Below are 112,646 nucleotides of genomic sequence, written 5' to 3'. Positions count from 1 at the left end.
GCGGATTGTTCGCGTACGTGGACGCGGTGGACCCGGCGCGGGCCGCCTCGGGATGCCGCAGCACCGCGGACCGGCCGGCCAGCGCGGCGAACGGGAACCCCGAGGCCAGGCCCTTGGCCAGGGTCACGAGATCCGGCTCGACGCCGAACCGCTCACTGGCCAGGAAGGTGCCGGTGCGGCCGCCGCCGGTGAGCACCTCGTCGGCGACGAGCAGCACCCCGTTCTCCCGGCAGCTGTCGGCGATCTGCTCCCAGTAGCCGGGCGGCGGCACGATCACCCCGGCCGCGCCGAGCACCGGTTCGAAGACCAGCGCCGAGACGTTCGGCTTCTGGGCGATGTGCCTGCGCACCAGCGAGGCGCAGCGCACCCCGCAGGAGGGGTACTCCAGCTCCAGCGGGCAGCGGTAGCAGTAAGGGGAGTAGCCCAGCACGCTGTTGCCGGAGAACGCCTGGTGGCCGATGTCCCAGTGGACCAGCATCCTGGCCCCCTGCGTCTTGCCGTGGAAGCCGTGGCGCAGCGCCCCGATCCGGTTGCGGCCCGGCTCGGCGACGGCCGCCACGGCCCGCAGCGCGGCCTCCACCACCTCGGCGCCGGTGGAGAAGAAGGCGTAGGTGTCCAGCTCCTCCGGCAGCAGCTCGGCGAGCAGATCGCACAGGGCGGCGCGGTCGGCGGTGGCGAAGTCGTGCACGTTCCACAGCCGCCCCGCCTGCTCGGTGAGCGCGGCGACGACCTCGGGATGGCAGTGGCCCAGCGACTGGGTGAGGGTGCCGGCCGCGAGGTCGATGTACTGGTTGCCGTCCAGATCGGTCAGGACCGCGCCGCGGCCCTCCACGAAGACCCGGCGGCCCAGCGCGGACTCCTCCGAGGCACCCGGCGCCAGATGTGCCGACTCCCGCTCCAGCAGCTCCCGTTGGCGCGGGCCGGTCATCCGGCACCGCCCAGCGGGCCGGCCTCGAAGACCAGCAGGGTGATGTCCTCGTCGCCGTCGTTGGCCAACCCGTGCTCGCCGTAAGGGCGGTTGGGGACCAGGTCGCCCGCTCGCACGGTGAACTCCTCGCCGTCCAGCGTCATCCGGCCCCGGCCGGACAGGATCACGTACGTCTCCTCGTCGTCCGCGTGCCGGTGCACCCCGATGGAGGTGCCCGGGGGCAGCACGACCAGGTCGATGAACGCGATCGGCGCCCTGGCCCCGGCGCCGAGGTAGGCCCGGTGGGCGCGGATCGTGCCGGTGCCGCCGTGGTCGCCGGTCACCTCACGCAGCAGCCCCTCGTACAGGTTGGTGACACGGGTGCGGACAGGCTCGGGCGTCGGGGCTCCCGGCTCCGGCAGGGCAGGACTCATCGCGGTACGGCTCCAAGGCGCTTGCGGGGAAGGAGAGTTCGTGGCGGAACCGGTTCAGCACGCGGCGGTGAGCGGCGTGGCGGTGTGCCCGGTGCGGGCGGCCAGGGCGTCCAGCGCCTCCTGGAGCGCGGCGGCGGGGATGTCGTCCAGGTCGTCCACGAAGACCGCCGAGCCGATCCCGTCCGGCACCACGAGGTGCAGCCGGCGGCCCCGGCGCTCCCAGGACGCCTTCAGGGCCCGGTCCATCAGCTCGGGCGTGCAGGTCCCCGGGTCGAACACGGGCAGCCCGAGCGCGTCGATCAGGGCGACGATCCGCTCGCAGTCCCCGGCGTCCAGCAGGCCCAGCACGCGGGCGAGTTCACTGGAGAGGGCCATGTCGATCGCGACGGACTCGCCGTGCGCGATCCGGTACTCGCTGGCCGTCTCCAGCACGGGCCCGAAGGTGTGCCCGAAGTCCACGAGCCGGGCCAGGTCGTGCTCGCGCAGATTCGGGCACAGCTCCTCCATCATGAGCCGCATCGAGGTGCGCAGCACATGGTCCTCGACACCCCGCCGCCCGAGCCCGGCCTCGGTGAGCGACGCCGGGGCGGCGTACGGCCGCTGGAAGACCTGGGGGCACTCCTCCAGGGTGCGGAACAGCCGGGCGTCCTTGATGATCGCCATCTTGGCGATCTCGCCGAGACCGCAGCGGACGTCCCTCGGGGTCAACGACCGCAGGAACGCGGGGTCGTTGAGGGAGGCGTGCGGCGGGTGGTAGGCGCCGAGCATGTTCTTGGTGCCCAGGGCGTTGATGCCGGTCTTGACGCCGACGCCCACGTCGATCTGGCCGACCAGGGTGGTGTTGACCTTCACATGGCGCACGCCCCGGCAGTAGATCGCCGCCGCGAACCCGACCAGGTCGCAGGTGACGCCCCCGCCGACGGCGAGCAGCACACCGCCCCGGTCCAGACCGGCCGACTTGGCCAGCGCGCAGATCTCCTCGACGGTCTCCATGCGCTTGCCGCCCTCGCCGCCGGGCAGGACGTGCACGCTCCAGGTGCCCGGGGCGCACCGCGCGTCCAGGTAGGCGCGCAGTTGCCGTCCGTACAGCCGATCGACGGTCGGCCCGGTGAAGGCCACCACGCGGCGCCCCTCGCAGCACTCGGCGAGCAGCGGGTTGGCGGGGGAGAGCACCTCGCGGGTGAGGTCGACCCGGTACGCGGTCCCGTCCGGGGCGCGGAGGGAGAACCCGTTGTCATCGCCTCGGACCCCGGATTCGGCGGCGGATGTCTGCGCCGTCACGACACTCCTCGAATCGGCCGGATTCACCACCGGCTGGCCGTCAACTGCGATCAACAGGGCTTGAGTTAAACAGGTGACCGAGCGCGCCTGCAAGAACTTGATGAAACTTGCTGCGAATTCTTGCAAGCGGCCCGTGCCGCGCTGCCCCCGTACGCCCACGACCTGTACGGCGGACCGGCCCGCCTCCGCGCAAGGTCCCCCGGTGCCCCTCTGGCCCACCGGATCCCCCCGTGTTACGAAGGACCATGTCCGTGAACCAGGGAACCCGCGCGTACGACGCCGTCATCGTCGGGGCAGGCCACAACGGTCTGGTCGCCGCCGCCTATCTGGCCCGGGCCGGGCGCTCCGTGCTGGTGCTGGAGCGGCTCGGGCACACCGGCGGGGCCGCCGTGTCCAGTACGCCGTTCGCCGGGGTGGAAGCCCGGCTGTCGCGCTACTCCTACCTGGTCAGCCTGCTGCCGGGGAAGATCGTGGCCGATCTCGGCCTCGACTTCCGGCTGCGCTCGCGCACCATCTCCTCGTACACCCCCGTGGAACGCGCGGGCCGCCCCACCGGACTCCTCGTCGGCGGCGGCGAGGCGCGCACCCGGGACGCCTTCGCCCGGCTGACCGGCGGCGAGCGGGAGTACGCCGCCTGGCAGCGCTTCTACGGCATGACCGGCCGCGTCGCCGAGCGGGTCTTCCCGACCCTCACCGAGCCGCTGCCCACCCGGGACGAGCTGCGCCGCCGTATCGACGACGAGAGCGCCTGGCGGGCCCTGTTCGAGGAGCCGATCGGGGCCGCCGTCGAGGAGTACTTCGCGGACGACCTGGTCCGGGGCGTGGTCCTCACCGACGCCCTGATCGGCACCTTCGCCGACGCGCACGATCCCTCGCTGGCCCAGAACCGCTGCTTCCTCTATCACGTGATCGGTGGCGGCACCGGCGCCTGGGACGTGCCCGTGGGCGGCATGGGTGCCCTCACCGACGCCCTCGCGGCGGCGGCCCGTTCGGCGGGCGCGGAGATCCTGACCGGACACGAGGCGGTCCGCGTCACCGGCGACGAGAGCGGTGCCGAGGTCACCTACCGCACCGCCGACGGCGAGGGTGTCGCCGCCGCCCGGCACGTCCTGGTCAACGCCTCACCGCAGGAGCTGGCCGCCCTCACCGGGGACACGCCCCCCGAACCCGCCGAGGGCGCCCAGCTCAAGGTCAACATGCTGCTCACCCGGCTGCCGAAGCTCCGCGACCCTGATGCCGACCCGCGCGAGGCGTTCGCCGGTACCTTCCATGTCGCCGAGGGATACGGCCAGTTGGCCACCGCGCACGCCCAGGCCGCCGCGGGCCGGCTGCCCGCCGCGCCGCCCTCCGAGATCTACTGCCACTCGCTGACCGACCCCACCATCCTCGGCCCCGAACTCGCCGGGCGCGGCTACCAGACCCTCACCCTCTTCGGCCTGCACACCCCCGCGCGGCTCTTCGACCGGGACAACGACGGCGCCCGCGAGGAACTGCTGGGCGCCACCCTCGCCCAGCTCGACGCCCATCTCGCCGAACCCCTCACCGACTGCCTGGCCACCGACGCCGACGGCCGCCCCTGCATCGAGGCCAAGACCCCGCTCGACCTCGAACGGGACCTGCGGCTGCCCGGCGGCAACATCTTCCACCGCGCCCTGTCCTGGCCCTACTCCCAGACGGACACCGGCCGTTGGGGCGTGGAGACCGGGCACCCGCGCGTCCTGCTGTGCGGGGCGGGCGCGGTCCGCGGGGGAGGGGTCAGCGGGGTTCCCGGACACAACGCGGCGATGGCGGTGCTGGAACAAGGATCCTAGAGAACAGAACTGACGGTACGTCAGAAAAAGCCTTCCGTCGTACGGGCCGGTGCGGCATCCTGCGCCCATGCAGACGGAGCTGAGCGACCAACTGGGCATCGAGCACGCCGTCTTCGGCTTCACGCCGTTTCCCGCCGTCGCCGCGGCCATCAGCCGCGCCGGTGGCTTCGGTGTGCTCGGCGCCGTCCGCTACACCGCCCCCGACGACCTCAGACGCGACCTCGACTGGCTCGACGCGCACGCCGACGGCCGCCCCTACGGACTGGACGTCGTCATGCCCGCCCGCAAGGTCGAGGGCGTCACCGAGGCCGACGTCGAGGCGATGATCCCCGAGGAGCACCGGCGGTTCGTGCGCGACACCCTCGCCGCGCACGGGGTCCCCGGACTGCCCGAGGGCGAGGCGGCCGGCTGGCGGATCACCGGCTGGATGGAACAGGTCGCCCGAAGTCAGCTGGACGTCGCCTTCGACTACCCGATCCGGCTGCTCGCGGGCGCCCTCGGTTCCCCACCCGCCGACGTCGTCACCCGCGCCCATGAGCGGGGCGTGCCCGTCGCCGCGCTCGCGGGCAGCGCCCGGCACGCGCGCAAGCACCGGGACGCGGGCATCGACATCGTGGTGGCCCAGGGCTACGAGGCAGGCGGCCACACCGGGGAGATCGCCACCATGGTGCTCACCCCGGAGGTCGTGGAGGCCGTCGCCCCGCTGCCCGTGCTGGCCGCAGGCGGCATCGGCAGCGGGGCGCAGATCGCCGCCGCCCTCGCCCTCGGCGCCCAGGGCGTCTGGCTCGGCTCCCTCTGGCTGACCACCACCGAGGCCGAGCTGCGCTCGCCCGCCCTGACCCGCAAACTGCTCGCCGCCGGATCCGGGGACACCGTCCGCTCCCGCGCCCTCACCGGAAAACCCGCCCGCCAGCTGCGCACCTCCTGGACCGACGCCTGGGACGATCCGGCGGGACCCGGGCCACTGCCCATGCCGCTCCAGGGACTGCTGGTCGCCGAGGCGGTCTCCCGCATCCAGCGGCACGAGGTCGAGCCGCTGCTCGGCACCCCCGTCGGGCAGATCGTCGGCCGGATGACCGAGGAACGCGACGTCCGGGCCGTCCTGGACGACCTCACCCGCGGCTTCGAGCGGGCCGTGGACCGGATCAACCGCATCGCCCGAAGGAGCGGCACATCATGAGCGCACCGGTGACACCCCCCATCGGCTTCTGGGCCCAGGCCGCCCAGGACCCCGGCCGCACCGTCCTGATCGCCCCCGACGGCGCGGAGTGGACCGCGGGCCGCCTCGCCGCCGACGCCAACCGGCTGGTGCACGGGCTGCGCGCGGCGGGCCTGGAACGCGGCGACGCCTTCGCCGTCGTCCTCCCCAACGGAGTCGAGTTCCTCACCGCCTATCTCGCCGCCACCCAGGCCGGGTTGTACCTCGTCCCGGTCAACCACCACCTGGTCGGCCCGGAGATCGCCTGGATCGTCGCCGACTCCGGTGCCAAGGTGCTCGTCGCCCACGAGCGTTACGCCGACACCGCACGCGCCGCCGCCGACGAGGCCGGCCTCGCGGACGCGGCGCGGTACGCGGTCGGCGCCGCCCCGGGCTTCCGGCCGTACGCGCAACTCCTCGACGGGCAACCGGAGTCGGCGCCAGACGGACGCGAACTCGGCTGGGTCATGAACTACACCTCCGGTACGACCGGACGCCCGCGCGGCATCCGCCGCCCGCTGCCCGGCAAGCCGCCCGAGGAGGCGTACCTGGGCGGCTTCCTCGGCATCTTCGGCATCACGCCGTACGACGGCCATGTGCACCTGGTCTGCTCGCCGCTCTACCACACGGCCGTCCTCCAGTTCGCGGGCGCCTCCCTGCACATCGGCCATCGGCTGGTGGTGATGGACCGGTGGACCCCCGAGGAGATGCTGCGCCTGATCGACACCCACCGGTGCACCCACACCCATATGGTCCCGACCCAGTTCCACCGCCTGCTGGCCCTCCCCGAACAGACCAGGGCCCGCTACGACGTCTCCGCCATGCGGCACGCCATCCATGGCGCCGCACCCTGTCCGGAGCATGTCAAGCGGGCCATGATCGACTGGTGGGGGACGTGCGTGGAGGAGTACTACGCGGCCAGTGAGGGCGGCGGCGCCTTCGCCACCGCCGAGGACTGGCTGAAGAAGCCCGGCACGGTCGGCAGGGCCTGGCCGATCAGCGAACTCGCGGTCCTCGACGACGACGGCAACCGGCTGCCGCCCGGCCAACTGGGCACCGTGTACATGAAGATGAACACCGGCGGCTTCACCTATCACAAGGACGAGGACAAGACCCGCAGAAACCGGGTCGGCGACTTCTTCACCGTCGGCGACCTCGGCTATCTGGACGAGGACGGCTGCCTCTTCCTCCGCGACCGCAAGATCGACATGATCATCTCCGGCGGGGTCAACATCTACCCGGCCGAGATCGAGTCCGTGCTGCTCGCCCACCCCGCCGTCGCCGACGCCGCCGCCTTCGGGATCCCGCACGACGACTGGGGCGAGGAGGTCAAGGCCGTCGTGGAACCGGCCCCCGGGCACGAGCCGGGGCCCGAGCTGGCCGCGTCGATCCTCGACCACTGCGCCGAGCGGCTCGCCCGGTTCAAGCGGCCCCGCAGCGTCGACTTCGTCGCCGAACTGCCCCGCGACCCCAACGGCAAGCTCTACAAACGACGGCTGCGCGACCCCTACTGGCAGGGCCGCACCCGCCCGGTCTGACCCTGCGCCCTCCCGGCGGCGGCGCGCGCCCGGTCGGGATCCGGTCCTGCCACAGCCCTTGACCTGCGCGTGCGGCGGCCGCAAGATCTGCGGTCATGAGCAAGGCACAGGGCGGCAGGGCCGGCGGACAGCGCGGCAGCACGGTCGACGCGATGCTGCGGCGCAGCGCCCGCCGCACCCCCGCGCGGATCGCGGTGGAGTACGGCGCGCGCTCCTGGACGTACGGCGAACTGGACGACGCGGTCTCCCGTGCGGCCGCCCTGCTGCTCGCCGAGGGACTCGCCCCCGGCGACCGGGTCGGCGCCTTCGGCCACAACTCGGACGCCTACCTGATCGCCTTCCTCGGCTGCGCCCGCGCGGGCCTGGTCCACGTCCCGGTCAACAACCACCTCACCGGCGACGACCTGGCCTATCTCGTCGGGCAGTCCGGCAGCGCCCTGGTCCTGACCGACCCCGGCCTCGCGGACCGGCTCCCGGACGGGGTGCGCTCGCTGCCGCTGCGGGACACCGGGGACTCGCTCCTGGCGCGGCTCGCGGACACCGCGCCGTACGACGGACCGGGACCGGGCTCCGAGGACCTGGCGCAACTGCTCTACACCTCGGGTACGACCGCGCTGCCCAAGGGCGCGATGATGACCCACCGGGCCCTGGTGCACGAGTACATGAGCGCGATCACGGCCCTGGACCTGCGCGCGGACGACCGCCCCGCGCACGCGCTGCCGCTGTACCACTCGGCGCAGCTGCACGTCTTCCTGCTGCCCTACCTCGCGGTCGGCGCCACCAGCGTCATCCTGGACGCGCCGGACGGGGACCTGCTGTTCGACCTGATCGAGGCGGGCCGCGTGGACAGCGTGTTCGCGCCGCCCACCGTCTGGATCGCCCTGGCGAACCGGCCCGACTTCGCCACCCGCGACCTCGACAGGCTCCGCAAGGCGTACTACGGCGCCTCCATCATGCCCGTGCCGGTCCTGGAACGGCTGCGCCAGCGGCTGCCTGACCTCGCCCTCTACAACTGCTTCGGGCAGAGCGAGATCGGCCCCCTCGCCGCGGTCCTCGGACCGGCCGAGCACGCGGAGCGGCCTGCCTCCTGCGGGCGGCCGGTGCTGTTCGTGGAGGCCCGGGTCGTGGACGCGGAGGGCCGGGAGGTGCCCGACGGCACGAGCGGCGAGGTCGTCTACCGCTCACCCCAGCTGTGCGAGGGCTACTGGGACAAGCCCGAGGAGACCGCGCAGGCGTTCCGCGACGGCTGGTTCCACTCCGGCGACCTCGCGGTCCGGGACGCCGAGGGCTGCCTCACGATCGTGGACCGGGTGAAGGACGTCATCAACTCCGGTGGTGTGCTGGTCGCCTCACGGCAGGTCGAGGACGCCCTCTACACCCATGAGGCGGTCGCCGAGGCCGCCGTGGTCGGCCTGCCCGACCCCCGCTGGATCGAGGCCGTCACGGCGATCGTCGTACGGCGCGGCGAGGTGACCGAGGAGCAACTCGTCGCGCACGTACGGGAGAAGCTGCCGTCCTTCAAGGCGCCCAAGCGGGTGCTGTTCGTGGACACGCTGCCGCGCAACGCCAGCGGGAAGATCCTCAAGCGCGAACTGCGGGACCGCTTCACGCAGGGGTGAGGCCGTCGCGCCGCTCACCCCTGTCCGGTGTCGCGCGGGCGCAGGTCCACGATCCGGCGGATCTTGCCGACCGAGCGCTCCAGCGACTCCGGCTCCACGATCTCCACGTCCACCGACACCCCGATGCCGTCCTTCACCGCGGTCACGATGGACCGGGCCGCCGCCTGACGCGCCTCCGCAGTGGCACCGGCGCGCGCCTCGGCGCGCACGGTGAGCGAGTCCATCCGGCCCGTACGGGTCAGCCGCAGCTGGAAGTGCGGGGCCACCCCGGGCGTACGCAGCACGATCTCCTCGATCTGGGTGGGGAACAGGTTCACCCCGCGCAGGATCACCAGATCGTCGCTGCGCCCGGAGATCTTCTCCATCCGCCGGAACACCCGCGCCGTGCCCGGCAGCAGCCGGGAGAGATCCCGGGTCCGGTACCGGACGATCGGCATGGCCTCCTTGGTCAGCGAGGTGAACACCAGCTCGCCCCGCTCGCCCTCCGGCAGCACCTCGCCGGTGACGGGATCGATCACCTCCGGATAGAAGTGGTCCTCCCACACGGTCAGCCCGTCCTTGGTCTCCGCGCACTCCTGCGCCACCCCGGGACCGACCACCTCGGACAGGCCGTAGATGTCCACGGCGTCGATCGCGAACCGCTCCTCGATCTCCCGCCGCATCTGCTCGGTCCACGGTTCGGCCCCGAAGATCCCGACCCGCAGCGAGGTGGTACGGGGGTCCACGCCCTGCCGCTCGAACTCGTCCAGCAGCGTCAGCATGTACGAGGGCGTCACCATGATCACGGCCGGTGCCAGGTCCTGGATCAGCTGGACCTGCCGCGCGGTCATGCCACCGGAGGCGGGCACGACCGTGCAGCCGAGCCGCTCCGCGCCGTAGTGGGCGCCGAGCCCGCCGGTGAACAGCCCGTATCCGTACGCCACATGCACCACGTCACCGGGGCGCCCGCCCGCCGCCCGGATGGAGCGCGCGACCATGTCGGCCCACATGGACAGATCGTTCTCGGTGTAGCCGACCACCGTGGGGCGGCCGGTGGTGCCGCTGGAGGCGTGCAGCCGGCGGATCCGCTCCCTGGGCACCGCGAACATCCCGAACGGGTAGTTCTCCCGCAGGTCCGCCTTGGTGGTGAAGGGGAAACGGGCGAGATCCTCCAGCGAACGGCAGTCCTCCGGGCGTATCCCCGCCTTGTCGAAGGACTCCCGGTAGAACGGCACCTGCTCATAGGCGTGCCGCAGCGAGGCGCGCAGCCGCTCCAGCTGGAGGGCCCGCAGTTCCTCGGGGCCGAGCCGTTCGCCTGCGTCCAGCAGCTCCCGCGCGTCCGCCATCGGCACGTCTCCTCACCAGGACATTCGCGATCAAGGCAGCCCGGACCCAGTCAATCCGGACGACCGATCATTCGGTCGAACTGTTCGGGGCCAGTAATGCAGGCCAAAGGGGCTTTGGACAAGGGGGCGACGGAGATTTGTCGTGCCGCCTGCGGAAATGCCGTGCGGCCGAGCGCTACTTCGCCGCGGACGCCTTCACCCCGGACGCGACCCGCGCCGCCCTCGCCGCGCTGACGGCCCCGGTCCTCGTTGATAGGCTCTGGACATGATCGACTCCTCCGACGGCCAGAACCCGGTCCCCGGGTTGCCGCTGCACGACCTGGCGGGCTTCACCCACCGTTGGGTCGAGGGGGAAGGTGTCCGGCTGCACGTCGTGGAGGGCGACCGGTCGGCGGGTCCCACCGTCGTCCTGCTCGCCGGGTTCCCGCAGACCTGGTGGGCCTGGCGAGAGGTGATGCCGGCGCTCGCCGGGCGCTTCCATGTGATCGCGGTCGACCTTCCAGGACAGGGCCACTCCGAGCGCCCGCACGGCAGTTACGACACGCACACCGTCGCCGCGCACGTCCAGGCGGCGCTGAGCGCGCTCGACGTGCCGAAGTACTGGCTCGTCGCCCACGACGTCGGGGCCTGGGTCGCCTTCTCGCTGGCCCTGAAGTTCGAGGAGCGCCTGCACGGCGTCGCCCTGCTCGACGCCGGCATTCCCGGCATCACCCTCCCGGAATCCGTCCCGCTCGATCCCGAACGAGCCTGGAAGACCTGGCACTTCGCGTTCCACCTGGTACCCGAACTGCCCGAGACGCTCCTCACCGGTCGCGAGCGTGACTACGTGGACTGGTTCCTGAGGGCCAAGACGCTGTCCCCGGACACCTTCGACGGCGCCGAGGTCGACCAGTACGCCGCCGCCATCGCGGCCGAGGGCGGGCTGCGCGCCTCTCTCGCCTACTACCGTGACGCCCCGAGATCAGCGCGTGCGAACCGAGACGCTCTCGGGCGCGGGCCCCTGACCGTCCCGGTCCTCGGAATCTCCAGCTCCCACGGCTCGATCCCGGACATGGCCGCCTCCCTCGGCCCCTGGGCGAAGAACACGACCGGTGTCGTCATCCCCGGGGCCGGCCACTTCATTCCCGACGAGCAGCCCGGCGCGGTCGTGGAGGCGCTGACCGCCTTCCTCGATCACGAGCCCGCCGGGTAGTCCGCCACCGCCACCTCCCGCGCCCACCGGTAGTCCGCCTTGCCGCTCGGCGAGCGATGGATCGCGTCGGTGAGGACGAGCTGGCGGGGGATCTTGTACCCGGCCAGCCGGGTACGGCAGTGGGTCCGCAGCGCGGACAGGGAGAGGCGGGGCGCGCCCGCGCGGAGCTGCACCACGGCCGCCACATGGTTGCCCCAGACGGCGTCCGGCACCCCGGCGACCAGCGCGTCGTACACGTCCGGATGCGCCTTGAGGGCCTGTTCGACCTCCTCCGGGTACACCTTCTCACCGCCGGTGTTGATGCACTGGGAGCCCCGGCCGAGCACGGTGAGGACGCCGTCCGCGTCGACGGTGGCCATGTCGCCGAGCAGCACCCACCGCACCCCGTCCCGCTCGAAGAAGGTCTCGGCGGTCTTCACGGGGTCGTTGTAGTAGCCGAGCGGTACATGCCCGCACTGCGCGACCCGGCCGGTCTCACCCGGGGCGACCTGCTCATGGGTCACCGGATCGACCACCCGGGTACGGGAGTTGACCCGCAGCCGGAAGCCGCGCTCAGGCCCGGAGTCCTCCGTCGCCGTGCCGTTGAAACCCGACTCGGAGGAGCCGAAGTTGTTCAGCAGCATGGCGTTCGGGACGAGTCCGGCGAACTGCCGGCGCACCGTCTCCGACATGATCGCGCCGGACGAGGAGACGCTGAACAGCGCCGAGCAGTCGGTGCCCTTCATGGGCCCGTTCAGCGCGTCGATCAGCGGGCGCAGCATCGCGTCGCCGACCAGGGACATGCTGGTGACCTTCTCCCGCTCGACCGTGCGCAGCACCTCCTCGGGCACGAACCTGCGGTGCAGCACGACGCGTTGGCCGAAGTTGAAGCCGATGAAGGCGGTGAGCGTCGAGGTGCCGTGCATCAGCGGGGGAGTGGGGAAGAAGGTGATGCCCGAGCCGGCACCGGCGACCCGCTCGGCCAGCTCCTCGGGCGTCTTCACCGGCTCACCCGTCGGCGCGCCCCCGCCGAGCCCGGCGAAGAACAGATCCTCCTGACGCCACATCACCCCCTTGGGCATGCCGGTCGTGCCACCGGTGTAGATGATGAACTGGTCGTCCCCGGAGCGGGCCTGGAAGCCGCGCTCCGGCGAACCCGACGCCTCGGCGCGCGCGAAGTCCGCCGCCGCGGCGATCCCCGCCGGGCCCGGCCCGACCCGCAGCAGCCGCCGCAGCCCCGCGACCCGCAGCAGCCGCCGCAGCCCAGGCGCGAGCGGGGAAGCCGAAAAAAAAAAAGGCAGGGAAGGAGAGTGGGAATAAAAAGACAACAGGACCGTGTCCCAAGAGAGGTACACCAACTCCTCTTCGACGTAGCGGTAGTTGACGTTCACCGGGACGATCCGCGCCTTCAGGCAGGCCAGCACCGTCTGCACGTACTCGACGCCGTTGTACAGATGCAGGCCCAGATGCTCCCCGGGGCGGATCCCGCTGTCGGCGAGGTGATGGGCGAGGCGGTTGGCCGCCGCGTCCAGCTCGGCGTACGTCAGCCGGCGTTCCGCGCCGGTGCCGGGATGGTCGAGATACACGAGCGCCTCGCGGTCCGGCACCGCGTCGACCACCGACTCGAACAGGTCGGCAAGGTTGTACTCCACCGCTCCTCCTGACCCCGTCGGTCCGTCCGGACATCAGCAGAGCAAAGCCCGCCGCAACTGGGAAGGCCCCGGAACAAAAGAAACTGACTGAGCGTCAGAAAACTCTTGAAGTGCCCGGCCGTCTCCTGCAACCTGTTCTCGTTCTCACCGAACCGAGGGGAGAGGCCCATGGGCGGGACGGAACACCTCACCGTGCGACGCGAGGGCGCCACCCTGGTGCTCACGCTCGACCGGCCCGAAGCCAGGAACGCGCTGTCGCTGCCGATGCTCGTCGGCCTCTACGACGGCTGGCTGGAAGCCGACGCGGACGACACGGTCCGCTCGATCGTGCTCACCGGCTCCGGCGGCTCCTTCTGCTCCGGCATGGACCTGAAGGCGCTGGCCGGCGACGGCATGCGGGGCCAGGCGCACCGCGACCGGCTGACGGACGACCCCGACCTGCACTGGAAGGCGATGCTGCGCCACCACCGCCCCCGCAAACCGGTGATCGCCGCCGTCGAGGGATATTGCGTCGCGGGCGGCACCGAGATCCTCCAGGGCACCGACATCCGGGTCGCGGGCGAGTCCGCCACCTTCGGCCTGTTCGAGGTCCGGCGCGGACTCTTCCCGATCGGCGGCTCCACCGTGCGCCTGCCACGCCAGATCCCGCGCACCCACGCCCTGGAGATGCTGCTCACCGGCCGCCCCTACAGCGCCCGGGAGGCCGCGGACATCGGCCTGATCGGTCATGTCGTGCCCGACGGCACCGCCCTCGGCGCGGCCCTGGAGATCGCCGAGCGGATCAACGCGTGCGGCCCGCTCGCCGTCGAGGCCGTGAAGGCCTCCGTGTACGAGAGTGCCGAGATGACCGAGGCCGAGGGCCTTGCCGCCGAACTGGCCCGCGGCTGGCCGATCTTCGCCACCGCCGACGCCAAGGAAGGCGCCCGCGCCTTCGCGGAGAAACGGCCCCCCGACTTCCAGCGCGCCTGATCCGAGGAGCCCCCGATGCCCGACGTCCGCAAAGCGCCCCTCGTCCTCGAATTCCCCTTCACCCGCTCCCTCGGCCCCGTCCAGCGCGCCTTCCTCACCGGCCTGCGCAAACGCGTCGTCCTCGGCGTGCGCACCACCGCCGGACGCGTCCTCGTGCCGCCCGCCGAGTACGACCCCGACACCGCCGAGGAACTCCACGACCTGGTGCCCGTCGCCGCCACCGGCACGGTCACCACCTGGGCCTGGAACCACGCCCCCCGCCCCGGCCAGCCCCTCCCCGGCCCCTTCGCCTGGGCCCTGGTCCGCCTCGACGGCGCCGACACCGCCCTGCTGGGCGCCCTCGACGCCCCCGGCCCCGACGCCGTCCGCACCGGCATGCGGGTCCGCGTCCGCTGGTCCGCCGAACGCACCGGCGCCATCACCGACATCGCCTGCTTCGAGCCGTACGAGGGCCCCCCGGAGCAACCCGCCCCGTACACCGGCGAGTTCGAGAAGCCGGTCACCGGCATCGTCGCCCCCGCCCGGCTCGACTACACCTACACACCCGGCCGCGCCCAGTCCGACCACCTCGACTCACTGGCCGAGCGGAGAATCGTCGGCGAACGCTGCCCCGGCTGCCGCAAGGTCTACGTCCCGCCCCGCGGCGCCTGCCCCACCTGCGGCATCGCCACCACCGAACAGGTCGAGGTGGGCCCGCGCGGCACCGTCACCACCTACTGCGTCGTCAACATCAAGGCGCGCAACCTCGACATCGACGTGCCCTACGTCTACGCGCACATCGCCCTCGACGGCGCCGACCTCGCCCTGCACGCCCGGATCGGCGGCATCCCCTACGACCGGGTGCGCATGGGCCTGCGGGTGGAACCGGTGTGGGCCGAGGGCGCCTTGCACCCCGACCACTACCGCCCCACCGGCGAACCCGACGCCGACTACGACACCTACAAGGAGCTGCTGTGACCCGGCGGATCGCGGTCGTCGCCTTCGCGCAGAGCGACCACCGGCGCACCACGGACGAACTGTCCGAGGTCGAGATGCTGATGCCGGTCCTGCACGAGGTCCTCGCGCGCACCGGCCTGAAGACCGCCGACATCGGCTTCACCTGCTCCGGCTCCAGCGACTACCTCGCCGGGCGCGCCTTCTCCTTCACCATGACCCTCGACGGCGTGGGCGCCTGGCCCCCGATCTCCGAGTCCCATGTGGAGATGGACGGCGCCTTCGCCCTGTACGAGGCATGGTCCAAGCTGCTCACCGGGGACGCCGACACCGCCCTCGTCTACGCCTACGGCAAGTCCTCGCCCGGCTCGCTGCGCGATGTGCTCACCCGGCAGCTCGACCCCTACTACCTGGCCCCGCTGTGGCCCGACTCGGTCGCCCTCGCCGCGCTCCAGGCGCAGGCCCTGATCGACGCCGGGGCCACCGACGAGGATGCCCTCGCCGCCATCGGCGCCCGCAGCCGCGCCGCCGCCACCACCAACCCGCACGCCCAGCTCAACGGCCCCGTCCCACAAGGCGATTACGTCGTACGGCCGCTGCGCACCGGCGACTGCCCGCCGATCGGCGACGGCGCCGCCGCGGTGATCCTCGCCGCGGACGACCGGGCCCGTGAACTGTGCGAGCGGCCCGCCTGGATCCGGGGCCTGGACCATCGCGTCGAGCCCCACGCCCTCGGCGTACGGGACTTGACCGACTCCCCGTCCACCCGGCTCGCCGCCGAGCGGGCCGGCGCCTTCGAACAGCCGCTGGACACCGCCGAGTTGCACGCGCCCTTCAGCTCCCAGGAAGTCGTCCTGCGCACCGCGCTGCGCCTCGGCGACGACGTGTGCGTCAACCCCTCCGGCGGGGCCCTCGCCGCCAACCCCGTCATGGCCGCCGGACTCATCCGCATCGGCGAGGCCGCCGCCCGCATCCACCGGGGCGCCTCCGATCGTGCCCTCGCGCACGCCACCTCCGGCCCCTGCCTCCAGCAGAACCTGGTCGCCGTACTCGAAGGGGATCCGCGATGAGCAAGGAGCCCGTGGCCGTCGTCGGCATCGGTCAGAGCAAGCACGCGGCCGCCCGGCGCGACGTCTCGCTCGCCGGGCTCGTCCGTGAGGCGGCCCAACGCGCTCTGGACGACGCCGAGTTGGACTGGTCCGACATCGACGCCGTGGTCATCGGCAAGGCGCCCGACTTCTTCGAGGGCGTGATGATGCCCGAGCTGTACCTCGCCGACGCCCTCGGCGCCGTCGGCAGACCGGTGCTGCGCGTGCACACCGCGGGCTCCGTCGGCGGCTCCACCGCGCTGGTCGCCGCGAACCTCGTCGCCGCCCGGCTGCACGGCACCGTCCTCACCGTCGCCTTCGAGAAGCAGTCCGAGTCCAACGCCATGTGGGGGCTGTCCCTGCCGATCCCCTTCCAGCAGCCCCTGCTCGCCGGGGCGGGCGGCTTCTTCGCCCCGCATGTGCGCGCCTACATGCGGCGCAGCGGCGCCCCCGACACCGTCGGCGCGCTGGTCGCCCACAAGGACCGGCGCAACGCCCTCAAGAACCCGTACGCCCACCTGCACGAACACGACATCACCCTGGAGAAGGTGATGGCGGCGCCGATGCTCTGGGACCCCGTCCGCTACTCCGAGACCTGTCCCTCCTCCGACGGCGCCTGCGCCATGGTGCTCACCGACCGCGCCGGAGCCGCCCGCGCGCCCCGCCCGCCCGCCTGGCTGCTCGGCGGCGCCATGCGCAGCGAACCCACCCTGTTCGCGGGCAAGGACTTCGTCTCCCCGCGGGCCGGCCGGGACTGCGCCGCCGACGTCTACCGGCAGGCCGGGATCACCGACCCGCGCCGGGACATCGACGCCGTCGAGATGTACGTACCGTTCTCCTGGTACGAGCCCATGTGGCTGGAGAACCTGGGCTTCGCCGAGGAGGGCGAGGGCTGGAAGCTCACCGAGGCCGGGGTGACCGCGCTCGACGGCGACCTCCCCGTCAACATGTCGGGCGGGGTGCTCTCCACCAACCCCATCGGCGCCTCCGGCATGCTCCGCTTCGCCGAGGCCGCCCTCCAGGTACGCGGCCAGGCCGGGGAGCACCAGGTGCCGGGGGCCAGGAAGGCGCTCGGGCACGCGTACGGCGGCGGATCGCAGTTCTTCGCCATGTGGCTGGTCGGCGCCGAACCGCCGGAGCGCTGAACGTCCTCCCCACGTGGGCTGTTGGGCACCGGGAGCGGTCGCTAGGCTGACCCGCGGACGACGACACCGGGAGGAGCACGGACGTGGCCGAGAGCACCACCCAGCACATGCCGCTCAAGGGATGGGACAAGCCGGACCTGGACCTCAGCGAGGCCGAGTGGCAGTCCAGCAGCCGAGGCAAGGGCGATGTCCAGATCGCCTTCGTCGAGGGCTTCATCGCGATGCGCAACAGCGAGCGGCCGGAGAGCCCCTCCCTGATCTTCACCCCCGCGGAGTGGGGCGCCTTCGTCTCCGGCGCGCGGGAAGGGGAGTTCGACCTCACCTGAGGCAGGCCCGGACCGCGGGCCTGATCTGAACCGGGGGTGTTGCGCGCCGATTTCCGGACACGCGACCTACAGCGCCCTGCCGGGGCCGATGCCTGATGGAGGCTGGCCCCAGCAAGGGAGAAGGTCGTGTTCCGGAGGTGAGGAAGCATGAGCGCTGCGCCGGTGATCGCCGCGGTGGACGGTTCCGAGGACAGTCTGCGCGCGATGGAGTGGGCGGCGGACGCCGCCCGTCGCCGTGCGGCACCGCTGCGGGTGGTCCATGTCCGCCAGTACGCCGCCTGGGGGCAGACCGACGTCCTGGTGGCCGGGCCGCCCGAGGAGGAGGGCGACCCCGTGCTCGACGAGGTGCGTGCCCGGCTCGCGGGCCACGCGCCCGAGACCGTGGAGTACATCGCGCTGGAGGGCGCGCCCGGCGCGGTGCTGCCCGAACTGGGCGTCGACGCCCAGCTGATGGTGCTCGGCTCCCGGGGGCGCGGCGGCTTCGCCAGCCTGCTGCTCGGCTCCAACAGCCTGGCCGCCGCGCGGGACGCCGAGTGCCCGGTGGTCGTCGTACCCCCGCCCGACCGTGAGGTGCACGGCGAGGGCCCGGCCGAGCCCGGACCCCGGGTGGTGGTGGGCGTGAACGTCGACAGCCCCGACGAGGCCACCCTCTCCTTCGCCTTCACCGAGGCGGCCCTGCGCGGCGCCCGGGTGCAGGCGATCGCCGCCTACCCATGGCCCCTGCAGACCTGGTCGGCGCCGGGCCAGTTGGTGCCGCCCATGCCCGACGAGGAGGCCATCGCGCACGAGACCCGGGCGCTCGCCGAGGGCTTCCTCGCCCCGCACCGCGAACGCCACCCGAGCGTCCGCGCCGACTCGGAGGCCCTGCCGGGCGACGCCGCGGGCAATCTCGTGGCCGCCTCCCGCGACGCCGAACTGGTCGTCGTCGGCCGCCATCGCCGCCGCCTGCTGGCCCCGGCCCGCATGATGGGCTCCGTGACCCAGGCCGTCCTGCTGCACGCGGCCGCCCCGATCGCGGTGCTTCCGCCGACGCCGGGGGAGGAGTGAGCGGATGAGGTGAGGGGGGTGCGGCGAGCACCGGTCCGCTGGGGTGGAGCGGGTGCCCGTGCGGTGCCGGTGCGGGTCAGCGGCAGGCGCGCGTTCGGTTCGTCGTCAGGGCCCGCGTCACCGTTCGGGTACGTGTGTTCGTGTGCGCGGACGGTGGGTTACGGGGGCCCACCCCAGCACCGCAGGCCCGGGCACGCCCGCCCCGTCCGGCCCTCTCCACCGCCCGCCCCGTACCCCGCCTCTCCGCCCTCCCGGCACGGCTGGGCCCGCTCCACCACCGGGTGCCCGCAGGTCACTCAGGGCTGCCGGGGCACGTACCATGGCGGCATGTCGTTCCTCCGCCGCCGCAGCGCCACTCCCGCCGGGCCCGACTTCGACGTGCTGGCCATGGACCCGGGCGACTGGCCGGGCAATCTCGGCGCGGGTCTGCTGCCCGCGCCCGACGGCACCTGCCAGGGTGTCTTCCTGCGCTACGACCTCTTCGGCGGCCGCGGCCCCGCGATGATCATCGGCAATCTGCCGCAGGGCTCCCCGGCCCGCGAGGTGGCCGAGGAGGAGATTCCCTTCGAGGTGGGCCAGCTGCTGCTGGCGCTGGAGAACGACGAGGAGGTCACCGTCGTCGGCACCGAGGACACCCCGGTGCTCCAGGGCGACAACCTCCTCATCGTGCGCCGGCTGAAGCTCTCCGAGGGCCGGATCTCCTGTGTGCAGTTCGACCGCAGCGACGGCGTCCTCGTGACCATCGCCGCCTGGGACCGCCCCATCACCGACGACCTGTACGCCCTGCTGAAGCCGCTCCCGGCGGAGCTTTTCCAGCAGGGCTGAGGCCCGGGAGCGGTCAGCTCGCCGAGTTCTCCACGGTCACGTCCGCCGCGCGGACGAACTCGACCCGGTGGCCGTACTGGATCTCGTAGTACAGATCATCGCCCCGCACCACCTGGTGCGAGTCCGGGGTGAAGGTGACCGAGTAGTAGTACTCACCCGGCATCTCGTCACCGACCACGTACTTCTGCCCGGCCGGGACGGTGTACGGCAGCGGCACCACCGACTGGACGGGCACCCCCGCCGGATAGGCGGACTTCTCCGGGTAGGCGCGGCCGTACACCGGGATGCTGGTCAGACCCTCCTTCGGGGTGATCACCAGCCCCTTGGCGGAGACCGCCGTCGGGTGCTTCGCCGGGTTCTCGAACCATGCCTTCTGGCCGAGGTACCAGATGGCCGTCCAGTCACCCCAGTGATCGGCGACCGCGTACTGCTGGCCGGTGGCGGCCCGCGAGGACACGTCGTTGACGTCGATCGTCGGCGTCGTACCGAGCCCGATGTCCTTGATCAGCGGCGCGTTCACATCGTGGTCCGAGTACAGCCGCACCTCGCTGGAGGCGTGCGCCGCGCAGGGCTCGCCCGCCGCGGCGCAGCCCGTGTAGGCCGGCTGGTTGGTGGCGTAGTCCGGCCTGATGGTCACCAGCCCGCCCCGCTTGCCCGCGGTCTTCTTGAACGGGTGGCCGAGCAGCTGGAAGTAGTGCGCCCAGTCCCAGTACGGCCCCGGGTCGGTGTGCATGCCCGCGATGGTGGACGCGGTCGGTCCGGGCACATTGTCATGGCCCAGGATGTGCTGCCGGTCCAGCGGAATGCCGTACTGCTTGGACAGGTACTTCACCAGCCGCGCCGAGGACCGGTACATCGCCTCGGTGAACCAGGCGTCCGGATCGGTCAGGAAGCCCTCGTGCTCGATGCCGATCGAGCGCGCGTTGACGTCCCAGTTACCCGCGTGCCAGGCCACGTCCTTCGCCTTGACGTGCTGGGCGATCAGTCCGTCGGTGGAGCGGACGGTGTAGTTCCAGGACACATAGGTCGGGTCCTGGATCAGGTTCAGGACCCCGTCCCAGGCGCCCTCGGTGTCATGGATGACGATGTACTTGATCGCCTGCGACGCCGGACGGTCGCCGAGGTCGTGGTTGCCGTAGTCGTCGTCGCCGAACTGCGCGTACGCCGCGGGCAGCCACTCGCAGGACACCGACTTCGGGCACTCCGCGCCGTCGTCCTTCACGGTGCGCAGACCGGTCCGGGACAGCTGCGCGGTGTCCGGGGCGAGACCCGGCTCGGCGGCCAGGGCGACCCGCTGCCCGGCGTCCGTGGTCCGCCGCTCACCCGTGTGCAGCACGTCGTACACATCGTTGGCGTACGACGCCGCGGTCGCCGTGTCGTCGGCCCCGGAGAAGCGGGCCACCGCGCCGTACCAGTCGGCCGGGTCGGCACTCAGCGGCTCGCCCAGCCGCTGCTGCGCGGCGGCCAGCAGGGCGGCGCCGCCGGAGATGTTCGCCGCCGGGTCGGTGCGCAGCTTCGCGGCCGGGATGCCGGTCAGCTTCGCCGCCTGGGGCAGGGTCTTCAGCCGGGCCGGGATCGCGGAGTCGGCCGGCACCTTCGCCCCGGGGTGCAGGGCGGGGCGGGAGCTGTCGCCGCGCGCGTCCTCGGTGCCGTCGGCGAAGTGCTCCGTGGCGGCGATCGCGGTACGGGCGTCGGTGAGGTGCATCGGGCCGTAGCCGCCGGAGACGCTGGGCGCGCCGCCGTGGTAGTCCCAGCGGGACTGGAGATAGGAGACGGCCAGCAGCACGCTCTCCGGCACGTGGTACTCGGCGGACGCGGAGGCGAACGCCGACTGCAGCCGGTCGGGGGAGGAGTCCGGGGCGCTCTGGGCGGGGGCCGCGCCGAACAGCGGCAGCAGCAGGGCCGCCGCGGCGAGCGGTACGGCGGCCCGCCTCAGATGTCTGTGGCCGGGCGTGGACGGGGAATCAGGGGCGGAACCTCGCAATGCGGCCTCCTGTGCCGGGCGGGCGTGGCGGGGCGTGCGGCGCCGAACTGGGTCAGTGGTATCGGCTGGCCGACGATCCGTCAATGATGCAATCGCCGAGGAGATTTCCCACGTCACGACGGGTTTCGGCGAGTTTCGCGACGGCGGTGGGCGGGCCTGCGGGGCGTCAGTGGCGTAGACCAATGGGCCGCGTCGCTGGTCGCGGCCGTACGGACATCGCCCGGGCGTGGGCCGTACGGCGCCAGGTGCTCGCCGCCGCCCGGCCGAAACGATTCGCCCGCGCGATGGCGTCCGCACGCACGAGGGCCCGCGGTGCGCCGCCACTCCTGGCGCACCGCGGGACCCCCCCCCCCCCCCCCCCTCCCCCCCCCCGCGGTGCGCCGCCACTCCTGGCGCACCGCGGGCCCTCGCCCCGTCAGCGCGTGCCGACCGCCGCACGCACCGCCTTGCGGGCCATCTGGCAGTCGTCGTGCAGCCGCCGCAGCAGCAGCCGCTGCTCCTCGCCACAGGGCACGGCGCCCGGGTGGGGCATACCGGGGGCCGCCGGGGGCGGGTCCTGCATCGAGCGCTGGACGGCCGTCTCGTACCGCCGGATCTCGCGGGTCAGCAGCAGCATCAGGTTCACCAGGAAGGCGTCCCGGGAGGCCGGGCCCGCCGACTGGGCGATCTGGCTGATCTGCCGCCGCGCCGCCGGGGCCTGACCGAGCACCAGCCACAGCGTGGCCAGGTCATGGCCCGGCAGGTACCAGCCGGCGTGCTCCCAGTCCACCAGGACCGGGCCCGCCGGGGACACCAGGATGTTCGACAGCAGCGCGTCGCCGTGGCAGAACTGGAGCATGGCGCCCCGGCCCACCTCCTGCGCGATGCCGTGCAGCAGCTTCTGCAGGTCGCCGAGGTCCCGGTCGGTGAGCAGCCCCAACTCGTGGTAGCGGGACATCTGTTCGCCGTAGTCCAGGGGCATGTCGAACAGACCGGCGGGAGGCCGCCAGGCGTTCACCCGGCAGATCGCGCCCAGCGCCGCGCGGATGTCGGCGCGGGGCGGCGCCTCCATCGGATGCCGCTGAAGTGCCGCCACCCGGCCGGGCATCCGCTCGATGACCAGGGTGCAGTTGTCCGGATCCGCCGCGATCAGCCGGGGCGCCCGGACCGGGGGCCGGTGCCGGACGAACGAGCGGTATACGGCTATTTCGTGGCGGCTCCGCTCCGCCCATGCCGGCGCGTGGTCCAGCAGGCACTTGGCGACGGCCGTGCTGCGCCCGGTGGTGCCCACGAACAGCACGGAGCGCGCGCTGCGCCGCAGCACCTGCACCGGCGCGAACTCCGGGCAGATCCGCTGCACCGCGGCGATCGCGGTGCGCAGCGGGGCGCCCTGGGGGCCGGAGAGGTCCAGTCGCCCGCTGAGCGGCGGGACGGGCTGCCCCGGAACCCGCCGGGGGCGGGGCGCGCCCAGCACGGAGCCGCCCGGACGCACCGCCGGGTCGAGATACGGTCCGCCGCCCGCCGGGCGGGGGCGCAACGGCCGAAGCGGGGCGGACACGGAGGACGATGCCGCGTACATGGGAGATCCAGATCCCTTCGTTGCCTGCGGTGCCTGCCTGTGAGGTCCTCGCGTCAACCCGGCCCGGTCCCCGGGTACACCCTGGGGAATGTCCCCGGGGGGACCGGGTCGGGGTGGCGCTTTCCTACCTGACACCCGGTGGCCCCTGGCACACCATCTGGCGCACCCTGGCGAACCCTGGCGAATAGTCGCCCGGCAACTCTCACCGGGCTACTGTCAACTCAGCCGAGAACCTGGGGGCTTGACGTGAGCGGACGACCCAACACCCGCCTTTGCGATCTGTTCGGCCTGGCCGGCTGGTCGAAGGGCGAACTCGCGAGACTGGTCAACAGACAGGCGGCGGCCATGGGCCACCCCCAGCTGGCGACCGACACCTCCCGGGTCCGGCGCTGGATCGACATGGGAGAGATCCCGCGCGATCCGGTACCGCGGGTGCTGGCGGCTCTGTTCACCGAGCGTCTCGGCCGTGTCGTGACCATCGAGGACCTCGGTCTGGTGCGCCACGGGCGGGCAGGGAAACGGCAGGGCGACGGGATCGAGGAACATCCCGACGGTGTGCCGTGGGCGCCCGAGCGGACCGCCGCGGTCCTCACCGAATTCACGGGAATGGACCTCATGCTCAACCGACGCGGCTTGGTGGGCGCGGGTGCCGCGCTCGCCGCGGGATCCACACTCAGCAGCGCCATGCACGACTGGCTGCACACCGACCCGGTCCTCAAGGCGGACGGCCCCGCCCTGGACGACCCCCTGCACCCCGACCCCGCCGGTTTCGACCGCTACGAGGCCGCCCCCATCGGCTCGGAGGAGGTCGCGGAGCTGGAGCGCTCCGTCGAGGTGTTCCGGGCCTGGGACGCGGCCCGCGGCGGCGGCCTCCAGCGCAAGGCGGTGGTGGGCCAGCTCAACGAGGTGGGCGGCATGCTTGCCTACCGCCATCCACCCCACCTCCAGCGGCGCCTGTGGGGCGTCGCCGCCAATCTGGCCGTCCTCGCGGGCTGGATGTCCCATGACGTCGGCCTGGAGCCCACGGCACAGAAGTACTTCGTCATCGCGGCGCACGCCGCCCGGGAGGGCGGTGACCGGCCGCGCGCCGGGGAGGCGCTGTCCCGGGCGGCCCGCCAGATGGTCCACCTGGGCCGGCCAGGCGACGCGCTGGACCTGATGAAGCTCGCCCAGTCCGGCGCGGGCGAGCGCCTCCAGCCGCGTACGAAGGCGATGTTCCACACCATCGAGGCCTGGGCGCAGGCGGCGATGGGCAAGGGCCAGGCGATGCGCCGCACCCTTGGACAGGCGGAGGACCTGTTCGTGGCCGACCGGGGCGACGGCGAACCCCTCGACTGGATGCAGACCTTCAAGGCCGAGGACCTGTACGGCATGCAGGCCCTGGCCTACCGCACGCTGGCCGAGTTCGACCCGGACGCGGCCGTGCACGCCCAGCACTTCGCGGACCGGGCCCTGGCCCTGCGGATCGACGGCCGGGAGCGCTCGAAGATCTTCGACCATCTCTCCATGGCGTCGGCCTGCTTCATCGCCGACGACCCCGAACAGGCCGACCGCTACGCGCGGCTCGCGCTGATGTCGATGGGCGCGAACTCCTCGCGCCGCACCTGGGACCGGCTGCGCCAGATGTACCGGCTCACCGCGGAGTACGCCGGATACCCGAAGATCCATGAACTGCGGGAGGAGATCAGGCTCGCCCTGCCCAAGCCGAGGAGCAAGGGCGCGAGCAGCGCGCAGGCGTAGGGGTTCGCGCGCCGCGTTCTCTCACTTTCACACCGGTCGGCGTATCCGACGTCCGGTCATGTCCACGGGTGTCGGCTCAGGCGGTGACCCTGGCGACGAGCACACACGCGTCGTCCACCCGTCCGGCCCCGCCGAACTCCTCCACGAGCGCCCGCACGCAGTCCTGTGCGTCCCGGGCGTCGTCGAACCGTGGGGCGAGGCCCAGCAACCGGTCCACGGCCGCCGTCCGGCTGTGCCCGGGTACCAGCCCCTCGGTGTGCAGCAGGAGCAGGTCGCCCGGTACGAGGTTCACCTCGGCCTGCCCGTAGACGGCGCCCGAGGTGGCGCCGAGCAGCACACCCTCGGGGGCGTCGAGCGCGCGCCCCGTCCCGTCGCGGAACAGCAGCGGGGCGGGGTGTCCCGCCTGCCCCCAGACCAGGGTCCGGCTGGCGGGCCGGTAGCGGGCGCAGACGGCGCTGCCGAGGGCGGGCTGCACCGTGGCGTCGAGCAACTGGTTGAGCAGGGAGAGGAGTTGGCCGGGCTGGGTGCCGGTCATGGCCATGCCGCGCACCGCGCCGAGCAGGGTCGCCATGCCGGAGGCGACGGCGACCCCGTGCCCGGTGAGGTCGCCGACGCTGAGCAGCGTCTCGCCGTCGGCCAGCTCCAGGGCGTCGTACCAGTCCCCGCCGATCGGTGTCCCGCCGTCCGCGGGCAGCCGGTGCGCGGCGAGGTCCAGGGTGCGCGGGCCCTGGTGCGGGGGGCGCAGGGAGCCGCGCCAGGGCGGCAGCACGGCCTCCTGGAGCTCGGTGGCGACCCGGCGCTCGGTCTGCTCCCGCTGGCGGTGCCTGTGCAGCGAGTCATGCGTCTCGCGCACCGTGCGCCGACTGCGGCGCAGCGTGCTGACATCGCGCAGCACGGCCCACATCGAGACGGTGCCGCCGTCGGCGCCGAGCACCGGCTCGCCCATCATGTGCACGCTGCGCACGGAGCCGTCGGGGCGGCGCACCCGGAACTCGCCGTCGATCGGGCGGCCGTCGATCAGACAGTCCGTGACCATCGAGGTCAGCTTCGGACGGTCCTCCTCCACGACCAGCGAGGGCAGTTCGTCCAGGGTGAGGGCGGGCAGGGCGGGGTCGCGGCCGAGGATCCGGTACAACTCGCCGGACCAGGACGCCTCGTCGGTGAGCAGGTTCCACTCCGCGCTGCCGACCCGGCTGAGCAGCGCGCCGCGCGGGGCGCCGACGGGGGCCGGGCGGACGGCGGGCGCCTCGGCGGGCTCCGGGGGTTCGGCGGCCGGGGGCAGGGGCGCGGGTCCGTTGCGCAGCTGTGCCAAGTGGGCGTCTAAATCGTCCAGTTGGTGCAGCGCCAGGTCGTACAGGGCGCGCTGCCAGCGCTCCTCGGGGTCCATGTCGTCGCAGCGGACGTCCCGCCGTACCGCGTCCACGTCGCCCTTGAGCCGCCGCGCCTGCGTGATCAACGCCTCGACCGGGTCGTGCCCGGGCGGCTGTGCGGCTGGGCGGTCCGCGGAGACCGATGACGGCATTTCGCACTCCGAACGAGGGGGACGGCAGGGCCGGGCGGGACGGGGACCGTAACGACTCTCGCACAGCGCGGGACGCCCCGTAAGGGATTTGGCAACACACGATACGGTGGTGCTTCTGGCATATGCCAGAGTCTTCCCGAACCGATCCCCGAGCGCTCGCGGAATGCCCGGTGAGACGATCAAGTCGTAGACAATCTACGGGAGTTGACGGACTCGGCGGTCCTTCGTCCAGACCCCCGGACCAGGCAGTCAACCGTCTGTTCGACGGCCATGCGTTCCCCGCTGTTCGGGACCGGCCTGTACCCATCGAACTCTGACCGGATTTGACGCCATGCGAAGGGCCGCTCCGGACTCCATAAAGGCATGGAGACCACCATCGAACTGCCCGCCCTCGCCCGGCTCGTGACCGCCGAGGACCAGGAGATCCCGCTCACGGCCATCCTGCGCTACACCACGGGCGACCCGCTCGCCGTCTTCGTCGACTTCCCGGCCGAGGCGGCGCTGGAGGGCGAGGACGTCAGCTGGACCTTCGCGCGCTCCCTGCTCGACCAGGGACTGCGCACCCCGGCCGGACACGGCGATGTGCAGATCTGGCCCTACGGCCGCACCCGGACCGTCCTGGAGTTCCACTCGCCCTTCGGTCTCGCCCTGCTCCAGTTCCCCACCTCGACCCTGCGCCGCTTCCTGCTGCGCAGCTACGAGGTGGTCGCGGCCGGCCAGGAGGACATGGAGACCGTGGTGGAGCGGGGGCTGAACGCGCTGTTCGGAGGGGTGTGAGGCGTCCGCCGGAGTTGTCCCGGTGAGCCCCGGCCGGTTTTGAATATTGTTCATCTTCGCCTCACCGCACGGGTATGGACGCCGACGACCGGCGCGGGCACCCTGGCCCGCGGTGTGCCGCAGGGGCACTCCCGTGACCGAGGACGGACGAATGACACCGATCAGCCGAAGGGGCTTCGTGGGGCTGGGCGCATCCGTGGCGGCGGGAGTGGCGCTGGGCGCCACCACGCGCACCACCGCGGCGGCCGCCACCACGGCGACCGGCACGATCAAGGACGTCAAGCACGTGGTGATTCTGATGCAGGAGAACCGCAGCTTCGACCACTACTTCGGCCGCCTCAAGGGCGTGCGCGGCTTCGACGACCGCAGCGGCATCACCCTCAGCGGCAACTACTCCGTCTTCAACCAGCCGAACCTGCTCTCCCGTCAGTACCCGTGGAAGCTCAGCTCCACCCCGTCGGTGTTCGGCAAGGACGGCGAGACCCTCGCGCAGTGCAACGGCGACCTGCCGCACTCCTGGTCCTCGCAGCACTCCGCCTGGAACAAGGGCCGCCTGGACAACTGGGTCCTGGGTGTCGGCAACGTCCGCTCGCTCGGCTACCTGGACCGCTCCGACATCCCCTTCCACTACGCGCTCGCCGACAACTACACCATCTGCGACGCCTACTTCTGCTCCACGCTGAGCGCCACCGGACCCAACCGCACCTACCTGTGGAGCGGCAAGGTCGACTCCTCCAGCAACGACGGCGGCGACGAGTCCGGCCTCACCTGGCAGACCTACGCCGAGTCGCTGCAGGCCGCCGGGGTGAGCTGGAAGGTCTACCAGAACGCCGCGGACAACTACGGCGACAACGCCTGCGCGTACTTCAGCACGTTCGCGGGCGCCAAGGCGGGCGACCCGCTGTACGACCGGGGCATGTCCTCGGTGCCGAAGGTGACCGGCTCCACCCCGGACGACATCGCCGCCGCCATCAAGGCCGACGTACAGGCGGGCACCCTCCCGCAGGTCTCCTGGGTGGTGGCCAACCAGGCGTTCTCCGAGCACCCCTACGCCCCGCCCGGCGACGGCGCCCACTTCGTCAACCTCGTCTACCAGGCCCTCGCCGCCGACGAGGACGTCTTCGACTCCACCGTCATGTTCCTCAACTACGACGAGAACGACGGCTACTTCGACCATGTGCCCCCGCCGTCCCCGCCCTCCGGCACGGCCGACGAGTTCCTCAACGGGGTGCCGATCGGCTTCGGGTTCCGGGTGCCGATGATCGTCATCTCGCCCTGGACGCGCGGCGGCTGGGTCTCCTCGGAGGTCTTCGAGCACACCTCGGTGCTGCGCTTCCTGGAGTCCTGGACGGCCGCCCTCGGCACGCCCGCGAAGTGCCCCAACATCAGCGACTGGCGGCGCAGGGTGAGCGGCGACCTCACCGGTGTGTTCGACTTCGCCCACCCGGTCAAGGGCGCGGTGCCGCTGCCCGCGACCAGCGTCATCGGCATCGACAACTGCACCTCGCTGCCCAACCCGGTACCGACCGACAACGCGTTGCCCGCCCAGGAGTCCGGCACCCGCCCGGCCCGCGCGCTGCCGTACCAGCCGGGCGGCTACCTGGACCGTTTGGAGTTCGACGCGGGCGGCAAGACGCTCGCCTGGTTCGTCATGACCAACCAGGGCGGCCCCGCCTCCCGCGCGGCCCACTTCTCCATCCACCCCAACGCCTACCGGGACACCACCCCCTGGCAGTACACGGTGGACGCGGGCGGCACCGCCACCGACTACTTCAACATCGGCTCGGGCTACGGCGACGGCAAGTACGACCTGTCGATGGTCGGCCCCAACCGCTTCCTGCGCCGCTTCCAGGGCGACGCCACCAAGGCGGGCAAGTCCGCGGAGGTGAGCACCCGTTACGCGACCGAGCCGGGTACCGGGAAGCTCGCCCTCTACTTCAAGATGGCCAACTCCGGCTCGTCGTCGGTGAAGTTCACCATCACCTCCAACCACTACCGCTCCGACGGCCCCTGGACGTACACCGTCGCCGCCGGCGCCTCGACGGAGGACTTCTTCAACGCGGTCGCGTACAACAACGGCTGGTACGACTTCACGATCACCGTGGACTCCGACTCGACCTGGTCGCGCCGGTTCACCGGACACCTGGAGACGGGCGCCGCCAGCGTCAGCGGCTGAGCCGACAAGCGCGCGCTCCCTCACGCCGACGATCGCGCGCGGCGTACGTCGGCGGGGGAGCGCGTGCTCAAGGGACGCGGGGGCGGATCAGAACCGCAGTACCCCCGCGATCCCGTCCTCCTCGCCCAGCGTGCCGTCGGGCACGAAGCGGACGTCGGCGCCGGTCTCCAGGCACTGTTCCACGATCTCGTCCACGATGTCGTCGCGGGCGTCCAGATCGCCGGGCTCGGCCGGTATCAGATGGTCGCCGTCGTCGCGGACCACCGCCCGGAAGCCGTCCTCCACGGCGAGCAGCCGCACCCGGCCCTCGCGGGCGCTGAGCCACAGCTCGTCCAGGCCCGCCGCGAAGGTGCGGTGGCCGCGCGCCGAGGTCAGTTCCTCGACGATGGAGTGGGCGTCCTTGGACTCCTCCGCCTCCAGGACCGGCCGGATGGCCTGCCACACCGCCTCGGGGCCGGAGTGGGCGAGCCCGCCGTGCCCCACGTGCACCGCGCCCCTGGCGACCGTGCCGGCCTCGTCCAGCAGGGAGAGCGCCGCGCGTTCGCCGGTGACGTACAGCGGGCGCGGCTGCTCGCGCAGGACCGCGGCCATCGCGTTGTCCGCCTCGCGCAGGAACTGGCGGGTGCCCTCGTCACGGAAGGTGCTCGGCAGATCGCCGATGCGCTCCTGGCGCTCGGCGTCGAAGTTCGGTCGGCTGCGGGTCAGCGGGAAGCCCCCGGCGTGCTCCTCCACCACCCGGTCACCGCCGCCGCTCCACAGGGTGACCTGGTCGGCCGAGACCGACAGCACCCAGAACGGCCGCTCCGCCGCCTGCGCGGCGACCAGATTGCGGGTGAGGAAGGTGTCCGCGAGCACCACGCGCTCGGGGACGCTGCGGGCCAGCGACCAGACCTGGTGCTCACCCGGCGCCGCGAAGATCACCAGACCGTCCTCGGCATGCGCGAGATCCACCTCGGCGAGCGCCCGGTCGAGCTGGGCGTCCACGTCCGCCCGCCGCTCCCGGGTCACGGCCGGATCGGCCTCCAGGCGCTTGCGGGCCTCGGCCAGCACATTGCGCAGCCGGACCGGATCCTGGTCGCTGCCGGATCCCCTGCGGTGCGTCGGGGTCAGCACCGACACCGCCGGATAGGGCCGCGGACGCCGCAGTTCGGCAAGGGTTGCGGGACTCAGTGCGTGCTCCATGACAGCACCATAGGGCTGATTCACCCGTACGGCATTCGGGGTATTCGAGACGTATGACCGCGTGCCGGGACGTGCCCGCGGTGCCCCGGTGGCCGGGCCGCCCGGGCGCCGGAGCGGTTTTCGACCGGGACGCCATGCGGCGCGCCCCTGCTTGGGAAATTTTTTGCCCATGGCCGGTTTCCTGCGCCCCGGGCGCTCCGGCGCTGCGGTTCCCGGACCTCGCGAAGGCAAAACGCGGCCGAAACCGTCGGCCGGACGGCCCCGGCCGTGTTACGTCCGCGTTGACCGGCGCCGGGCGTCGGCGGAGGCTCGTCATATAGGTGCTCGATACAACTGGTTCGTCGGCCGGTGCCGCGGCCCCCACGAAAGCACAGGTGAACGCGGCACCGGCGGTCGGCCGGAGGCAGGAGGCAGCGCATGTGCGGCATCACCGGATGGGTGTCCTTCGATCGTGACCTCAGCGCCGAGGCCACCACATTGCATGCGATGACCGAGACGATGGCCTGCCGCGGCCCGGACGACCGCGGCACCTGGGCCGAGGGGCCCGCCGCCCTCGGCCACCGCCGGCTCGCCATCATCGACCTGCCCGGCGGCCGCCAGCCGATGTCCCTCGCGACCCCCGAGGGCACCGTCGCGCTGGTCTACTCCGGGGAGACCTACAACTTCACCGAGCTGCGCCGCGAACTGACCGACCGCGGCCACCGGTTCACCACCGACTCCGACACCGAGGTGGTCCTGCACGCCTACGTCGAATGGGGCGACGCGTTCGCCGAACGCCTCAACGGCATGTACGCGTTCGCCATCTGGGACGGCCGCCGCGACAAGCTCGTGATGATCCGCGACCGCATGGGCATCAAGCCGTTCTACTACTACCGCACGCCCGACGGCGTCCTGTTCGGCTCCGAGCCCAAGGCGATCCTCGCCAATCCGCTGGTCCGCCCCCGGGTGACCCTCGACGGGCTGCGCGAACTGCTCGTGATGATCAAGACCCCGGGGCACGCCGTCTGGGACGGCATGCGCGAGGTGGAACCCGGCACGGTCGTCACCGTCGACCGCTCCGGACTGTCCACCCGCGTCTACTGGCGGCTGGAGACCCGCCCGCACGAGGACGACCGCGACACCACCATCGCCACCGTGCGCACCCTCCTGGACGACATCGTGCGCCGCCAGCTCGTCGCGGACGTGCCCCGCTGCACCCTGCTCTCCGGCGGCCTCGACTCCTCCGCCATGACCGCGATAGCCGCCCGGCAACTCGCCGAACAGGGCGAGACGGTGCGCTCCTTCGCCGTCGACTTCGTCGGCCAGACCGAGAACTTCGTCGCCGACGAACTGCGCGGCACCCCCGACACCCCCTTCGTGCACGACGTCGCCCGCAGCTCCGGCACCGACCACCAGGACATCGTGCTCGACGCCGAGGCCCTCGCCGACCCCGCCGTGCGTGAACAGGTCATCCGGGCCCGCGACCTGCCCGCGGGCTTCGGCGACATGGACGCCTCACTGCTGCTGCTCTTCCGCGCCATCCGGCAGAAGTCCACGGTCGCGCTGTCCGGCGAGTCCGCCGACGAGGTCTTCGGCGGCTACCTCCAGTTCTTCGACGAGGACGCCCGCAACGCCGACACCTTCCCCTGGCTGGTGCGCTTCGGCCGGCACTTCGGCGACGACTCCGACGTGCTGCGCCCCGACCTGGTCAAGAACCTCGACCTGGAGAGGTACACGGCCGACGGCTACCGTACGGCCGTCGCGGGCATCGAACGCCTCGCCGGGGAGAGCGACTTCGAGTTCCGGATGCGGCGGATCTGCCATCTGCACCTGACCCGGTTCGTGCGCATCCTGCTCGACCGCAAGGACCGGATGAGCATGGCCACCGGCCTGGAGGTGCGGGTGCCGTTCTGCGACCACCGCCTGGTCGAGTACGTGTTCAACGCCCCCTGGGCCCTGAAGTCCTTCGACGGCCGGGAGAAGAGCCTGCTGCGCGAGGCCGCCAGGGACGTCCTGCCGCGGAGCGTGTACGACAGGGTCAAGAGCCCCTACCCGTCCACCCAGGACCCGCGCTACGCCCGCGCCCTCCAGGACCAGGCCAAGGACCTGCTCGCCCGGCCCTCGCACCGCGTCTTCGACCTGGTGGACCGGGACCGCGTCCGCAAGGCCGCCGAACGCGAGGCCCCGGTGTCCGACCAGGCGGCCCGGCGCGGCCTGGAACGCACCCTGGACCTCGCCCAGTGGCTGGACCTGTACGCGCCGGAACTCGTCCTTGGCTGAGCGGCCCTCTCAGCTGGGGCCGGGGCTGCTCGCCGCCGGGCTGACCGGGCCCGTCGGCGTGGCGCCGGTCGGGCTCGGGCTCGTCGGCGCCGGGCTCGTCGGGCTCGGGCTCGCCGGGGGCGTCGGGCTCGGCCGGTGCGGGACCCGCCCGGTCGGGCTCGGGCTCGGGCTCGGCGTCGTCTTCGTCGGGGTCGGCCTCGGGCTCGTCCGGGTCCCCGCGCCGAGTCCCAGCGCCCGGTCCGCGGCCGCCGTCGAGGACTGCCAGGGCGTCGTCACCGGCTCCCACACCGCCACCTTGGATCCGGTGCCGAGCCGGGCGGGGGCGAAGACACGGCCCCAGCGGCCCGTCCAGTCGCCGACGGTGACCGACGCCGCCCGGCGGGCCTGCGGGTCCGCCGCGCGGGCGATGGTGCGCACATCGGCGTGGACGGTCGCGCCCGCCGCGAGTCGCAGCCGGCCCGTGCCGTCCCCCGACACCGGCAGCGCGGCCCCGTCCAGGCCGCCGAACGTCACCAGCGGCACCCGGTCGATGGCGCAGGCGCGCCCGCTGCGGTTGGTGACGCTGACGCGTACCACGGTGGGCCGGTGCGGCACGGTGGCCGCCCGCAGCGCCAGCTCCCCCTGGACGCAGGGTGCCACCCGTGGGGCCCTGGGGGCCGCCTGTCCCGGCGGCGCGGTCAGCAGCAGGGCCGCCACGGCGGCAGAGGCGGCGGGTACGGCGATGGCGGCGCGCTTGCGCATGATGGTGTCCCTCCGGTCGCGGTCACGGACGCCGGTCGGCGGCCGGTGCCTTCATCGGTCGATGCGGTTCGGGAAGACGCTCCACTCCTTCCCGTCCGCCGGGCAGGAGCTGCCGTACGCGGGCAGGGAGCCGTGGAGCAGGAAGTCGTCCACCGTGCGGTGCACGCACACGGAGGAGCCGTAGCCGGTGTGCCCGTCGCCCTTGTTGTCGAGGACGACGGCCGCGGGGCCGAGCCGCTGCGCGGTCCTGACGGCCCACGGGTACGGCGTCGCCGGGTCCCCGCGCGTGCCCACGAGCAGCATCCGCGGCGTGTCGACGTCCTTCACCCGGGCGCGGATGAAATCGGTGCCCTTGGGGCGGCCGTAGCACATCAGCACCTGGGTGAGGCGGTAGCGCCCGAACACGGGGGACGCCTCGTCGTACGCGGCCCGCAGCCGCTTCAGGTCTCCGGCGATCCGGGCGGCGGAGGGCCGGTCGGGGTCGTCCGCGCAGTTGATGGCCATCAGGGCGGCCTGGAGGTTGTCGGCCGGCACGTCCTGGGGGTCGACCAGGCCGCCGTGCCGGGGCGTGGGACGGCCCAGCACCGGCCCGGCGCCGCCGGTGGCGAAGCCCATGACGCCCCGGGGATCGCGGTCCCGGGTCAGCGAGCCCAGCGCCCGCTCCAGCGACGGCCACAGGTCCTTGCTGTACAGGGCCTGCACGATGGCGGCCACCAGGTCCTGCCCGGAGAACGGGTCGCCGCCCTCCGTCGTGACCGGCCGCCGGTCCAGCGAACGCACCAGCCGGACCACCGCGTCAGTGGCCGTGCGCCGGTCCCGCCCGAACGGGCAGCCGGCGTCCCGCGCGCACCAGTCCAGGAAGTCCTCCAGCGCGGTCTGCTGCCCGCGCGCCCCGTCGATGCCCTGCTCGGCGAGCGACTCGGTCAGGGTGTCCACGCCGTCCAGCGCCATCCGCCCCACGTGGTGCGGGAACTGCGCCGCGTACACCGAGCCGAGCCGTGTCCCGTACGAGAAACCCAGGTAGTTGAGCTTCCGCTCGCCGAGAGCCTGGCGGATCACGTCCAGGTCCCGGGCGGCGTTCACCGTCCCTATGTACGGCAGCACGTCACCGGAACTGCGCGCGCACGCGACCGCGCTCTGCCGCAACTGCCGCAGCAGCGCCTGGGGATGGCCCAGATCGGCGTCCGCGCCGGTGACCTGGGCGACCTGGTCGCCGCCGTCGCCGCAGCTGACGGGGGAGGAGCGGCCCACCCCGCGCGGGTCGAAGGTGACCACGTCGTAGCCGCTGGTCAGCTCCATGAACTGCCTGCCGTCGTACGCCAGTTCGTTCACGCCCGCGCCACCGGGGCCGCCGAAGTTCAGCAGCACCGAGTGGTGGGACCCGCCGGTGCCGCGATAGCGGGCCAGCGCGAGATCGAGCGTGCCGGTGCCGGGGCGGGCGTAGTCGAGCGGCACCGTCACCTTCCCGCACTGCATGTCCCTCGGCGTGCCCGGACCGGCGCAGGCACCCCAGGCCACCCGCTGCCGGTAGAACCGGGACAGGTCGGGGCGGTCGGTCGCGGCCGCTGGCGCGGCCGGTGCCGAGACCGCGGGCGTGGGCAGGACGGAACCGAGCAGCGCCAGGGCGAGGACTCCGGTACCCGCACCGCGCCGCACCGCGGACCGCGTGCACAGCTTGGCCAGCATCGATCGCCTCCCGAGGCGCCCGCAGCGGACCGGGACGGCGCCTTTTCGCTCACCATAAATGGGCCCCGTTCGGCCCGCCTCCGGGCGAGCGGAACGCCCCCGGGTGCCGTATGCTCCGCGCCCGATTGGTGATCATTCATCGGCCTTACAAGCGGTTTATCGACGGTGCCACTCGATGGGGTGAAAGCCCGATGGGCCATAACTCGGCCGGTTCGCCCGCGTTTTACCGGGTGCGGGCGACTGCCCGCGAACTTGTCTGGAAGGCAGGAACCAATGAGACGGGCTACCCGAAACGGTGTGATCGCCGCCGTCGCCGCCTCCGGTGCGATGGCCCTGGCGTGGCCGGTGTCCGCCGCGTTCGCGGCCGACGGCGCGAGTGCCGACGGCGTCGCGGCCGGCTCGCCCGGACTGATCTCCGGCAACGGCATCCAGCTGCCGGTGGACGTCCCGGTGAACGTGTGCGGCAACACGGTCGACGTGGTCGGGCTGCTCAACCCGGCCATGGGCAACCGGTGCGCGAACGAGACCGGTGCCGCCAAGGGCGGCTCGACCACCTCCGGCGGGGCCGCGGCCCACGGCGCCGCCCAGCACTCCCCGGGAGTGATCTCAGGAAACGGGATCCAGCTCCCCATCGACCTGCCGGTGAATGTCAGCGGCAACAGCGTCAATGTGGTGGGGCTGCTCAACCCGGCCATGGGCAACACCTCCGTCAACGGCGGCGGCGAGACCCCGACCCACCCGGTGGCGCCCACCCCGCCGCCGCCGGCCCCCGTCAAGTCCCACCCGGCCGCCCCGCACACCCCGCGGCCCGCGCCGGAGCCGGTGACCGCCTCACTGGCCCACACCGGTACGGACATGACGGCCCCCGCGGCGGTCGGCAGCGCGGCACTGCTGCTCACCGGCACCATCCTGTACCGCCGCTTCCGCCCGACCCGTATGCGCTGACCCCCACCTGTCCCAGGCCTCCACCGGCCACCGGGCCCCCACCGTCCAGCAGTCGACCGGACGCCGGCCCGGTGGAGCCTCGCGGCGAACGCGCGCCCAGCGGCGACAACTTCACAGCGGCGACCTGTCCTCGTCTCCGCGATCCGGCTCACGCGTGCGCCGACCGCCCACCGGCCGGTGCCGGTCGGCTGATCTTCCCGTGGTGCGACGGCCGTTGATCCGCGAGGATGCTGCGGACACGGGCCGTCCGGTACGGCGGTCGGCCCCCGACGCGAATGGAGCGCACCGATGACTTCTCCCGCCCCCCAGGACCTCGTCGTCACCCGGGCCGGTCTCGCCGACTGGCCGGTGATCAGCGAGTGGGCGGCGGCGGAGGGCTGGAACCCCGGACTGGCCGACGGACCCGCGTTCTTCGCCCAGGACCCCGAGGGCTTCTTCCTCGGCCGGATCGACGGAGAGCCGGTCTCGGCCGTCTCCGTCGTCAACTACGGCGCCGACTACGCCTTCCTCGGCTGCTACCTCGTCCGCCCCGACCTGCGCGGCCAGGGACACGGCCTCACCACCTGGAAGACCGCCCTGGCCCACGCCGGCACCCGCACCATCGGCCTCGACGGAGTCGTCGCCCAGCAGGACAACTACCGCCAGTCCGGCTTTCAACTCGCCCACCGCACGATCCGGTTCACCGGCACCGCCCCCGAGACGGACACCCCCGCGGGAGTCCGCTCCGCCGGGCCCGCCGACCGTGCCGCGATCACCGCCTACGACAGCGCCTGCCACCCCGCCGAGCGCCCCCGCTTCCTCGCCGAGTGGCTCACCGCCCCCGGCCACCACACCGTCGTACGCCACCGGGACGGGCGCCTCACCGGGTACGGCGTGATCCGCCCCGGCCGCGACACCCTGCGCGTCGGCCCGCTCTTCGCGGACAGCGCCGAGGACGCCCGCGCCCTGTTCGCCGCGCTGGCCCGGGAGGCCGCCGGTCGTGAACTCGCCGTGGACGTACCCGAACCCAACGCCGCCGGCATCGCCCTCGCCGAGGCCGCCGGACTCGCCCCCTCCTTCGAGACGGCGCGCATGTACACCGGCCCGGTCCGCGCCCACGCCCAGGACCGCGTCTTCGGCGTGACCACCCTCGAACTGGGCTGACCGGCTTATCGCGTTGCCGCGCCCCCTGCCGTGTGATCAGGTGGGCGGCCATGGAAAAGAACGAGATCCTCGCCCAGTACGACCGTGACCTGCGCGAGAACGCCGTCCCCGACGGCCCCGGCGCCCGGGTCGAACGCGTCGGGGAGGTGGTACGGCAACTCGCGGACGCGCACGGCTGGAACGGCGTGCTCTGGACCGGCCTCGACGAGGCGGGCGCGGACGCGGCGATCCAGGAGCAGATCGCCGCCTTCACCGCCCTCGGCCACGACTTCGAGTGGAAGCTCTACAGCCACGACCGGCCGGCCGACCTCGGCGACCGGCTCACCGCGGCCGGATTCCGGGCCGAGCCGGCCGAGACGCTGATGATCGGCGAGATCGACCGGCTCGACCTGGACGCCCGGCTCCCCGAGGGCGTACGGCTGGTGGAGGTCGTGGACGAGGCGGGCGTCGACCTCTTCATCGAGATGCACGAGAAGGCGTTCGGCACCGACGGCACCCGGATGCGCCTGCGGCTCCTCGACCAACTGGCCACCGATCCGGACGCGTTGGTCGCCGTCGTCGCGCTGGCCGGGAGCGAGACCGTCAGCGCTGCCCGGATGGAACTGGTGCCCGGCACCCCGTTCGCCGGTCTGTGGGGCGGCGGCACCGCCGAGGCGTGGCGGGGCCGGGGCCTGTACCGCGCCCTCGTCGCCCACCGCGCCCGGATCGCCGCCGCCCGCGGCTGCCGTTACCTCCAGGTCGACGCCTCGCCCATGAGCCGCCCCATCCTGGAACGCCTCGGTTTCCTCCCGCTGAGTGTCACGACCCCGTATCTCTATGAGATCAAGGGGAGTTGACGGTACGTCAACGACGTGACCTCGCCCGATCGAGTGCGCTGATCCCCACCGCCGCCAGGGCGATCTGGATGAGCCACTCGATCCAGTCGGGCCCCTTGGTGTCCGCGACCCCGATCCCCGCCGCGATCGCGGAGCCGATGAGCGCGGCCACGATGCCGACGACGATGGTCCACAGCACTCCGATGTGCTGCCGCCCCGGCACGACCAGCCGGCCCAGCACGCCGATGATCAGGCCGATCACGATCGCGCTGATGATGCCTGAAATCTCCATCTCCACCCCTCCGCACGGCGTAAACCCGTCCCTGGAGAAGGTGCCCGCTCCGGGCGCGGACAGTCCGGCGCGCTTTATTGCCGGGACTTTCTGTTCATCGGCGCTTCATGCCATGTACCTTTCAAGCCATCAACGCGTGTAGAACCCTCAAGCGGGTTCTACGCGCGCAGATTTGGCGCGCCGCAACTCCTTCTCCCCACACCCCACAACGGAGGTTCGCCGGATGCTCGGATCCACGAGATCCCGACGCAGAGTCACCACCGCACTCGCCGGATTCGGCCTGCTCCTGACCGGAGCGGCCGTCCAGGTCGGTGCGAGCGCCCCCGCCCGGGCGGCGACCACGCACCGCGTTCTGTTCGACAACGCCCACGCCGAGACGGCCGGCAACGCCGACTGGGTCATCTCCACCAGCCAGCCCGACCCGCTGGGCCAGAACGCCGACCCGCAGTCCGAGACGGACTGGACCGGCGCGCTCTCCTCCTGGGGCGTGGCGCTGCAGAAGACCGGTGACTACAGCCTGAAGACGCTGCCTTCGGGCCAGAGCCTGAGCTACGGCGGCTCGTCCGCGCAGGACCTGTCGAACTTCGACACGCTGGTCCTGCCGGAGCCCAACACGATGTTCAGCACCGCCGAGAAGACGGCGATCATGAACTTCGTGAAGAACGGCGGCGGTCTGTTCATGATCTCCGACCACACCGGTGCCGACCGCAACAACGACGGCAACGACGCGGTCAAGATCCTCAACGACCTGATGACGAACAACGGCGTCGACAACACCGACCCGTTCGGCTTCTCCATCGACTCGCTGGACATCAGCTCCGGCTACCCGGCCGCGATCAGCGACAGCACCGACCCGGTGCTGAACGGCTCGTTCGGCAAGGTCACCAAGAGCCTGTTCGCCGACGGTACGACCGCCACCCTCAAGCCCGCCGACAACGCGGCCGTCAAGGGCCTGGTCTATCGCAGCGGTTACTCGGGCAACACCGGTGCCTTCTTCCTGACCAGCACCTTCGGCTCCGGCCGCGTCGCGTTCTGGGGCGACAGCTCCCCGATCGACGACGGCACCGGCAGCTCCGGCAACACCCTGTACGACGGCTGGAACGACAGCGGCGCCACCAACGCGGCGCTCGCCCTGAACGCCACCGCGTGGCTCGCCGGTGACGGCGGCACCAGCGGCGGTGGCGGCACCGGCGGCGGCACGGGTGGCGGTGGCACGGGCGGCGGCGGCACCGGCACCTGCACCGCGGGCCAGCTGCTCGGCAACAACGGCTTCGAGTCGGGCAACACCACCTGGAGCGCGTCCGGCAAGGTCATCACCAACGCCGCGGCCGAGTCGGCCCATTCGGGTTCGTACTACGCCTGGCTCGACGGCTACGGCACCGCGACCACCGACACGCTGTCCCAGTCGGTGGCCGTCCCGGCGGGCTGCACCTCGGCCAAGCTGAGCTTCTACCTGCACGTCGACACGGCCGAGACCTCGACCACCACCGCCTACGACACCCTCAAGGTGCAGGTGCTGAACGGCTCCGGCACGGTGCTCGGCACCCTGGCGACGTACTCGAACCTCAACGCCGGCTCCGGCTACACCCAGCGCAGCTTCGACCTCAGCGGCTACGCGGGGCAGAACGTCACCCTTCAGTTCACCGGCACCGAGGGCTCCAAGTACCAGACCTCGTTCGTCGTGGACGACACCGCGCTCAACGTGAGCTGAGCGCCCGCGCACGCGAGGGGGGTGGGTCCGGCGGGGCCCACCCCCCTCGTCATGCCGCAGGCACGGTCCGCTCCGGGGTGTTCCAGCCGGAGACCCGCACCCGCGGGGCCGCGCCGTGCAGCCCGGCCGTCCGGTAGACGGCGGTCAGCGTCACCGACTCGCCCGGCCACAGCCCGACCTCGTTGTCCGACCAGCGCACCGGCAGCACCGGCGCCCCGCGCCCGTCGACCAGATGCACATCCGTCAGCAGCGAGGGCGTCCGCCCGTCCGTGGTGTTGCGCAGGGTCACCGTGGTGGTCGAGGTGCCGCCGTCCGAGCGGGTGGTGGCGGTCGCCGCCACCGGGACCGGCGCCATCGAGGCGAGACCGGTGAGGTCCGCGTAGCCGGTCGTCGGCGTGTACCACCAGGTGGTGCGCGGCCAGTCGAGCGTGTCCTGCCTGCCGGAGAGCCAGTACACGTTCCGGCTCACCTCCCGGCCCTCCGCGTCGGTCAGCACCAGCCGCAGCAGATACGTCCGGGCCAGCCCGGGTACCGACTCCGGCAGGGTCAGCGCGTTCGTGTGGGCCCCGTCCCCGGCCACCGAGAGCCCGGCGGCGGCCCCGTCGTAGCGCAGGGTGCCGTCCGGGTCGAAGAGCGTGGCCCGCGCGGAGAGGCCCCGCCGCGTCATGTGCCGGTTGTTCACCACCGTGACCGAGCGGTCGTCGTACCCGTACTGGATGTGCAGCGGCTCGTTGGCCTTCTTCGCGCCGAAGTAGGCGCCGCCCTGGTCAAGGTAGCGGTCCGTCAGCTGCCAGTGCAGGGACGTCCAGCCGCTGTTGAACATCCAGTGGATCACCCCGGTCGCCGGTTCCTCGGGGTCCGTCGCGTTACGGCCGTACGCCTCGAACTGGGCCCGTACGTTCTCGTACTGGGCCAGCTGGGCCTTGCGGACGTAGTCGGCGAGGCCGGTGGGGGCGCCGTAGCGGGCGGCGAGCGCGGCGTCGTAGAGCGAGAGCGTGCCGAAGGTGGCGGACGGTGAGCGGTGGTACTGCTTGGCCCCGGGGTCCCGCCAGAGGCTGTCCAGCTCGGCCGGGGTGAGCATCCGGCGCAGGGTGTCCAGGGTGGGGATGCTCGGGCCCGCGCTGGTCTCGGAGTTGAAGCCGGTGGCCCCGCCCTCGCGCTTGGCGTACCAGTAGTCCGGCGGCACCCAGTCGTAGGGCCCGGTCATCTTCATGCCCGAACTGCCCAGTCGCGGCGAGGACTTGTCGGAGGCGGCGGAGACGACCGGGAGGTTCCAGTCGGCGGCCCGCAGCGCGTCCAGGTAGTTCTTCTCGATCGTCGCGTCGGGCGCGAAGTCGCTGCCGATCAGGAAGGAGATCACGCTCGGGTGGTCCCGCAGCCGGGCGGCCTCGGCGGCCATGGACGCCTTCGCCACCGGATAGTCGGCCGGGGTCCACTTCTCCCCGTTCTCCGTGCCGTTGACCTGCCCCTCCCACTTGGTGCAGCACTCCCAGCCCGGCAGCGTGAGCACCCCGTACCGGTCGGCCAGTGCGAAGAACTCGTCCGGCTCCAAGTGGCCTTCCAGGCGCAGGGTGTTCAGGCCGAGGTCGACGGCGTACCGCAGCCGGTCCTCGGCGTAGCCGCGGTCCCAGCGCAGGAACTCGTCCGGCGACCAGCCGCCGCCCTTGATCAGCAGCGGGCGGCCGTTGATCCGGTACTGGCGGGCCCCGGCCGCGTTCAGCGGTGCCCGGACGTCACGGATGCCGAAGGACTCGTGCGCGGTGTCGGAGGTCCTGCCCGCGACCCGCGCGGTCAGGTCGAGGCCGTACAGCGGCTGTCCGCCCATCCCGGCCGGCCACCACACCTTCGGCGCGGCCAGGCGCAGTCGGGGCACATCGGCGGGGGAGAACGTGACGGTCCGCGTCTCGTGCGCGGCGAGCCGGACCGTCCTGCCGAAGCGTGTCCGGCCGATGGCGCCGGTGACCTCGGCGGTGACCGGCGCGGCGGAGTCGTTGCGGGCCCGCGCCCTGACCGTGAGATCGGCGGTGGCGAGGGACGGCACGGCCAGCTCGGTGACCACGTGCGCGTCGCGCAGCGCCACCGGGCCGCCCCGGCGCACCAGGACGTCCCGGACGATGCCCATGTTCCGGTCGGGCGGCGGTTGGAGCCAGTCCAGCCAGCCGACGGTCAGGTCCTTGCTCGGATCGTTGGGCCGGATGCGGAAGGCGACCGTGTTGACGCCGGGCCGCACCAGGGCGGTGACGTCCAGCTCGTGGTGGGTGTAGGCGCCGGTCACCTCCCGTGCGGCGGCCACCCGGCGGCCGTTGACATAGACGTCGGCGGCGGAGACGACCCCGCTGAAGTCGAGCAGGGTGCGCCGCGCGGTGTCGGCGACGGCGAAGTCGGAGCGGTACCACCAGGGCACCTCGAAGTCGGCCTTCGGGATCTTCGCCAGATTGGTGGAGCGGAACGGGTCGTCGTACACCCCGGCGGCCAGCAGCGCGGCCAGCACTGTGGAGCGCGGGCCCGCCGGGTACCAGCCGCGCGCCGGATAGCCGGGGGAGGAGACGGCCGCCGGGGAGTCGCTCACCTTCGCCGTGGACCGGACGGCGAAGGAGGCGAGCGGGGTGGTGGTCCCGGCGGCCGAGGGCACCTGGGTGATCCGGGTGGGCGCCGTCAGCTCCGCGACCGGGCGCAGCGGGGGCGCGGGGACATGGGGGTCGGCCCAGGCGCCGGTGGTGAGGTAGCCCAGCAGGGCGAGGAGTCCGGTGGCCGTGGCGAGCCGATGGCCGGGGGCGGGGCGAGGGAACACAGACGGTCTCCAGGCTCGCAAAGTTAGGAAACTTTACTAACCGGGCTTAAGCTAGGTCGCCGTCCCAGGGCTGTCAACGACCGTCGCCACAGCGCCCGCTGAATGTCCGTCAACCGCCTTCACCCGGCGCGCGGATTCTCACAGGGTCCCCTCCCCGACGCCTCCAGGAGTCCCCATGTCCGGTAGCCCGCCGCCCCCGGGCGGCCTCGTCCGCCGGGTCGGGCTGTTCCAGGCCACGGCCATCAACATGAGCCAGATGTGCGGCATCGGCCCGTTCGTCACCATCCCGCTGATGGTCGCCGCGTTCGGCGGGCCCCAGGCGGTCGTCGGCTTCGTCGTGGGCGCGGTGCTTGCCCTGTGCGACGGCCTGGTCTGGGCCGAGCTGGGCGCCGCGCTGCCGGGCTCCGGCGGCAGTTACGTCTATCTGCGCCAGGCCTTCCGGTACCGCACCGGCAGGCTGATGCCGTTCCTGTTCGTGTGGACGGCGATGCTGTTCGTGCCGCTGATCATGTCCACGGGCGTGGTCGGCTTCGTCCAGTACCTCGGCTACCTCGCCCCCGGTCTCGGCAGCCCGGCCGGCGATCTGATCGGCCTCGGTGTCATCGCCCTGGTCGTGCTGCTGCTGTGGCGCGGCATCGAGCACATCGCCCGGATCACGGCCGTGATGTGGACCGTGATGATCGCCTCGGTGGTCCTGGTGATCGCCGCCGCCGCGAGCGACTTCAGCCCCCATCTCGCCTTCACCTACCCGGCGGGCGCCTTCGACCTGACCGGCGGCCACTTCTGGACCGGCTTCGCCGCGGGCCTGACCATCGGTGTGTACGACTACCTCGGCTACAACACCACCGCCTACATGGGCGCCGAGATCAAGGACCCCGGCCGCGTCCTGCCGCGCTCCATCGTCTACTCGATCCTCGGCATCATGGCGATCTACCTGCTGCTCCAGATCGGCACGCTCGGCGTGGTCGACTGGCACCGGATGAGCGATCCGGGCGACATCGCGTCCACCTCGGTGGCCTCCGCGGTCCTGGAGCGGACCTGGGGCAGGGGCGCCGCCGACACGGTCACCGTGCTCATCCTGATCACCGCCTTCGCCTCCGTGTTCACCGGTCTGCTGGGCGGCTCCCGGGTGCCGTACGACGCCGCGCGCGACCGGGTCTTCTTCCGGCCGTACGCCAGGCTGCATCCACGGCACCGGTTCCCGACGCTGGGCCTGGCGACCATGGGCGTGATCACCGCGGTCGGCTTCCTGATCGGCCGGCACACCGATCTCGCGACCCTGATCCAGCTGCTCACGACCGTGATGGTGATCGTGCAGGCGCTGGCCCAGATCGTCGCCCTGACGGTGCTGCGCTCCCGGCGGCCGGAGCTGCGCCGCCCGTACCGCATGTGGCTCTACCCGCTGCCGTCCCTCGTGGCCTTCGTCGGCTGGTGCGTGATCTACGCCTGCGCCGACCGCAACTCACCGGGCCGCCATCCGATCGAATGGTCCCTGGCCTGGCTGGTCCTCGGCTGCGCCGCCTTCCTGGTCTGGGCGCGGCGGGAGAAGGTCTGGCCCCTCGGCCCGAAGGAGACCGAGGAGGAACGGCCGGCCGGACGGGACATCGAGACCGTGTGAGCCTCAAGGGTCTATGATCCGATCAGCGTGATGAGCCTCCCCGGCCGGACGAGAGAGTCCGCCCGGGGAGGCTCTCGTTCATGACCGACGTGAGCGAAAATGTGAGCGAGACCAGGACCGCGGACCTTCGTGTCCGCCCCGCGACCACCGACGACCGGCCCGCCGTCGAGCGGCTGTGGCTGATGTTCCGTCATGACATGTCCGAGTACCAGGGCGGACTGCCCGCGGCCGACGGCACGTTCCGCAGCGAACGGCTGGAGTCCGCGTTCACCGGCGACGGCTGGGCGCCGTACCTGCTGACCCGCGGGGACCACCTCGCCGGGTTCGCCTTCGTACGGGGGCTCGACGGACCGGTGCGCGTGCTGAACAGCTTCTTCGTGGTGCGGGGCGCCCGGCGCGGGGGAGTGGGGCTCAGGGCCGTACAGGTGGTGCTGCGGCGGCATCCGGGCCGCTGGGAGGTGGCCTTCCAGCGGGCCAACGCGGGCGGGGCGGCCTTCTGGCACCGGGTCGCGGAGGAGGTCGCGCCGGGGGAGTGGAGCCGCGCCGAGCGGGCGGTGCCGGGGCGGCCGGAACTGCCCGGGGACCTGTGGCTGAGCTTCACCGTGAGCGGCTGAGCGGGTCCCCGCGCGTTTACCCCGCGCGGGGTAAAGGGGGAGGGCCGGTCCGCTGGGCGCACCGGCCCTCCGTCCTTCTTCCTTCCGTGTTCTTCTTCCCTTTCGCGTTCTCGACGATCCGCTCCTTCCTCGTGCGTTCTCGTCGTGCTTCCTTCCCCGCTAAGGCATGGGCGTGCTCTTCGCGGCCTTGGTGGCCTTCGCCGACGTCGCGGCGCAGACGATGCCGAGGAGGAGGGCCAGTGCGCCGATCACGACGTTGTTGATGATCACACCGGTGTCCGGGGCGCTCCCCACGATCCACGGGGCGATGATCATCCAGACGCCCAACGCGCACATCGCCCAGCTGAGGCCGTACATCCGCTCGGGGGCCCGGGTGAATCCCAGCGCCAGCAGCGCGATCGCGATGCCCATGATCAGGTTGTGGGTCATGAGCGCCGGCTGGCCGGCGGAGTAGTGCAGGATCCAGGGCGATGCCGCGCAGTACAGACCGAGCAGGAACACCGGCCCGTCCACGAGCGCCACATCACGACCGCCGAGCATGCGGTCGTAGCGTTCCCGCATTTCGGAGACATCGGGGTGGGTCGACATGTCACCCCTGTGCGAGACGTTGGCCATGACTTTGGTCTCCTTCGAACACGCAGGCCGGACCAATGGTGGATGCGGTGTTCAGCGAGCACCGCACTACCCATTTTGCGCTTGTTCGCGGCTTATGTGTAGCGGTGGGGCTGGTTGTCATGTATGGGGTTGCTTCATAGGGGCTGGTACCGGCTGGTATCGGCTGGTACAACTCACGGTGCGGATCGATGACCCGTCCAAGCGCGGCGCGGGGGCGATCCGTGTCGACGCGCCCGTGGAGCGGCTGCGGGACGGCACCGACCCCGGCAACAGCACCGCGCCCATCGCCCTCGGGGCGATCGGCGCGCAGGACGAATCGCGCCCGCCCGTACGGGCCTTGGCGGCGGGCGCCGCGGCCCTGGCCGGGGTTCTCGCCCTCACCCTCGCCCTCACCCTCGTCCGCCGTCGCGCACGCTGACCTTCGAGGCGGTCACTCGCTCCCGGCGGGAGCGCACCGCGTCCGGGCGGGCGACACGCCGTACCGCGGCCCCTGCGACCGACCGGCGGGGCCGCCCCGCGCGCCCGTATGACTACCATCGTGTAGACGGTCCGCACACGGACGACGAGGAGGGTGAGGACATTTCCATGACCGACGACGGCAAGGACGAACGCCGGCCGGCCGGGGGACTGGAGGCGAGCGTCATGGCCGCGCTCTGGGCCGCCGACGGGCCCCTGACCCCCGGGCAGGTCCAGGCCGGCCTGGGCGCGGACCTGGCGCGTACGACGGTGACGACGATCCTCAGCCGCCTGCACGACAAGGGCGTCGTCGAGCGGCAGCGCAGGGGCCGCGGCTTCGTGTACTTCCCCGTCCAGGAGGTCCAGGACGCGCACGGCCTCACCGCCCGGCGGATGCACACCGAACTGGACCGGGACAGCGATCGCGAGACCGTGCTGGCGCGCTTCGTCGCCCAGCTCAACCCCGACGACGAGCGCATCCTGCGGGATCTTCTCGAATCCGAGGGCTGATGAGAGCGCCCGGCCGATGACCGCCCTGCTCCTGCTGCCCCTCCTGCTGCCCTGCGCCCTGCCGGTGCTGGCCCGGCGCGCCCTCGCCCGGCTGGCCCCGGCCGCCGCGCTGTGGGCCGTCACGGGCTGCGCGGTGCTCCTCGCCGGCTGCTCGGTGGCCGCGCTCGGCGCCTTCGTGCTGATCGGGCTGCTCAGGCTGCCCCTGTTCGCCGCGTTCGGCGAGTTCATCCACCCGCTGCACACGGCCTCCGCCCTGATCGTGGTGCCGGCCGCCGCCACCTCGGTCGGTGTCCTCGCCGTCTGCTGCTGGACCCTCGTCCGCTCGGTGCTGCGCCAGAGCCGGGCCTTCCGTATCGCCCGCACCGAGGCCGGGCGGCGGCCCGCCGCCGGTGATCTGTGTGTGGTGGACTCGCCCCGCCCCGACGCCTACGCGCTGCCCGGCCGCCCGCACCGCATCGTCGTCACCACGGCGATGCTGCGCAGCCTGGACGGGCCCGAGCGGGAGGCGCTGTTCGCGCACGAGCGGGCGCACAACGAGGGCGGCCACCACTACTTCCTCGCCGCCGCCGAACTCGCCGCGCACTGCCATCCCGCGTTGCGGCCGGTCCGTACGACCATCCGGCTGGCCGTCGAGCGGGTCGCCGACGAGGCCGCCGCCGCGCGGGTGGGGGACCGGCGGCTGACCGCGCGGGCCATCGCCCGTGCGGCCCTCGCCGGGCACGCACCACGGGGCCGGTGCCGCAGCGGGTGCAGGCCCTGCTGGGCACGCCCACCGGGCCCCGCGCGGGCCGGGCCGTCGCCGCGCTGCTCATCGCCTGCACCGCCCTGTCCGGGACGACCGCGGCGGCCGGGCTGGTGGACTTCCACCACCGGGTGGAGGTGGCACAGGGCGAGGAAGCGCCCTGACCCGGCGGCGCGGACGCCGGATGCGGCAAGCGGGGGGGGAGGGGGGTGACGGGGCATGCCGGGTGCGCCCCGGCCCGGTAAGCCGAGGGTGCCCCGACGTGGCAGCCGAGGGCGTCCCGATGCGGCAGGTCGAGGGTGCCCCGACGCGGTGATGCGGGTGTCCGGTGCGGCATGCCGAGGGTGCCTTGACGTCGCAAGCGAGTGCGCCCCGGTCCGGTAGGCCGAGGGTGCCCTGATGTGGCAGGTCGAGGGCGTCCCGACGCGGTGATGCGGGCGACTGGTGCGGCAACCGGGAGTGCCCCGGTTCGCCAATGGGGGCGTCTGGCGCGGCATGCCGGGTGCGCCTCGGCGCGGTAAGTCGAGGTGCTCTGGCCTGGCAAGCGAGTGCGCCCCGGTGCGGTGATGCGGGGGCCCGGTGCGGTGGCCGGGGGCGGCCTGGCGCAGGGGTGCGAGCGCCGGGTGTGGCGAGCCGGGGGTGCCCCGGGGCGGTGCTGTGGGCGCCGGATGCGGCATGCCGAGGGAACTCCGATGCGGCGGCGCGGGCGACTGGCGCGGCAACCAGGGTGGCCCGGTGCGGCAATGCGGACGTCCGGTCGGCAACCGGGGGCGCCCTGACGCGGCGGCGCGGGCGACTGGCGCGGCAAGCCGGGGGAGCCCCCGCGCGGCAACTGGGGCGACCGGCGGGGTAACCGGGGCGTCAGGGTGCGGCAATGGGGGCGACCGGCGTGGTAACCGGGGGCGTCAGGGTGCGGTGATGCGGGCGATTGGCCTGGCAACCGGGGGCGTCCTGGCGTGGCAACGCGGGCGGCCCGGTGTGGCAACGCGGGCGTTCGGTGCGGCAGCTGGGGGAGCCCTGACGCGGCGGTGCGGGCGCAGGACGCGGCAAGCCGAGGACGCCCCGACGCGGCAATGCGGGCGGTCCGACGCGGCATGTCGAGGGAGCCCCCGCGCGGCAGCTGAGGACGCCCTCGCGCGGCAGGCCCGAGGACGCCTCGGCGTGGTAACCGGGGGCGTCAGGGTGCGGCAATGGGGGGCGACCGGCGTGGTAACCGGGGGCGTCAAGGTGCGGTGATGCGGGCGATTGGCCTGGCACCCGAGGGCGTCCTGGCGTGGCAACGCGGGCGGCCCGGTGTGGCAACGCGGGCGTTCGGTGCGGCAGCTGGGGGAGCCCTGACGCGGCGGTGCGGGCGCAGGACGCGGCAAGCCGAGGACGCCCCGACGCGGCAATGCGGGCGGTCCGACGCGGCATGTCGAGGGAGCCCCCGCGCGGCAACTGAGGACGCCCCCGCGGCAACTGAGGACGCCCCCCGCTGCAACTGAGGACGCCCCCGCGCGGCAAGCCCGAGGACGCCCCGGTGGCGCGGCAAGCCCGAGGACGCCCCCGCGCGGCAAGCCCGAGAGCACCCCGGTGCCAAACCCGTGGAGCCCCTCGCGCGGAACCCTCTCCGTGGCCTTTGGCGGCCTCGTCCCGCCACTCGCCCGACGTCTGCGCGACGCGCGTAGACAACTCCCCGGCAACGCGCGTAGACAAGGATCTGGTTTTACGTATAACCTCACCGGCTAACCAACCCCGTCGGCACCGTCGGCCGTCTGATCGACCCCGGTACAACCCCTGCTGAGGAACGCCCTGCCATGACCGCCCCCCGCATCGACACCGACACCCTCCGCCGCCTCCCCAAGGCCGTGCTGCACGATCACCTGGACGGCGGCCTGCGCCCCGCCACCCTCGTGGAGCTGGCCGCCGAGGTCGGGCACCAGCTGCCCACCACGGACCCGGACGAGCTGGCCGCCTGGTACGTCGAGGCCGCCAACTCCGGTGACCTGGTGCGCTACATCGCCACCTTCGAGCACACCCTCGCCGTGATGCAGACCCGCGAGGGCCTGCTGCGCACCGCCGAGGAGTACGTCCTGGACCTCGCCGCCGACGGCGTGGTGTACGGCGAGGTGCGCTACGCCCCCGAGCTGAACACCCGCGGCGGGCTGAGCCTCGCCGAGGTCGTGGAGAGCGTGCAGGAGGGCCTGGCCGCCGGTATGGCGAAGGCCGCCGCCGCGGGCACCCCGGTGCGCGTCGGCACCCTGCTGTGCGGGATGCGGATGTTCGACCGCGTCGCCGAGGCCGCCGACCTGGCCGTGGCCTACCGGGACGCCGGAGTCGTCGGCTTCGACATCGCCGGTGCCGAGGACGGCTTCCCGCCCGCCGACCACCTGGCCGCCTTCGAGCACCTGCGCCGCGAGAGCGTGCCCTTCACCATCCACGCCGGTGAGGCGTACGGCCTGCCGAGCATCCACCAGGCGGTCCAGGTGTGCGGCGCCCAGCGCATCGGGCACGGCGTGCGGCTGACCGAGGACATCGTGGACGGCAAGCTCGGCCGGCTCGCCTCCTGGGTGCGGGACCGCCGTATCGCCCTGGAGATGTGCCCCACCTCCAACCTCCAGACCGGCTGCGCCACCTCGATCGCCGAGCACCCGATCACCACGATGAAGGACCTCGGCTTCCGCGTCACCCTGAACACCGACAACCGGCTGGTGTCGGGCACCACGATGACCCGGGAGATGGCGCTGCTGGTCGAGGAGGCCGGCTGGGGCGTCGAGGACCTGCGCACCGTCACGGTGAACGCCCTCAAGAGCGCGTTCATCCCGTTCGACGAGCGCAAGGCCCTCATCGAGGACGTGGTCCTGCCCGGCTACGCCGCCGCGCTCTGAACCAGCCCCTTGAGGTAGGCGGCCTGTCCGATGTGCTGAAGATCGTCGGACAGGACGCTCACCAGGCGGGCGCCGAGCGTGACCGGCGGGTCCCAGCGCTCGTCCACGATGCCTTCGAGATCCTTGGCGGCCACTGACCGCAGCGCGCCCAGCGTCCGCTCGTGCACCGCGTCGTAGTACCCGGTCAGCAGGTCGGCGCTCGCCACCCGCACCTTCGCGACCTTGGCCGGGGTGTGCCCGTAGCCGGTGTCGGCGCGCGGCAGATCGAGGCCGAACCGCTTCTCCCAGCCCTCGGAGAGCCACACCTGGTCGAGTCCGAAGGCGTCGGCGATGTGGTCGTCCTGCACCCGGGTGAGATGCCAGACCAGCCACGCGATGGTGTTGGCGCCCGGGGCCGGGCCGCGGTGCAGCTCGTCCGGTCCGAGGCCGTCGAGGGTGTCGTGGACTTCTTCCTGGATGCGGCCGTAGCCGTCGATGAGGATGTCCTTGGCATGCATACCGTCCACCATCACAGACGGACGGCGCGGTCGCGTCCGCAATTCAGGGCGACCGGTACGGCGCCAGGCCCTCCGACTCCAGCAATGCCACCAGAGCGCGGGCCGCGGGGCTGGTGGAGTGCTCGTGCGGCAGCAGGGCCACCGTCTCGTACGCGGCCTCGCCCGTCCCCTTGAGCGGCAGCGCGGTCAGCGTGGGCCGCTTGTGCCTGAAGTGCCGGGGTACGACCGCGATGCCCAGGTTCTCGTCCACCAGATCCAGCAGCGTGTGGACGTCGTTGACCTCCAGCGCGACCGTGCGCCGTACCCCCGCCGCGGCGAAGGCGGCGTCGGTGGCGCGGCGCGGGCCCCAGTCCGGGTGGAAGTCGACGAAGACCTCACCGGCGAGGTCGTCCGGGCCCAGCAGGGCCTCGGTCGCGGCGAGCCGGTGCCGGGGGTGGCACAGCACGGTCATCGGCTCGCTGGTCAGCGACACCGAGCGCAGCTGGTCGCCGTCCGCCCGGGTGCGGTACGCGAAGGCCAGGTCGAGGCGCCCCGCCGCGACCTCCTCCGCCAGCCCGCCCGAGCCCGCCTGGCGCAGCCGGATCTCCACGTCCGGGTGCGCGCCCCGGAACGCCGCCAGCAGCCGGGCCACATGCACCCCGGCGATGCACTGCTCGGTGCCCAGCGCCAGCGTGCCGCGCAGCACGCCCTGCACCGCCGCGACCGCCTCGTGCGCCGCGCGCACCTGCGCGAGGATCCGCTCGGCCTCCACCAGCAGTGCCCGTCCCGCCTCCGTCAGCGTCACCCGCCGGGTGGTGCGCACGAACAGCGGCGCCCGCAGCTCCCGTTCCAGCGCCCGGATGGACGCGGACAGGCCCGACTGGGACACCATCAGCCGCTCGGCGGCCCGGGTGAAGTGCTGGTCCTCGGCGACCGCGACGAAGTGCTGGAGATGGCGCAGTTCCATGATTGAGCAGCCTAACCGCTCAATTCCATCCGATTCTCCCATTGGACCGCCGGTCGCCGCCCGGGGAATCCTGGACCGGAAGATCCGTGTCCACCCCCTGGAGTCGCGTTGTACACCGCATCCCCCGACCGCTACGCCGAGATGCCCTACCGGCGCACCGCACGCAGCGGCCTCAAGCTCCCCGCGCTGTCGCTCGGCCTGTGGCACAACTTCGGACCCGACCGCCCCGCGGAGACCCAGCGGGAAATCCTGCGCCGCGCCCTCGACCTCGGTGTCACCCACTTCGACCTGGCCAACAACTACGGCCCGCCGCCCGGCGCCGCCGAGTCCGCGCTCGGCGCCGCCCTCGCCGCGGACCTCGCGCCCTACCGCGACGAACTGGTCATCTCCACCAAGGCCGGCTACCTCATGTGGCCAGGCCCGTACGGCGAATGGGGCTCGCGCAAGTACCTGCTCGCCTCGCTCGACCAGAGCCTTGCGCGGATGGGCCTGGAGTACGTCGACATCTTCTACTCGCACCGCCCCGACCCGGACACTCCGCTGGAGGAGACGATGGGCGCCCTGCACACGGCGGTCCAGCAGGGCAAGGCGCTCTACGTCGGCGTCTCCAACTACTCCGCCGAGCAGACCCGGGAGGCCGCCCGGATCCTCGCCGACCTCGGCACCCCGCTCCTCATCCACCAGCCGCGCTACTCGATGCTCGACCGGCGTCCCGAGGACGAGGGCCTGCTCGACGCCCTGGACGACCTGGGGGTCGGCTCCATCGTCTACTCCCCGCTGGAGCAGGGCCTGCTCACCGGCCGCTATCTGGAGGGCGTCCCGGAGGGCTCCCGCGCCGCCGGTGACAGCCCCTTCCTCAAGCCCGAGGCGGTCACCGAGGACCTCGTCGGACGGCTGCGCGCGCTCCAGGAGATCGCCGGGTCCCGCGGCCAGAGCCTCGCCCAGCTGGCCCTCGCCTGGGTGCTGCGCGGCGGCAGGGTCACCTCCGCCCTGGTCGGCGCGAGCAGCGCACGCCAGCTGGAGGACAGCGTCGGCGCCCTGCGCAACCTGGACTTCGACGCGGAGGAACTGAAGCGGATCGACGCGATCGTACGGCCGTAGCACCGCGACCCCTCGCGCCGACCCCCGCACGCGGCCCGGCCTCCGCCCCACCCGGGGCGGGGAAGCCGGGCCGCGTGCCGTCACGCACCCTCGGGGAGCCGGTCCAGGAACCCCATCACCTGGCGAATGCGGCCCTCGCCGTCCAGGGTGACGACGTCGAACCCGGCGACCGGCGCCGAGCCGTCGGCCTCGTTCACCAGCTCCCAGCCGAAGCGCACGACGTCGTGGTGCCCGTCCACCGTGCCGAGCGGGCGGAAGGCGAACCCCGGGAACTGCTCGTGGGCCGCGGCGATCACGGCCGCCACACCCTCGTGCCCCCGGACGTCGGCGAGCGGGTCGGTGTAGGAGCCGTCCTCGGCCCAGGCGGCGGCGACCGCCTTGCGCAGCGCCGCCGGCTCGGTGGCGTTCCAGGCCTCGAAGTAACGCGCGGCGGCGGTCTCGTAGCGTTCGGTGTTCACGGACATGGCGAATCAGCCTCCATCGGAGTCGTCTGTGCTGGTCGGGCCCCGGATCGGGGTTTCGCCGACCCGGTGGAACCACCATGCCCGAGGGGTGCCCGAGGGGTCGATTACCTCCGGGGTCATGCCCGCGGTGCCCCGTGGGACCCCATCATTTCGACCAAAAAGGGTGGGGAATATGCCAACAGAGTGGCCGGAAAGTCGTGGTGACAGCGTTTCGGCCGTGGCGATACTCGAACATCGAGGGGCACTTCACCGCACGGAGCCGCACGGAGAGCGAGGTCCGCCCGGCACACCCGGACGAGGCGACGGGGAGTGATACGTGCACGACGAATTCCTGTGCCATGTCACGGCATACGGGGTGTGCGGCGGCCGGCGGATCGGCGTACCGCTCGGCACCTACCGTGCGCCGACCCTGGCACTGGCTCTGTGGTGGCTGCGCGACCGCGCGTCCTGGATCGCCGAGCGGCTCGACCCCAGTCCGGAGGCCGCCCCCTTTCCGGCGGGGGCGCTGGTGCCGGTCGCGGAGACGGTCGCCGACGTACCCGCGCTGCTGCGCGCCTGGTGCGCCGACGACGGCCGGCAGGAACGGGTGGCCGAGGAGTTGGCGGAGGGGCGGCTGGTACGGATCGCCGCGAACGACGACACCACCGAGTACGAACTGCTCGCCGAGTCCGTCGACGCCCTACGGATGCAGCGCACCGTCCCCGCGCTCGTGGTGCCCATCGGGTGACCGCCGCCCGCGGCGCACCGCCGGGGCGAGCAGCGCGCCGAGGAACCCGGCGACCAGCCCCCACAGCGCGCCCAGGCCCACCGCCCCCCAGGTCCGCGGCCGCAGCAGCAGCTCCCCGGACAGCCCGCCGCCCAGGTCGCCGATGCCGAGCAGGGACAGCCCGTAGTGCGCGGAGATCCGGCACAGCAGGCAGATCGCGAGGACGGTGAAGGCGAGCGCGACGGCGAGGCGCAGGGCGTGCAGCCACGGCGGGGTGCGGGGCGGTGCGCGCAGGGCCGCCCGGACGGCGACCCCGAGCAGCAGCACTCCGGCCGCCACCGGCAGCCAGGCCATCCGGCCGTCGTACTCCGTCAGCGTGCGCAGATCGACCTCCGAGACGTCGGGGGTGCGCAGCAGCACGTCCAGGATGTGCGGGACCGGCAGCCCGAACGGGCCGTCCACCCGGCCGTTCCAGGTCGCGCCGAGGCCGACGGTCAGCGCGGGCCAGACCAGGTTGGGCAGGCCGAGCAGGATCAGCGCGAAGGTCGTCCGCACCTGCCCCCGTGCGGCCATCGTGACGAGCGCGACCACGAGGCCCACGGCGACCGCGGCCAGCAGCAGCTCCACCATCGCGCGGCAGACGGGACGCGCCCGCCGGCGCCACCGCTCCGGCCGCCCCGGCAGCGGCACCCGGCGCGCCACCAGCAGCGCCACCACCAGCACCCCGGCCAGCCACAGCAGCGCGAACAGCACGGTCGGCGGCACGTCCGCCGCGAACCCGATCCGCGGCTCCGCCTCGAACAGCGAGGTCAGATCGTTCAGCGTGCCGCTGCCCACGTCCACCGCGAACGTCTCCCGGGCCGCGAAGGCGAGCCCGGTCAGCGCGAGCAGCCACAGCACGACGATCCGCGCGGCCCACCGGGCCAGCTCCCCGGGCGTGGCGACCGTCCGGTGCCGCAGCGGGCGCAGAAAGCCCGCGCCGACCACCAGGGCACCGGCCAGCGCCACCGACAGGGGGAGTACGGTGATCCCGGCCTCGGTCCTGGCCAGGGCGCCCGCGTCACCAACGAGCCGGATGCTGCCGCCGACCGCCGTCACCACGGTCGCCGCCAGCACCCGGGGGAACGCGCCGTCCGGCAGTCCCGCCGCACCCGCCGCCCACAGCCCGGCCGCGGCCACCAGCACCATCACCGCGAGTCCGGTCAGCACCACGGCCAGCGCCTGGGGCCAGCCGGACCGGGCGGCGGGCCGCGCGGAGACGGTCGGGGGGCTCACGCCTGCCACGCTAAGCAGCGGCCGGGCACCCCGCCCGCCGGGTGGTCCGTCCGCGCCGCGGCCCGGCCGGGGCCGTGACGCTCGCCACGGTGAGCGGTCGGCGAACGCCTGGACTGCGATGCGCGGCTCGGGGTAAGAGGACTGGTGCGAATACGGCCGAACGGACCGGGCCCGTGGCCCGCGAGAGAGACAGCATGACCGAGCATCTGGGCGGGGCAGTGATACCGACCGGTTTCGACGTACCCGTCGAGCCGCTGAGACGCGCGACGCATTTCACCGGCGAACCCGGCTGCATCGCCGAGGCACGGGCCTTCGCGGCCCAGTTCCTGGAACAGCTGCGCACCGAGTGGTGCGCCGACATCGACCGCGGCGCCGACGGGGAGCTGCTCCTGCTGGTGAGCGAGCTGGTCACCAACGCCGACCGGCACAGCGACGGCCCCTACATCCTGGAGCTGGAGGGCACCGACGCCACCGTCACGGTGTCCGTCTGCGACAGCAGTACGGCGCTGCCCCAGCTCTTCCCGAAGAACCCGCAGCGCATCGGGCGGCACGGCCTGGAGATCGTGCACGCGCTCGCCACCGAGGTCGCCGTCGAGCGGGTCCCGGTCGGCAAGCGGGTGATCGCCCGCTTCGCGCTGCGGCGCTGAACGCCCGGACCGTCTCGGTGCCGGGCGTTCAGCGTGCGTTCAGCGGGTGCGGGAAACCCTCTTGCTTCGATCGCCTCGCGGCTCAGGCGCAGCCCAGCTCGCCCAGCATCCCCTGCCGCAGCCGGGTGATGATCCGCTTGATCAGCCGTGAGACATGCATCTGGGAGCAGCCGAGCTGTTCCCCGATCTCCGCCTGGGTGGCCTCCTCCACGAACCGCAGATGGATGATCTGCCGGTCCCGCTCGCTCAGCTCCGCCATCAGCGGCGCCAGCGCGTGGAAGTCCTCCACCAGACGCAGCCCCTCCTCCTCCACCCCGATGAAGTCGGCGAGCACCGCCTCGCCGTCCTCGGGGCCGTCACCCGTGAGGGCCGCGTCCAGCGAGGAGGAGTTGTAGCCGTTGGCGGCGAGCTGCCCCTCCAGCACCTGCTCCTCGGAGAGGTTCATCAAGGTGGCCAGCTCGGCGACCGTGGGGTCCCGGTCGAGTCGGCTGGACAGCTCCTCGCGCGCCTTGGCCAGCTCCACCCGCAGCTCCTGGAGCCGCCGCGGGACGTGCACCGCCCAGGTGGTGTCGCGGAAGAACCGCTTGATCTCACCGACGATGTACGGCAGCGCGAAGGAGGTGAACTCCACCTCCCGGGACAGCTCGAACCGGTCGATGGCCTTGATCAGCCCGATCATGCCGGTCTGGACGATGTCCTCCATGTCGTCGCCGCGGCCCCGGAAACGGCCGGCCGCGAACCGCACGAGCGACATGTTCATCTCGATAAGGGTGTTGCGAGCGTACTGGTACTCGTGGGTCCCCTCCTCCAGCTCGGTCAGCCGGCGGAAGAACTGGCGGGACAGCTGACGCGCGTCCCGCGGGGCCACGGACGTGGGGTCTGCGATGCCGGGCAGTGCCCCCGTGTCCGTCCCGTCCTGCTCGGTCCTCTCGACGACCAGTGTCTGCGACCGCATGCCGGCGGTATCCATTACCTCTCCCACGAAAGTCACGGTTCGACGTCTGCCCTTTTCGGCCTCTGCGCTGTTGTGTCCTCGGCGCGTACCCCGGATCCGGCAGATCATTCCTACCGGCGGAGTCGCTCACGGCGCGGGTACCCCCGGTGACTCGGTGCATGCTCATCTTGTACAGCACTGGCTGGAAACCGCCGTTCCGGTCGGGCCGGCACGGCCGAGCGGCCTTCCCCCGGCCGTGCGATATTTCCCCGTAGCCACCGGAAGAACGCCCCGCACGCCCCCGGCCGGCGGGGCAGGCGGCACCGATGAGTTTTCGGCCGTGGGCCGGTCTGCATCCCGACCGTGTTTCCCCCATCCAGGAGGTGCTCATGACCACCGACGGTTTCACCACATGCCTCTGGTTCGACGGCCAGGCGGAGGAGGCCGCGCACTACTACGTGTCGATCTTCAAGAACTCCCGCGTGGAACGCGTCGGCCGCCACACCGACGCGGGACCCGGCCCGGCGGGCTCCGTGCTGGCCGTCGAGTTCACGGCCAACGGCCAGCGGTTCATGGCGCTCAACGGCGGCCCCCAGTTCACCTTCAACGAGTCGGTCTCCTTCCAGATCTTCTGCTCCGATCAGCAGGAGATCGACCACTACTGGAACCGGCTCACCGAGAACGGCGGCGAGGGCGGCCCGTGCAGCTGGCTCAAGGACAAGTACGGAGTGTCCTGGCAGGTCGTCTACGACCGGCTGCTCGACCTGTTGAACGACCCGGACCCGGAGAAGTCCGCCCGGGTGGCCCGCGCCATGATGAGCATGGGCAAGCTGGACGTCGCCGCCCTGGAGAAGGCGTACGCGGGGGACTGACACGGGGGACCGGACACCGGACTCACCCGGCCTCGGTGAGGATCCCGGCGATCACATGCCGGGAGTTCTCCGCCAGGGCCGGACCGGTGTCCCAGGAGTACGGCAGCGACCGCCCGGGGTGCCCAGGGAGCCGTACCACCGGCTCGGGGCCCAGCGCCGGAACATGGCGTTCTCGGTGCCGCAGGAGGCGATCCTCGGTGTGTCCACAGCGGCCGTCCGAGCGCGCCGACGCCCCGGCTGCCGAGGGGATTTCAGCGCCCCGGCACCAGCACCGCGGCGCCGTCGAAGCGGCCCGCCTTCAGATCGCGCAGCGCGTCGGGGGCCCGGTCGAGCGGATAGGGGTGGGTGGTCGCGCGGACGCCGTAGCGGGCCGCCAGGGTGAGGAACTCCCGCCCGTCCGCACGGGTGTTGGCGGTGACGCTGCGCAACTCCTTCTCGTAGAACAGGTCCGTCTCATAGCGCAGCGGCGGCACGTCGCTGAGGTGGATGCCCGCCACCGCCAGCACCCCGCCCCGGTCCAGGGCGCGCAGCGCGACCGGCACCAGATCGCCGACCGGCGCGAAGAGGATCGCCGCGTCCAGCGGCTCCGGCGGCTTCTCGTCCAGGTCCCGCGCGGAGGCCGCGCCCAGCTCCAGGGCGAGCCGCCGCGAGACCTCGTCCCGGGTGATCACATGCACCGTGGCGCCCTCGGCGAGCGCGACCTGCGCGCACAGATGGGCGCTGCCCCCGAAGCCGTACAGGCCGAGGCGCCCGCCCCGCGGCAGCGCGGAGCGGCGCAGCGCGCGGAAGCCGATGATCCCGGCGCACAGCAGCGGCGCCGCCGACACATCGTCCAGCGCCTCGGGCAGCCGGTAGGCGAAGGCGGCCGGCACGGTCGTGTACTCGGCGTAGCCGCCGTCCGCGTCCCAGCCGGTGTACCGGGAGCGCGGGCACAGATTCTCGGCGCCCCGCGCGCAGTAGGCGCACACCCCGTCGGTGCGGCGCAGCCAGGCCACGCCCACCCGGTCGCCCGGCGCGAAGCCGAACACCTGGGAGCCGAGGCCCGCCACCTCGCCGACCACCTCGTGCCCGGGCGTCACCCCGGCCCGGCGCACCGGCAGCTCGCCCTCGGTGACATGCAGATCGGTCCGGCACACCCCGCACGCCCGCACCCGTACCAGCAGCTCGTCCGGACCGGGGGCGGGCACCGGCCGCTCCACCAGCTCCAGCGGCGCGCCCTCGACCGGTCCAGGGGTCACCACCGACCACGCCCGCATCGTCATCTCCCGAGCCCTTCCGCAGACGGCCCCCGTCCAGTGTCCGACAGCGCCCCGCTCGGCGCGCGGCCCGGCCGGGGGCTGGCTAGCGTGAGCAGGCGGGGGCCCCGACGACTCCAGGAGGGCGGCGAGCATGGCCGTACAACCCGAGGGAACGCCCTGCTGGGCCGATGCGATGTTCACCGACCTGGAGAGCGCCAAGAAGTTCTACGGCGAGGTCCTCGGCTGGACCTTCGGCGACTCCACGGCGCGGTACGGCCACTACACGCAGGCGTCCGCCGACGGCAAGGCCGTCGCCGCCGTCGTCCCGCCCATGCCCGGCCAGGAGGGCCAGTCGCGGTGGTGCCTGTACCTCGCCTCGCCGGACGCCGCCGCCACGGCCGAGAAGGTGCGGCGGCACGGCGGTGACGTACTGATGGAGCCGATGCGGGTCGGCGACTTCGGCACCATGTGCCTGGCCCGCGAGCCCAGCGGGGCCGTGTTCGGGGTGTGGCAGGCGGGCACCCACGAGGGCTTCGAGGCGACGGCGGTGCCCGGCGCCTACTGCTGGGCCGAGGTGTTCACCCGCGAACCCGAGAAGACGGACGCGTTCTTCCGCGCGGTCTTCCCGTACCGCACCAAGGACATCGTGGACGACGCGGTGGACTTCCGGATGTTCGCCGTCGGCGAGGACACCGTGCTCGGGCGGATGCGGATGACCGAGGACTTCCCGCCCGAGGTGCCCTCGTACCTCAATGTCTACTTCACCGTCGCCGACTGCGACGCGGCCGTCGCCGCGGCGACCCGGCTCGGTGGCATCGTCCGCTTCGGGCCGATGAGCAGCCCCTTCGGCCGGTTCGCGACGCTCAGCGACCCCCAGGGCGCCGACTTCTCGGTGATCGACATCACGACCACCGAGGGTGAGCTGCCCCGGATCGAGGACGCCTGAGCGAGGGCCGCACCGGGCTCGGTCGGGGCACCGGCGCCGTCATGGGATGATCGTGCGCATGCGTGAACGAGTGGTGGCCGCGTGCGACGGGGCTTCGAAGGGAAACCCCGGACCGGCCGGATGGGCGTGGGTGGTCTCGGACGACGACGAGCGGACGCCCGCTCGCTGGGCGGCGGGCCCGCTCGGCCGGGCCACCAACAACGTCGCCGAACTCACCGCCCTGGAGCGGCTGTTGAGTTCCGTCGACCCCGCCGTGGAGCTGGAGATCCGGATGGACTCCCAGTACGCGATGAAGGCCGTCACCACCTGGCTGCCCGGCTGGAAGCGCAACGGCTGGAAGACGTCCGGCGGCAAGCCGGTCGCCAACCAGGAGCTGGTGGTCAGCATCGACGCGCTCCTGGAGGGCCGCTCGGTGGAGTTCCGCTACGTCCCGGCCCACCAGGTCGACGGCGACCCGCTCAACGACTTCGCCGACCGCGCGGCCAGCCAGGCCGCCGTCGTACAGGAACCGGCGGGCAGCGAGCTGGACTCGCCGGTGCCGCCGCCCTCGCCCGACACGCCCAAGTCGGGCGCCCCGCGCAAGAAGACGGCCCGCCGCACCGGGGGCGCGTCCTCCTCGTCCGCCTCGTCGCGCACCATCAAGGCGAAGTTCCCCGGGCGCTGCCTGTGCGGCCGCTCCTACGCGGCGGGCGAGTCCATCGCCAAGAACGCGCAGGGCTGGGGCCACCCCGAGTGCCGCACGGCCGAGGCCTGAGCGGGCCGCCACCCGATCGACCCGCCCTGCCGGCCGACCCGGCGCTCCCGTGGGAGCGTGCGCCGGGTGACAGACTGTCGCCATGGACGAACGTGTAATCGACAGGTCGGGTCAGTGGGCGTCGGCGATCGGGCTCGGCACCTGGCAGCTGGGCGCGGACTGGGGCGATGTGACCGACAAGGACGCGCTGGCCGTCCTGGAGGCCGCCGCCGAGTCCGGGGTCACCTTCTTCGACACCGCCGACGTCTACGGCGACGGGCGCAGCGAGCGGACCATCGCCGCCTTCCTGAGCGGCCGCCCCGATCTGCAGGTGCTGGTGGCCACCAAGATGGGCCGCCGCGTCGACCAGCTCCCCGAGAACTACGTCCTCGACAACTTCCGCGCCTGGAACGACCGTTCGCGGCGCAACCTCGGCGTCGACCGGATCGACCTGGTGCAGCTGCACTGCCCGCCCACCCCCGTCTACTCCACCGACGCGGTGTACGACGCGCTGGACACCCTGGTCGAGGAGGAGCGCGTCGCCGCCTACGGCGTGAGCGTGGAGACCTGCGCCGAGGCGCTGGCCGCGATCGCCCGGCCGAACGTGGCCAGTGTGCAGATCATCCTCAACCCGTTCCGGATGAAGCCGCTGCGCGAGGTGCTGCCCGCCGCCCGCGCGGCCGGTGTCGGCGTCATCGCCCGGGTGCCGCTCGCCTCCGGACTGCTGTCCGGCAAGTACACCAAGGACACCGTCTTCGCCGCGAACGACCACCGCACCTTCAACCGGCACGGCGAGGCGTTCGACCAGGGCGAGACCTTCTCCGGCGTCGACTACGAGACCGGCGTGGAGGCGGCCGCCGAGTTCGCGGCGCTCGCCCCCGAGGGCTACACCCCGGCCCAGCTGGCACTGCGCTGGATCATCGAGCAGGACGGCGTCACCACGGTCATCCCCGGCGCCCGCGACCCCGAGCAGGCCCGCGCCAACGCGGCCGCCGCGAAGCTGCCCCCGCTGCCGCCCGAGACGTTCACCGCGATCCGGGACCTGTACGAGCGGCGGATCGCGGAGCGGGTCGAGCACCGCTGGTAGCCGCGCGGACGCGCACCGTTTGAAGGCGCGGCCGGGCGGTTACCTGGATCGCATGACCGAGGACGACCGCCGCAGGGGGCGCGACGAGACCGAGGAGGAGCGGGCCGACCGGATGTGGGGTGAACTCATCCAGGAGGTCCGCGTCGCCCAGACGGGCGTGCAGATCCTGTTCGGCTTCCTGCTGACCGTCGTCTTCTACCCCAAGTACACCCAACTGCCCGACACCGACCAGCACATCTACATCGTCACCGTGGTGCTCGGCGCCTGTACCACCGGCGCCCTCATCGGACCGGTCTCGCTGCACCGCCTGGTCTCCGGGCGCCGGGTCAAGCCCCGGGCGGTACGGCTCGCCGCCCGGCTCACCTTCCTCGGTCTGGTGCTGCTGCTGGCCACCATGACCTCGGCCCTGCTGCTCATCCTGCGGGTGGCCACGCACGACAGCTATGTGCCCTGGCTGGTCGCGGGCGTCGTCGCCTGGTACCTCGTGTGCTGGTTCGGCCTCCCGCTGTGGGCCAGGCGCCGGCACACCGTCGGCCCGGAAAACGAGTGACGGCCCGGCGGGCGGGGCGCGTAGGGTCCCGCCATGCCCGCCACGCCCGAGCTGCAACCGCTGCGCCCCGACCACGCCCCCGCGCTGCTCGCCTTCGAGCGGGAGAACCGGGCGTACTTCGCCGCGTCCGTGCCCGACCGGGGCGACGCCTACTTCGCCGCCTTCGCCGAGCGGCACCGGGCGCTGCTCGCCGAACAGGAGGCGGGCGTCTGCCGCTTCCACGTCCTGGCCGGACCGGACGGGGAGATCCTCGGCCGGATCAACCTCGTGGACGTGGCGGACGGCGGCGCCGACCTCGGCTACCGGATCGCCGAGCGCGCCACTGGCCGGGGCCTGGCGACCTGGGCCGTACGGCAGTTGTGCGCACGGGCGGCGGACGTCTACGGGCTGACCTTCCTGACGGCCGCGAGCCGGGTGGAGAACCTGGCCTCACGGGCCGTGCTGGCGCGCACCGGATTCACCGTGACCGGTGAGACCCGGCTGTCCGGCCTGCCGGGCCTCACCTACCGCCGCTCGCTGACGGCAGCCCCCTGACGGCCCCGCTCACCCCGTGGCGAGGATGTCCGCCAACAGCTCGTCCACGGGGACCCGTTCGCGGCCCGGCGGCACGATCTCCCGGGTCTCGCGCAGGAACACGGCCACGGCCGGCGCCCAGGCGTACACCACCGCGCGCTGCCGTCCGCCGTCCGGGCGCGGCTCGCCGAGGAACTCCAGGCGCAGTTCGTGCCACATCCCGGTGTCGGCGGGCCGCAGCCGTACGTCACCGATGCCGACCGGCCGGTTCAGTCCCTCGGCGAGCATCTCCCGGTCCAGGCGCCACTGGGCCAGCACATGGCCGTCATGGGCGAAGACGACGGTGACGGCGAACGGGTCGTCGGCGTCGTAGCCGAGATGGGCGAGGACCGGGAAGCGGCCGGTGCCGGGGGCGTGGAGCTGCACCACCAGGGTCTTGTGCACGAAGGTGTTCACGCTGGGAACCTCCCGGGACGATCGGCGTATGAGGCCCAGGTACCCCGTTCGCCCCGGTCGAGCCCCCGTCAGCCGAACGCCTCCCGCAGCGCGGGCAGCAGGGTCTTCGCCGACCAGTGCAGGAACTCGGGCTGGGTGTCGCCGCCGATCTGCACCAGGGCGACCTCATCGAACCCCGCCCGCGCGTACGGCCGTACGGCCTCCACGAAGGCGTCCGGGTCGTCGCCGCACGGAATGGCGGCGGCCACGTCCTCGGGGGTGACGAACTGCGTCGCGGACTCGAAGGAGTCGGGGTGGGGCAGCTCGGCGTTCACCTTCCAGCCGAGGCCGAACCAGCGGAACTGGGCGTGGGCCCGCTTGACGGCCGTGTCCCGGTCGGGGTCGTAGCTCACCGGCAGCTGGCCGACGCGGGGCTTGCCGCGGCCGCCGTGGCGGTCGAACGCCGAGAGCAGCTCGGGCTTCGGCTCGGTCGCGATCACCAGGTCGCCGAGCCGCCCGGCGAGTCGGCAGGACTGCTCGCCGGAGACCGCGATGCCGATCGGCGGGGGCTGCTCCGGCAGGTCCCACAGCTTGGCCGACTCCACCTGGTAGTGCCGGCCGTGGCGGGTGACGTGCCCGCCCTCGAACAGCGCGCGGATGACGTCCACGGCCTCTTCCAGCATCTCGTGGCGCACATCCACCGGGGGCCAACCGCCGCCCACCACATGCTCGTTCAGATTCTCACCGGCGCCGAGCCCGAGCCGGAAGCGGCCGTCGGACAGCAGCTGCACGGTCGCCGCCTGCTGTGCCACGACGGCCGGGTGATAGCGCCGGATGGGGCAGGTCACGTAGGTCATCAGCGGAATCCGCGAGGTGGCCTGCGCGGCGGCGCCCAGCACGCTCCACGCGGAGGAGGAGTGCCCCTGCGCACGCAGCCACGGAAAGTAGTGGTCCGAGATCACCGAGAAGTCGAACCCCACCTCCTCGGCCCCCACCACATGCTCCACCAGCTCCCGGGGCCCGGCCTGCTCGGTCATCATCGTGTATCCGATTCGCACCATAGGTGCCGAGTCCCCGGCCTGCCGTCCATGAAAACGGCGGGGCCCGCCGAAGCCCGAAGGCCCGGGGCCGACGGGCCCGCCACCCCCTACTCCAGCCCGAACCGCTCCGCCCAGCCCGTCACCTCCGCCAGGGTGGTATTGCCGCCGCACACCACGAGGCCCAGACGGGCGCCGGGGCCGACGCGGGAGAGGATCTCGCGGGCGGCCGGGAGCAGGCAGCCCGCGGCGGGTTCCGCCCAGAGTTTGCCGTGGGTGGCGAGGTCCAGGCAGCCCCGGACGGCCTCGCGGTCGGGGACCACCAGCACGTCCTCGACCAGCTCGGCGGCGTGCTCGTAGGTCAGCCGGGACACCGTGGGCGCGCTGAGGGTGGTGACCAGGGAGGACAGCGGGACCGGCACCGGGCCGCCCGCGCTCAGCGCGGCCGACATCGCCTCGGCGCCCGCCGTCTCCACGCCCCACACCCGCACCCCGGGCCGCCGCTCCCGCAGCGCCGCCGCGATGCCCGAGATCAGCCCGCCCCCGCCGATGCTGACGACGACGTCCGTCAGGTCACCGGCGGCGTCCTCGGCCAGTTCGAGGCCGACCGTGCCCTGCCCGGCGATCACGGCCGGGTCGTCGAACGGGTGGACCAGTGTCAGCCCCTCGTCCGCGAGCCGCATCCCCAGCTCGAAGGCGCCGTCCATGCCGTCGGTCAGCCGCAGCGACGCCCCGGCCTCCTCGGCGAGCGCGAGCGAACGCGCGGGCGCGGTACGGGACATCACCACGGTCGCCTTCACATCCAGGGCCGCCGCCATCACCGCGAGCGCGATCCCGTGGTTGCCGCCGCTGACCGCGACCACGCCCGCCGCCCGTTCCGCCTCGCTCAGCGACAGCAGCTTCGCCGCCGCCCCGCGCGCCTTGAACGAGCCGGTGCGCTGGAGCAGTTCGAGCTTGGCGGTGACCGGGACGCCGAGCAGCGCGCCGAGTCCGGGGCTCGGCACGGTCGGCGTGCGCACCACATGCGGGGCGATCAGCTCGGCCGCGGCTTCGATCTCGGAGATGCCGATCACGGTGGGCCACCCTTTCCGTTCAGTGCTGCTGCGGCTTGTGCTGGGTCAGCTCGCTCGGGCGTACGACGACCACGCCCTCGCCCCGGAGCATCAGCTGTACGGCCTCGCCGGAGCCGCCGCGCAGCATCGACCCTATCGACTGCGAGCGGTGCAGCGAGGTCTCCAGCGCCTCGCTCCAGCCGACCACCGCGTCCGTGTCGACGTACACCGGCCGCTCCGCCGAGACCGGGATGACCAGCGGGCTGCCCTCGCAGACCAGACCGAGCCGACCGCTGCCGCTGAACACGCTGTTGAACAGGCCGCCCGCGGTGATGCCCGAGCCCTTGACGGTCCGGATCTCGTACGACAGCGAGGGGTCGAAGCACAGCACATGCCGGCCGCCCACGGTGAACCGGTCGCCGGGCTCCAGCTCCACGACGAAGCAGTTCCGCGCCTCGTGCGCGAGCCAGACCTCGCCCCGCCCGCGCACCGCCATCAGGGGCAGCCCCTCCCCGGTGACCGCGCGCTTGAGCATGCCCCCGACGCCCTGCCCCTTGCGCTCGAACCGCAGGTCGCCGCGGTGGGCGACCATCGCGCCCTGCCGGGCGTACATCTCGCCGTCCACCGCGTACCGCAGGCACTTGGCGTTCTCCACGGACATCCCGGGTTCGGTGGCCGCCCGCACCATGTGCCGACCGGAAAACAGATCACCCTTCATACGGGCATCCTGACCCGAGGGCACGCCTTCTGCCAAGATCGGGACGCCCCGGGCCTACTCCTTGCCCGCCGCCGGGGGCCACCGCTTGCCCTGCTTGCCGCAGAACGCCGAATCCAGCGCCCCCGCGAGGGTGTTGAGCACCTTGCCGTTGTTGGACGTGGTGGCGACGGCCGTCATGCTCCGGCCGCCGTCCTTCGTCGCGAACGCGTACGTGTAGTAGCCCTGCACCGTCCCCGTGTGCCCGTACACCGAGATCCCGCACGACAGATCGCGGCGCCGCAGCCCGAGCCCGTACGCGGTGGTGGCGTTGACCCGGTTCATCCTCTCCATCTCGGCGAGCCGCGCCGCCGACATCAGCTTCCCGCCGAGCAGCGCGCTGTAGAAGGTGTTCAGGTCCCGCGCGCTGGAGATGATCGCGCCCGCGCTCTGCGCCCACGACACCGTCTGCTCGGTGGCGTCCACCAGCGGATCGCCCGCCTTGTCGGGGGTGAGGTAGCCGTGCGCGTGGGCGCCGGGGATCGCGGTGTCGGGGTGCACGTAGAACGTGTCCTTGAGCTTGAGCGGCCCGAAGATCCGGTTCTGGTACTCGGTCCGCACGGAGTGCCCGGTGATCTTCTCGATGAGCATGCCGGCGACCACGAAGTTGGTGTTCGAGTACGAGTACGCCGCGCCGGGGGCGTTGGTGCGGGGGTGCTTCAGGGACAGCGCCACCAACTCCCGGTAGGTGAACACCTTGTCGCGGACCGCCTCGAACCCCGGGACGCTGTCGGCGAACATGTCGTTCGTGAAGTCGTACAGCCCGCTGCGGTGGCCGAGCACCTGGCGCACCGTGATCTTGCCGTCCGGCAGCAGCTCCGGCAGATAGCGGTTCACCGGCGCGTCCAGCTCCAGCCGGTGCTCGTCGACGAGTTGCAGCAGGACGACCGCCGAGAAGGACTTGGTGACGCTGCCGACGCGGAACCGGTCCCCGGCGTCCATGGCCCGCCGGGTGCCGCGGTCGGCGTACCCGTACGTCGTCCGGTACATCGTGCCGTGGTCGTCGACCCGGGCCAGCGCGCCCGGCGCGCCCTGGGCCACCGCCGACCGCAGCACCGCGGTCAGACCCGCCGTGTCGGGCGCCGAAAGCCCGTCCGCCGCGGCCGACTTCACCGCCGGTACCGCGAGCAGCGACAGCGCGACCGCTCCGAGGACCGCGCCCCTGCTCACCGTGGCTGACACCATCGGGCATCCACTCCCATCCGTATGACTGTCGATGCGACATCGGTCACATTCCGGCCTGGGAACCTAGGGGATCGAGGTCACGTCTCCACAGCCGACACACAGTTGGTCATGAGGCGATCACTCTCTGGCGCTCATTTGCAAAGGATTGCCATAGAAGTTCGCGAAATGGATCATTCCCGGTTTACGTGCACATGACTGATCCGTAAGGGTGAGCCTTCGGGGCCCGACCAGCCCCTTGGCGCCGAAACGCGCCATGTCACCGGGCGGTTGACGAGCGCCGCCCGCCACAGAAGGAACCCTGATCAGATTGCGTAAACCGCACATACGCTCCGTGGCGGTCGCGGTCGCGGTGGCGACCGCCGCCACGGGCCTGGCCGGTACGGCCTTCGCGGGCCCCGCGACGGGGGAGGCGCGCTCCGTCGCGTCCGTCACCGACTCCGCCGCCGTGGTGACCGCGGCCCGCACCGCGGCCTTCGCGCACGCGTCCGCGACCGGTGTCACCACGGGCGACGAACTCCGGGCCCAGGACGTCATGCTGGACCCCGAGGGCGCCCGGCACGTCCGCTTCGAGCGCACCCACAACGGCATGCCGGTGCTCGGCGGCGACCTCGTGGTCCACCTCGACCACAAGCTCGCCTACACGGGCGTGACCCGCGCCGCCGACCAGGCCGTCAAGCCGGCCGCCGCCACCAAGGCCAAGCTGACCGCGGGTCAGGCCGCCGCCAAGGCCGCCCAGGCGGCCAAGGGCGAGGCCGGCACCGCCCAGCTCGTCGTGGACGCCCGCGACGGCGCCTCCGCGCTCGCCTACCAAGTGACCGTGACCGACCAGGACGGCACCAACACCGTCGTGGTCGACGCCGTCACCGGCAAGGTGCGCAGCAACACGCCCGACAGCGACCAGTTCCTGTCGCCGAAGCTCGTCAAGAGCCTCCAGAAGAGCGGCGTGACGGCCACCCCGTCCACGGGTGACGCGCGTGCCGCCGCCCTGGGCCGCGCCGACGCCCCCACCGGTGCCAAGACGGCCTTCCCGTCCGCCGCGAACGGCACGGGCAAGACCCTCTACGACGGCAGCGTCGGTCTCACCACCACGCAGACCTCGCGCGGCCACTACCAGCTCGCCGACCCGAGCCGGTACGGCACCGAGGTGCGCGACGCCAAGGGCAAGAGCACGGAGAGCTTCGGCGCCGGTACGAAGTTCACCGGCACCAGCAACGTCTGGGGCAACGGCGCGACCTCCAACCGCGCCAGCGCCGCCGCCGACGCCCAGTACGGCATCACCAAGACGCTGGACTTCTACAAGAAGACCTTCGGCCGCAAGGGCATCGCCGACAACGGCAAGGCCGCCCACGGCCTGGTGCACTGGGGCGACAAGGTCGCCAACGCCTTCTGGGACCCGACCTGCAATTGCATGCTCTACGGCGACGGTGACGGCCAGACCTTCAAGAAGCCGCTGGTCGTCCTCGACGTCACCGGTCACGAGCTGACCCACGGCGTGGTGGACTCGACCGCCAAGCTGGAGCCGACCTACGTCGACGCCAAGGGCAACCAGTACGGCGAGCCGGGCGCGCTCAACGAGTCGCTGGCGGACATCTTCGGCTCCAACGTCGAGTTCTACGCCAACAACAAGCAGGACACGCCCGACTACCTGATCGGCGAGAAGCTGGGCCTCGCGCAGAAGTTCCTGCGCCGCCTGGACCACCCCTCGCTGGACAAGCTCGAGGGCACGATCGACTACTGGACGCCGGACACCTACTACACCGAGGTGCACGCCGGTTCCGGTGTCTCGTCGCACGCCTACTACCTCCTCGCGGAGGGCAGCGGCAAGAAGACGATCAACGGCGTGGCGTACAACTCGCCGACGTACGACAAGTCCACGGTGAAGGGCATCGGCCGTACCAAGGCCACCGCCATCTTCTACCGTGCGCTGACCCGCTACATGGTGTCCACGACCGACTTCCACGGCGCGCGCCTCGCGACGCTCCAGGCGGCCAAGGACCTGTACGGCGCGAACAGCACCGAGTACAAGACGGTGAACCAGGCGTGGGGGGCGGTCAACGTGACCGTCGCGAACACGCCGGCCGCCAAGCACTGACGGCCTCGCGCACGACCGGATGCCCCGCCTCGCGCGGGGCATCCGCATGTCCGGGCCCGTGCGGGGCAACCGGACCTCCCGACGCCGCCGGAATCATGGACGGTGGCCGAGCCGACGAGGGAGGGGAGCCGATGACCGCCCACCGAGGTGCGGACCCGGGGCCGCGGCGGGACCATGTGCTGCGTGGGACACGCGGGTACGGCCCCGGGGCTCCGGCCGGGTTCCGACGGGCCGGGCGGCTCGTGAACGGCCGGTTCGGGCGCGGTTGCCGCCTTGCCGCCGCCCTGCTGACGCTGGCCGCCTGCCAGGCCGGGCCCGTCCGCGCCGTCCTGCATCCGCCCGGCGCCCCGGGCCGGCCCTCCGGCGTGCTGACCTGGGCGGCGAGCGCCGAACGCATGGGCGCGGGGGTCGCGGGCGCGCAGTACCGGATGATCGTGCACACCAGCGTCGGCGGCGGCGCGGCGCGGATCCGCTTCACCAACGCCTTCGGTGACCGCCCGCTGACCCTCGACCATGTCTACGCGGGCCTGCGCGCCCGGGGCGCCGCCCTGCGCCCCGGCGGCAACCACGCCCTGACCTTCGGCGGCGCCCACCGCGTCACCGTCCCCGCCGGTTCCGTGGCCTGGAGCGATCCGCTGCCCGGCCGGGTGCCCGCCGGTGCCGACCTCGCGGTGAGCCTGCGCACCCCGGCGGCCGGGGGCCCGGCCAGCGGCCATGAGCTGGCGCTGCAGACGTCGTACACGGGGCTGGGCGGCGACCTCACCGCCGAGGACGGCGGTGCCCGCTGGACGCGGACCACCGGCGCCTGGTGGTACGTCGACGCCGTCGCCGTACGCCCCGACCGCCCGGCCACCGGCGCCGTGGCCGCGCTCGGCGACTCCCTCACCGACGGCCGGCAGTCCACCGCCGACCGCAACCGCCGCTGGCCCGACTACCTGGCCCGGCGCCTGCACACGGCCCATGGCGCCCTCCAGGGCGTGGCCGACGAGGGCATATCCGGCGACAAGCTGCTCGCGGACGGCACCGGGGACGGCGCCGGGCAGAGCATCCTGCACCGCCTGGACCGGGATGTGCTGTCCCAGCCCGGGGTGCGCACCGTCGTCCTCTTCGCGGGCGTCAACGACCTCAAGGCGCACACCGGCGTCACGGCGGCCGAACTGATCGCCGGATACCGGCGGTTGGCGCACCGGGCGCACGCGGCCCGTCTGTGCGTGGTGGCCGCCACCATCAGCCCGTTCAAGGGCTGGCCGGAGTGGGACCGCGCCGCGGAGGCCGTACGCCGCGAGGTCAACCACTATCTGCGCGGCCGCGGGGAGTTCGACGCCGTCGCCGACTTCGACCGCACCCTGCGCGACCCCCGTGACCCCGAGCGCCTGCGGCCGGGCTACGACGGCGGCGACCATCTGCACCCCGGTGACCGGGGCATGCGGGCCCTCGCCGACAGCCTCGACCTGAAGCGGCTCGACTGCGCGCGCTGAGGCTCGGGCGCCGGGGCCAGGAGCCGGGGCTCAGGCGCCGAGCCTCAGGTGCCGGGGCTCACCCCAGGGTCCGCGCCCAGTCCGCCGGCACCCGCCCCGCCGGGCCCGGCACCGGCTGATCGGTGGGATGCCCGGCCGGAGGCGCGAGTTCGGGCCCCTCGGTGGACAATTCCTCGGTGGCGAAGTTCCAGAACCACGCCTCGTCCGGCTCGAAGCTGCGGATCACCGGGTGCCCGGTGGCCCGGTAGTGCGCGGTGGCGTGCTTGGCGGGCGAGTCGTCGCAGCAGCCGATGTGCCCGCACTGGGCGCAGCGCCGCAGATGGAACCACCACCCGCCCGTCGCCTCGCACTCCAGGCAACCGGTGCCGCTCGGCGGGATGTTCGGTTCGATGCCCTCGACGCCGCTCATACGGCCTCCTCCGTTCGTTCCCCGGCCGGGTCGGCCGACCCGGCTGATCCGGCCGCCTCGGGCTGTTCGGCGGTCAGCGGCAGCAGCACCTGGAAGCGGGTGTCGCCGGGCTCCGAGTCGACCCGCAGCGTGCCGTGGTGCTTGTTGACGACGATCCGCCAGGAGATGTCCAGACCGAGCCCGGTGCCCTCGCCGACCGGCTTGGTGGTGAAGAACGGGTCGAAGATCCGGCCCTTGATCTCCGCCGGGATCCCGGGCCCGGTGTCCCGGAACTCCACCAGCACCCGGTCGTGCTCCCGCGCCGTGCGCACCGTCAAGGTGCCCTCGCCGCCCGAACTCCGCATCGCCGAGACCGCGTTGTCGATGAGGTTGGTCCACACCTGGTTCAGCTCCGCCGGGTAGGCGGGCACCGACGGGAGCGTCCGGTCGTACTCCCTGACCACCCGGATGCCGGAGCCGAACTTGGCCGACAGCATCAGCAGGGTGCTCTCCAGGAGTTCGTGCACGTCCACCGCGCGGTACGGCGCCCGGTCCAGCTGCGCGTACTGCTTGGCCGCGTCCACCAGATGCGAGACGCGGGTGGTGGAGTCCTCGATCTCGGTCATCAACAGCTCGGTCTCGACGGTGTAGTTGAGCCAGCCGACCGCGCCCGGCAGGATCTCCTCGTCCACCGCCGCCGCGACCTGCTCCAGCCACTCGACGTCAAGTCCCGCCTGGACGAAGGTCGGTGCCAGCTGCCAGCCGTCCGCGATGCCATGGTCCGCCAGCCAGTCCCCGAGCAGATCCTCCCGGTCGGCGGCCTCCAGCGGACTGAGCGCCGGGGCCTTCGCCACCCGCTCGGCGGTGCGCTCCTGGATCTCGATCAGGCCCGCCAACACGTCCCGGGAGAACGGGCCCTCGGCGATCACGGCCAGTTTGCGGCGCATCTTCGCCACCCGCTCCCGCAGCGAGGCGGTGGCCCGCACGGCCGCGGCCGCCGGGTTGTTCAGCTCATGGGTGAGCCCCGCCGACAGCGAGCCGAGCGCCAGCAGCCGCTCCCGCTGCCCGACCGCGGCCTGGGTGTTCTTCGAGCCGAAGAACAGGCCCTCCAGCAGATGCACCGCCATCGGGAACCACTCGTGCATCACGTCCGCGAACAGGTCGGCCGGCAGCACGAAGAACCGCGTCGGCTCGGTGGCCCGCAGCGAGTTGGTGTACACCTGCCGCACCCGGTCGCCCAGATACGCCTGCATCGCGCCGCCGTACACCCCGCGCTGCGAGGTCCGGGCGACCTCCACGTCGTCCCCGCCGACCCGGCGTGAGATCACCACCGTCCCCTCGACCATCACGAAGAAGCAGGTCGCCGGGTCGCCCTCGGTGTACACCGGGCCCGGTGGGAACAGCTCCACCCGGCCCTCGGCGCACAGCCGTCCGAGCTGCTCGGGGCCGAGCTTCTCGAAGAGGAACAGCGACCGGATCTCTCTTGGGTCGCACGGCATGATCTGCCCGCTCATGACTGCTCCAGATACCGGTGGACGAGCATGACGGCCATCGCGCCCTCGCCGACGGCGGACGCGACGCGCTTCGCGGACTCGGCGCGCGCGTCGCCCGCCACGAACACGCCGGGCACGCTGGTCTCCAGGTGGTACGGCGGCCGGTCCAGCTCCCAGCCGGCCGGTGGCGTGCCGTCGGGGGTCAGATCGGGCCCGGCCAGGATGAAGCCGCGCTCGTCGCGCAGCACGCTCTCGCCGAGCCAGTCGGTCAGCGGGGCCGCGCCGATGAACACGAACATCCACTGGGCGTCGACCCGTTCGGTCTCCCCGGTGCCGGTATGACGCAGCGTCAGCTGCTCCAGGTGCGCCGCGCCATGGGCCGCGTCCACCACCGTGCGGCAGCGCACCTCGATGTTCGGCGCCTCGGTGATCTGCTGGACCAGGTAGTACGACATCGACGCCGACAGATCCGCGCCGCGCACCAGCAGCGTCACCGACTTGGCGCCCCGGGCGAGGTACATCGCGGCCTGGCCCGCCGAGTTGGCGCCGCCGACGATGTACACGTCCTGCCCCTGGCAGCCGGCCGCCTCGGTCAGCGCCGAACCGTAGTACACCCCGCAGCCGGTGAGATCCGTGCAGCCCCGGGCCTCAAGCTGCCGGTACTGCACGCCCGTCGCCAGGATCACGCTGTGCGCGGCGATCGCCGTGCCGTCCGTGAACCGTACGACCCGGGCGGCGCCGCCCGTCTCCAGGGCCGCCACCTCGCGCGCGGTCAGGATCTCGGCACCGAACCGGGCCGCCTGCCGCCGCGCCCGGTCGGTGAGCTGGGCGCCGGAGACGCCGTCCGGGAAGCCCAGGTAGTTCTCGATGCGGGAACTCTGCCCGGCCTGCCCGCCGGTCGCCGAGCGCTCCACGAGCACCGTGCGCAGCCCCTCCGAGGCCCCGTACACGGCGGCGCCGAGCCCGGCCGGGCCGCCGCCGATCACCACCAGGTCGTAGAAGTCGGCCGTCGGCGTCGTGGCCAGGCCCACCCGCGCGGCCAGTTCGGGTGCCTCGGGCTCGACCAGCGCCGAGCCGTCCGGGGTGACCACCACCGGCAGCCGCTGCCCGTCCTGCCCGGCCGCGGCCAGCAGCCGCTGACCCTCCGGCTCCTCCACCGAGTACCAGCGGTAGGGCACCTGGTTGCGGGCCAGGAACTCCCGCACGTCCGAGGAGGGCGCCGACCAGCGGTGCCCCACCACCTTGGTGCTCGGCACCGGTTTGTGGTCACTGGCCCGCCATGCCGCGAGGAGATCGTCCAGCACCGGATAGAGCTTCTCCTCGGGCGGATCCCACGGCTTGAGCAGATAGTGATCGAGGTCCACCACGTTGATCGCGTCGATCGCCGCGTTGGTGTCCGCGTACGCGGTCAGCAGCACCCGCCGCGCCCCCGGGTACACGTCCAGCGCCTGTTCGAGGAACTCGATGCCGTTCATCTGCGGCATCCGGTAGTCGGCCAGGATCACCGCCACCAGATCGCCGCGCAGCTTCAGCTCCCGCAGCGCGTCCAGCGCGGACGGCCCGGACTCGGCGCGCACGATCCGGTACGAGGCTCCGTAGCGGCGCCTGAGATCACGGGCGACGGCGCGGGAGACCCCCGGGTCGTCGTCCACGGTCAGGATGACGGTCCGCGTCGCGTCGGCGGCCGGTGTCATCGGGGCCTGTGTCCTGGGCGCGGCCTGTGTCATGGATCTCCCACCCCGAGCGTCGGAATCCCGCGGCGCGGCGGCACGGGCACCATCGCACCGGTACGCGCCCATCGTATGTTCGATCGCCCGGCTTCGCCCCGGTGTCCGGGTCCGCCTCACGACCCGGAGGGCCGGGGTCCGGCCGGGGCGCGCCGTGGCCGATAGTGGGCATCAGCAGCATGAACGGTCGGTACGACGAGGAGGCCACGGATGACACGGGCGATCACGGCAGGGCTCGACGGCACGGAGGAGAGCCTGGCCGCGCTGGACTGGGCGGCCAGGGAGGCCGTACGCCGGGGGCTGCCCCTGCGGGTCCTGCACGCGTGGCACCACGCCGAGAAGCTCGCCGGGGCCGACCGCGACACCCAGCGGGGGTGGGCCGAGGAGGGTGTCGCACAGGCGGTGCGCCAGGTCGCCGAGCGGCATCCGAAGCTCACGGTGAGCGTGGACACGGTGGAGGAGGACGCCGCCGCGGCGCTGGGCCGCGCGGCCCGGGACGCGGAGCTGCTGGCGCTGGGCTCGCGCGGGCACGGACCGGTCGTCGGCTTTCTGCTGGGCTCGGTGGGCCAGCAGGTGATCGCCGAGGCCACCCGGCCCGTGGTGCTGGTGCGGGCCGGCGACCGCGCCGCCCTGGAGGCCGCCGGGCGCGAGGTGGTGGTCGGCCAGCACGGCGACGCCGAGGACAGCGCGGCCGTGCTGCGCTTCGCCTTCGAGACGGCCGCGGCCCGGGGCGCCACCGTGCGTGCCGTACGGGCCTGGACCCTGCCGCCGGTCTTCGCCTACAGCCCCGGCTCGCTCCGGCTGCTGGACGAGGCCGGGGGCCTGGAGCCGTACGAGAAGCAGGCGCTGGCCGACGCGCTGCGGCCCTGGCGCGAGCGGTTCCCCGGCGTGCCCGTGGCCGAGCAGGTGGAGATGGGCAGCGCGGGACAGGTGCTGCTGTCGCTCGTCGGCCGCGCCCAGCTGATGGTCGTCGGCCGCCGGACCCGCCGCACCGCCGTGGGCGCCCGCATCGGCTCGGTCGCGCACGGGGTGCTGCACCACGCCGACTGCCCGGTCGCGGTGGTCCCGCACGACTGACCGGCGTCAACCTGCCTTCGGAGTACGGGACTTGCGGGTGGCCCGGTCCCTGGCCTGTTCGGCGGCGGCGCGCACCGCGCCCCGGTGGAGCGGGCCGTGACCGGGCAGCAGGGTGTCGCCGTCGAGCGCCGCGATCAGATCGAGGGAGGCCACGACCCGGTCGCGATCGTGGTCGAAGAAGCCGGGCAGCAGCTGCGGCCCCTTGGTCCAGGAGACGGCGTGCCCGCTGATCAGGGCGTCCCCGGAGATCACGATGCCGGCCTCCGGCAGGTGGTAGACGCAGTGCCCGTCGGTGTGGCCGGGGGTGTGCACGGGCACCGGGCGGCCCGGCAGGTCCAGCGCGCCCGCGCCGGGGAACGGCTCGGGCGCGGTGACCGGGTTGTGCTCCATGCCGCCCACCTTGATGACATGCGCGGCCCAGGGCAGCATGCCCGGCCGCCAGACGTTGCGGACGACATCGCCGAGGGTGGCCTGGTGCAGGAACTCCCGCCGGGCGTGCGGGACTTCGGCCGGGTGGAGGTAGACGGGCGTGCCGTAGGCCGAGCGCAGGTACTCCGCCGAGCCCAGATGGTCGTTGTGCGCGTGGGTGATCAGCACGGCGGAGACCGCCTCCGGTGAACCGCCCACCGCCGCAAGGGACTCCAGGATCCCCGGCCGGTCCCCGGGATACCCGGTGTCGATCAGGGTGAGAGCGTCCCCGTCCTTCAGGATCACCCAGTTGACGTTGTTGCCGTGCACCAGGTAGGTGCCGTCGGCGACTTGATGTACCTCTGCCCGCATGGTTTCTCCGCGCCCGAGTGCCAATGATCTTCGGGGGGACAGCCAACCAGATCCGCCACCAGGGGGCGCAAGGGGGCGGCGAGGTGTCTCAGCGCACGCCGTGCGGGCGGAACTGCACGCTGATCCGCGGCCCCGCCGCCCGTGCCGTCTTGGGCACGCAGTGCTCCCAGGTGCGCTGGCAGGAGCCGCCCATCACGATCAGATCGCCGTGCCCGAGCGGCCGCCGTACGGTCCCGCCGCCCCCGCCGGCCGGGCGCAGCAGCAGATCGCGGGGCTCGCCCACCGAGAGGATCGCGACCATCGTGTCCGCGTGGGCGCCCTTCCCGATCCGGTCGCCGTGCCAGGCCACGCTGTCCCGGCCGTCGCGGTAGTAGCACAGCCCGGCGGTGGTGAACGGCTCGCCCAGCTCCTTCGCGTACTGCCGGGACAGGGCGGCGCGGGCCTCGTCCAGGACGGGGTGGGGGAGGGGGTCCGCGGCGCCGTAGAAGGCCAGCAGCCGGGGTACGGCGACGACGTTGTCGTACATCTTCCGCCGCTCCGCGCGCCAGGGGACCTCCGCCGCGAGCCGTTCGAACAGGGCGTCGGCGCCGGTCAGCCAGCCGGGCAGGACGTCGATCCAGGCCCCGGCGCCGAGCACGGTCCGGCGCAGCCCGCGCAGGGGGCCCAGGCGCAGCTCGTCGGTCTGGTCGAACAGGGAGCCCTGGAGGTGCGTGGCCATGGGGCCAGCGTACTCCGTATTCGAAAATACGTTCCAATGAGATCGGCTTTGATCGGCGTGTCGAGCGGTGTCGTGCCCTGGGGGGCCCTTTCGATACATCGCCGTATCGGATACATTCCCGTATCGAACGGGAGGTGCCGTCATGCAGGAGACCGCCAAACGCGTCACCCGGCGCCGCGCGGAGACCCGTGCCCGGCTGCTCGACGCCGCGTTCGGGGTGTTCGCGGCCAAGGGGTTCGGGCGGGTCTCCATCGAGGAGGTCTGCGAGGCGGCCGGGTACAGCCGGGGCGCCTTCTACTCGAACTTCGCCACCCTGGACGAGCTGTTCTTCGCCCTCTACCAGGAGCGCGCCGACCTCATCGCCGCCCAGGTCGCGGACGCCCTCGCCGAGGACGGCCCCGGACTCGACGTACCGGCCGCCGTGGACCGCGTCACCGAGGTGCTGCTGCTCGACGTGGACTGGCTGCTGGTGAAGGCCGACTTCCTGGTGCACGCGGCCCGCGACCCGGAGGTCGCCCGCGTCCTGCTCGGCCACCGCGCCCGGCTCCGGGAGGCCGTCGCCGACCGCCTCTTCCGGGCCCGGGGCCACACCGAACTCCCCGCCGTGCTCGGCGGCACGACCGGCGCCGCGCGCGCCGTGGTCGCGGCCTACGACGGCGTCACCACCCAGCTGCTGCTGGACAAGGACGTCGAGCACGCGCGGAGCTGGCTCAAGCAGCTGCTCACCGCGCTGCTCACGGACGGCGGCGCGCCGGTCACCCCCTCGGCCACGCACTGACCCCTCCACACCGCACTGCCCCTCGGCACCGCACTGCCCTCTCGACAACGCACTGAGGAAGGAACCTCCACGCCATGGACGCGGACGTCATCGTCGTCGGAGCGGGCCTCGCCGGCCTGGTCGCGGCTCATGAACTCACCAGCCGGGGCCGCCGGGTGGCCCTGGTCGACCAGGAGAACGCCGCCAACCTCGGCGGCCAGGCGTACTGGTCCTTCGGCGGCCTCTTCCTCGTGGACTCGCCCGAACAGCGCCGCATCGGCATCAAGGACTCCTTCGAACTGGCCTGGAGCGACTGGCGCGGCAGCGCGCGTTTCGACCGGATCGAGGACGAGGACTCCTGGGCGGTGCGCTGGGCCCGCGCCTATGTGGAGTTCGCGGCCGGGGAGAAACGGTCCTGGCTCCAGGGGCACGGCATCGAACTGCTGCCCACCGTCGGCTGGGCCGAGCGCGGCGACCTCAGGGCCGACGGGCACGGCAACTCCGTGCCCCGCTTCCACATCGCCTGGGGCACCGGCACCGGAGTGGTGGAGCCCTTCGTCCGGTACGCCCGGCAGGCCGCCCGGGACGGACTGCTGACCTTCCACCACCGCCACCAGGTGGACGACCTGGTCATCGAGGACGGCACCGCGCGGGGCGTGCGCGGCACGGTGCTCGCCCCCGACGACGCCCCGCGCGGCGTCGCCTCCGGCCGCGAGCGGGTCGGCGACTTCGAACTCACCGCCCAGGCCGTCGTCGTCACCACCGGCGGCATCGGCGCCAACCATGACATCGTGCGCCGCCACTGGCCCGAGCGGCTCGGCACGCCCCCGGCCGAGATGGTCACCGGCGTCCCCGCCCATGTGGACGGCCGCATGCTCGACATCAGCGCGGCGGCGGGCGTCCGCCTGGTCAACCGCGACCGGATGTGGCACTACACGGAGGGGCTCCAGAACTGGGACCCCGTCTGGCCCGGCCACGGCATCCGCATCCTGCCCGGCCCCTCCTCCATCTGGCTGGACGCCCTCGGGCGTCGGCTGCCCGACCCCTGCCTGCCCGGCTACGACACCCTCAACACGCTCAAGTACCTGCGCACCACCGAGGACATCGCGGGCTACGACCACTCCTGGTTCATCCTCACCCGGAAGATCATCGAGAAGGAGTTCGCGCTCTCCGGCTCCGAGCAGAACCCGGACATCACCGCCAAGGACCGCAAGGCCGTGGTGCGCAACCGGCTCGTCGGCAAGGGCGCGCCCGCACTGGTGCGGGCGTTCCTCGACAAGGGCGCCGACTTCGTGACGGCGGACAGCCTGGAGCGGCTGGTGGAGAAGATGAACGGCCTCGCCGGGCAGCCGCTGCTGGACGCGGCCGAGGTGCGCCGGCAGATCGAGGCCCGCGATCTCCAGATGGCGAATCCGTACAGCAAGGACTCCCAGGTCCAGGGCATCCGCAACGCCCGCCGCTACCTCGGCGACCGGCTCGGCCGGGTGGCCGCGCCGCACCGCATCCTGGACCCGGCCGCGGGCCCGCTGATCGGCGTACGGATGCATGTGCTGACCCGCAAGACCCTCGGCGGCATCCAGACCGACCTCGACTCACGCGCCCTCGGCGCCGACGGGGCGCCGATCGAGGGGCTGTACGCGGCCGGTGAGGTGGCCGGGTTCGGCGGTGGCGGGGTGCACGGCTACAACTCGCTGGAGGGCACCTTCCTCGGCGGCTGCCTCTTCTCGGGACGCGCCGCGGGCCGGCACGCGGCCCGGCACACCGGCTGATCTCAGCCGCCGAGCAGCTCCAGGAGCACCCGGGCATGGCTGCGCTCCGGCGTCTTCGTCGCCGTCAGCAAGGTCACCGGGCCCTGACGGACCGACGCCCGCAGGCCGTCGAGCAGCTCGGCGGCCTCGGGTGCGGCCAGCTCCGCCTCGTACCGGGCACGGAACTCCTCGTAGGAACCGCCGTCGTGGAACCAGCCGCGCAGTTCCGCCGAGGGGGTGAGCCCCTTGGGCCACTCGTCCACGTGCGCGGCCTCCTTGGCCACGCCCCGCGGCCACAGCCGGTCGACCAGCACCCGCAGCCCGTCATCGGGCTCGGGCGACTCATAGATCCGGCGCACGCGCACGCTCACGATCGGGCCCTTCCTCCAGGTCGGCGGCCCCTTCCGGCGAGCGTACTGCGCGGGCCACGGCGGCGCCGGTCGGTGAAGCGGCCCGGCCCGGTGGCTCGGCCCTGTTCGGGGCCAGCGCCGCCGGTGGCTTCGCCTGTCCCCGGCCCGCGCCGGTCGGTGGCTCGGTCCGCCCATGTTCCGTGTCGGCCGGAGCGCCGGGCCGTCGGCCGCCGGTGTGCGACCCCGGCCCACCCCCGCCGGGCGGCGATCCGGCCATCAGGTGGCCAGAATGAGACGGGAGACCCGGAGACACCGGCGCCTCTAGTCTGTGGGCCAGCCGACCACCTTCCGAGGAGCGCACGTGACGTCACCCCGCAGACAGCCCGCACGCCGTCGTACCACGGTCCTCGGCCGCAGGGCGGTGCTCGCCACCGTGCCCGTCGCCGTGGCCGCGCTCGTCGGCGCCGCCGGACCGGCAGGCGCGGGCACCATCGGCGCGGCCGGTGCGGGCGACCCCTACTTCCCGCTCAGCGGCAACGGCGGGTACCACGTGCGCCACTACGACCTGACGCTGCGCTACCAGAGCGGCGGCCGCCTGGACGGCACCGCGGTCCTCACCGCCCGCGCCACCCAGCCGCTCACCCGCTTCGACCTGGACTTCAAGGGAATGACGGTCGGCGGCGTCAAGGTCGACCGCACCGCCGCGGGCGTCAAGCGCTCCGGGCAGGAACTCGTCGTCACCCCCCGCCACGCCCTGCGCGCCGGCCAGGACTTCAAGGTCACCGTCGCCTACCACGGCACGCCCGAGCCGGTCACCGACCCCGACGGTTCGGCGGACGGCTGGATCCCCACCGACGACGGCGCGTTCGTCGCCAACGAACCGCAGGGCGCCATGACCTGGTTCCCGGCGAACGCCCACCCCAAGGACAAGTCGTCGTACGACTTCACGATCACCGTGCCCGAGGGCCGCACCGCCGTCGCCAACGGGAACCTGCTCGGACAGCGCACCGCCAAGGGTGAGACCACCTACCGCTGGCGCGAGGCCCAGCCCATGGCCGCCTACCTCGCCACCGCCACCATCGGCCGCTTCCAGTTCACGCGGTACACCACCCGGGACGGCATCCGGGTCTACGACGCCGTCGACCCCCGCGAGGCCAAGGCCGCGACCCCGGTGCTCAAGCGGCTGCCCTCGGTCCTCCAGTGGGAGAGCAAGCTGTTCGGGCCCTACCCGTTCACGTCCGCCGGAGCCATCGTGGACCACGCGAAGGTCGGCTACGCCCTGGAGACGCAGACCCGCCCGCTCTACGACTCCGCGCCCGACATCCTCACCCTCGTGCACGAGAGCGCCCACCAGTGGTTCGGCGACTCGGTGTCGCTGACCTCCTGGAAGGACATCTGGCTCAACGAGGGCTTCGCGACGTACGCCGAGTGGCTCTACTCCGAGCAGCACGGCGGCGCGAGCGCCCAGAAGACCTTCGACGAGCTCTACGCCCGCCCCGCGGGCAACGAGCTGTGGGCCTACCCGCCCGGCGACCCGGGCAGCGGCGAGAACATCTTCGGCACGCCCGTCTACGACCGCGGCGCCATGGCCCTGCACGAGCTGCGCGAGACGGTCGGCGACCGGACGTTCTTCGCGATCCTGCGCGCCTGGGCCGCCGAGCACCGGGACGGACACGGCACCACCGCGCAGTTCGTCCGGCTCGCGGAGAAGAAGTCCGGAAAGTCCCTGGACTCCCTCTTCCACACCTGGCTGTTCACGAAGGGCAAGCCGAACACGGCCTGAGTTCTTACCAATTCCACATAACTGTCGGCCAAGCTCGACAGCATGATCAACCGCAGAACCGCTCTTCCCCTCCTCGCCTCCCCGCTGCTGCTCACCGGCTGCGGCGGGAGCGGCGGGGAGGCCGGGCAGCGGACGCCGCCCACCCGGCCCGCGCCCGCCACCGGCACCACCTCGCAGGCCGAACAGACCCCCCGCGGCATACCCGGGCTCGGCCCCACCCGGACCGCGGCGATACCGGAGCAGTGCACCCAGGCCGTGGTCGCCACCGGGCGCGGCCCCGATTCCCCCCAATGCACGGTCGTCCTGCACCAGCGCACCGCCGACGGCTGGCGGCCGGGCCCGAGTTGGCCCGCGCACAACGCGCTGCACGGCTGGAGCTCCCACCACATGCTGGGCGACCTGCGCTCCCCGCTCGGCGTGTACACCCTCTCCGACGCCGGGGGTCTGCTGCCCGACCCCGGCAGCAGACTGCCGTACCACCAGTCCGGCGGATTCCGCTCGCCCGGCACCGGCTTCGAGGGCGAACCCCTGGACGGCTGCTTCGACTACGTCATCGCCATCGACTACAACCGCAGGCCCGGCACCTCCCCGCTGGACTGGACCCGCCCCCTCGGCCCCAAGCGCGGCGGGGGAGTCTGGCTGCACGTCGACCACGGCGGCCCCACCCACGGCTGCGTCAGCGTCGCCAAGGCCCATATGAAGGACCTGCTGCGCACCCTCGACCCGGCCCGGCATCCGGTCGTCGCGATGGGGTACGCGGACTGGCTCGCGGTCTGAGCCGCTTAGGATCCGCAACTGTGTGCGCACATGTGCTGGTCGCCGAGGACGACGAGAAGCAGGCCGAACTGATCCGCCGCTCCCTGCTGGCCGAGGGACACACCGCGACGGTGGTGCACGACGGCGCGGCCGCGCTCACCACGGCCCGCAGGCTGCGGCCCGACCTGCTCGTCCTCGACCTGATGCTGCCGGTCCTGGACGGCTTCGGCGTCTGCCGTGAACTGCGCGGTGACGACGGTGAGCTGGACGTCCCCGTGGTGATGCTCACCGCCCGCTCCGGCGAGGACGATCTGCTGCTCGGCCTCGAACTGGGCGCCGACGACTACCTCACCAAGCCGTACAGCCCGCGCGAGCTGATGGCCCGCATCCGCACGGTGCTGCGGCGCAGCGGACGGGGCCCCGGCGCGCGCGGCGGTGACCCGGCGGTGCGGGCCGCCGGGCTCAGCATCGACCCGGTACGGCACGAAGTGCGCTGCGACGGCGCGCCGGTGGACGTCACCCCGGCCGAGTTCCAGATCCTGCTGGCGATGGCGGCGGAGCCGGACCGGGTGTTCACCCGGCGCCAACTCCTCCAGTGCACAAGGGGGTTCGACCGCTCCTCCACCGAACGGGCCGTGGACGTGCACATCATGAACCTGCGCCGCAAGATAGAGGCCGACTCCCGGCGTCCGGTACGGCTGCTCACCGTGTTCGGCGTCGGCTACAAGCTCAGCGGCCGACTGTGAAGTCCCGTACGAGGTGCCGGAGTCGGGGACAGGGCGCCCGGCGCCGGATACCACTGCGCAAGCGGCTCCTGGTCCGGCTGCTGTCCGTCTCCGCCCTGATCGCCATCTGCTCGGTGGCGGCCACCGCCTGGCTCGCGGTGACCACCACCACCAGCGCACTCAAGGAGGAGCAGGGCCAGGACCTCGCCGCCGACAACAGCATCCTCGCCCAGCTCAGCGGGTACGCGGCCACGCACTCCGACTGGTCCGGGGTGCGGCGCGCCGTGCGGGACCTGGCGGCGCGCACCGGCCGGCGGATCGCGCTCACCACCCCCGACCGGGCCCTGGTCGCCGACTCCGCGCCGCGCGGCACCCCGCTGCCGCCCCGGCCCGCCGCGAGCGTCGACCCGCTGCGCACCGACACCTACAGCGAGACCGGCGCCCAGCTCAGCGGCATCGACCCGCGCGCCGTCGGCCCCTACCGGCTGCCCGCGAAGGAACGCGGCGCACTGGAGTCGCTGGCCACCCGGGACAGGCAGTGCTTCGCCCGCTACGGCCTTCGGACCACCGTGCGGCGCACGCCCAGCGGGCGCCCCGTGCTCACCGGCAGCGACGGCTCCGACCCGTCCCGCTACGGCGTGGCCGCGTGCGGGACCGACGGGCTCGACGCCCCGACGCCCACCGAGACCCGGGCCCTGGACGCGCTGTCCGGGCTCGCCCGCCCCTGTCTGCGGCAGGCGGGCCTCGACGTCGGCGGCGGCCCGCTGTTCCTCGCCTTCGACCCGGGGGCCGAGGACCACTTCGGCGGCGGCCCGCTGCTCGCCAAGGTCGCGGGCAAGGACCGCGAGGCCACCGTGCGTTCGGCCCAGAACTGTGTGCTCAGCGCGCGCCGCGCCCAGCTGGAGCCCTATGTCGCCCCGGCCGCCGACCTGTTCCTCGGCATCGGCGACCAGAACCCGTCCCGCTTCGACATGTCACCGGCGAACAAGTCCAAGGTGGTCTCCGCGGCCGGACTGGTCCTCGCCGTCACCGTCGCGGTGACCGCCGCCGTCGCCATCCGGCTGGTACGGCCGCTGCGCGCGCTGACCGAGGCCGCGCAGGCGCCGCCCGAGCAGCATGTCAGGGTGCCGGTGACCACCCGGGACGAGACCGGCATCCTCGCGGAGGCGTTCAACGAACTCACCGAGCGCCGCGAGCGCCTTGAGGCCCAGCGCAAGGCCATGGTCAGCGACATCGCGCACGAACTGCGCAGCCCGCTCACCAATATCCGCGGCTGGCTGGAGGTGATGCGGGACGGCGTCGTCGACCCGGACCCGGGCCTGCTGGACTCCCTGCACGAGGAGGCGCTGGTCCTCCAGCGGATCATCGACGACCTCCAGGACCTGGCCGCCGCCGACGCGGGCACCCTGCGGCTGCACCGCGAGCCGCTGTCCGCGGGCGAGCTGTTCGACCAGGTCGCCGCCGCCCACCGGGTGGCCGCCGACGCGGCCGGGGTCGCACTGGTGACCGAGGCCGACCCGGCCCTCTGGCTGGACGCCGACCCGGTACGGATGCGGCAGGTGCTCGGCAACCTCGTCTCCAACGCGCTGCGGCACACCCCGGCCGAGGGCACGGTCACCCTGCGGGCCCGCCGGGACGGCACCGACGCCGTGCTCACCGTCGCCGACACCGGCTCCGGCATCGCCGCCGAGGACCTTCCGCATGTCTTCGAACGGTTCTGGCGCGCCGAGAAGTCCCGCAGCCGCCGTACCGGAGGCAGCGGCCTCGGCCTGCCGATCGTCCGCCAGCTGCTCGCCGCCCACGGGGGTACGGCACATGCCACGAGCGAGTCCGGCGAGGGCGCGGTGTTCGTCCTCCGGCTCCCCGCGACGCGGGCGCCGGGGGAGGAGCCGTGGGGGGAGCCGGTCGGGAACTCGTAGCGCCCCGGGCCCGGTTCAGCCCGAGCGGGGGCGGGAGCGGGCCCGGCGGCGGAGCCTGCGGCGTTCCAGTTCGGTGGTGCCGCCCCAGATGCCGATCCCTTGACCGGTGTCCAACGCCCAGTCGAGGCACTGCTGTCGGACCGGGCACCGCTCGCACACCGTCTTGGCCTGCTCGGCCTGCACCTGCGCGGGGCCGGTGCTGCCGATGGGGAAGAACAAGTCGGGGTCCTCGTAACGGCACTCGGCGTGTTCGCGCCAGTTCTCCATGGAAGTCTCCCGCTCGGATCGGGGCGTCCGCGCCGAGGCGGACGCGGGTCTTGAAAGCGGGTGACCGGTCGGCGCGGCATGAAACGGCGCGCGCCGGCCCGAAAAGGGAATGCGGCCATGGCCCAACGGACTTCGGCCACCCCTCGGCCGCCGTTCCGCCGTCTTCCGCCGTCTTCCGGCCACCTTCCGGCCGTCCTCCGGTCTCAGCCGCGCAGCGCCGCGGCCGCCGTCGCCGTCACCGCCTCGGCCAGCGCGGCCAGCGCCGGGGAGTCGAGCTTCCACTGCTGCCAGTACAGGGTGACGTCCATCCACTCGCCGGGCGCGAGGAGGGACAGCCTGCCGTCGGCCAGCAGGGGGTGGGCCTGGACCTCCGGGACCATGCCCCAGCCGAGGCCCGCGGTGACGGCGTCCAGGAAGCCCTCCGAGGTGGGCACATGGTGGCGCAGCGGGCCGGCCGAGGTGCCGCCCAGCCGGCGGACATAGCCGTCCTGGAAGTCGTCCTTGCGGTCGAAGACGATCACGGGCTCCGTGGCGAGGGCCTCGGGCAGCGGGCGCCCGGCGACCCTGGTGCGGGCGAACTCCGGTTCCGCGACCGGGAGATAGCGCATCCGGCCGAGCGGCCGCGCCGTACAGCCGGGCACCGGGTCCGGCGAGGAGGTCACCGCGGCCATCACCAGGCCCTCGCGCAGCAGGACCGCCGTATGCCCCTCGTCCTCGCGGTGCAGCTCGAAGCAGAGCCCCGGCACCCGGCTCAGCGCGGGCAGGAACCAGGTCGCCAGCGAGTCCGCGTTCACCGCGACCGACACCCGGGTCGGCTCCCCGGCGCCGCTGAGCCCCAGCTCGCCCCACGCGTCCCGCTCCAGCCGGGCGAACTGACGGGCGTAGCGCACCAGCACCGCGCCCGACTCCGTGGGCCGTACCGGCTTGGTCCGCTGGAGCAGCACCCGCCCGGTGCGCTGTTCGAGGGCCTTGACCCGCTGGCTCACCGCCGACGGCGTCACATGCAGGGCGGCGGCCGCCGCGTCGAAGGTGCCCTCGTCCACCACCGCGAGCAGCGTCCGCACCTGATCCAGGGGAAGGTCCATCACGAGCGCTAAGGATACGTAAGAATCTTTAGCTGTACTTGAGGGGCCAGGTGTCCTTAGTTTTTGAACCATGAACCACACCGCTCTGACCGCCGCGGTCGCCGGCTTCGGCACCGGTCTGTCCCTGATCGTCGCCATCGGCGCCCAGAACGCCTTCGTCCTGCGCCAGGGGGTGCGCCGGGACGCCGTACTCGCCGTGGTCGGCATCTGCGCCCTGTCCGACGCGGTGCTCATCGCGCTCGGCGTGGGCGGTGTCGGCGCGGTCGTGGTGGCCTGGCCGGGCGCGGTCCGACTGGTCGGCGTCGTCGGCGGTGTCTTCCTGCTCTGCTACGGCGCGCTGGCCGCCCGCCGCGTCGTACGGCCCACCGGGACCGGCCTTGTCGTGGCGGGCGAGGCGGCCGGATCCCGGCGCCGGGCCGTGCTGACCTGCCTCGCGATGACCTGGCTCAATCCGCACGTCTACCTGGACACCGTCTTCCTGCTGGGCTCGCTCGCCGCCGACCGGGGCCCGCTGCGCTGGACGTTCGGGCTCGGTGCCGCGCTCGCCAGCCTGTGCTGGTTCACCGCGCTCGGCTTCGGCGCCCGGCTGCTCGGCCGCCATCTGGCCCGGCCCGGCGCCTGGCGCCTCCTGGACGGCCTGGTCGCCCTCACCATGCTCGTCCTGGGTGTCTCACTGCTCGTCGGAGGCTGAGACGGGTCCCTCCGACCGAGACCGTTCTCCCCCCGGTGCGATGAGATGGTTAGGCTCTCGAATCGAAAAGATGTAACGAGCAACCAGGACATCCGTGAACACCAGCGAGAGCAGCAGTACCGAGACCGGTGACGACACGCCGGCGGCCGACCCACCGCCGCACCGCGGCTGGCGCCGCTGGGCGATGGACACCCGCCCGCTGCGCATCCCCGCCTACCGGCGCCTGTGGTCCTCGACCATCGTGACCGCCGTCGGCAGCCAGCTCACCGCCGTCGCCGTACCCAAGCAGATCTACGACATCACGCACTCCTCCGCCTGGGTCGGCTACGCCAGCCTCGCCGGGCTCGTGCCCATGGTGCTGTTCGCGCTGTGGGGCGGCGCGGTCGCGGACACCGTGGACCGGCGCAAGCTGCTGCTGTGGACCAACAGCGGGATCGCGGTCACCTCGCTGCTGTTCTGGGCGCAGGCCGTCAGCGGGCTGGACTCCGTCGTGGTCCTGATGGTGCTGCTCGCGCTCCAGCAGGCGTTCTTCGGCCTCAACTCCCCGGCCCGCAGCGCCTCCGTCGCCCGGCTGGTCCCGGCCGGTGAACTGCCCGCGGCCAACGCCCTCAGCTCCACCGTGACGCAGACCGGCCTGGTGGCGGGTCCGCTGCTCGCCGGTGTGCTCATCCCGGTCATCGGCCTGCCCGAGCTGTACCTCATCGACGCGCTCGCGCTCTGCGTCACCGTGTGGGCCGTCTTCCGGCTGCCCGCGCTGCCCCCGCTCGGCGACGCCCCCGCGCGCCGCGCCGGGGTGCGCGAGATAGCCGAGGGCTTCCGCTACATATCCCGGCACAAGGTGCTGCTGCTGTCCTTCCTCGCCGACATCGTCGCCATGGTGTTCGGCATGCCCCGCGCCCTGTTCCCGCAGCTGGCCGCGGAGACGTACCACTCCTGGGGCTCGGGCCTCGCGCTCGGTGTGCTCTTCGCCGGCATCCCGGTCGGCGCGGTGCTCGGCGGGCTGTTCTCGGGCGCGTTCTCCCGCGCCCGGCGGCACGGCTGGATGGTCATCGGGGCCGTCGTCGCCTGGGGCGTGACCATCGCCGGGTTCGGGCTCAGTGGCAACCTCTGGATCGCCCTCGCCTTCCTCGCCGCCGCCGGTGTCGCCGACATGGTCTCCATGGTGTTCCGGGGCGCGATCCTGCTGTCCGCCGCGACCGACGAGATGCGCGGCCGGATGCAGGGCGTGTTCACGGTCGTGGTGGCCGGTGGCCCCCGCCTCGCGGACGTGCTGCACGGCACCGCCGGCGCCGTGTTCGGCCCGCGCGCGGCGGTGGCGGGCGGCGGCGTGCTGGTCGTCGTGCTGATGCTGGGTCTGGCGGCGGCGGTGCCCGCGCTGCGGCGCTTCCGGATCTGACACGGTGCGAAGGCCGCCGCGCCCCGCGCGCTAGAGGGGGCTGCGGCGGCCCAGCGCGTACTGGTCCATCAGCTTGCCGCGGGTGGTCTCCAGGCGGTGGGCGAGGATCTCGGCCACCGAACGCACCAGGGAGAGCCCGAGCAGCGGGTCCTCCACGCACAGCGCGAGCACGGAGGGCCCGTCGAACTCGTACGCCCGTACGTTGCTGAAGGCCACCGAGCCGAAGTCCCACTGGTACGGCGGGAAGAGCCAGGACCAGCCGAGCAGGTCGCCCGCGCCGAGCGTGGCCACGGTCACCCGCTGCCGCGAGGTGACCTGCTGGTCCAGATGGACCGCGCCGGAGCGGATCACCCAGAACCGGTCGGCCGTGCCGCCCGCCTCGAAGATGCGGCTGTCCTCCGGGAAGGACACCTCCTTGGCCAGCTCCATCAGGCGTTCGCGCTGCGCCTGGGGCAGGGCGGTCAGCAGTTTTATCGCTTTGGTCATGGCGCGGGCTCCTCGCCGGCGACGGTTCGGGTGCTGCGGTGCCTCTTGAGGGGGCGGGACGTTGCGTACACCCATTTCAGCCGCTGGCGGCGGGCAGGGCACCTCGAAGGAGGCGGATTTCTTCGCGGCGGCCGTCGTCCGGGCAGGAAAAAGCCCTGGCTGGACGGGGGAAGCCAGCCAGGGCCGCTGAGGGTGATGGGGCAGGCTCCGAGGCCCACGCCGCCATCACGTATGGATGAACGATAAACCATTCGATGTCCGTTCTGGTAGTCGGACACCGGTCTAGGTGACCCGTCTCACGCCGTCCTCGTCCGCCGGATGCTCCACCGGCCGCGCGCCCGGCCGCACGATCTCGTCCAGCACCCGCAGCACGGCCCCGTACGCCCGCGCGCTGGCGGCGGCGTCCCGGGCGCCGTCCGGCTCGGTCGCCGCGAGGTCCCGCGCCCGGTCCGCCCAGCGCGCCCGCTCCTCGGCCGCGCGGTCCCTGCCCCGCTGGATGCGTCGCAGCAGTTCGTCAGCGTCCACGACATCGGTCATGGGGCGCGGGTACCCCGTACGGGCGCGGTGATGACTTCCGTACACACGGTGTTTGAGGGCGCCGCTGATGGTCAGCCGAAGGGGGAGAGGAAGCGCGACTCCGGCACCGTCCAGGGAGGGAAGGGATGCCAGAAACGTACTCGATATCCGTCGACGAACCCCACCGTCGGCCGCCGTGCCGCCCGGCCGACGCCCGCAGCACCGTACGACGCGTCGTCGCCGAACGCTGCCGGGACCGTCATCAGCCGCTCGGCCCCGGGGCCATGGACGACGCCCTCCTGGTCGCCTCCGAACTCACCACCAACGCGATCCTGCACGGCGGCGGCATCACCGGCTTCGACGTCGATGTCGACTCCGCCGGGGTCCGTGTCTCGGTGAGCGACCGCAGCACCGAACTCCCGGTCGCGCGGACGACCCCGCCCGACCGCTTCCAGCGCCACGGCCGGGGCTGGCCGATCGTCTGCCACCTCGCCCGCGACGTCCGGGTCAGCGAACTTCCCTGCGGCGGCAAACGCATCACCGCGGTGGTCCCGCTGACCTGATCCCGCACTCCCACTTGTCGCCCCCGCACCCCTCTGACCTCCGCCTTCACCTCACTCACCGGATTCCTTCGGGCAAGGGTGTTTGCCCGCCGGGGCGGCGGGCAGACGGAATCTCGTGCTTCGGACCGGAGGCGCAAGCCCAGCGGGTAGATCCACCGCCGGGACCCCCTCCGGCGGGCCCCGGCATCCCGCGGCGAACCCTGACAAGCACCGTTCGGGCCTCGACCGGAATCTCTGTTCCGGCGGCGCCCAGACACCACGTTCAGGAGCGATTCCGCATGCTGACCGACATGTCGACAGGCCGTTCCGGCACCCCCGACCCCGCCACCCAGACCTCGCGCCGGAGCCACGACGACGCCCCGGAGACCGCGGAAATGTTCACCCGGCTCGCGGACCTGGAGGAGGGTCCCGAGCGCGACGCCGTACGCGACGAACTGGTCGCCGCCTGGCTCCCCATGGCGCATCGCATCGCCGGCCGGTTCCGTGACCGAGGCGAGTCCGTGGAGGATCTGCGCCAGGTGGCGGCACTGGGCCTGGTGAAGGCCGTCGACCGGTACGACCCCTCGCGCGGCGCGTTCGAGAGCTACGCCGTGCCGACCATCACCGGCGAGGTCAAGCGCCACTTCCGGGACCGGATGTGGGCGCTGCGAGTGCCCCGCAGGGTGCAGGAACTGCGCAACCGGGTGCGCGTGGCCCGGCGCGAGCTGACCCAGAACCCGGGCAGCCCCGAACCCACCAACGCCGCCCTCGCCGCCCACACCGGGCTCACCGAGGAGGAGGTCGCCGCGGGCCTGGAGGCGCTGGAGAGCTTCAGCACGCTGTCGCTGGACGCCGAACTGGCCGGTGGCGACGACGGTTACAGCCTCGCCGACACCCTCGGCGCCACCGACACGTCGTACGACGTCGTGGTCGACCGGGAGGCCGCCAAGGAGGGCCTGCGGCGGCTGCCCGAGCGCGAACGGGCCATCCTCTACATGCGCTTCTTCGAGGACATGACACAGAGCCGCATCGCCGACCAGCTCGGCATCTCCCAGATGCATGTCTCCCGGCTGATCAGCCGCAGCTGCGCCCGCGTCCGCGACGAGGCCGTGGGCCGCCGCCCCGGCGGCGCCGCGTGAGCGCCCGCCGCCGGGGTGTCCGCCGGGTGACCCGTCAGCGCTTCTTCGCCGGTGACGCCTCCGGCCGCAGCCCGAGCGGGCGGGCGAGACCCGAGACCGCCTCGTCGAGGCGTTGCAGATGCCGCAGCACGCGGTCGGTGACCCGGCCGTAGCGCGGGGTGCGCAGGGTTCCCGGCTCCAGCATCGAGGCGATGCTGGGGCCGGTCTCGATCTCCCCCTCCGCGCGCGGGTCCGCCACCTGCGCGGCGATCGTCTCGATGTTCCGCACGATCCGCGCGCCCGCCCCGCGCAGCCGGGGATCGGCCGCGATCGAGGGGTGCGTGGGCAGCAGTTCCGCCGTCGCCGCGAGGGACCGCCCGTGGTAGGCGCAGGTCTCCAGTAGCGCCACCACATAGCGGGCGGTGTTGCGCCGGGCCCGCATCGGGGTGATGGGATGCGTCAGCGGCTGGATGGCGGAGCGCAGATCGGCCAGCGCCTGGTCCAACTCCCGCGCCTGCTCCACCAGATCGCCGCCGAAGCCGCCGCTGAGCTGGTCGACCGCGGCCCGGGTGACCTCCGCGAGCCGGTCGAGGACCGTGACCAGCAGCTCGTTCGTACGGCGGTCCGTGTGGATCGGCAGCACCACCGCGGCCGCGATCACCCCGCAGGCCGCGCCCAGCGCCGTCTCCTCGATCCGCAGCACCAGGACCGCGGCGGTGTAGGTGTTGAGCAGCGTGTACAGCAGTCCGAGCGCGGCCGTCACGAAGAACGACATCAGCGTGTACGACAGCGGCGCGGTGTAGAACATCGCGAACACCAGCAGCAGCACCAGCGCGAACGCCGTCCAGGTGTGGTGTCCGACCAGCCCGGCGAGCCCGATACCGGCGATCACGCCGAGCACCGTGCCGAGCAGCCGCCGGTAGCCCTTGACCAGGATCTCCCCGGTGGACGCGGTGTTGATGAACACGATCCAGCAGGTCAGCACCGCCCAGTACCAGCGCTGGCTGGACAGCAGCTCGCCGCCGAGGATGGCCAGCGAGGAGCCGACGGCGATCTGCACGGCGGCCCGGGTGGTGGGCCTGCGCAGCCCGCCCGGCTCCGTGTCCTTGGGCTCGATCTCCTCGCTGACCTCGATCGCGGCGTCCTCCGCGTCCAGCTCCTCGCGCGAGCGGGCGGTGGCGGGGGAGTCCTCGGACTCGTCCTGCGGCCCGTCGAGCGCGAGCCGCAGGCCCAGCGCGGCGCGCGCCGTCTCACCGAGACCGCGGAAGACGTCCTGCACGGCCGGGGCGGCCTGCGGCAGGTTCTCCTCCTCGCGATAGCCGAGCAGCCGGTTGCGCACATGCGCGAGCGCCGTGCCCGCCGCCTCACCGGCCGGGCGCAGCGCCAGCAGCCGCAGCGCCTTGAGGTCCCGGCGCAGTTCGGCCCCGGCCTCGTCGCGCACCGGCAGCTCGCCGCCCGAGGGCAGCGGGGCACCCGGCAGATGCAGGGTGAGGGTGTCGGTGCGCTCGGCGCTGCGCGCCGTGAGCAGCAGCAGACCGAGCCGCTCGGCGGCGATCTCCGCGTCCGCGATCCGGCGCTGGAGCAGCCGGGCCACCGCCTCGTCGGAGGTGCCGTCCTCCAGCCGGCCCTGGATCAGCAGCGCCGTCTCATGCAGCCGCGCGGTGCCGGTGCGCAGCTCCTCCAGCACCTTCTCCACGTCCTCGGGCCCCGCGTCCAGCAGCTCGATCTGGGTGTCGATCAGCTGCGCGAGCCGGGCCCGGAACGCCTGCCGCATCCGGTCCAGGGTGCCCGCCGGTGTCTGCGGCAGCAGCACGAACCGGGCCAGGGCGGCGCAGCCGAACGCGACCACGATGACGCCGTACAGCTTCGGCAGCAGGGCCGAGGTCGCGTGCACGAACAGGGAGAGGAAGTACGTCTGGAAGGCGATCAGCCCGAGCGCGTGGCCGCGGTCGCCGAACCGGCGGCTGTAGACCGCGCCGAACATGAGCGCCACGAAGAACAGGTCACCCGCGACGACGTACTGGCTCAGCAGCGTGCCCAGGGTGACCGAGACGAGCGCCACCGGCAGCCCGATCGCGAGGGTGAGGGCCTGCCGGTGGCGTTGCTTCTCGCGGATCGCGAACGTCGCGACCATCGCCGCGATCGCCCCGGCGACCAGCAGCGGCACCGGGGCGCCCAGCGCGGCCAGCACGGCGAGGGTCAGCGCGATCGAGACGACCGTGCGCAACCCCGCGGTCAGTCTGAGCAGCCCTGGATCCCATGCCGCGACCCGGTCCCAGATCCTTACCCGCCCCGACCGTCCCGCTGCCCTCACGCCGCCGCGCTCTCCCGTCCGTGAACCCGTGCCAGAAATCGATCTTTGCTCCAGCATCGCACGTGGGTCCGGTTTATCCAGCTGCCCTCGGCCAGGGCCGCCGATCACAGGTGCGCTGATCGGCGGCCCTCGGTGATCCGGCTCACATCAGGGGCTGTCGCATCAGGGGCTGTTGACGCCGCCCTCCGCCCGGGCCCGTACCTGCTCCGGCGTCAGATACGAGTCCGTGAACTCGAAGTCCTTCAGCCGGGCGGCCTTGCGGGCCTGGAAGCCGGTGCGCACGAAGTCGTCCCCGGCCAGCGCGTTCAGCGTCCAGTTGGTCATCACCCGGGCCTTGGCCACGCCCGTGCGCAGCGCCGACCAGTGGTAGCCGCGGGCCACCGCCTGCGCCGGCATCCCGCGCAGCTCGATGCCGAGCGGCTTGGACACCGCGTCCTTGCCGCCGAGGTCCACGACCAGGCCCAGATCCTTGTGGTGGTACGGCTTGAGGGGCGCGCCGCGCAGGGTCGCGATGACGTTCTCGGCGACCCGCTTGCCCTGCCGCGAGGCGTGCTGCGCGGTCGGCGGGCAGACCGCGCCCTCCTGGCCCTTGGCGAGATCGGGCACGGCGGCCGAGTCGCCGAGCGCGAACACCCCGTCCTGCCCCGGCACGGTCAGCTCGGGCTCGACGAGGAGCCGGCCGCGGACCGTCTCCGCGCCCAGCGTGGCGATCAGCGGACTGGCCACCACCCCCGCGGTCCAGATCAGGGTGTGCGTCGGCACCACCCGGCCGTCGGTGAAGGTGACCTCCTCCGCACCGGCCTTCTCGATCGACACCCCGAGGGACACGTCGATGCCGCGCCGCCGCAGGATGTCCTGCGCGCTCCGGCCGAGCTTCTCGCCCAGCTCGGGCATCAGCTTGGGCGCGATGTCGATCAGATGCCAGCGGATCAGCCCGGGGTCCAGGCGCGGATAGCGCCGTACCGCGGCGTGCGTGAGCCGCTGGAGGCAGGCGGCGGTCTCGGTTCCGGCGTACCCGCCGCCGACCACCACGAACTGGAGCCGCGCGGCCCGTTCGGCCGGGTCGTCGCTGGCGTCGGCGAGGTCCAGCTGGGAGATGACGTGGTCGCGGATGTACGCCGCCTCGGCGAGCGTCTTCATGCCGAAGGCGTGCTCGGTCAGGCCCGGGATGTCGAAGGTGCGGGTCACGCTGCCCGGGGCCAGCACGATGTAGTCGTACGGCTCGTTCACGATCTTGTCGGTGATGGTGCGTACGACACAGACCTTGGCCTTGAGATCCACGCCGATCGCACCGCCCGGCAGGATCCGGGTGCGGTACCGCCTGCTGCGGCGCAGGGAGAGCGCGATCGACTGCGGTGTCAGCACACCGGAGGCGACCTGGGGCAGCAGCGGTAGATAGAGCTGGTAGGAGACGGGCGTCACCAGGGTGACGTCGGCCTCGTCGGGGGCGAGTTTGCGCTCCAGACGGCGGACGCACTCGACTCCGGCGAAGCCTGCGCCGACCACCAGGATCCTGGGTCGTGTCACGGTGTCCATCCCTTTCCGCGGTTCCGGGCGGTGGATTCGACTCGACGCCGTTCGCATACCCCGGAGCGCCGCGCGCCAACTCCGATACCACCGCGACCCGGGCCGCTGCGCCAGCCGGGTGCGGCACGCGGTGGAGTAACCGGTCCACGCCGGGTTACACCTCGGGGCCCTCACCAGGGCAGGAACACATGGATGTCCTTGCCCTCGTCGTGCACCACCACACTGACCTGGCTGCACAGCGTGTGCACCAGATGCCAGCCGATGCCGCCGCCGCCCGTGCGCGGGTGGAAGGGCCGGGGTTCCGGCCGGGTGGTGCTGGAGTCGCGCATCGTCACGTGCACCCCGTCGAAGGTGCGCCGCATCCGCAGGTCGAACGGGCCGGGCGCGTACTGGATGACGTTCGCCGCCAGCTCGGTCACCACCAGCAGGATGTCGTCCCAGTACTCGTGCTCGCCGGGCGGCGCGACCCGGGCCAGTGCGCCCAGGAAGTCCTCCGCGGCGAGCCGCGCCTCTGTGACGTTGCGCAGCTCACCCGCGAAGGAGAACTCACGCTCGTACGTCTCCTCCGAAGGCGGTGTCTCGTCCCCACGCGGCTCCGTCGCCATCTCCGCATCCCCCGGCCTCGGTCACGAGGGGCCCCTGTGCTGCCCCGTGCGGCCAGGACGGTCGTCGTCGCTGATCTCTCGCTGCGCTGCGGGTTCCCACAGCCGGGCCGGATATCCGTCCGTCTGATCGCCTCATGGCACGGCCTCACGGGCTGCGAGCAGCCCGTCGCGCGGCGCGAACGGCTCCGCAGGACACCGTAGTCCCTGGGACACCAGGCGCGGCACACCGCCCTGTCGGCCGCCGCGGCGGCCCGCGGAAAGTCCGGTGAGGTGGGCGCCCGCGGGGGACTCGGGGTACATGAGTCCAGACATGAGCCATGTGAGCCCCGATCCGGAACCCGAGAGCACCACCGGACTCGAACCCGGCGGCTCGGTGCCGCCCGGCGAGACCCCGCCCGCGGAGAGCAGCATGCCCCAGGCCGCGGTCCGCGAGCCGGGCGCGACCCAGCGCGGCTGGGCCAAGGCGCCGCTGGCGCTGATCCTGGTCCTCGTGGTGCTGTTCGCCGCGTTCTTCCTGGTGTACGCCCTGGTCCTGATCCACTGACCGACAGCCGGGCCCGCTGGGCCGGCTCACCCCTGTGTGTGCCGCACGCACTCCGTGACGACGTCCCGCAGGGTGCCGCCGCCCTCCATGATCCGCCGCTGCTCGCGCGCGCCGTTGCCGTGCCGCAGCAGGTCCTCGACGCCCTTCTCGGCGCGGTCCGTGTCCCCGCAGGCGTCGAGCGCGTCCCCGACCGCATCGAGCAGGGAGTACAGCACCCGGGCGGCGGGCCGCGGTCGCAGGCTCACGGGGTCCAGCAGCTTCTCTTCGAGCCCTGAGCGCGCCGCCTGCCAGGAAGCGAGCCGGAGCAGGCTCACGCTGTGACCGGGCGCCTCTTCGCCCGCGCGCCAGTCCCGGGCGGCGGTCTCCACCAGGCCCCGGGTCAGGGTCGCGACGAGCAGCGCGGTGTCCGCGGACAGGCATACGTCCGAGACCCGCACCTCGACCGTCGGATAGCGCGCGGAGAGCCGCGCGTCGAAGTACACCATCGCCTCGTCCAGGATCACCCCGGTGCCCACCATGTCCGCCACCCGCCGGTGATAGCGCTCCGGCGAGCCGAACAGCTCGGTCGGTCCGGCCGACGGCCAGCGCGACCACACCCGGCTGCGATAGCTCTCGTAGCCGCTGTCATGGCCTTGCCAGTAGGGGGAGTTGGCGCTGATCGCGGTGAGCACCGGGAGCCAGGGCCGCAGCCGGTCGAGGACCGCCACGCCCTCCTCGTCGGACTCCACCGACACATGCACATGGCAGCCGCAGACCAACTGGTCCCGGGTGCCGATGCCGTAGCGCTCGGACAGCCACTGGTAGCGCTCGTTCACGGTGAGCGAGGGGCTCACCGGCAGCGGCGAGGTGGCCAGCGCGGCGACCGCGCAGCCGATCTGCCCGGCGTGCCGGGCCGCCTCCTTGCGGCAGCGCACGATCTCGTCGCCGAGGTCCGCCATGTCCGACTGCGGATGGGTGGCGAACTCCAGCATCTGCCCGAACAGTTCCTTCTCGAACACGTCCTGTCCGGGATCGTCCCGGTGGGCCCGCGCGAGCACGGGCGCCGCCAGCGCCTTCGGGTCGCCGCTGTCCGGATCGACCAGAAGGAGCTCCTCCTCCACTCCGACCGTGCGCACTCGATGCCGCCTCTCCGCCCTGTGACCAGGGGCAGCCAGGGTTCTGTATGAACCCCGACTGCCCCTGGGACGGGCGCCGACACCTACGCCCTGAGCGCCGGACCGAGGAACACCGTGGCCAGCGGCGGCAGTGTGAGCCGCAGCCCGCCGTCGGCCGGCTTCAGCGCCCCCGGGGCGCCGACCGGGATGCCGCCGCCCCCGTAGCCGATGTCGTCGGTGTTCAGCAGCTCCCGCCAGGCCGGTACCTCCGCGGGGACCGCCAGCCGGTAGTCCTCGCGGACCACGGGCGAGAAGTTCGACACCGCGAGCAGCGGGGTGCCGTCGGCCGCGAGGCGCAGGAACGCGAAGACGTTGTCCTCCGCCGCGTCGCACAGCACCCAGCGGAAGCCGCCCGGGTCGGTGTCCCGCTGCCACAGCGCGGGCGTCGCCCGGTACAGCGCGTTCAGGTCCCGCACCAGCGCCTTGACGCCCCGGTGGTCACCGGCGGAGTGGTAGTCGTCCGCGAGCAGCCACCACTCGGGCCCCTGCTCCTCCGCCCACTCGGCGCCCTGCGCGAACTCCTGTCCCATGAACAGCAGTTGCTTGCCCGGATGGGCCCACATGAAGCCCAGATAGGCGCGGTGGTTGGCGCGCCGCTGCCACCAGTCGCCCGGCATCTTCGACACCAGCGCCTGCTTGCCGTGCACCACCTCGTCGTGCGAGATGGGCAGCACATAGTTCTCGCTGTAGGCGTACACCATCGAGAAGGTCATCTCGTTGTGGTGGTACTTGCGGTGCACCGGCTCCTTCTGGATGTACTGGAGCGAGTCGTGCATCCAGCCCATGTTCCACTTCAGCCCGAACCCGAGCCCGCCACTGTCGGTCGGCCGGGTCACCCCGTCCCAGGCGGTGGACTCCTCGGCGATGGTCACCACACCCGGGCAGCGCCGGTAGACGGTGGCGTTCATCTCCTGGAGGAACGCCACCGCGTCCAGGTCCTCGCGCCCGCCGAACACATTCGGCTCCCACTGCCCGGAGTCCCGGGAGTAGTCGAGGTAGAGCATGGAGGCGACGGCGTCCACCCGCAGGCCGTCGATGTGGAACTCCTCGCACCAGTACACGGCGTTGGCCACGAGGAAGTTGCGCACCTCGATCCGCCCGTAGTCGAACTCGTACGTCCCCCAGTCGGGGTGCTCGGCGCGCTTCGCGTTCCCGGGCTCGTACAGCGGATCCCCGTCGAACCGGGCCAGTGCCCAGTCGTCCTTGGGGAAGTGCGCCGGCACCCAGTCCATGATCACGCCGATGCCCGCCCGGTGCAGCGCGTCCACCAGGTACCGGAAGTCGTCCGGCGAGCCGAGCCGGGGGGTGGGCGCGTAGTACGAGGTGACCTGGTAGCCCCAGGAGCCGCTGAACGGATGCCCGGCCACCGGCATCAGCTCCACATGCGTGAAGCCCATCTCCTTGACGTACGCGGGCAGTTCGTCCGCCAGCTGACGGTAGGTCAATCCGGGCCGCCAGGACGGCAGATGCACCTCGTACACGGAGAACGGCGCCTCGTGCACCGGGATGTCGCCGCGGTGCGCCATCCACCGCTCGTCGCCCCACGCGTAGTGCGAGACCGTCACCACCGAGGCGGTGTCCGGCGGCACCTCGGTGCGCCTGGCCATCGGGTCCGCCTTGAGGAACCGGTGGCCGTAGCGGGAGGTGATCTCGAACTTGTAGCGGTCGCCCTCGCCGATCCCGGGCAGGAACAGCTCCCACACCCCGGACGCGCCGAGCGAGCGCATCGGGTACTGCGTGCCGTCCCAGTACGTGAAGTCCCCGGCCACCCGCACCCCTTGGGCATTGGGCGCCCACACGGTGAACCGGGTACCGGCCACGCCCTCATGGGTCATCGGCTCGGCGCCGAGCGCCTGCCACAGCTGCTCGTGCCGGCCCTCGCGGATCAGATGCAGGTCCAGTTCGCCGAGGGCGGGCGGGAAGCGGTACGGGTCATGCACCTCCCGCTCGTCCTCGTCGTACGTCACCAGCAGCGTGTACGGCGGGATCTCCGGGTAGGGCAGCACGGCCGTGAACAGCCCGCCGCCCTCGGAGACGAGCGGGTTGGCCATCCCGTCGACCAGGACGCTCACCGCCCGCGCGTTCGGGCGCAGCGCCCGGAACAGGGTGCCGCCCGGCACCGGGTGGGCGCCCAGCAGGGCGTGCGGATCGTAGTGCGCCCCGGCCAGCAGCCGGTCGCGCTCGGCGGGGTCCAGTGCGGTGGCCGGGGCCTGCCCGGGGCCCGCGGTCTCGGGCGGTGAGGTGTCGCGCAGTGCCATGTCCTCAGCCTCCCCACACCGCGAGCCGCTTGATCGCCGCCATCGGTACCGGCAGCCAGTCCGGCCGGTGTCTCGCCTCGTACAGCACCTCGTACACCGCCCTGTCCGTCTCGTGCGCGCGCAGCAGCGCGTGCTTCTTGCGTGGGTCCCAGCCCGCGCGGGCCGCGTAGCCCGCGCAGAACGCCTCCCGGCAGCGGCGCGCCCACTCGGGTCGCCAGGGGCGGCGCTGCCGGGCCGCGTAGTCGAAGGAGCGCAGCATCCCGGCGACGTCCCGCACCGGGGACTGCGGGGCCCGCCGCTCGGCAAGCGGTCTGGAGGGCTCGCCCTCGAAGTCGATGACGAACCAGTCGCGGCCCGCCCGCAGCACCTGCCCGAGGTGCAGATCGCCGTGGATGCGCTGGGCGGGCGGCCCGGTGTCGCAGGTGGCGAGCGCCCCGAACGCGGCCCGCAGACCGGGCACGAACGGCTTGAGGCCGGGCACGGCGTGCGCCGCGGCCTCCAGCCGGGCGCACATCGCCTCGGCGGTACGGCCGTTCTCGCCGGGCCCGGCCGACGGGAACGCCTCGGCCAGCGCGAGGTGCACCTCGGCCATGGCGCGGCCCAGCTCACGGGCCTCGGCGGTGAAGTCGTCGCCCGCGGCGAGCGCGCCCAGTGCCAGCGTCCAGCCGTCGGTGGCGTCCGGCAGGAACGGCTGGAGCACCCCGAGCGTGGCCGGACGCGGCGCGCTGGTGGTGAACCAGGCGACCGGCGCGGGCACCCGGGTGCAGCCCTGCGCGGCGAGCGCCGCCGACACCTCGAGATCGGGGTTGACGCCCGGCTGGATACGGCGGAAGAGCTTGAGGATGTACGCGTCGCCGTACACCAGCGAGGTGTTGGACTGCTCGGCGTCCAGCAGCCGCGGCGGCAGACCCCCCGGCACCGGGGCGGTGGGGTCCGCCTCGAAGCGCAGCGGGCCCGCGCCGCCCGGTCGGCGCAGCCGCTCCAGGAGCAGGCTCGCCGAGCGCGGGTCGTAGAGCGCGTCGTAGACCGCGAGCCCGGCCAGCGGTCCGGCGGTGGCCCGCCCGATGAACGCCCGTTCCAGGCGCGGCGCGAGCTGCTCGCGCACCCCGAGCAGCAGCTGGTAGCAGTCGCCCGGCGGGGCGGTGCCGCCGGGGGTGGGCACCGGCGCGTGCGAGGCGTGCACCAGCAGATGCAGACACCCGGGGAACAGCTCGGTCACACTGAGCACCGACAGATCGGTCACGGGCCGGTCCTTGCCCGCGAACCAGCGCTGGCGCGGCAGCCATTCGCGCAGCAGCCCGCCGAGCGAGGCGAGGGGACCGCCGGCTCCGGCCGCGGTTCTCGGCCGGAGGGTGATGGTCTTCGGCATGGTGACGCGTCCTTTCCTCGGCGCCGTGCGCTCAGCGGCGGCGGCCGATGCGGGATGCGACTCGGGTGAGCCGGAACCAGTAGAAGCCGTGGCCCTGAAGGGTGAGGAGGTAGGGCAGTTCACCGATGGCGGGGAAGCGCACCCCACCGATCAGCTCCACCGGGTGGCGTCCGTCGTAGGCCCGCAGGTCCAGCTCGGTGGGCTGGGCGAAGCGGGAGAAGTTGTGGACGCACAGCACCAGGTCGTCCTCGTACTCGCGCAGGAAGGCGAGCACCGCCGGGTTGGAGGAGGGGAGTTCGTCGTAGGAGCCGAGTCCGAAGGCGGGGTTCTGCTTGCGGATCTCGATCATGCGCCGGGTCCAGTGCAGCAGCGAGGACGGCGACGACATGGCCGCTTCCACGTTGGTGACCTGGTAGCCGTAGACCGGGTCCATGATCGTGGGCAGGTACAGCCGTCCCGGATCGCACGTCGAGAAGCCCGCGTTGCGGTCGGGGGTCCACTGCATGGGGGTGCGGACGGCGTCGCGGTCGCCGAGCCAGATGTTGTCGCCCATGCCGATCTCGTCGCCGTAGTAGAGGATCGGCGAGCCGGGCAGGGACAGCAGCAGGGCGGTGAACAGCTCGATCTGGTTGCGGTCGTTGTCGAGCAGCGGCGCGAGCCGGCGGCGGATGCCGATGTTGGCCCGCATCCGCGGATCCTTGGCGTACTCCGCCCACATGTAGTCGCGTTCCTCGTCGGTGACCATCTCCAGGGTCAGCTCGTCGTGGTTGCGCAGGAAGATCCCCCACTGGCAACGCGAGGGAATCGCGGGCGTCTTGGCGAGGATCTCCGAGACCGGGTGGCGCGATTCCCGCCGCACCGCCATGAAGATGCGCGGCATGACCGGGAAGTGGAACGCCATGTGGCACTCGTCGCCGCCGCGTTCGTAGTCCCCGAAGTAGTCGACCACGTCCTCGGGCCACTGGTTGGCCTCGGCCAGCAGCACCGTGTCCGGGTACATCGCGTCGATCTCCCGCCGCACCCGCTTCAGGAACTGGTGGGTCGCGGGCAGGTTCTCGCAGTTGGTGCCCTCCTGCGCGTAGAGGTAGGGGACCGCGTCGAGCCGGTAGCCGTCGATGCCGAGGTCCAGCCAGAACTTCAGGGCGGCCAGGATCTCCTCCTGCACCGCCGGGTTCTCGTAGTTGAGGTCCGGCTGATGGGAGAAGAAGCGGTGGAAGTAGTACTGGCCCCGCACGGGGTCGTACGTCCAGTTGGACGCCTCCGTGTCCACGAAGATGATCCGCGCGTCCTCGTACCGCTTGTCGTCGTCGGCCCAGACGTAGTAGTCCCCGTAGGGGCCGTCGGGGTCCTTGCGCGACTCCTGGAACCACGGGTGCTGGTCGCTGGTGTGGTTCATGACGAAGTCGATGATCACGCGCATGCCGCGCTGATGGGCGGCGTCCACGAACTCCACGAAGTCGGCGAGGTCACCGAACTCCGGCAGCACGGCGGTGTAGTCGGCGACGTCGTAACCGCCGTCTCTCAGCGGGGACTTGAAGAAGGGCGGCAGCCACAGGCAGTCCACGCCGAGCCACTGGAGATAGTCGAGTTTGGCGGTCAGGCCCTTGAGGTCGCCGACGCCGTCGCCGTTGCTGTCCTGGAAGGAGCGCACCAGGACCTCGTAGAAGACGGCACGCTTGAACCAGTCCGGGTCCCGGTCCCGGGCAGGGGTGTCCTCGAAGGTGTCCAGTACGGGTTCGTTCACGGTCATGGCGCTGCGGGCCCTCCGTCGTGGTGCGTCGATCGCTGGACATGGAGCACATGCGCCGGCGCGCGGCCCGGCGTGAGGCGCACGTAGTTGGTCCTGCCCCAGTGGTACGCCTCGCCCGACAGCTCGTCGTGCACGGGCAGTTCGGCGTCCCAGTCCAGGCCGAGTTGCGGCATGTCCAACGAGACCGTGGCCTCCTGGGCGTGATGCGGGTCGAGATTGACGACCACGATGACCGTGTCCGTCCCCGTGCTCTTGCTGTAGGCGAGCACGGCGTCGTTGTCGGTCCGGTGGAAGCGGAGGTTGCGCAGGCGCTGTAGCGCCGGGTGGGCACGGCGGACGGCGTTCAGCCGGGTGATGAGCGGCGCGATCGTACGGCCCTCACGCTCGGCCGACTCCCAGTCCCGGGGCCGGAGTTGGTACTTCTCGGAGTCTCGGTACTCCTCGCCGCCCTGGCGCAGCGGGGTGTTCTCGCACAGCTCGTAGCCGCTGTAGACGCCCCAGGCGGGGGAGAGGGTGGCCGCGAGCACGGCGCGGAGCTCGAAGGCGGGACGGCCGCCGTGCTGGAGGTGGCCGGGCAGGATGTCGGGGGTGTTCGCGAAGAAGTTGGGCCGCATATAGGCGGCCGCCTCACCCGTCAACTCGCCCAGGTACTCGATGAGTTCCTGCTTCGTCTCGCGCCAGGTGAAGTAGGTGTACGACTGCTGGAAGCCGATCTGCGCGAGAGCGTGCATCATGGCGGGGCGGGTGAACGCCTCCGCCAGGAAGATCACGTCCGGGTCCTTTTGGTTGATCTCGGCGATGACCCGCTCCCAGAACACCACCGGCTTGGTGTGCGGGTTGTCGACGCGGAAGATCCGCACCCCGTGGTCCATCCAGTGCCGCAGCACCCGGACCGTCTCCGCGATCAGCCCGTCCATGTCGGCGTCGAAGGCGATCGGATAGATGTCCTGGTACTTCTTCGGCGGGTTCTCGGCGTAGGCGATCGTCCCGTCCGGGCGGTGGTGGAACCACTCCGGATACTTGTGCACCCAGGGGTGGTCGGGGGAGCACTGGAGGGCGAAGTCCAGCGCGATCTCCAGCCCCAACTCCCGTGCCTCGCCCACGAAGTGGTCGAAGTCCTCGATGGTGCCGAGGTCGGGGTGGACCGCGTCGTGGCCGCCCTCGGAGGAGCCGATCGCCCAGGGCACGCCGACGTCTTCGGGACCGGCGGTGAGGGCGTTGTTCGGGCCCTTGCGGAAGGTGCCGCCGATCGGGTGGATCGGCGGCAGATAGACGACGTCGAAACCCATCTCCGCGATCGGCCGCAGACGGCGGGCCGCCGTACGGAACGTGCCGTGCGGCCGCTTCGCCGTGCCCTCGCTGCGCGGGAAGAACTCGTACCAGGAGCCGTACAGCGCCCGCTCCCGCTCCACCAGCAGCGGCATCGGATCCGAGGCGGTCACCAACTCCCGCAGCGGGTAACGGTCCAGGACCTCCCGGACCCGGGGGGACAGCGCGGGCCGGAACCGCTCATGGACCGAGAGGGAGTCGTCGCCGAGGGCGCGGGCGGCGGCGGCCACCAGATCGCGCTCCGGGCCCTTGGGCACCCCGGCGGCGGCGCGTTCGTACAGCTCGGCGCCCTCCTCCAGGACCAGCCCGGTGTCGATCCCGGCCGGCACCTTCACCGAGGCGGTGTGCCGCCAGGTCGCCAGCGGATGACTCCACGCCTCCACCCGGAAGGTCCAGCGGCCCGTCATGTCCGGGGTGATCTCGGCGCCCCACACATCGCTGCCGGGGGAGACCTCGCGCATCGGGATCCAGGGGCGGCGCCGGCCCCTGGGATCGCGCAGGACCACATGGGCACCGACGGCGTCGTGCCCCTCCCGGAACACGGTCGCGGTGACCTGGAAGGTCTCCCCGGTCACCGCCTTCGCCGGGCGCCTGCCGCACTCCACGGCCGGCCGGACGTCACGTACCGGTACACGGCCGATGGCCGGGGTCCTGCGCATGTAATCACCTCCGCCGTGCGCGAAGCCGGGCACCGGCCCGGCTTCGCGATCCGAGAGCGGGGCACCGGCCCGTGCCGGTCCCCGAAGGGAACGCCTTGTACGGTGCCAGCTCAGGAGCTCGGCGCCGTGGAACGCCGCTCCGAAGCCGGCGCCCTTCGCACCGAACGGCGCGACATCGGCCGTCCGTCCTGCTCGCGCAGGTAGCCGACCTGACTCGTGCGCAGATAACGCTCCGCCGCGTCCGCCGCCTCGCGGGCGCAGCGTTTGCCCATCAGAACGCACAAGGTGTACCCCGAGTCCTCGAACGTGGCCCGGACCGTGCGGTCGTACGGCGAGGCGAGCATCACGCGCTCCCACGCCCGGTAACGCCGCAACTGCCGGGCCACTTCGGCCTTGGCGGGTAGCAGCATGGCCCTGTTCACCCTCCACGCTCTCGACTGGGCGCGTTCCCGACGGTCGGGTGGCGTCCGCGCAGGGGTGGGCACGGCACCGTTACGGCGATCGAGGCTTTCACTCATGGTGCACGCGCGTGGACGCAGCGTCTTGTTGGAGCTTCAACCACTGGGAACGGTGTGTGCTCGTGTTGCACGAATGGCGTAGCGCCTGCACCGTTGGAGATGACTCTGAAGCGATCACCGCTCACGCTGTGTGTCCGGGATCCCTCCCGGACAGGGCGAGGGGAGCGAGAGCTTCGCCGGTGAGGAGCAAGCGACGATGAAGACCGCAGTGCCCTGCTACTACCACCTCGACGTGGAAGTCAGCCCGGAACGGGTGGGACAGGTCAGCCGCATCCTGGCCGCCCATCTCCGCCACTGGGACCTCGACAATCTCGTGGCCCCCGTCTGCCGCGGCGCCGAACTGCTGCTGCGGGCGATCGACCAGCACGCCCGTGACAAGCACACCTCCATCGAGATGTGGTGGAACGGCCAGCACCTCATCACCGCCTTCGGTGACGACGATCCCGAACTGCGCCCGGACCAGGATCTGCGCGCCTGCCTCGCGGACATCGCCGCCATGAGCGACGGCTGGGGCTGCTGCGCCGCCGAGACCGGAGCCAAGATCATCTGGTTCTCGCAGCGCGCCCGCGCCGGTGAACGGGTGCCGCTGGTGCCGCTGCCGCCGGAGCCGTTCCTGAGCACCGGCCTGAAGGAGCCGCGGCGGCATCAGGTGGCCGTCCTGGCCGCGCCCGTGCCCGCCGGTGACAGCCTGGAGGGCAGCCGGTGACCGCCCGCACCACCAGGAAAGGGCTGCCCGTCTGGAGCGGGCAGCCCTACCCGTTGGGCGCCTCCTTCGACGGACAGGGCACCAACTTCGCGCTGTTCAGCGAGGTCGCCGAGCGGGTCGACCTGATCCTCGTGGACGACGACGGCAAGGAGACCTCCGTCCGGCTGCACGAGGTCGACGGCTTCGTCTGGCACGCGTATCTGCCCGGCATCGCGCCCGGGCAGCGTTACGGCTACCGGGTGCACGGCCCCTGGCAGCCCTCGCTCGGCCACCGCTGCAACCCGAGGAAGCTGCTGCTCGACCCGTACGCGCGCGCCGTGGACGGCCAGATCGACAACCACGCCTCCCTGTACGAGCGTTCACCGGACGGCCCGGCCCCCGCCGACAGTGCCGGGCACTCCATGCTGGGCGTGGTCACCGACCCGTACTTCGACTGGGGCGACGACCGGCCGCCGCGCACCGCGTACGCGGACTCGGTGATCTACGAGGCCCATGTGCGCGGACTGACCCGCACCCATCCGGACGTCCCCGAACGGCTGCGCGGCAGCTACGCGGGCCTCGCCCATCCCGCCGTCATCGAGCATCTGACCTCGCTCGGGGTGACGGCGGTCGAGCTGATGCCGGTGCACCAGTTCGTCCAGGACGGGGTGCTCCAGGACCGGGGTCTGTCCAATTACTGGGGCTACAACACCATCGGCTTCTTCGCGCCGCACAACTCCTACGCCGCCTTCGGCAGCCGGGGCCAGCAGGTCAACGAGTTCAAGGCCATGGTGAAGGCGCTGCACGCGGCCGGACTCGAAGTCATCCTCGACGTGGTCTACAACCACACCGCCGAGGGCAGCGAGTTCGGGCCCACCCTGTCCTTCCGGGGCATCGACAACGCCTCCTACTACCGTCTGGTGGACGGGGACTGGGCGCACTACTACGACACCACGGGCACCGGCAACAGCCTGCTGATGCGGCACCCGTACGTACTCCAGCTGATCATGGACTCGCTGCGGTACTGGGTCACCGAGATGCATGTCGACGGCTTCCGCTTCGACCTCGCGGCGACCCTGGCCCGGCAGTTCCACGAGGTGGACCGGCTCTCGGCCTTCTTCGACCTGATCCAGCAGGACCCGGTGATCAGCCGCGTCAAGCTGATCGCCGAGCCCTGGGACGTGGGGGAGGGCGGCTACCAGGTCGGCAACTTCCCGCCGCTGTGGTCGGAGTGGAACGGCAGATACCGGGACGCCGTACGGGACTTCTGGCGCGCCGAGCCCGGCTCGCTCGGCGAGTTCGCGTCCCGGCTGACCGGCTCCTCCGACCTGTACCAGCACAGCAGGCGCCGGCCGCGGGCGAGCGTCAACTTCGTCACCGCGCACGACGGGTTCACGCTGCGGGACCTGGTGTCGTACAACGACAAGCACAACGAGGCGAACGGAGAGGACAACCGGGACGGGGAGAGCCACAACCGGTCCTGGAACTGCGGGGCGGAGGGGGACAGCACCGATCCCGCCGTGCTCGAACTGCGCGGGCGCCAGCAGCGCAACCTCCTCGCCACCCTGCTGCTCTCGCAGGGCATCCCCATGCTCTGCCACGGGGACGAGCTCGGGCGCGGCCAGCGCGGCAACAACAACGCGTACTGCCAGGACAACGAGATCTCCTGGGTGGACTGGGAACTCGACCACGAGCAGCGGAACCTGGCGGACTTCACCCGGACCCTCATCGCGCTGCGCGCCGCGCACCCCGTGCTGCGCCGGCGCCGCTTCTTCCGCGGCGAGACCGCGACGAACGCCGCGCAGCCGCTGCCGGACCTCCTGTGGCTGCGGCCCGACGCCCGCGAGATGACCGGGCGGGACTGGCAGCGCGACGACGCGCACTCCGTCGGCGTCTTCCTCAACGGCGACGCGATCGCCGAACGGGACCCGTACGGTGGGAGGTTGACCGATGACTCCTTCCTGCTCCTGCTCAACGGGTACTGGGAGCCGGTGGACTTCCGGCTGCCGGACGAGACGTTCGGGGAGCGCTGGACGACACTCGTCGACACCGCGGACGCGGAGGGCGTACCGGACGAGCGCGAGCGGAAGGCGGGAACGCGACTGCGGGTGGAGGCCAGGAGCCTCATCCTGCTGACCCGTCCCTCACGGGCGGCGGATCAGGGGAGCTGAGGCTCAGCGCACGCGCCGCGACATCACCGTGAACTGGGCGCCGTCGGCGTCCCGGAGGATCGCCTCCGTGTCGTTCTCCTTCAGGACGCTGCCCCCGTGCTTCTCCGCGGCCCGGGCGCAGCCGGGTACGTCCGCCACCGCGAAGTGGACCTGCCAGTGCGGCCGTACGGAGGGGTCCGGGGCGGCCTCCACCGCGCCCGAGTCGATCCGGGCCACCGCGTCCCCCTGGCTGCGCAGCACCACCTCGTCGCCGTCGTACTCGACCTCGCAGCACCCCGGCTTCCCCGACGCCCAGTCGAGGATCTCGCCGTAGAACATCGCGGAGTCGAAGGCGTCACGGGTGTGCAGCCGGATGAACGTCGGCGCCGCCCGCCGCCAGGCCTCCCAGTTGGAGACCAGCTCGCCCTGCCAGATCCCGAACGTCGCCCCGTCGCGGTCGGCGAGCAGCGCGGCCCGGCCGGGCGGGAAGGAGAGCGGTCCGACCGCCGCCGTACCGCCCCGCTCCCGTGCCCGCGCCACCGCGACGTCCGCGTCCGGCACCGCGAAGTACGGCGTCCAGGCCACCGCCATCTGCCACATCGAGGCCACCGCGGCGATCCCGGCCACCGGTACCCCGTCGGCCAGCGCGACCCGGAAGTGCTCACCGAGCTTCGCGCCGCGCCAGCGCCAGCCCAGCACGGCCGAGTAGAAGTCCTGGGTGGCCTGGAGGTCGCGGCTGGTCAGGCTCACCCAGCAGGGTGCGCCGAAGACGGAGTGCGTGGAGACGACCGCGCGGGTGCGCGGCCCGTGCCCGGTGCCGTTCGCTCCGTCGCTGACAGGGGTTTCTCGGTTCATGTTCGGTAACGTCCTGCTCTCGGGTGCCGGGGGTCACCGCTCTGGCTCCAGTGTCCAACCGGAAGCGGGTGGGGCGCCTGTCGAGTACCCCCGGTGGCAGGGGGACAGGCCGCTGCGCAGGATGGGGGGATGGGAGAGAGCGAGGCGGAGCGGATCGCCGCGTTGCAGGCCGAGATCGACCAGCTGAGGCAGGCCATGGCCTCTCACGCCGTGGTGGACCAGGCGATCGGGATGGTGGTGGCCCTCGGCCGGGTCACCCCCGAGCAGGGCTGGCAGGTGCTGCGGGAGGTCTCCCAGCACACCAACATCAGGCTGCGCAACGTCGCCGAGCTGGTCCTCATCTGGGGCCGCCGGGGCGAGCTGCCGCCCGAGATCAGCGCGGAGCTGGAGGAGGCCCTGGACCGGTACGGTCCCGTCCAGGTCCCCGGTGGCGACCCGGAGCCCGCTCCGGACCGGCCGGGTCCCGTGTGAAGCGGAGCCTCACCGCGTCTCCGCCAGCAGTTCCTCCCGCAGCCGGTCGAAGCACCCGCTGAGCAGCCGCGACACATGCATCTGCGAGATGCCCAGCTGCTGGGCGATCCGGTTCTGCGTCATCCCCCGGAAGAACCGCAGGTAGAGGATGGTCCGCTCGCGTTCCGGCAGCGCCGCGAGGCAGGGCTTGACGGCCGCCCGGTCCACCACGAGGTCGTACCCGGGGTCCGGGCCGCCCAGCGAGTCCCCGAGGGCGTAGCCGTCGGTGCCCGCCACCTCGGCGTCCAGGGACAGCGCGGAGAAGCACTCCAGCGCCTCCATCCCGGTGCGCACCTCGTCCTCGTCGAGCCGGGTGTACTCGGCTATCTCGGCGACCGTGGGCGGCCGGCCCGGCGTGGACTGGGACAGCTCCTTGACGGCCGTACGGACCCGGTTGCGCAGGTCCTGGACGCGGCGCGGAACGTGCAGCGTCCACATGTGGTCCCGGAAGTGCCGCTTGATCTCACCGGTGATGGTGGGCACCGCGTACGCCTCGAAGGCGCGGCCGCGCTCGGGGTCGTAGTGGTCGACGGCCTTCACCAGGCCCAGCGCGGCCACCTGGTACAGGTCCTCCAGGGACTCCCCGCGGCCGCGGAAGCGTACGGCGATCCGCTCGGCCATGGGCAGCCACAGCCGTACCAGTTCGTCCCGCAGCGCCCGCCGCTCGGGGCCGTCGGGCAGCTCCGTGAGCCGCGCGAAGGACTTGCCCGTGTCGGGCGCGTCGTCATGGGGGTGGGGGTGGGATCTGGGCCTGGTGCTGGTGTAGCCAGTGACACGCATCGCGCGCACCTCTCTTGCCGGTGCCGGTTGGACAGACACCGTGGGAGTAGCGCGCGCTCGGTCACGGGAAAGGACTCGGGGGCGTCAGGCCGTGCGGGGGGCCGGCTCCCACGGAAGTGCCTCCTGTCCGAAGCACATCAGTGCGTTTTCCCGCTCTCGGACATCACAAAACAATTCACCCGATAAGCGGAAAAAGGGTACGGCAGCCTTGACCGCATCTTGGGGCCGCCCGAGGGGTGATACCTCTGTAGCAGAGGTAATCTTCAGGCGTGGAAGACGAAGCGATACACGGGCCCGGCGGCGACGCGCCGCCCGGGGCGCCCGAGACCTTCCCGGCGGAGCTGACCGACGCGCTCGTCGGCATCCAGCGGCTGATCCGGCGCCGGCTGCGCGGCGGCCTGGCCGGGCCCCGGCTGCGCGGTGCCGAGGTGGAACTGCTGCGGCTGGTCGAGTCCCGCCCGGGGATCGGTGTCTCGGAGGCGGCCAAGGAACTGCACCTGGCGAGCAACTCCGTCTCGACGCTGGTCAACCAGCTCGTACGGGAGGCGTACCTGGTCCGGGAGACCGACCCGGCCGACCGGCGGGCCGCGCGGCTGCGGCTGACCGGGGCCGCCGAGAAGCGCCTTGAGGACTGGCACCGCCGCCGCGCCGAGCTGGTCGGCGGCCATCTGGCCCGCCTCGACGGCGCCGACCACGACGCCCTGCGCGCGGCCCTCCCGGCCCTGCGCAGGCTCGCCGACCTGCTGCACGAGGACCCCGAGGCGGACGAGGACCCGGCGGTGCCCGTGAGCGCACCGGCCGGGGCCGGAGCCGTCCCCGCGGGAGCCCGGACGGAGGGGACGCCATCATGACGACCGACCCGGCGGACAGGTCCGCCACCCCGGCCGCGGCGGCCACCGCCACGGCCGAGGCAGCCGCCGCCCGCGCCGAGGCCGTCAGCTGCACCGGGCTCACCTACGCCTTCGGCGAGACCAAGGCCGTGGACGACCTCGACCTGGGCGTCTGCGAGGGCGAGGTCTTCGGGCTGCTCGGACCGAACGGCGCGGGCAAGACCACCGCCATCCGCTGCATCACCACCCTGCTGCCGGTCCCCGCCGGGATGGTCCGCGTCTTCGGGCACGACGCCGCCAAGGAGCGCATGGGAGTGCGCCGCATGCTCGGCTACGTCCCGCAGCAGCTGTCCGCCGACGGCGGGCTCACCGGGCGCGAGAACGTCGCCCTGTTCGCCCGGGTGTTCGACGTGCCGCGCCGGGAGCGCGCCGCACGCGTCGATCTGGCGCTCTCCGCCGTCGACCTCTCGGACGCCGCCGGACGGCTCGCCAGTACCTACTCCGGCGGCATGATCCGCCGCCTCGAACTCGCCCAGGCCCTGGTCAGCGCCCCCCGGCTGCTGATCCTCGACGAGCCGACCATCGGCCTGGACCCGATCGCCCGCACCGGCGTGTGGGAGCACATCAACGCCGTACGCGAGGCGACCGGCATGACCGTCCTCGTCACCACCCACTACATGGACGAGGCCGACCAGTACTGCGACCGGGTCGGCCTGATGCACCGCGGCCGCATCCGCGCCCTCGGCACCCCGGAGGAACTGCGCCGGGGCCTCGCCGAACGCAAGGGCACCGACACCCTGCCCACGCTGGAGGACGTCTTCCGCGACATCGCCGGCAGTGGCCTCGACGACAACACCGGAGGAGGTTTCCGTGAAGTCCGAAGCACCCGCCGCACCGCACGCCGCGTCGGCTGACCGCACCCTCGGCAAGGACACCGCGCTGCTGCTCACCCCTCCGGTGCCGCGCGCCGGCTGGCGGCTGCTGCCCGCCCGGGTGCTCGCCATGTGCACCGTGGAGCTCCAGAAGCTGCGCCACGACCGCACCGAGCTGTACACCCGCGCCGTCCAGCCCGCCCTGTGGCTGCTGATCTTCGGTCAGACCTTCACCCGGATCCGGGCGATACCCACCGGCGGCATCCCGTACATCGACTACATGGCGCCCGGCATCATCGCCCAGTCCGCCATGTTCATCGCGATCTTCTACGGCATCCAGATCATCTGGGAGCGCGACGCGGGCATCCTGAACAAGCTGCTCGTCACCCCGACCCCGCGCTCGGCGCTGATCACCGGCAAGGCGTTCGCGGCCGGGGTGAAGTCGCTGGTGCAGGCGATCGTGGTGATCGTGATCGCCGCGCTGCTCGGTGTCGCCCTCACCTGGAACCCGCTGAAGCTGCTCGGCGTCGCCCTCGCGGTGATCCTCGCCTCGGTGTTCTTCTCCTGCCTCTCGATGACCATCGCGGGCATCGTGCTCAGCCGCGACCGGCTGATGGGATTCGGGCAGGCGATCACCATGCCGCTCTTCTTCGGCTCCAACGCCCTGTACCCCGTCTCCGTGATGCCGGGCTGGCTCCAGGCCGTCAGCAAGGTCAACCCGCTGAGCTATCAGGTCGACGCGCTGCGCGGGCTGCTGCTCGGCACTCCCTCGCATCTCGGCGCCGACTTCGGGGTGCTGGCGATCGCCGCCGCGCTCGGCATCACGGCGGCCTCCTCACTGCTCGGCCGACTGGCCCGGTGATCTTGCCGGGAACGTGATGTGCGGCACGCACCGCGGCCCGCCCGAACCGGGCGCGGGGGGATTCTTCCTGGGCAGCGCTTGATCAACGATCAAAGCGGGCGAACCCCCTGGCCACGGTGCATTCCGCTCATTTGACAGTGCGCTGAGCCCACAGATAGACACTCGGGGGTCGAGAGGGGCACTGTGTACGAGCCGAAC

At 72.5% G+C, this 112,646-nt stretch carries 101 protein-coding genes and 1 pseudogene (2 of these 102 only partly in view); 56 read left to right on the top strand and 46 right to left on the bottom strand.

Features of this window, described 5'->3' with window-relative positions; translation table 11 throughout:
* The 3 genes in view from ACLF5H_RS29165 to ACLF5H_RS29155 are tightly spaced (at most 54 nt apart) and all read right to left on the bottom strand, a layout consistent with a single transcriptional unit that may run on beyond the window.
* Positions 1-928, bottom strand: the 5' portion of a protein-coding gene (locus tag ACLF5H_RS29165; protein ID WP_421678975.1) for an aspartate aminotransferase family protein. It extends 374 nt beyond the left edge of the window; 928 of the gene's 1,302 nt are visible here — the first part of the coding sequence; its start codon is at positions 926-928; its stop codon lies off the left edge, out of view.
* A complete protein-coding gene (locus ACLF5H_RS29160; RefSeq protein ID WP_421678974.1) occupies positions 925-1,341 on the bottom strand; it encodes a cupin domain-containing protein in 417 nt (138 codons plus the stop codon). The genes ACLF5H_RS29165 and ACLF5H_RS29160 overlap by 4 nt, the downstream gene beginning before the upstream one ends.
* 54 nt (positions 1,342-1,395) lie before the next feature.
* Positions 1,396-2,622 (bottom strand): sedoheptulose 7-phosphate cyclase, encoded by a 1,227-nt coding sequence (locus ACLF5H_RS29155; RefSeq protein WP_421678973.1) that lies wholly within the window; start codon positions 2,620-2,622, stop codon positions 1,396-1,398.
* 245 nt (positions 2,623-2,867) lie between these two features.
* Between ACLF5H_RS29155 and ACLF5H_RS29150 the strand changes: the two genes are divergently transcribed.
* From ACLF5H_RS29150 to ACLF5H_RS29135, 4 genes are all read left to right on the top strand, one after another.
* A complete protein-coding gene (locus ACLF5H_RS29150; protein WP_421678972.1) occupies positions 2,868-4,433 on the top strand; it encodes a phytoene desaturase family protein in 1,566 nt (521 codons plus the stop codon).
* A 67-nt stretch (positions 4,434-4,500) separates the two neighbouring features.
* The gene (locus ACLF5H_RS29145) at positions 4,501-5,613 is read left to right on the top strand and encodes a nitronate monooxygenase (protein WP_421678971.1); all 1,113 of its coding nucleotides are present in this window, start codon (positions 4,501-4,503) and stop codon (positions 5,611-5,613) included.
* Positions 5,610-7,169: an acyl-CoA synthetase gene (locus tag ACLF5H_RS29140; RefSeq protein WP_421678970.1), complete on the top strand. Its 1,560-nt coding sequence runs from the start codon at positions 5,610-5,612 to the stop codon at positions 7,167-7,169. The genes ACLF5H_RS29145 and ACLF5H_RS29140 overlap by 4 nt, the downstream gene beginning before the upstream one ends.
* A gap of 95 nt (positions 7,170-7,264) precedes the next feature.
* Positions 7,265-8,788 carry a fatty acyl-CoA synthetase gene (locus ACLF5H_RS29135; protein ID WP_421678969.1) on the top strand — a complete coding sequence of 508 codons (1,524 nt, stop codon included), beginning with the start codon at positions 7,265-7,267 and terminating at the stop codon, positions 8,786-8,788.
* A gap of 14 nt (positions 8,789-8,802) precedes the next feature.
* On the opposite strand, the gene paaK is transcribed toward ACLF5H_RS29135, so the two are convergent.
* The gene (paaK, locus tag ACLF5H_RS29130) at positions 8,803-10,113 is read right to left on the bottom strand and encodes a phenylacetate--CoA ligase PaaK (RefSeq protein ID WP_421678968.1); all 1,311 of its coding nucleotides are present in this window, start codon (positions 10,111-10,113) and stop codon (positions 8,803-8,805) included.
* Between the two features lie 265 nt (positions 10,114-10,378).
* Between paaK and ACLF5H_RS29125 the strand changes: the two genes are divergently transcribed.
* Positions 10,379-11,305: an alpha/beta fold hydrolase gene (locus ACLF5H_RS29125; RefSeq protein WP_421678967.1), complete on the top strand. Its 927-nt coding sequence runs from the start codon at positions 10,379-10,381 to the stop codon at positions 11,303-11,305.
* Here the strand turns inward: ACLF5H_RS29125 and ACLF5H_RS29120 are convergent.
* Positions 11,287-12,936, bottom strand: a complete 1,650-nt coding sequence (locus ACLF5H_RS29120) for an acyl-CoA synthetase (protein WP_421678966.1) — start codon at positions 12,934-12,936, stop codon at positions 11,287-11,289. The two genes, ACLF5H_RS29125 and ACLF5H_RS29120, sit on opposite strands and share 19 nt — an antisense overlap.
* Positions 12,937-13,104: 168 nt before the next feature.
* On the opposite strand from ACLF5H_RS29120, the gene ACLF5H_RS29115 reads away from it, so the two are divergent.
* The 7 genes from ACLF5H_RS29115 to ACLF5H_RS29085 all read left to right on the top strand — a co-directional run bounded on the left by ACLF5H_RS29115 (position 13,105) and on the right by ACLF5H_RS29085 (position 19,269).
* Entirely contained in the window at positions 13,105-13,905 is an 801-nt protein-coding gene (locus ACLF5H_RS29115; protein WP_421678965.1) for a crotonase/enoyl-CoA hydratase family protein, read from the top strand.
* 15 nt (positions 13,906-13,920) lie between these two features.
* Entirely contained in the window at positions 13,921-14,862 is a 942-nt protein-coding gene (locus tag ACLF5H_RS29110) for a Zn-ribbon domain-containing OB-fold protein (protein WP_421678964.1), read from the top strand.
* Positions 14,859-15,908 (top strand): thiolase domain-containing protein, encoded by a 1,050-nt coding sequence (locus ACLF5H_RS29105; protein ID WP_421678963.1) that lies wholly within the window; start codon positions 14,859-14,861, stop codon positions 15,906-15,908. The genes ACLF5H_RS29110 and ACLF5H_RS29105 overlap by 4 nt, the downstream gene beginning before the upstream one ends.
* Positions 15,905-17,071, top strand: a complete 1,167-nt coding sequence (locus ACLF5H_RS29100) for a thiolase domain-containing protein (RefSeq protein WP_421678962.1) — start codon at positions 15,905-15,907, stop codon at positions 17,069-17,071. Before ACLF5H_RS29105 ends, ACLF5H_RS29100 begins: the two co-directional genes overlap by 4 nt.
* Before the next feature lie 83 nt (positions 17,072-17,154).
* Positions 17,155-17,397, top strand: a complete 243-nt coding sequence (locus ACLF5H_RS29095; protein ID WP_085563191.1) for a DUF397 domain-containing protein — start codon at positions 17,155-17,157, stop codon at positions 17,395-17,397.
* A gap of 147 nt (positions 17,398-17,544) precedes the next feature.
* Positions 17,545-18,444 carry a universal stress protein gene (locus ACLF5H_RS29090; protein ID WP_421678961.1) on the top strand — a complete coding sequence of 300 codons (900 nt, stop codon included), beginning with the start codon at positions 17,545-17,547 and terminating at the stop codon, positions 18,442-18,444.
* 327 nt (positions 18,445-18,771) lie between these two features.
* On the top strand, positions 18,772-19,269 hold the full coding sequence (locus ACLF5H_RS29085) for a hypothetical protein (RefSeq protein WP_085563193.1): 498 nt from the start codon (positions 18,772-18,774) through the stop codon (positions 19,267-19,269).
* A gap of 13 nt (positions 19,270-19,282) precedes the next feature.
* Here the strand turns inward: ACLF5H_RS29085 and ACLF5H_RS29080 are convergent, their stop codons facing one another.
* The gene (locus ACLF5H_RS29080; RefSeq protein WP_421678960.1) at positions 19,283-21,253 is read right to left on the bottom strand and encodes an N-acetylmuramoyl-L-alanine amidase; all 1,971 of its coding nucleotides are present in this window, start codon (positions 21,251-21,253) and stop codon (positions 19,283-19,285) included.
* A gap of 415 nt (positions 21,254-21,668) precedes the next feature.
* On the bottom strand, positions 21,669-22,811 hold the full coding sequence (locus ACLF5H_RS29075; protein ID WP_421678959.1) for an aminoglycoside phosphotransferase family protein: 1,143 nt from the start codon (positions 22,809-22,811) through the stop codon (positions 21,669-21,671).
* A 246-nt stretch (positions 22,812-23,057) separates the two neighbouring features.
* Between ACLF5H_RS29075 and ACLF5H_RS29070 the strand changes: the two genes are divergently transcribed.
* Positions 23,058-24,551 (top strand): hypothetical protein, encoded by a 1,494-nt coding sequence (locus ACLF5H_RS29070; RefSeq protein ID WP_421678958.1) that lies wholly within the window; start codon positions 23,058-23,060, stop codon positions 24,549-24,551.
* A gap of 76 nt (positions 24,552-24,627) precedes the next feature.
* On the opposite strand, the gene ACLF5H_RS29065 is transcribed toward ACLF5H_RS29070, so the two are convergent.
* Positions 24,628-26,073 carry a PP2C family protein-serine/threonine phosphatase gene (locus ACLF5H_RS29065; RefSeq protein ID WP_421678957.1) on the bottom strand — a complete coding sequence of 482 codons (1,446 nt, stop codon included), beginning with the start codon at positions 26,071-26,073 and terminating at the stop codon, positions 24,628-24,630.
* Positions 26,074-26,436: 363 nt separating this feature from the next.
* Between ACLF5H_RS29065 and ACLF5H_RS29060 the strand changes: the two genes are divergently transcribed.
* Both ACLF5H_RS29060 and ACLF5H_RS29055 read left to right on the top strand, forming a co-directional pair.
* Positions 26,437-26,850, top strand: coding sequence for an SsgA family sporulation/cell division regulator (locus ACLF5H_RS29060; protein ID WP_421678956.1), 414 nt, complete (start codon positions 26,437-26,439; stop codon positions 26,848-26,850).
* A gap of 151 nt (positions 26,851-27,001) precedes the next feature.
* The gene (locus tag ACLF5H_RS29055) at positions 27,002-29,026 is read left to right on the top strand and encodes a phosphocholine-specific phospholipase C (RefSeq protein ID WP_421678955.1); all 2,025 of its coding nucleotides are present in this window, start codon (positions 27,002-27,004) and stop codon (positions 29,024-29,026) included.
* Positions 29,027-29,113: 87 nt separating this feature from the next.
* Here the strand turns inward: ACLF5H_RS29055 and ACLF5H_RS29050 are convergent, their stop codons facing one another.
* Positions 29,114-30,208 (bottom strand): chemotaxis protein, encoded by a 1,095-nt coding sequence (locus ACLF5H_RS29050; protein ID WP_421678954.1) that lies wholly within the window; start codon positions 30,206-30,208, stop codon positions 29,114-29,116.
* 417 nt (positions 30,209-30,625) lie between these two features.
* On the opposite strand from ACLF5H_RS29050, the gene asnB reads away from it, so the two are divergent.
* Complete coding sequence (gene asnB / locus ACLF5H_RS29045) at positions 30,626-32,467, top strand: asparagine synthase (glutamine-hydrolyzing) (RefSeq protein WP_421678953.1); 1,842 nt, start codon at positions 30,626-30,628, stop codon at positions 32,465-32,467.
* Between the two features lie 9 nt (positions 32,468-32,476).
* On the opposite strand, the gene ACLF5H_RS29040 is transcribed toward asnB, so the two are convergent.
* Both ACLF5H_RS29040 and ACLF5H_RS29035 read right to left on the bottom strand, forming a co-directional pair.
* Positions 32,477-33,208, bottom strand: coding sequence for a DUF4232 domain-containing protein (locus ACLF5H_RS29040; RefSeq protein ID WP_421678952.1), 732 nt, complete (start codon positions 33,206-33,208; stop codon positions 32,477-32,479).
* Positions 33,209-33,259: 51 nt separating this feature from the next.
* Positions 33,260-34,894 (bottom strand): alpha/beta hydrolase, encoded by a 1,635-nt coding sequence (locus ACLF5H_RS29035; RefSeq protein WP_421678951.1) that lies wholly within the window; start codon positions 34,892-34,894, stop codon positions 33,260-33,262.
* A 297-nt stretch (positions 34,895-35,191) separates the two neighbouring features.
* Between ACLF5H_RS29035 and ACLF5H_RS29030 the strand changes: the two genes are divergently transcribed.
* The 3 genes from ACLF5H_RS29030 to ACLF5H_RS29020 all read left to right on the top strand — a co-directional run bounded on the left by ACLF5H_RS29030 (position 35,192) and on the right by ACLF5H_RS29020 (position 37,818).
* Positions 35,192-35,839: a chaplin gene (locus ACLF5H_RS29030; protein WP_421678950.1), complete on the top strand. Its 648-nt coding sequence runs from the start codon at positions 35,192-35,194 to the stop codon at positions 35,837-35,839.
* 288 nt (positions 35,840-36,127) lie between these two features.
* Positions 36,128-36,982: a GNAT family N-acetyltransferase gene (locus ACLF5H_RS29025; protein WP_421678949.1), complete on the top strand. Its 855-nt coding sequence runs from the start codon at positions 36,128-36,130 to the stop codon at positions 36,980-36,982.
* Between the two features lie 50 nt (positions 36,983-37,032).
* Positions 37,033-37,818: a GNAT family N-acetyltransferase gene (locus ACLF5H_RS29020; RefSeq protein WP_421678948.1), complete on the top strand. Its 786-nt coding sequence runs from the start codon at positions 37,033-37,035 to the stop codon at positions 37,816-37,818.
* A gap of 7 nt (positions 37,819-37,825) precedes the next feature.
* Here the strand turns inward: ACLF5H_RS29020 and ACLF5H_RS29015 are convergent, their stop codons facing one another.
* Positions 37,826-38,089: a GlsB/YeaQ/YmgE family stress response membrane protein gene (locus tag ACLF5H_RS29015; RefSeq protein WP_085563207.1), complete on the bottom strand. Its 264-nt coding sequence runs from the start codon at positions 38,087-38,089 to the stop codon at positions 37,826-37,828.
* A gap of 223 nt (positions 38,090-38,312) precedes the next feature.
* On the opposite strand from ACLF5H_RS29015, the gene ACLF5H_RS29010 reads away from it, so the two are divergent.
* Positions 38,313-39,800: a hydrolase gene (locus ACLF5H_RS29010; protein WP_421678947.1), complete on the top strand. Its 1,488-nt coding sequence runs from the start codon at positions 38,313-38,315 to the stop codon at positions 39,798-39,800.
* Positions 39,801-39,849: 49 nt separating this feature from the next.
* Here ACLF5H_RS29010 and ACLF5H_RS29005 read toward each other — a convergent pair whose 3' ends face one another.
* Positions 39,850-42,591 carry a glycosyl hydrolase 2 galactose-binding domain-containing protein gene (locus tag ACLF5H_RS29005; RefSeq protein WP_421678946.1) on the bottom strand — a complete coding sequence of 914 codons (2,742 nt, stop codon included), beginning with the start codon at positions 42,589-42,591 and terminating at the stop codon, positions 39,850-39,852.
* Positions 42,592-42,766: 175 nt separating this feature from the next.
* Between ACLF5H_RS29005 and ACLF5H_RS29000 the strand changes: the two genes are divergently transcribed.
* The gene (locus ACLF5H_RS29000) at positions 42,767-44,209 is read left to right on the top strand and encodes an APC family permease (RefSeq protein ID WP_421678945.1); all 1,443 of its coding nucleotides are present in this window, start codon (positions 42,767-42,769) and stop codon (positions 44,207-44,209) included.
* A gap of 80 nt (positions 44,210-44,289) precedes the next feature.
* Entirely contained in the window at positions 44,290-44,823 is a 534-nt protein-coding gene (locus ACLF5H_RS28995; protein WP_421678944.1) for a GNAT family N-acetyltransferase, read from the top strand.
* A 159-nt stretch (positions 44,824-44,982) separates the two neighbouring features.
* Here the strand turns inward: ACLF5H_RS28995 and ACLF5H_RS28990 are convergent, their stop codons facing one another.
* Positions 44,983-45,438 (bottom strand): SPW repeat protein, encoded by a 456-nt coding sequence (locus ACLF5H_RS28990; protein ID WP_421678943.1) that lies wholly within the window; start codon positions 45,436-45,438, stop codon positions 44,983-44,985.
* Positions 45,439-45,616: 178 nt separating this feature from the next.
* Between ACLF5H_RS28990 and ACLF5H_RS28985 the strand changes: the two genes are divergently transcribed.
* From ACLF5H_RS28985 to ACLF5H_RS28970, 4 genes and pseudogenes are all read left to right on the top strand, one after another.
* On the top strand, positions 45,617-45,856 hold the full coding sequence (locus tag ACLF5H_RS28985) for a hypothetical protein (RefSeq protein WP_421678942.1): 240 nt from the start codon (positions 45,617-45,619) through the stop codon (positions 45,854-45,856).
* Positions 45,857-46,023: 167 nt separating this feature from the next.
* Positions 46,024-46,404, top strand: coding sequence for a BlaI/MecI/CopY family transcriptional regulator (locus tag ACLF5H_RS28980; RefSeq protein WP_421678941.1), 381 nt, complete (start codon positions 46,024-46,026; stop codon positions 46,402-46,404).
* Between the two features lie 16 nt (positions 46,405-46,420).
* A pseudogene (locus ACLF5H_RS28975) lies at positions 46,421-47,310 on the top strand (M56 family metallopeptidase).
* A gap of 1,632 nt (positions 47,311-48,942) precedes the next feature.
* A complete protein-coding gene (locus ACLF5H_RS28970; RefSeq protein WP_421678940.1) occupies positions 48,943-50,013 on the top strand; it encodes an adenosine deaminase in 1,071 nt (356 codons plus the stop codon).
* Here ACLF5H_RS28970 and ACLF5H_RS28965 read toward each other — a convergent pair.
* Together ACLF5H_RS28965 and ACLF5H_RS28960 are read right to left on the bottom strand one after the other, a co-directional pair.
* Positions 49,995-50,510 (bottom strand): mycothiol transferase, encoded by a 516-nt coding sequence (locus tag ACLF5H_RS28965; protein ID WP_421678939.1) that lies wholly within the window; start codon positions 50,508-50,510, stop codon positions 49,995-49,997. The two genes, ACLF5H_RS28970 and ACLF5H_RS28965, sit on opposite strands and share 19 nt — an antisense overlap.
* Positions 50,511-50,553: 43 nt before the next feature.
* Positions 50,554-51,456 carry a LysR family transcriptional regulator gene (locus tag ACLF5H_RS28960; RefSeq protein ID WP_421678938.1) on the bottom strand — a complete coding sequence of 301 codons (903 nt, stop codon included), beginning with the start codon at positions 51,454-51,456 and terminating at the stop codon, positions 50,554-50,556.
* Positions 51,457-51,564: 108 nt separating this feature from the next.
* Here ACLF5H_RS28960 and mgrA point away from each other — a divergent pair, with 108 nt between their 5' ends.
* Positions 51,565-52,557 carry an L-glyceraldehyde 3-phosphate reductase gene (gene mgrA, locus ACLF5H_RS28955; protein ID WP_421678937.1) on the top strand — a complete coding sequence of 331 codons (993 nt, stop codon included), beginning with the start codon at positions 51,565-51,567 and terminating at the stop codon, positions 52,555-52,557.
* A gap of 80 nt (positions 52,558-52,637) precedes the next feature.
* On the opposite strand, the gene ACLF5H_RS28950 is transcribed toward mgrA, so the two are convergent.
* Positions 52,638-53,021: a nuclear transport factor 2 family protein gene (locus ACLF5H_RS28950; RefSeq protein ID WP_421678936.1), complete on the bottom strand. Its 384-nt coding sequence runs from the start codon at positions 53,019-53,021 to the stop codon at positions 52,638-52,640.
* 316 nt (positions 53,022-53,337) lie between these two features.
* On the opposite strand from ACLF5H_RS28950, the gene ACLF5H_RS28945 reads away from it, so the two are divergent.
* Positions 53,338-53,748 (top strand): hypothetical protein, encoded by a 411-nt coding sequence (locus ACLF5H_RS28945; RefSeq protein WP_421678935.1) that lies wholly within the window; start codon positions 53,338-53,340, stop codon positions 53,746-53,748.
* Here ACLF5H_RS28945 and ACLF5H_RS28940 read toward each other — a convergent pair.
* Complete coding sequence (locus tag ACLF5H_RS28940) at positions 53,701-55,002, bottom strand: streptophobe family protein (RefSeq protein WP_421678934.1); 1,302 nt, start codon at positions 55,000-55,002, stop codon at positions 53,701-53,703. The two genes, ACLF5H_RS28945 and ACLF5H_RS28940, sit on opposite strands and share 48 nt — an antisense overlap.
* Positions 55,003-55,196: 194 nt before the next feature.
* Here ACLF5H_RS28940 and ACLF5H_RS28935 point away from each other — a divergent pair, with 194 nt between their 5' ends.
* On the top strand, positions 55,197-55,649 hold the full coding sequence (locus tag ACLF5H_RS28935; protein WP_421678933.1) for an ATP-binding protein: 453 nt from the start codon (positions 55,197-55,199) through the stop codon (positions 55,647-55,649).
* Between the two features lie 82 nt (positions 55,650-55,731).
* On the opposite strand, the gene ACLF5H_RS28930 is transcribed toward ACLF5H_RS28935, so the two are convergent.
* Entirely contained in the window at positions 55,732-56,619 is an 888-nt protein-coding gene (locus ACLF5H_RS28930; RefSeq protein WP_421678932.1) for an RNA polymerase sigma factor SigF, read from the bottom strand.
* Between the two features lie 353 nt (positions 56,620-56,972).
* On the opposite strand from ACLF5H_RS28930, the gene ACLF5H_RS28925 reads away from it, so the two are divergent.
* Positions 56,973-57,455 (top strand): VOC family protein, encoded by a 483-nt coding sequence (locus ACLF5H_RS28925; RefSeq protein WP_421678931.1) that lies wholly within the window; start codon positions 56,973-56,975, stop codon positions 57,453-57,455.
* Between the two features lie 251 nt (positions 57,456-57,706).
* Here ACLF5H_RS28925 and ACLF5H_RS28920 read toward each other — a convergent pair whose 3' ends face one another.
* The gene (locus ACLF5H_RS28920; RefSeq protein WP_421679150.1) at positions 57,707-58,711 is read right to left on the bottom strand and encodes a zinc-binding alcohol dehydrogenase family protein; all 1,005 of its coding nucleotides are present in this window, start codon (positions 58,709-58,711) and stop codon (positions 57,707-57,709) included.
* A gap of 133 nt (positions 58,712-58,844) precedes the next feature.
* On the opposite strand from ACLF5H_RS28920, the gene ACLF5H_RS28915 reads away from it, so the two are divergent.
* From ACLF5H_RS28915 to ACLF5H_RS28895, 5 genes are all read left to right on the top strand, one after another.
* On the top strand, positions 58,845-59,639 hold the full coding sequence (locus ACLF5H_RS28915; protein WP_421678930.1) for a VOC family protein: 795 nt from the start codon (positions 58,845-58,847) through the stop codon (positions 59,637-59,639).
* Between the two features lie 46 nt (positions 59,640-59,685).
* Entirely contained in the window at positions 59,686-60,393 is a 708-nt protein-coding gene (locus ACLF5H_RS28910; protein WP_421678929.1) for a ribonuclease H family protein, read from the top strand.
* Positions 60,394-60,475: 82 nt separating this feature from the next.
* Complete coding sequence (locus tag ACLF5H_RS28905) at positions 60,476-61,459, top strand: aldo/keto reductase (protein ID WP_421678928.1); 984 nt, start codon at positions 60,476-60,478, stop codon at positions 61,457-61,459.
* A 52-nt stretch (positions 61,460-61,511) separates the two neighbouring features.
* Positions 61,512-62,009, top strand: coding sequence for a DUF6328 family protein (locus ACLF5H_RS28900; RefSeq protein WP_421678927.1), 498 nt, complete (start codon positions 61,512-61,514; stop codon positions 62,007-62,009).
* Positions 62,010-62,042: 33 nt separating this feature from the next.
* A complete protein-coding gene (locus ACLF5H_RS28895; protein ID WP_421678926.1) occupies positions 62,043-62,543 on the top strand; it encodes a GNAT family N-acetyltransferase in 501 nt (166 codons plus the stop codon).
* A gap of 9 nt (positions 62,544-62,552) precedes the next feature.
* Here ACLF5H_RS28895 and ACLF5H_RS28890 read toward each other — a convergent pair whose 3' ends face one another.
* From ACLF5H_RS28890 to ACLF5H_RS28870, 5 genes are all read right to left on the bottom strand, one after another.
* The gene (locus ACLF5H_RS28890) at positions 62,553-62,978 is read right to left on the bottom strand and encodes an SsgA family sporulation/cell division regulator (protein WP_421678925.1); all 426 of its coding nucleotides are present in this window, start codon (positions 62,976-62,978) and stop codon (positions 62,553-62,555) included.
* Between the two features lie 68 nt (positions 62,979-63,046).
* On the bottom strand, positions 63,047-64,018 hold the full coding sequence (locus tag ACLF5H_RS28885) for an LLM class F420-dependent oxidoreductase (protein WP_421678924.1): 972 nt from the start codon (positions 64,016-64,018) through the stop codon (positions 63,047-63,049).
* Positions 64,019-64,104: 86 nt separating this feature from the next.
* Positions 64,105-65,067 (bottom strand): threonine/serine dehydratase, encoded by a 963-nt coding sequence (locus ACLF5H_RS28880; protein ID WP_421678923.1) that lies wholly within the window; start codon positions 65,065-65,067, stop codon positions 64,105-64,107.
* Positions 65,068-65,086: 19 nt separating this feature from the next.
* Positions 65,087-65,764 (bottom strand): AIM24 family protein, encoded by a 678-nt coding sequence (locus tag ACLF5H_RS28875; protein WP_421678922.1) that lies wholly within the window; start codon positions 65,762-65,764, stop codon positions 65,087-65,089.
* Between the two features lie 54 nt (positions 65,765-65,818).
* Complete coding sequence (locus ACLF5H_RS28870) at positions 65,819-66,985, bottom strand: serine hydrolase domain-containing protein (RefSeq protein ID WP_421678921.1); 1,167 nt, start codon at positions 66,983-66,985, stop codon at positions 65,819-65,821.
* A 331-nt stretch (positions 66,986-67,316) separates the two neighbouring features.
* On the opposite strand from ACLF5H_RS28870, the gene ACLF5H_RS28865 reads away from it, so the two are divergent.
* Both ACLF5H_RS28865 and ACLF5H_RS28860 read left to right on the top strand, forming a co-directional pair.
* A complete protein-coding gene (locus ACLF5H_RS28865) occupies positions 67,317-69,077 on the top strand; it encodes a M4 family metallopeptidase (protein ID WP_421678920.1) in 1,761 nt (586 codons plus the stop codon).
* Between the two features lie 242 nt (positions 69,078-69,319).
* On the top strand, positions 69,320-70,555 hold the full coding sequence (locus tag ACLF5H_RS28860) for an SGNH/GDSL hydrolase family protein (RefSeq protein ID WP_421679149.1): 1,236 nt from the start codon (positions 69,320-69,322) through the stop codon (positions 70,553-70,555).
* 58 nt (positions 70,556-70,613) lie between these two features.
* Here ACLF5H_RS28860 and ACLF5H_RS28855 read toward each other — a convergent pair whose 3' ends face one another.
* The 3 genes from ACLF5H_RS28855 to ACLF5H_RS28845 are packed head-to-tail and all read right to left on the bottom strand — an operon-like array spanning position 70,614 to position 74,130.
* Positions 70,614-70,964 (bottom strand): UBP-type zinc finger domain-containing protein, encoded by a 351-nt coding sequence (locus ACLF5H_RS28855; protein ID WP_421678919.1) that lies wholly within the window; start codon positions 70,962-70,964, stop codon positions 70,614-70,616.
* Positions 70,961-72,457: an ATP-binding protein gene (locus ACLF5H_RS28850; protein ID WP_421678918.1), complete on the bottom strand. Its 1,497-nt coding sequence runs from the start codon at positions 72,455-72,457 to the stop codon at positions 70,961-70,963. Before ACLF5H_RS28850 ends, ACLF5H_RS28855 begins: the two co-directional genes overlap by 4 nt.
* Positions 72,454-74,130: an FAD-dependent oxidoreductase gene (locus ACLF5H_RS28845; RefSeq protein ID WP_421679148.1), complete on the bottom strand. Its 1,677-nt coding sequence runs from the start codon at positions 74,128-74,130 to the stop codon at positions 72,454-72,456. Before ACLF5H_RS28845 ends, ACLF5H_RS28850 begins: the two co-directional genes overlap by 4 nt.
* Positions 74,131-74,373: 243 nt before the next feature.
* On the opposite strand from ACLF5H_RS28845, the gene ACLF5H_RS28840 reads away from it, so the two are divergent.
* Positions 74,374-75,240: a universal stress protein gene (locus tag ACLF5H_RS28840; RefSeq protein ID WP_421678917.1), complete on the top strand. Its 867-nt coding sequence runs from the start codon at positions 74,374-74,376 to the stop codon at positions 75,238-75,240.
* Positions 75,241-75,246: 6 nt separating this feature from the next.
* Here the strand turns inward: ACLF5H_RS28840 and ACLF5H_RS28835 are convergent, their stop codons facing one another.
* Positions 75,247-76,020, bottom strand: a complete 774-nt coding sequence (locus ACLF5H_RS28835; RefSeq protein ID WP_421678916.1) for an MBL fold metallo-hydrolase — start codon at positions 76,018-76,020, stop codon at positions 75,247-75,249.
* An 88-nt stretch (positions 76,021-76,108) separates the two neighbouring features.
* Positions 76,109-76,738: an alpha-ketoglutarate-dependent dioxygenase AlkB family protein gene (locus ACLF5H_RS28830; protein WP_421678915.1), complete on the bottom strand. Its 630-nt coding sequence runs from the start codon at positions 76,736-76,738 to the stop codon at positions 76,109-76,111.
* Between the two features lie 142 nt (positions 76,739-76,880).
* Here ACLF5H_RS28830 and ACLF5H_RS28825 point away from each other — a divergent pair, with 142 nt between their 5' ends.
* Both ACLF5H_RS28825 and ACLF5H_RS28820 read left to right on the top strand, forming a co-directional pair.
* Positions 76,881-77,516 (top strand): TetR/AcrR family transcriptional regulator, encoded by a 636-nt coding sequence (locus ACLF5H_RS28825; protein ID WP_421678914.1) that lies wholly within the window; start codon positions 76,881-76,883, stop codon positions 77,514-77,516.
* 74 nt (positions 77,517-77,590) lie between these two features.
* Positions 77,591-79,264 carry an FAD-binding dehydrogenase gene (locus ACLF5H_RS28820; RefSeq protein WP_421678913.1) on the top strand — a complete coding sequence of 558 codons (1,674 nt, stop codon included), beginning with the start codon at positions 77,591-77,593 and terminating at the stop codon, positions 79,262-79,264.
* A 2-nt stretch (positions 79,265-79,266) separates the two neighbouring features.
* On the opposite strand, the gene ACLF5H_RS28815 is transcribed toward ACLF5H_RS28820, so the two are convergent.
* Positions 79,267-79,614 carry a DUF488 domain-containing protein gene (locus ACLF5H_RS28815; protein WP_421678912.1) on the bottom strand — a complete coding sequence of 116 codons (348 nt, stop codon included), beginning with the start codon at positions 79,612-79,614 and terminating at the stop codon, positions 79,267-79,269.
* 340 nt (positions 79,615-79,954) lie between these two features.
* Between ACLF5H_RS28815 and ACLF5H_RS28810 the strand changes: the two genes are divergently transcribed.
* Genes ACLF5H_RS28810 through ACLF5H_RS28795 form a run of 4 tightly spaced genes read left to right on the top strand, consistent with a single transcriptional unit; the run spans position 79,955 to position 84,776 of the window.
* A complete protein-coding gene (locus ACLF5H_RS28810) occupies positions 79,955-81,376 on the top strand; it encodes a M1 family metallopeptidase (protein WP_421678911.1) in 1,422 nt (473 codons plus the stop codon).
* Between the two features lie 42 nt (positions 81,377-81,418).
* The gene (locus tag ACLF5H_RS28805) at positions 81,419-82,153 is read left to right on the top strand and encodes a L,D-transpeptidase family protein (RefSeq protein ID WP_421678910.1); all 735 of its coding nucleotides are present in this window, start codon (positions 81,419-81,421) and stop codon (positions 82,151-82,153) included.
* 20 nt (positions 82,154-82,173) lie between these two features.
* The gene (locus ACLF5H_RS28800) at positions 82,174-82,878 is read left to right on the top strand and encodes a response regulator transcription factor (protein ID WP_421678909.1); all 705 of its coding nucleotides are present in this window, start codon (positions 82,174-82,176) and stop codon (positions 82,876-82,878) included.
* Positions 82,875-84,776: a sensor histidine kinase gene (locus tag ACLF5H_RS28795; protein ID WP_421678908.1), complete on the top strand. Its 1,902-nt coding sequence runs from the start codon at positions 82,875-82,877 to the stop codon at positions 84,774-84,776. Before ACLF5H_RS28800 ends, ACLF5H_RS28795 begins: the two co-directional genes overlap by 4 nt.
* A 15-nt stretch (positions 84,777-84,791) precedes the next feature.
* Here the strand turns inward: ACLF5H_RS28795 and ACLF5H_RS28790 are convergent, their stop codons facing one another.
* Together ACLF5H_RS28790 and ACLF5H_RS28785 are read right to left on the bottom strand one after the other, a co-directional pair.
* Entirely contained in the window at positions 84,792-85,043 is a 252-nt protein-coding gene (locus tag ACLF5H_RS28790) for a WhiB family transcriptional regulator (protein WP_421678907.1), read from the bottom strand.
* A gap of 203 nt (positions 85,044-85,246) precedes the next feature.
* Entirely contained in the window at positions 85,247-86,128 is an 882-nt protein-coding gene (locus ACLF5H_RS28785; RefSeq protein WP_421679147.1) for a LysR family transcriptional regulator ArgP, read from the bottom strand.
* Positions 86,129-86,198: 70 nt separating this feature from the next.
* On the opposite strand from ACLF5H_RS28785, the gene ACLF5H_RS28780 reads away from it, so the two are divergent.
* A complete protein-coding gene (locus ACLF5H_RS28780; RefSeq protein ID WP_421678906.1) occupies positions 86,199-86,819 on the top strand; it encodes a LysE/ArgO family amino acid transporter in 621 nt (206 codons plus the stop codon).
* Positions 86,820-86,913: 94 nt separating this feature from the next.
* Positions 86,914-88,215 (top strand): MFS transporter, encoded by a 1,302-nt coding sequence (locus ACLF5H_RS28775; protein WP_421678905.1) that lies wholly within the window; start codon positions 86,914-86,916, stop codon positions 88,213-88,215.
* Between the two features lie 30 nt (positions 88,216-88,245).
* Here ACLF5H_RS28775 and ACLF5H_RS28770 read toward each other — a convergent pair whose 3' ends face one another.
* The gene (locus tag ACLF5H_RS28770) at positions 88,246-88,701 is read right to left on the bottom strand and encodes a cyclic nucleotide-binding domain-containing protein (RefSeq protein WP_085563251.1); all 456 of its coding nucleotides are present in this window, start codon (positions 88,699-88,701) and stop codon (positions 88,246-88,248) included.
* A gap of 282 nt (positions 88,702-88,983) precedes the next feature.
* The gene (locus ACLF5H_RS28765) at positions 88,984-89,238 is read right to left on the bottom strand and encodes a hypothetical protein (protein WP_421678904.1); all 255 of its coding nucleotides are present in this window, start codon (positions 89,236-89,238) and stop codon (positions 88,984-88,986) included.
* A gap of 125 nt (positions 89,239-89,363) precedes the next feature.
* Here ACLF5H_RS28765 and ACLF5H_RS28760 point away from each other — a divergent pair, with 125 nt between their 5' ends.
* Positions 89,364-89,780: an ATP-binding protein gene (locus ACLF5H_RS28760; protein ID WP_421678903.1), complete on the top strand. Its 417-nt coding sequence runs from the start codon at positions 89,364-89,366 to the stop codon at positions 89,778-89,780.
* Between the two features lie 278 nt (positions 89,781-90,058).
* Complete coding sequence (locus tag ACLF5H_RS28755) at positions 90,059-90,898, top strand: SigB/SigF/SigG family RNA polymerase sigma factor (protein WP_421678902.1); 840 nt, start codon at positions 90,059-90,061, stop codon at positions 90,896-90,898.
* A gap of 34 nt (positions 90,899-90,932) precedes the next feature.
* Here the strand turns inward: ACLF5H_RS28755 and ACLF5H_RS28750 are convergent, their stop codons facing one another.
* The 3 genes from ACLF5H_RS28750 to ACLF5H_RS28740 all read right to left on the bottom strand — a co-directional run bounded on the left by ACLF5H_RS28750 (position 90,933) and on the right by ACLF5H_RS28740 (position 95,323).
* The gene (locus tag ACLF5H_RS28750) at positions 90,933-93,248 is read right to left on the bottom strand and encodes an FUSC family protein (protein WP_421678901.1); all 2,316 of its coding nucleotides are present in this window, start codon (positions 93,246-93,248) and stop codon (positions 90,933-90,935) included.
* 105 nt (positions 93,249-93,353) lie between these two features.
* Complete coding sequence (locus ACLF5H_RS28745; protein ID WP_421678900.1) at positions 93,354-94,727, bottom strand: NAD(P)/FAD-dependent oxidoreductase; 1,374 nt, start codon at positions 94,725-94,727, stop codon at positions 93,354-93,356.
* 161 nt (positions 94,728-94,888) lie between these two features.
* Positions 94,889-95,323, bottom strand: a complete 435-nt coding sequence (locus ACLF5H_RS28740; protein WP_085563256.1) for an ATP-binding protein — start codon at positions 95,321-95,323, stop codon at positions 94,889-94,891.
* A 310-nt stretch (positions 95,324-95,633) separates the two neighbouring features.
* Between ACLF5H_RS28740 and ACLF5H_RS28735 the strand changes: the two genes are divergently transcribed.
* Positions 95,634-95,867, top strand: coding sequence for a DUF6480 family protein (locus tag ACLF5H_RS28735; protein ID WP_421678899.1), 234 nt, complete (start codon positions 95,634-95,636; stop codon positions 95,865-95,867).
* A 26-nt stretch (positions 95,868-95,893) separates the two neighbouring features.
* Here the strand turns inward: ACLF5H_RS28735 and ACLF5H_RS28730 are convergent, their stop codons facing one another.
* From ACLF5H_RS28730 to ACLF5H_RS28705, 6 genes are all read right to left on the bottom strand, one after another.
* The gene (locus ACLF5H_RS28730) at positions 95,894-96,982 is read right to left on the bottom strand and encodes a glutamate--cysteine ligase (protein WP_421678898.1); all 1,089 of its coding nucleotides are present in this window, start codon (positions 96,980-96,982) and stop codon (positions 95,894-95,896) included.
* 83 nt (positions 96,983-97,065) lie between these two features.
* A complete protein-coding gene (gene glgB, locus ACLF5H_RS28725; protein WP_421678897.1) occupies positions 97,066-99,279 on the bottom strand; it encodes a 1,4-alpha-glucan branching enzyme in 2,214 nt (737 codons plus the stop codon).
* A 4-nt stretch (positions 99,280-99,283) separates the two neighbouring features.
* On the bottom strand, positions 99,284-100,648 hold the full coding sequence (locus ACLF5H_RS28720; protein ID WP_421678896.1) for a maltokinase N-terminal cap-like domain-containing protein: 1,365 nt from the start codon (positions 100,646-100,648) through the stop codon (positions 99,284-99,286).
* 31 nt (positions 100,649-100,679) lie between these two features.
* Complete coding sequence (gene treS / locus ACLF5H_RS28715; RefSeq protein WP_421678895.1) at positions 100,680-102,398, bottom strand: maltose alpha-D-glucosyltransferase; 1,719 nt, start codon at positions 102,396-102,398, stop codon at positions 100,680-100,682.
* On the bottom strand, positions 102,395-104,386 hold the full coding sequence (locus ACLF5H_RS28710; RefSeq protein ID WP_421678894.1) for an alpha-1,4-glucan--maltose-1-phosphate maltosyltransferase: 1,992 nt from the start codon (positions 104,384-104,386) through the stop codon (positions 102,395-102,397). Before ACLF5H_RS28710 ends, treS begins: the two co-directional genes overlap by 4 nt.
* A gap of 110 nt (positions 104,387-104,496) precedes the next feature.
* Positions 104,497-104,796, bottom strand: coding sequence for a DUF5133 domain-containing protein (locus tag ACLF5H_RS28705; protein ID WP_361682977.1), 300 nt, complete (start codon positions 104,794-104,796; stop codon positions 104,497-104,499).
* A gap of 304 nt (positions 104,797-105,100) precedes the next feature.
* On the opposite strand from ACLF5H_RS28705, the gene ACLF5H_RS28700 reads away from it, so the two are divergent.
* Together ACLF5H_RS28700 and glgX are read left to right on the top strand one after the other, a co-directional pair.
* A complete protein-coding gene (locus ACLF5H_RS28700; protein WP_421678893.1) occupies positions 105,101-105,610 on the top strand; it encodes a pep a2 in 510 nt (169 codons plus the stop codon).
* Complete coding sequence (gene glgX / locus ACLF5H_RS28695) at positions 105,607-107,760, top strand: glycogen debranching protein GlgX (protein ID WP_421678892.1); 2,154 nt, start codon at positions 105,607-105,609, stop codon at positions 107,758-107,760. The genes ACLF5H_RS28700 and glgX overlap by 4 nt, the downstream gene beginning before the upstream one ends.
* Before the next feature lie 3 nt (positions 107,761-107,763).
* Here the strand turns inward: glgX and ACLF5H_RS28690 are convergent, their stop codons facing one another.
* On the bottom strand, positions 107,764-108,594 hold the full coding sequence (locus ACLF5H_RS28690) for a VOC family protein (RefSeq protein ID WP_421678891.1): 831 nt from the start codon (positions 108,592-108,594) through the stop codon (positions 107,764-107,766).
* Positions 108,595-108,723: 129 nt separating this feature from the next.
* Between ACLF5H_RS28690 and ACLF5H_RS28685 the strand changes: the two genes are divergently transcribed.
* Complete coding sequence (locus tag ACLF5H_RS28685) at positions 108,724-109,065, top strand: ANTAR domain-containing protein (protein WP_421678890.1); 342 nt, start codon at positions 108,724-108,726, stop codon at positions 109,063-109,065.
* 9 nt (positions 109,066-109,074) lie between these two features.
* Here ACLF5H_RS28685 and ACLF5H_RS28680 read toward each other — a convergent pair whose 3' ends face one another.
* Positions 109,075-109,884: an RNA polymerase sigma factor SigF gene (locus ACLF5H_RS28680; RefSeq protein ID WP_421678889.1), complete on the bottom strand. Its 810-nt coding sequence runs from the start codon at positions 109,882-109,884 to the stop codon at positions 109,075-109,077.
* A gap of 284 nt (positions 109,885-110,168) precedes the next feature.
* Here ACLF5H_RS28680 and ACLF5H_RS28675 point away from each other — a divergent pair, with 284 nt between their 5' ends.
* From ACLF5H_RS28675 to ACLF5H_RS28660, 4 genes are all read left to right on the top strand, one after another.
* Positions 110,169-110,735, top strand: a complete 567-nt coding sequence (locus ACLF5H_RS28675; protein ID WP_421679146.1) for a MarR family winged helix-turn-helix transcriptional regulator — start codon at positions 110,169-110,171, stop codon at positions 110,733-110,735.
* Entirely contained in the window at positions 110,732-111,628 is an 897-nt protein-coding gene (locus ACLF5H_RS28670; protein ID WP_421678888.1) for an ABC transporter ATP-binding protein, read from the top strand. Before ACLF5H_RS28675 ends, ACLF5H_RS28670 begins: the two co-directional genes overlap by 4 nt.
* Positions 111,585-112,448: an ABC transporter permease gene (locus ACLF5H_RS28665; protein WP_086810484.1), complete on the top strand. Its 864-nt coding sequence runs from the start codon at positions 111,585-111,587 to the stop codon at positions 112,446-112,448. The genes ACLF5H_RS28670 and ACLF5H_RS28665 overlap by 44 nt, the downstream gene beginning before the upstream one ends.
* 183 nt (positions 112,449-112,631) lie before the next feature.
* Positions 112,632-112,646: the 5' portion of a hypothetical protein gene (locus ACLF5H_RS28660; RefSeq protein WP_421678887.1), read on the top strand. The gene runs 510 nt beyond the window's last position; 15 of the gene's 525 nt are visible here — the first part of the coding sequence; it begins with the start codon at positions 112,632-112,634; the stop codon falls past the right edge of the window.

Source organism: Streptomyces sp. LaBMicrA B280 (genome assembly GCF_049222185.1).
Taxonomy (GTDB): Bacteria; Actinomycetota; Actinomycetes; order Streptomycetales; family Streptomycetaceae; genus Streptomyces; species Streptomyces murinus.
The sequence above is the reverse complement of the archived record's forward strand: the minus strand, read 5'-3'. Positions and strand labels throughout refer to the sequence as shown.

Excerpts from the sequence above, each read along its gene's own strand:
- ACLF5H_RS29160 (WP_421678974.1), bottom strand. The coding sequence starts at position 1,341 with ATGAGTCCTGCCCTGCCGGAGCCGGGAGCCCCGACGCCCGAGCCTGTC.
- ACLF5H_RS29150 (WP_421678972.1), top strand. The coding sequence starts at position 2,868 with ATGTCCGTGAACCAGGGAACCCGCGCGTACGACGCCGTCATCGTCGGG.
- ACLF5H_RS29145 (WP_421678971.1), top strand. The coding sequence starts at position 4,501 with ATGCAGACGGAGCTGAGCGACCAACTGGGCATCGAGCACGCCGTCTTC.
- ACLF5H_RS29140 (WP_421678970.1), top strand. The coding sequence starts at position 5,610 with ATGAGCGCACCGGTGACACCCCCCATCGGCTTCTGGGCCCAGGCCGCC.
- ACLF5H_RS29135 (WP_421678969.1), top strand. The coding sequence starts at position 7,265 with ATGAGCAAGGCACAGGGCGGCAGGGCCGGCGGACAGCGCGGCAGCACG.
- paaK (WP_421678968.1), bottom strand. The coding sequence starts at position 10,113 with ATGGCGGACGCGCGGGAGCTGCTGGACGCAGGCGAACGGCTCGGCCCC.
- ACLF5H_RS29125 (WP_421678967.1), top strand. The coding sequence starts at position 10,379 with ATGATCGACTCCTCCGACGGCCAGAACCCGGTCCCCGGGTTGCCGCTG.
- ACLF5H_RS29115 (WP_421678965.1), top strand. The coding sequence starts at position 13,105 with ATGGGCGGGACGGAACACCTCACCGTGCGACGCGAGGGCGCCACCCTG.
- ACLF5H_RS29110 (WP_421678964.1), top strand. The coding sequence starts at position 13,921 with ATGCCCGACGTCCGCAAAGCGCCCCTCGTCCTCGAATTCCCCTTCACC.
- ACLF5H_RS29100 (WP_421678962.1), top strand. The coding sequence starts at position 15,905 with ATGAGCAAGGAGCCCGTGGCCGTCGTCGGCATCGGTCAGAGCAAGCAC.
- ACLF5H_RS29090 (WP_421678961.1), top strand. The coding sequence starts at position 17,545 with ATGAGCGCTGCGCCGGTGATCGCCGCGGTGGACGGTTCCGAGGACAGT.
- ACLF5H_RS29085 (WP_085563193.1), top strand. The coding sequence starts at position 18,772 with ATGTCGTTCCTCCGCCGCCGCAGCGCCACTCCCGCCGGGCCCGACTTC.
- ACLF5H_RS29075 (WP_421678959.1), bottom strand. The coding sequence starts at position 22,811 with ATGTACGCGGCATCGTCCTCCGTGTCCGCCCCGCTTCGGCCGTTGCGC.
- ACLF5H_RS29065 (WP_421678957.1), bottom strand. The coding sequence starts at position 26,073 with ATGCCGTCATCGGTCTCCGCGGACCGCCCAGCCGCACAGCCGCCCGGG.
- ACLF5H_RS29060 (WP_421678956.1), top strand. The coding sequence starts at position 26,437 with ATGGAGACCACCATCGAACTGCCCGCCCTCGCCCGGCTCGTGACCGCC.
- ACLF5H_RS29055 (WP_421678955.1), top strand. The coding sequence starts at position 27,002 with ATGACACCGATCAGCCGAAGGGGCTTCGTGGGGCTGGGCGCATCCGTG.
- ACLF5H_RS29050 (WP_421678954.1), bottom strand. The coding sequence starts at position 30,208 with ATGGAGCACGCACTGAGTCCCGCAACCCTTGCCGAACTGCGGCGTCCG.
- asnB (WP_421678953.1), top strand. The coding sequence starts at position 30,626 with ATGTGCGGCATCACCGGATGGGTGTCCTTCGATCGTGACCTCAGCGCC.
- ACLF5H_RS29040 (WP_421678952.1), bottom strand. The coding sequence starts at position 33,208 with ATGCGCAAGCGCGCCGCCATCGCCGTACCCGCCGCCTCTGCCGCCGTG.
- ACLF5H_RS29035 (WP_421678951.1), bottom strand. The coding sequence starts at position 34,894 with ATGCTGGCCAAGCTGTGCACGCGGTCCGCGGTGCGGCGCGGTGCGGGT.
- ACLF5H_RS29025 (WP_421678949.1), top strand. The coding sequence starts at position 36,128 with ATGACTTCTCCCGCCCCCCAGGACCTCGTCGTCACCCGGGCCGGTCTC.
- ACLF5H_RS29020 (WP_421678948.1), top strand. The coding sequence starts at position 37,033 with ATGGAAAAGAACGAGATCCTCGCCCAGTACGACCGTGACCTGCGCGAG.
- ACLF5H_RS29015 (WP_085563207.1), bottom strand. The coding sequence starts at position 38,089 with ATGGAGATTTCAGGCATCATCAGCGCGATCGTGATCGGCCTGATCATC.
- ACLF5H_RS29010 (WP_421678947.1), top strand. The coding sequence starts at position 38,313 with ATGCTCGGATCCACGAGATCCCGACGCAGAGTCACCACCGCACTCGCC.
- ACLF5H_RS29000 (WP_421678945.1), top strand. The coding sequence starts at position 42,767 with ATGTCCGGTAGCCCGCCGCCCCCGGGCGGCCTCGTCCGCCGGGTCGGG.
- ACLF5H_RS28995 (WP_421678944.1), top strand. The coding sequence starts at position 44,290 with ATGACCGACGTGAGCGAAAATGTGAGCGAGACCAGGACCGCGGACCTT.
- ACLF5H_RS28990 (WP_421678943.1), bottom strand. The coding sequence starts at position 45,438 with ATGGCCAACGTCTCGCACAGGGGTGACATGTCGACCCACCCCGATGTC.
- ACLF5H_RS28980 (WP_421678941.1), top strand. The coding sequence starts at position 46,024 with ATGACCGACGACGGCAAGGACGAACGCCGGCCGGCCGGGGGACTGGAG.
- ACLF5H_RS28970 (WP_421678940.1), top strand. The coding sequence starts at position 48,943 with ATGACCGCCCCCCGCATCGACACCGACACCCTCCGCCGCCTCCCCAAG.
- ACLF5H_RS28965 (WP_421678939.1), bottom strand. The coding sequence starts at position 50,510 with ATGCATGCCAAGGACATCCTCATCGACGGCTACGGCCGCATCCAGGAA.
- ACLF5H_RS28960 (WP_421678938.1), bottom strand. The coding sequence starts at position 51,456 with ATGGAACTGCGCCATCTCCAGCACTTCGTCGCGGTCGCCGAGGACCAG.
- ACLF5H_RS28950 (WP_421678936.1), bottom strand. The coding sequence starts at position 53,021 with ATGTCCGTGAACACCGAACGCTACGAGACCGCCGCCGCGCGTTACTTC.
- ACLF5H_RS28935 (WP_421678933.1), top strand. The coding sequence starts at position 55,197 with ATGACCGAGCATCTGGGCGGGGCAGTGATACCGACCGGTTTCGACGTA.
- ACLF5H_RS28930 (WP_421678932.1), bottom strand. The coding sequence starts at position 56,619 with ATGGATACCGCCGGCATGCGGTCGCAGACACTGGTCGTCGAGAGGACC.
- ACLF5H_RS28925 (WP_421678931.1), top strand. The coding sequence starts at position 56,973 with ATGACCACCGACGGTTTCACCACATGCCTCTGGTTCGACGGCCAGGCG.
- ACLF5H_RS28920 (WP_421679150.1), bottom strand. The coding sequence starts at position 58,711 with ATGCGGGCGTGGTCGGTGGTGACCCCTGGACCGGTCGAGGGCGCGCCG.
- ACLF5H_RS28915 (WP_421678930.1), top strand. The coding sequence starts at position 58,845 with ATGGCCGTACAACCCGAGGGAACGCCCTGCTGGGCCGATGCGATGTTC.
- ACLF5H_RS28910 (WP_421678929.1), top strand. The coding sequence starts at position 59,686 with ATGATCGTGCGCATGCGTGAACGAGTGGTGGCCGCGTGCGACGGGGCT.
- ACLF5H_RS28905 (WP_421678928.1), top strand. The coding sequence starts at position 60,476 with ATGGACGAACGTGTAATCGACAGGTCGGGTCAGTGGGCGTCGGCGATC.
- ACLF5H_RS28900 (WP_421678927.1), top strand. The coding sequence starts at position 61,512 with ATGACCGAGGACGACCGCCGCAGGGGGCGCGACGAGACCGAGGAGGAG.
- ACLF5H_RS28895 (WP_421678926.1), top strand. The coding sequence starts at position 62,043 with ATGCCCGCCACGCCCGAGCTGCAACCGCTGCGCCCCGACCACGCCCCC.
- ACLF5H_RS28885 (WP_421678924.1), bottom strand. The coding sequence starts at position 64,018 with ATGGTGCGAATCGGATACACGATGATGACCGAGCAGGCCGGGCCCCGG.
- ACLF5H_RS28875 (WP_421678922.1), bottom strand. The coding sequence starts at position 65,764 with ATGAAGGGTGATCTGTTTTCCGGTCGGCACATGGTGCGGGCGGCCACC.
- ACLF5H_RS28870 (WP_421678921.1), bottom strand. The coding sequence starts at position 66,985 with ATGGTGTCAGCCACGGTGAGCAGGGGCGCGGTCCTCGGAGCGGTCGCG.
- ACLF5H_RS28855 (WP_421678919.1), bottom strand. The coding sequence starts at position 70,964 with ATGAGCGGCGTCGAGGGCATCGAACCGAACATCCCGCCGAGCGGCACC.
- ACLF5H_RS28850 (WP_421678918.1), bottom strand. The coding sequence starts at position 72,457 with ATGAGCGGGCAGATCATGCCGTGCGACCCAAGAGAGATCCGGTCGCTG.
- ACLF5H_RS28845 (WP_421679148.1), bottom strand. The coding sequence starts at position 74,130 with ATGACACCGGCCGCCGACGCGACGCGGACCGTCATCCTGACCGTGGAC.
- ACLF5H_RS28840 (WP_421678917.1), top strand. The coding sequence starts at position 74,374 with ATGACACGGGCGATCACGGCAGGGCTCGACGGCACGGAGGAGAGCCTG.
- ACLF5H_RS28835 (WP_421678916.1), bottom strand. The coding sequence starts at position 76,020 with ATGCGGGCAGAGGTACATCAAGTCGCCGACGGCACCTACCTGGTGCAC.
- ACLF5H_RS28830 (WP_421678915.1), bottom strand. The coding sequence starts at position 76,738 with ATGGCCACGCACCTCCAGGGCTCCCTGTTCGACCAGACCGACGAGCTG.
- ACLF5H_RS28825 (WP_421678914.1), top strand. The coding sequence starts at position 76,881 with ATGCAGGAGACCGCCAAACGCGTCACCCGGCGCCGCGCGGAGACCCGT.
- ACLF5H_RS28820 (WP_421678913.1), top strand. The coding sequence starts at position 77,591 with ATGGACGCGGACGTCATCGTCGTCGGAGCGGGCCTCGCCGGCCTGGTC.
- ACLF5H_RS28805 (WP_421678910.1), top strand. The coding sequence starts at position 81,419 with ATGATCAACCGCAGAACCGCTCTTCCCCTCCTCGCCTCCCCGCTGCTG.
- ACLF5H_RS28790 (WP_421678907.1), bottom strand. The coding sequence starts at position 85,043 with ATGGAGAACTGGCGCGAACACGCCGAGTGCCGTTACGAGGACCCCGAC.
- ACLF5H_RS28785 (WP_421679147.1), bottom strand. The coding sequence starts at position 86,128 with ATGGACCTTCCCCTGGATCAGGTGCGGACGCTGCTCGCGGTGGTGGAC.
- ACLF5H_RS28780 (WP_421678906.1), top strand. The coding sequence starts at position 86,199 with ATGAACCACACCGCTCTGACCGCCGCGGTCGCCGGCTTCGGCACCGGT.
- ACLF5H_RS28770 (WP_085563251.1), bottom strand. The coding sequence starts at position 88,701 with ATGACCAAAGCGATAAAACTGCTGACCGCCCTGCCCCAGGCGCAGCGC.
- ACLF5H_RS28765 (WP_421678904.1), bottom strand. The coding sequence starts at position 89,238 with ATGACCGATGTCGTGGACGCTGACGAACTGCTGCGACGCATCCAGCGG.
- ACLF5H_RS28760 (WP_421678903.1), top strand. The coding sequence starts at position 89,364 with ATGCCAGAAACGTACTCGATATCCGTCGACGAACCCCACCGTCGGCCG.
- ACLF5H_RS28755 (WP_421678902.1), top strand. The coding sequence starts at position 90,059 with ATGCTGACCGACATGTCGACAGGCCGTTCCGGCACCCCCGACCCCGCC.
- ACLF5H_RS28750 (WP_421678901.1), bottom strand. The coding sequence starts at position 93,248 with ATGCTGGAGCAAAGATCGATTTCTGGCACGGGTTCACGGACGGGAGAG.
- ACLF5H_RS28745 (WP_421678900.1), bottom strand. The coding sequence starts at position 94,727 with ATGGACACCGTGACACGACCCAGGATCCTGGTGGTCGGCGCAGGCTTC.
- ACLF5H_RS28740 (WP_085563256.1), bottom strand. The coding sequence starts at position 95,323 with ATGGCGACGGAGCCGCGTGGGGACGAGACACCGCCTTCGGAGGAGACG.
- ACLF5H_RS28735 (WP_421678899.1), top strand. The coding sequence starts at position 95,634 with ATGAGCCATGTGAGCCCCGATCCGGAACCCGAGAGCACCACCGGACTC.
- glgB (WP_421678897.1), bottom strand. The coding sequence starts at position 99,279 with ATGGCACTGCGCGACACCTCACCGCCCGAGACCGCGGGCCCCGGGCAG.
- ACLF5H_RS28720 (WP_421678896.1), bottom strand. The coding sequence starts at position 100,648 with ATGCCGAAGACCATCACCCTCCGGCCGAGAACCGCGGCCGGAGCCGGC.
- treS (WP_421678895.1), bottom strand. The coding sequence starts at position 102,398 with ATGACCGTGAACGAACCCGTACTGGACACCTTCGAGGACACCCCTGCC.
- ACLF5H_RS28710 (WP_421678894.1), bottom strand. The coding sequence starts at position 104,386 with ATGCGCAGGACCCCGGCCATCGGCCGTGTACCGGTACGTGACGTCCGG.
- ACLF5H_RS28705 (WP_361682977.1), bottom strand. The coding sequence starts at position 104,796 with ATGCTGCTACCCGCCAAGGCCGAAGTGGCCCGGCAGTTGCGGCGTTAC.
- ACLF5H_RS28700 (WP_421678893.1), top strand. The coding sequence starts at position 105,101 with ATGAAGACCGCAGTGCCCTGCTACTACCACCTCGACGTGGAAGTCAGC.
- ACLF5H_RS28690 (WP_421678891.1), bottom strand. The coding sequence starts at position 108,594 with ATGAACCGAGAAACCCCTGTCAGCGACGGAGCGAACGGCACCGGGCAC.
- ACLF5H_RS28685 (WP_421678890.1), top strand. The coding sequence starts at position 108,724 with ATGGGAGAGAGCGAGGCGGAGCGGATCGCCGCGTTGCAGGCCGAGATC.
- ACLF5H_RS28680 (WP_421678889.1), bottom strand. The coding sequence starts at position 109,884 with ATGCGTGTCACTGGCTACACCAGCACCAGGCCCAGATCCCACCCCCAC.
- ACLF5H_RS28670 (WP_421678888.1), top strand. The coding sequence starts at position 110,732 with ATGACGACCGACCCGGCGGACAGGTCCGCCACCCCGGCCGCGGCGGCC.